The sequence below is a fragment of the Bacillus sp. AFS053548 genome (assembly GCF_002575105.1).
Taxonomy (GTDB): domain Bacteria; phylum Bacillota; class Bacilli; order Bacillales; family Bacillaceae_G; genus Gottfriedia.
Genome location: NZ_NUHI01000025.1, coordinates 1 through 115343, shown reverse-complemented (window position 1 = coordinate 115343; position 115343 = coordinate 1). Strand labels below are relative to the sequence as shown.

Sequence of the window (115343 nt, the reverse complement as noted above, 5' to 3'; positions counted from 1 at the left end):
CTTGCTGCAGAAATAGCTACTTATTATAAAACAAAAGGTATGACTTTATATGAAGGCCTAAATAGCCTATATGAGCAATATGGCTATTACTTAGAAGGATTAAAATCACTAACACTAAAAGGGATTGAAGGTACAGAAAAAATCCAATCGATTTTAACAAATTACCGTCAAAACCCTCCTGTTGATATAAATGGTCTAAAAGTTGTTACGGTTGAAGATTATAAACTTCAAGAGAAAACGACTTTAGAATCAGGAGAAAAAGAACAAATACTTCTTCCTAAATCAAATGTATTAAAGTATCAACTTGAAGACGGTTCATGGGTATGCTTACGCCCATCTGGAACTGAACCAAAAATCAAGTTCTATTTCGGAATTGTTGGACAATCCCGTCAGGATAGCATCCAAAAATTGGATAGTTTACAACAAGCATTTATGGAAAAAATTGAAGTATTAGTCTAAAAAAAAGAGCGACTATTTAGTCGCTCTTTTCATTTATTTTAGTTAAAGCTCTAATGATGAAATGAAAGATTGTTCTTCAATGCTTTCTTCCCTAGTAGCATGCTCAATATGTTGGAACATACCTTTTAGTTTTTCATCAATGATCGCTAAGTCCCTCTCGTATTTAAAAGCATGTAGAAAATGTTCGATACGCTTTGAAAAAAGTTCGTCTTTCGTATTTACCATTAACACGAGAAGCTTATCCCATTGACAACAATAAGTGTAATACAATGCTAAATCATAATCGGATTGTACTTGCATTGTGAACCTCCTTTTTAGAGGGTACACATAGTTTATGGCGAAAAAAATTAATTAGCCATGAGAGAATTTAACAAAAGGTTACGGTAGAGGTTAGGTAAAAATAGGATGGTTAAGTGCTGGACCGATAGGGAAAACCGGAAGTAAAGTGATGTGATTTTTCGTATTTTAGAAATACTTTATTGGTTTTGATCAAATTATTAAAGAATAGCTTCAATTTAGTTAAATGGAACTTAAAATAGGATGAAAAAGGGCCAAAATATATTGATTACTGTTATTTTTGCATTTACCTTGGAGTTTACAGATAAAATCTTTCCAACACCTAAGTATACTTTTATTTGAAACAGGTATAATAAGATTAAAATAATAAGCAATCTAGAGAAACTATGTACTCCAAACTACTTTAGATTTTCTTAATCAAATAAATAATTCAAAAAATGAAGTTATATCAATCGCATTGTACAAATAAAATGAACTAGCGTATGAATTTTTTTCATACGTTTTTTTGTGTTTATGTTTTTTTGAAAAATTTCGAATTAGACAAATGAATATAGTTTGGATATGACTATTTTTACATTAATTCAATTTTCAGTTCATAGAATAATATAAGAAGAGACAGGAGGAGAGTGTGATGAAGGCGAGTGATTATAGAGCGTTGGAATATGCTATTGACGAAATTACAGAGATTGCGAGAGGATTTGGGCTAGACTTTTACCCAATGCGCTATGAAATCTGTCCTGCAGATATCATTTATACATTTGGCGCTTACGGTATGCCTACAAGATTCTCCCACTGGAGCTTTGGAAAACAGTTTTATAAAATGAAGCTTCATTACGATTTAGGGCTAAGCAAAATTTATGAATTGGTAATCAACTCTGATCCATGTTATGCATTTTTATTAGATACAAACTCTCTCGTTCAGAATAAATTAATCGTTGCACACGTTTTAGCTCATTGTGACTTCTTTAAAAATAATATTCGTTTCTCAAATACAAAGAGAGATATGGTTGAAAGTATGGCAGCTACTGCTGAACGAATTAAACACTATGAACATATATACGGTAAGCAAGAAGTAGAAAATTTCCTAGATGCAGTACTCTCAATTCAAGAGCATATTGATCCATCATTAATGCGACCAAAACTGGCTTATGATTTAGAAACTGATTTCCCATTAAAAGAGAAAAAACGAGTTACACCATATGATGATTTATGGAATATGGATCAAAGTAAAGAAAAGAAAAATGATTCAAACCTTATCCCAATTAAACGTAAACAATTCCCACCACAACCCGAAAAAGATATCCTATTATTTATCGAAGAATACTCCAGAGAACTAGAAGAATGGCAACGTGACATCCTGACTATGTTACGAGAAGAAATGCTTTATTTCTGGCCACAGCTTGAGACGAAAATTATGAATGAAGGCTGGGCAAGTTACTGGCACATAAGAATCATGCGTGAACTAAATCTTGATTCAAACGAAGCAATCGAATACGCAAAACTAAATGCAGGAGTAGTTCAGCCATCGAAAACAAGCATTAACCCATATTATTTAGGACTAAGAATGTTTGAAGATATTGAAGAGCGATATAATAACCCAAGTAAAGAAATGAGAGAGTTAGGTGTTAAACCTGGCAGCGGTAGGGAAAAAATGTTTGAAGTTCGAGAATTAGAGTCTGACAGCTCATTTATTCGAAACTATTTAACTAAAGACCTCGTAATGAGAGAAGATATGTACTTATTCCAGCGACAAGGTAAGGAATATAAAGTTACCGATAAAGCATGGGAGAATGTACGAGATCAACTTGTAGTTAGTCGGGTAAATGGAGGATTCCCTTATATTGTAGTTCAGGAAGGAGATTATTTAAAAAATGGTGAGCTTTATTTGAAGCATTCTTATGAACATATGGAACTTGATGTGAAGTATGTTGAGAAGGTAATGCCTTATATTCATCAGTTATGGGGTAGAGGGGTACATTTGGAGACGAATATTGAGAATAAGTCTGTGTTGTTTAGTTATGATGGAAAGAATATTCATCGGAAGTATATTTGAGCCACCTATTATAGGTGGTTTTCTTTATGTTTAGAAAGTATAGAATTCTTTTTCGGTAAGTGGACCTTATGTAACTAAATGGCAGGATAGTTCAATATGGAATGTTACAATTAGACGTAGTCAGTAAAGATGATAATAGGTTTAATTGGTAATGTGATGTGTTAAGTGTAGCAATCATTTATCGAATGCTTGACGAAAACTAAAGGAGATTGAGTTAGTTCAACAAGGATTTCTAAAAGTAAAAAAGAGAAACTCTTGAAAAGGAGTTTCCCTTTAAATAAATAGGTGGTATTGGGCAAGCAGTAATTGCTCAATACAATATATTCAATAAAAAGTTAATTACTAAAAATAATAATACTCATTTTCCTTTTTTTTTTATAGCATGAGTTGGTAATAATACGATAATTCAACTATCAGGTGAGAATTCTGGCTAGACCGAATGCAACTGCTGCAGCAATTCCTCCAGTAATCATTGTTTGAAAAGCACTCTTCACAGGAGAAGTTCCTGTAAACCTTCCTTTTACATATCCAAAAATCAGTAATGAAATAAGTGTGACAATAACAGAAACCATTAATGCTGTTGCAGGTTTATGAAAGATAAAATATGGAAACAAAGGAATTACTCCTCCAACAATATAAGAAATAGCAATGGTAATCGCACTGTTTCTTGCTCTTGTCGGCTCCGGCTTTTCTAGCCCCAATTCAAATTTCATCATAAAATCTACCCATTTTTCAGGGTTCTTTTTCATGGTATCAGTAATGGATTTGATTTGGTCGTCTTCAAGCCCATATTCCCTAAAAATTTCAAATACTTCCTCTTCTTCACGCTCTGGTAATTCTATTACTTCGCGCCGTTCACGGGCAAGTTCAGATTCATAATGTTCCGCATCTGTTTTTCCTGCCAAATATCCGCCAAGTCCCATTGCAATTGACCCTGCTGCTATTTCAGCTCCACCGGCTGTGAGAATTAATGCTGTTGTATCAACAGCACCGGACAAACCAGCAGCTAATGCAAACGGTACTGTTAATCCGTCTGACATACCAATTACAACATCTCGAATGAAGTCAGATCCAGTAAAATGTTCTTCCACGTGATGTAAGTGTTGATCCATTTTTTCACCTCCAATTTAACTTATGTAACACTAATAGAATAAAAATTGATTAATCACCACAAGTTTTAATTAAATGGGAGATTAAGTTAAACAAATGATGTTGTCTCGGCATAAACCCAATTCTTATTATGCTAATAAAAACATATAAATATTTCAGATATGAGGTTTAGTTTATTAAGATAAAGGAGTTTTTATGGGAATTCACGATAATGAAGTTATTGGATACGAGGTGGAATTAGCGAACTATAAAATAATTCTACATACTGTATCGGAAATTAATAAATACATAGATGTTCTATTTACAGATGTACTTGCTCATTATTTTGAAACTCAAATACCAGGAAGTATATTATTTGGTATAGATGAATCGGATATTTCTAAATTTTGTGCCGAAAATTAAGATTTATTAGAAAAGAAAAAAAGTCTACGGCTGGCCAATTTTTTTACGAAGATGTGATTGAGTTACAGAGTTACTTAATAAAAAATAGATATAAATACTATGAGATTACAGCGTCTAATGGTCTCAGTAGTTGGATATTAGCGAGAAATTACGAAATGAATGAATCAGAAAAATAATCAATTAAACTGTCGAGCAATACTTTGTTTTGATCATGAGTTGCTTAATTGCAGCTTTTTTTATTGAAGTAACTGGCAGGTTTGTTGAATAGTATAAAACTAATTTGTTCATTTAATTGGTTAGCAAGAATTTATTATTGGTTATTTGAATTAAATAATTTTACAATACAAAACATAAACTTAATATCTGTTATAAGTAAAAATATATACATTATGATATTCTGCGAATTTAATAAAAAGAGAGGTGTTTGCTATTGCAGGAATCTCAATTTTCAGAAAACCACCATTTTAAAGTTCCACGGGGAGCATTCTTATTGACGGTTCTAGTCATTGGTACGCTTCTTAGTATTATTTCGGAAAATTTAACACTAGGTCCTAGTTGGACAATAGTTACTACCGTAGTTATTCTGCTTGTACCGATGGTAATAAGTATAGTTCGAGGACATCATGGATGGACCCGTGTTTTGTCCCTTAGTATCATAGGAATACTTACGTTAGGTTTAGGCAGCAGCGTGTCATTTTTGATTTATGCATTGTTTCAACATACTGCTAGTGCTGCAAGTTTATTTCGGAGTGCAGGCTTGCTTTGGATTATCAATATTGGGGTTTTTGCAGTATGGTATTGGGAAATCGATAGAGGCGGTCCGTTAAAGAGGCATAGTGGAAAAAGTGAACCAATCGATTTTTTATTTCCTCAAATGACCTTAGATATCCCTGGATGGGAAAAATGGACCCCGTCATTTTTTGATTATTTATATCTTGCTTTCAATACAAATACAGCATTCAGTCCAACCGATACGATGGTTATTTCCAAAAGGGCAAAGATTTTTATGATGATTCAATCATCTATCTCGCTCCTTATAGTAGCTGTTTTAGCTGCACGAGCAATTAATATAGCCTGAGTGAACAGCTTTACCGTCTTTAGTAATCCGTGAATTTTGTAATAAACACATTCGTTAGTTTAATATGGTTTTTAAAGTCGATTTCCAAAGAGGAAGTGGGCTTTTTTGTTTTCACATATCAAAAAGCTATCAAAAGTTGTATTTAGGTTAGAAAATAAAATAGTTGATATTAAAATACATATTTGAGACATAAACAATAAGTTTGGTCCAATTTTTTAGTTTATTAAACAAATGCATGCTTTAGTTGTATAGACTATTTGGTCGATTTTTTTGTTCAACAAAATGGCAGTTTAGTTGCATAAGACATTTGTGAAAATGACCTATACAATGAAAATAAAGATAATTTTTAAGCGGAGGACTTATGGAACTTAATGATGAAATTTATGATAGAATAGTTGAACTTTCTGAGGAAGGCGATGCTTTATTTGAAACACAAGATTTTGTTGGTGCCATTATTAAATACAAAGAGGCTTTTGAATTAATTCCTGACCCTAAATATATGTAGGAAGCTAGTACTTGGGTTTTTACCGCAATTGGGGATGTGTATTTTCATCTTGAGGATTATCACGAAGCAAAGAATTATTTTTATGATGCTTTTAATTGTTCTGAGGGAATGGGAAATCCATATATACTATTGAGGTTGGGTCAGAACTTATATGAAACCTGTGAAGAAGATAAGGCGAAGGAATATTTATTGAAAGCCTATATGTTGGAGGGACAGGACATATTTGAAGAGGAAGACCCAAAATATTTAAAGTTAATTCAAGAGTTTATATAGGTAGGGGGTATTAAAATTGAAAATATCAAATCCTGAACTTGAGCAGATGATAATTTCACTATTCGACAAGAGTAACCAGGAATACGATTTAGGAAACTACGAAGACTCAATTAGATACCTTGAAGAAGCTTGGGATGCTTTACCCGAGCCTAAGGGTATCTATAGTGATAGTTATCATTTTGCATTTTATCTAAGTGAAACTTATCTCCAGATAAATAATTTTAATAAAGCCAATAAGTGGGCAGAAGAAATTTTCACCTGTGGTCTTGATAGAATTGATTCAGGTGAAAGAGAATTTCTATCTGGAAAAGTAGCGTATGAAATGGGAGATATAAATGCTGCAAGCCAGTACTTTAAGATAGCAAACGAAAAATCTGAGGGAAGATGTTTTATAGATGAAGACAAAAAATATATAGAATTCTTCAAACAAAAGTAATACTGCTATATGCTTCTATATAGAAACTTTCCTTGTTCAACTAACGCATGCTTTAGTTCCATAAGAAATATCCATAAATATCAACGCTTAATCGAATTAATAATAAATGATCAATAAATATAGACTATGTAAATTTATTATTCTTATCAAAAGAAGCAAATCGAAATATAAAATTCAGAACAACTGAACCTACTATACTTATAAATATTAGATAGCCAATATAAGTAAGATTAGCTACATTTTCAGAGGCTGCTTCTGTTGCGAATCCAATAATAATGAATAATGGGTAGCTCACTGGAAAAACGATGAGAAAAGATAAAATATAAAGTATCGTACTGGTTTTTAATTTCATATTAGTTTTCCTATCATTTATAAAATTAATTTTTAATTCATTAAATCATTTTAACTAAAGTTGTTAATTTCTTGTTCAACTAAACTGCCATTTTGTTGAATAAAAAAACGAGCTGCGAACAACTCGTGATCTTCAACTAACGCACAATTTAGTTGCATAAGAATTTCAAATTCTTATTATTTATCATTATTCTTTTTTATTAATAAAGCTCGATAGAAATCTATCTTTTATTTGATTGGCAACAATTTCATCAAATTGTTTTATTCGATGATATAGTGGTCCATTTTCTTAATGGTTCATTTTCAAACCGGGAAAGACGATGTAGTCACCAGAGAAATGATATCGGCACATTCGGCCAAAAATGGTCATATATTTTACAAATCGTGGCCACTCTCAAAATTGTGGCCACACTCGCTTCAACTATCCGTCAACCCTACCGCTGAACCGTTTGATCGCTTCCTCGGTCACCGGCTCGAAGAGGTTTACAAGGTTGCCGTCGGGATCACGGAACAACATAGCACGGTTCCCCCACGGCATCGTGGTCGGTTCCTTCACCCACTCGTCAATAAATGGCTTTAAACGTTCGTATTCGGCATCGATGTTGTGGATTTGAAATTCGATGATAACAGTGTGATTGCTGGCCGCTATTGCGGAACCAGTGCCGAACAGTGGTACCGTCTGCGAGTGGCCGATTGCCAGGGTGCACGATTTCAAAACAAGTTCGGCAAAGACAGGCGCGGGGCGTTCCGCCGAAACACTCAAGACTTTTTCATAAAACTTGACAAGACGATCCAAGTCGTCGGTAATAATGCGAACAGAAGCAAAATTCACTAGATAACACCCTTCCTAATAAAATATCGTATCATATCATTTTTGGCCAGAACCAGCGATGCTATCGTAAATTGCAAAAGGTTACGAAGTCCTGTTTTTTCCATTTTAAGTAACCTAATTTGCGAGTTAACGGACGTTCGTTGGTTCTACCCAGGTTTAAAACTGTAAAAGATTTAATCAATAATTATTCCATTTTTGGTTTTAGGACCCATCCTTCCATGTCTGCCTACTGTGCAATTGGTCCATAGTTATATGAATTATCCTTTGCAAGACATACTTCGCATTTATCTCCCACTCCTTTGCGTTTGCTTACTCCAATTATAAAAAAACACTACTGACAACAGTATGTCAGTAGTGTTTTAACATTTTTTTGACTTCCTCACGAATCCGATTTCGGAATGATTCAGGCTCCAATACAATCACTCCCGCTCCCCAGCCAAGCACCCATTGTAGCAATTCGTCTAGTTGACGAACGCGTAAGATCACATGCAATCCATCTCGATGCTCTTCCATATCCTCCATATATTGATGGTTCGACTCCCTCACTTTATCTACGATGTCATGGTTAAATCGAAGGCGTACTCGCAAGTTCCTATCATCCGGAGGGGTATACTCCCTTAAGTTAAAATGCGACGCCAGTTCGAATCGTTCTTCCAGATCGATAAGTTCCGTCATTCGGGACAAGCGGAAGTGGCGAATCTCTTGGCGCAGATCACATCGAGCTACGAGCATCCACGATCCTTGAATGAGCACCAATCCATAGGGAGCAACGGTACGAACACTATGGTGCTTCCCCTCGGAATCTGCAAGTCTTTTTGCATAATGAAAGTTTATCTTTCGCTTGTCTAATATCGCTCGACGGATCTTTTCTAGATATTTCTTTTCTTTTGACGGCGTAACCTGTTTATCGGAAATGAGCAAACGCATAGTTTTGAGTACATGAGAAGTTTCATTGCGAACGCTAGACGGAAGAATGGCCTCGATTTTGGCACGAGCCGCTTGAGCCCTGGCACGATAATCATCATCAAATTGTTGTTCGATAAAGTCTGTTCCAATCAGTAGGCTCACGGCTTCTGGTACCGTAAAACTGATAGGGGGAAGGAAATAGCCTTCCATTAAGGAATATCCTGTCCCAGGGGCTCCTATGATTGGCACACCAGCTTCACTCAGCGCCTGAATGTCGCGGTAGATGGTTCGCACGCTAGTTTCAAATAGGGTTGCCAAATCTTCGGCACGTACAACTTCTTTACGTTGCAACTCCAGCACAACGGCTAACAATCGGTCTGTTTTGTTCATTGGTTCCCCCCTTGAATGTTTATTACAAAATAATATACCACATGTTCTTCAACTAAACTGTCATTTACTTTAATGAAAAAGAACAGCCCTTGGCTGCTCTTGATCTCAACTAATGCATGAGTTAGTTATATAAATTATAATAACAACTTATTTTTAATTAATTATACTATACATATCCACTACTATAATTTTGGGGGGAATTGCCTTTTTTACATAGAATTTTAGATAATCCTTATACAACTAAAACTGCATTATGTTGAATAAGGAATTGAAGTTCTTGGTCAAAAAGAAGATTTTTGAGAGAAACAAGGCTGGGTAAGTTATTGGCATATAAGAATTATGCGCGAACTAAATCTAGATTCTTATGAAGCAATTGAGTACGCAAAGCTTAATGAAGGAGTGGTTCAGCCATCAAAAACAAGCATTAACCCGTATTATTTAGGACTTAGAATGTTTGAAGATATAGAAGAGCAATATAATAATCCAACAAAAGAAATGCATAAGTTAGGTGTTAAACCTGGAAGCGGAAGAGAAAAAATGTTTGAAGTTCGTGAGTTAGAGTCTGATAGTTCATTTATCCGAAACTACTTAACTAAAGAACTCGTAATGAGAGAAGATATGTATTTATTCCAGCGACAAGGTAAGGAATATAAGGTTACCGATAAGGCATGGGAAAATGTAAGAGATCAACTTGTAGTTAGCCGGGGAAATGGAGGATTCCCATATATCGTTGTTCAAGAAGGAGATTATTTAAAAAATGGCGAGCTTTATTTGAAGCATTCCTATGAAAATATGGAACTTGATGTGAAGTATGTCGAGAAGGTAATGCCATATATTCATCAGTTGTGGGGTAGAGGGGTTCATTTGGAGACGAATATTGAGAATAAGTCAGTGTTGTTTAGTTATGATGGGAAGAATATTCATCGGAAGTATATTTAAAGCCACCTTTTTTAGGTGGTTTTCTTAATGGATTAATAAGAAAGAGGATAAAACAACTATTTTATAGAATGTTTATGTAACATATATTGTTAAATTTTGTAAAATGGAGTGGGGTATATGAAGGGGAATTCAACTATTATTGGTGCAGCAATTATAATTGGATGCGCTATTTTAGGATTGTTTTTAATGTTAACTTTTTCAAATAATAAAAACAATTTATCAAAAAATTCGAATGAATACAAATACGAAATGATTCCAGTGAACGAGAATAATGTAATTATATTTAATAAAGAAACTGGAGAATATTGGAGAAAATTTTTACCGAATAATGAGGGACCTACAAAGTGGGAAAAAGAAGAGTCACCAATTTCAAAATAATAAAAACTTATTAATTATCAACTATAGCATGTGCTTGTTGGTAAACGATTGTCTACTTGGCAGTCTTTTTTATTTTACCAACGTTAATTTATCACAAAAGAACGTAATTTTTGTACTGATTTGATGGTTCTCAAAGAGGTGATTTTTGTTAAATCAACCTTATAAGGAGGAAGGTAGTGTGTCAAATGAAATAAAGAGTTACATCGACTATCAAATGATAAAAATTCCAGGAGGAGATATAGAATTAAGAGACGATCGAATAAAAAGCAAATGGAATACTGAAATAAAACCGTTTCTTCTTGCCAAGTATCCTGTAACTCTGGGTCTATTCAATGCTATTACAAATAAATCAACTAATACTTTTGAGGGAAATCTAAAACCAGTTGTGAATATTTCTTGGAACGATGCAATTTCTTTTTGTAATCTACTATCACTGAAAGCTGGACTAAAAGAGTGCTATTCTATAAGTTATGATGGTGAAGGCATAGTTTGTGATTGGGAATCAAATGGCTATAGACTTCCTAAAGAAGCTGAGTGGCAATATGCATGTAAAGCAGGGACAACTGGTTATAGATACGGAGAGCTTGATAAAATTGCCTGGTATAATGAGAATTCAGAAGATAAAATCCATGAAGTAGGAAGAAAAGAACCTAATGCATGGGGTCTGTATGATATGTTGGGGAATGTTTGGGAGTGGTGTTGGGATTTATATGATGAAGAAGTATACGGATCCTACCGAATTTTTCGAGGAGGTAGCTGGGCTGAAGTGGCTAGAGGTTGTGGGGCTTCATGTCGTCGTCGAAGCCATCCATCATTTTGCATAGATGACCTTGGATTCCGTCTTGCCCAATCTTTTTAAGAAAAGAAAACATATTTAAGTTAGCATGTATTTTTAAAAATCAATTTTTTTCTTATTGAACTACTATGGAAGTGCAATAAAACTTCCATCCACTGTTGTGAATCCGAGGATTCATGTTTGGCTAACGCATGCTTTAGTTGAACAAGAAATAGAGGATGATCATTTACGGGGCTGTTTTACAAATATCAATAGTCCCTTTACCGATTATCCTCTATGTCAATCTATGGTAGGTATGTCGTAGAAGGCATTTATTATAAATATTGAATATTATTATTTCATTATAAATGCGATGACTCCAATTACAATACATAGAATTCCGCTTAAAAATTGCCCTAACCCTGATGCTTCGCCATTAAGTAAAAAATTGAATATGTTTTTACTTTTTTTATTTTTACCGAATAAGCCATCATCGGTTCTCATACGATAAATTCCCCAAACTATTAAAACTACCCCAATAATAAATAGTATAAAATGCATATATATTCCTCCATTGTTGTTTAATTTGTGGAACGTTTCAAAAAGTTATTTGTCATCTTCATCAAAAATAAAAGTTTCCTCAATTGATAAATTAAAAACTGAAGCTATTTTATAAGCAAGTAGCACAGATGGATTATACTTTTGTTTTTCTAAAGAGATGATTGTTCTAGAAGATACACTCACCTTTTCTGCTAATTCTTGTTGTGTTATTCCATATTCTATTCGCAATTCTTTTACTCGATTTTTCATAAATCCTCCGAATCAAAGGACAAGATTATAATATTTTCTAGACCCAATTTCACTAATAATTAATGATAATAAAATAACAAAGAGTGCAGTATTTGTTGGGATTAGCACAAAATTAGTTAAAAACATAAGGATGATAATTTCGCATATAAGAATAAGCATGGAAAAGCGAGCAACTTTCCCATCAATTAAAGCATCTCTTTCGTCATATTCTTTTGATAATTCCTTTTCTAACGATTTATTCTTTCGGGATTTAATATAAGAAATTGTTGAGTACAACAAAATTATTCCACCAAAGAATGTCATGGTATATCCGAAATTATGTCCTACTCGCGTATCGAAAATTATTTGAATGATTCCTAATATAATTATCAAGAACGAGACCAAAAAGCGATGTATGAATAAATTTTTCAAACATACCTCTCCTTTCTAACTTTCCATTAAGTGAAGTTAACTTCACATGAAGTTAACTTCATATTAACCTGTCACAAACCAAGGGTCAAGAGATAAATAAATGTACCTTAATTAACGAACTATTTCGTCATTTGGATTTTTGTAGTTTCAAATTGTTCAACTAAACTTAAACTGTCATATAGTTGAGCAAGAACTATTAATTTTCTTAACATAAAGGATTACGTAGATCTTTAGGAGAAACAAGGCTAGGCAAGTTACTGGTATATCCGCATCATGCGTGAACTAAACCTTGATTCAAACGAAGCAATCGAATACGCAAAACTAAACGCAGGAGTAGTACAACCATCGAAAACACATTAACCCATATTATTTAGGACTAAGAATGTCTGAAGATATTGAAGAGCGATATAATAATCCAAGCAAAGAAATCAGAGAGTTAGGTGTTAAACCTGGCAGCGGTCGAGAAAAAATGTTTGAAGTACGAGAGTTAGAGTCTGATAGTTCATTTATACGAAACTACTTAACGAAAGATCTTGTCATGCGTGAAGATATGTATCTATTCCAGCGACAAGGTAAGGAATATAAAGTCACTGATAAGGCATGGGAAAATGTACGAGATCAACTTGTGGTTAGTCGCGTAAATGGAGGATTCCCTTATATTGTAGTCCAAGAAGGAGATTATTTAAAAAATGGTGAGCTTTATTTGAAGCATTCCTATGAACATATGGAACTTGATGTGAAGTATGTTGAGAAGGTAATGCCTTATATTCATCAGTTATGGGGTAGAGGGGTTCATTTAGAGACGAATATTGAAAATAAGCCTGTGTTGTTTAGTTATGATGGGAAGAATATTCATCGGAAGTGTATTTAGGACCACCTTTTTTAGGTGGTTTTTATTTTGCCAATTTTAGGAATTTAAGTGAAACTACGCCTATGTATTCGCCAATCGACGAGTTTTCTGTCTGAATAAATAAGTTTTTCATCTGAAATATAAGAAAATCTTATAATTCACCTTTATTATCAAAATTTCTAATTATATTCGAAAATTCTGATAATGTATACTGATAATAGTAAATGGGGAAGGAGCTCGAATGAGGTCGAAATTTGATAGATTATCAGTTAAGTAAATATCAGCTAGAACACATCGGAACCTGATCAAAATCTATCAAAATATTATATTTTGTTTTCTGGAGTACTGGATAAATGGGAATCGAAAAAGCAATTTTTAAGATGGAGCAGATGTCATAAACCTATCCAGGTATTTATGAAGGATATATCGTTTATACAAACCAAGATAATCCATCGGAAAGTGTTGGTTCGTAACGAAAGAGTTATAGCAATTAGTCTTCTTACAATAAAATTAAATGGATGGGGAGAACTGGGGAATGAAGAAAAAGCAAACTAAATTACTAGTTGGCGCGCTAACTACTAGTATCGTATTTTCACAAGCACAAATGGTTAACGTATCTGCACAAAGCCCAACAAAATTAGATGAAGCTGTAGCAAATCTTAACACAACCACTAATAGTGACACTAATACTAACGAAGAAAGCAAAATGAATCTAACTGCAGAACAACGTCAAGCTCTTGAGAACATTGATAAGTTCAATGCACAAGGACTTCAGTTATCTGACGACGTGAACTTAGATAGTTCAAAACCTGTGTCAGTTATCGTAGAGTTCAAAAGCAAACCGAAGAAAGTTGCTTTACTTGAAGCAGCTGCAAACGGACAATCTCTATCTTCTACAACAGCACAAAGTGATGTAGATTCAGATCATGCAACATTTGAAACTGATTTAGACAATGCATTCCAAACAAAGTCAGATGGAACGTACAAAGTAAATCGTACATTCAAAACTGGATTCAATGGTGTATCACTACAAGTTCCTGCAAACAAACTACAAGAGTTAGTAAAATCAGGAGCAGTAAAAGCAATCTATAGTAACCAAACTATTCAACTAAATGACCCTAAAATACCAGATTCACAAATCGCTTCTACTGGAGTAGATACACATGGAATGGCAGCAGAACGTTCTTATCTTAAAATTGACCAATTACACAAAGAAGGTTTCACAGGTGCAGGCATTAAAGTAGGTATCCTTGATACTGGGATTGACTACAACCACCCAGACTTAAAAGACGCTTACAAAGGCGGTTATGATTTCGTTAACAATGATAATGACCCAATGGAAACAACATATGCTGATTGGGTAAAAGCTGGCAAACCAAGTATCAATGGTGGTGGTGCTGAATCTTACTACACTGAACATGGTACTCACGTAGCAGGTACAATTGGAGGTCGTGGAAAAGCGGATAGTAACTATTCAACGACAGGTGTTGCTCCCGACGCTAGCATTTATTCATATCGCGTACTTGGTCCAGGTGGTTCAGGGACAACGGATGCAATCATTGCTGGTATCGATAGAGCTATAACTGATGGAATGGATGTAATCAATCTATCGTTAGGTGCACCTTACAATGATCCGTTAAGCCCTGAAAGTATCGCACTTAACTATGCAGTACTAAGCGGTGTAACATCTATCGTTGCTGCAGGTAACTCTGGAGATGCAATGTACACTGTAGGAAATTTTGGGAATGCTGCTTTAGCATTATCAGTTGGTGCAAGTGATGTGCCAACAACGATCCCAACAATGAAAGGTAACGACGATACTGCGAGCTATGGAATGCAGTTATTAGCAAAAGGATTTGACGATGATTTAAATAGCTTAAAATCTAAATCATTCCCAATCGTAAACGTGAATTTAGGCCAATCTTGGGATTACTGGGGTGCAAATACCAGAGTAGACGGAAAGGTTGTATTAATTCAACGTGGTACAAATACAATTAACGATAAAATTTTACAAGCAAAAACTCGCGGCGCTGCTGCAGTAATCATTTACAACAATGCTGATGGTATAATGCCTTTCTATTTAGCAGAGGGCGAAGATTTTGTTCCTTCATTTAATCTATCAATGGCAGATGGTCTTGCATTAAAACAACAAGTCTTAAGCGGCAAAACAACATTCACTTTTAGCGATTTAAGTTCAATCACAACAAAAGGTGATGAGTTAGCATCATTCAGTTCACGTGGACCATCTCGAGTAACTTATGATATTAAACCAGAAGTCACTGCACCAGGTGTAAGTGTGTTATCAACTGTTCCTGGATACGTTCATAGTCCAACTAATCCGACTGATTATTCTCATGCATATGATCATATGTCAGGAACATCAATGGCAACTCCGTTTGTAGCAGGTGTTGCAGCATTATTAAAACAAGAGAACCACAATCTACAACCAGAAGATATCAAAGCTCTACTAATGAATACAGCTGACCCATTAAGCAAAACTTACTCTGTATACGAAGTTGGTGCTGGACGAGTTGACCCTTACCAAGCTTTACATTCTTCTGTTGAAATTAAAGTAAAAGATAAAACACCAATCGTAATCAATGGTGAACAACAAGACATCAAAGAAACAACAAGCGCATTAAGTTTCGGTAACGTAGCTTACAATGGCAAAGATTTAGTGAACACTCGTGCAATGACAATTGAGAACAATAGCCTTACACCAAAAACGTTTGATGTGAAAGTTACGTATCAAACAGATGTAAGAGGTTCAAAAGACGCAGTGAAAAACGGTGTATCAGTTTCCTTAGACCCTTCATTCAAAGTACCAGCGTATGGAAAAGTGACTAAGAATGCAATTTTAACAATCCCGAAAGCTGCTGAAAAGGGTATCTATGAAGGTTATGTAACATACACAAACCATAACGACTCAACTGAAACATATCGTGTTCCATTCGGAGTTCATTTCGTTGAAGAAGGAATTAAAGACTTTACTCTTTCTCGTAATTCACTCACGAATGACCGAAATCAATTAACGAGTCCGATTATGAGTCCATCTTTATCTGCAACAATGACACTGAATTCTCACATGAGATACGTAAATGTAGTCCTTTCTGATGCAAAAACAGGTGAAGACTTAGGTATTGCGAATACATTCGATGGAATGTATTACGAAGAAGGTAAAACAAACTATTTCGTTCCGTTCTCAGGGTTTATCTATCCGTTTGCTGATAAAGAACACAAAACGATCAACAAAGTTGCAACATTACCAAGAGAAGGTCATTACAAACTGAAACTTGTTGGTGTAAATGATGCGGGTCAAGAATTTGTGAATGCCCAAGATCTGTTCATTGATAATACTGCTCCTGATAAGTTTGAAATGAAAGTACAAGGGGAAAAAGAAGGAAGTCCTTTCGTTGAATACAAGAAAGGTACAACATCAATTCCTGTTACAGCTTCTATCCATGATCAAATGGTTGATCAAATGAGAGCAGCTGGCATCAATATTAATCAAGGTACAGCTGGAATCCCTTATGCTTGGAACAGTAATTCAATCAATGGAAAACTAAAATTAGATGAAAACGGAAACGGATCGGACAGCGTTGCAGTTCAGACAAACTCACCGATTACACAGGTGCTATTTGTTGGAGGCGACCAAGGAACGAATGCAAACGCTCAAGAAATGTACTACCTTGTTGAAGATACTTATTCATATGTATATGGTATGCCACAAGGTCCGACTAGACATAAACAAATGATTACACATGTTGGAGATACAAGAGCAACTACACTAACTGCTTATAATGTAACAAAAGTAAAATCAGCGGATTATACTTTCTCTGCTAATTCAATTGATACAAAATTTGAGAGTATTAAGTTAAATCCTGCAGCTGAGGCATTATGTGGAGTTTTATCAACAACAACAACAACTGCTAATACTGTTAATGGCCCAGTAGTTACAGTAAAAGCAACAGTTACGTTTGATGGTTCTAAAGAAGTAACAGGCGACATCCCGATGGTTGATGTGGCAGTTAAAATTCAAGATATTCAAAAACCTACTCTAGGTTCAAGCTTACTTCTTAATTCTACAAAAATCACAGACGTTAACGGTGGCGTAACACAACCTTGGGGAACATTCCCTGGAATCGTGATTTTACCGAAGTTTGCTGCTCTTGGTGGTTATGTATATGCTCAAGGTTTATTTAAGAATGGTAAGTTTGATTCAACCGTAACTAGATTACACAACAGCAGGATTAAAAGCGTACGTTCAAGATAAAGATGGAAAAATATATAATGGTACAATTGCTAAGAATGGTCAGTTCTATGTAAATGGTTTACCAATTACTCATGATGATATGTCAATTGTGTTTGATGTCCCTGGACACTTTACAACATACACAGATTTCCATGGTATGTACGAAAATTTAGATGGGGAAGAATATGGTGTATCTGGTTATATTGGTTCTGATGTTTATACAGCTACTGGTGGTGACGTAAACAAAGACAACGTAATCGACATAATGGACGCACTGGCTATCCAAACATATTGGGGAACAAATAAACGTAGTGCAGATATTAACAACGACGGAACAGTTGACGTTAATGACTTTGCTTATGTGTACTACAATTACGGACTTGGTAACCCAACAAATCCAAATGCAAATCCAAAAGCTAAGAAAACGTACAAAGGTCAAACGTTAGAAAGTATTATTAAACAATTAGGTCTAGATAATTAATTTAATTGTAACCTGGATAGCTTCTGCTGTTCAGGTTACTCCATTTTTTAATATTTAGGTTGAGCACTATCTATAACAGTTAATAAGTATAAAGGTGCTACTTTAGAATCAGTTAAGAGTCAATTGGGATTACAATATTAGAAAGCTCTGGAAAAAAATTCAGAATTTGTCTTCACACTGTAAGTCTGTTCTCAATACTTGAGAACAGGCTTTTCATTATATTTAAAATAATTGTAAAAAAAATAATAAAGAAAATATAGTTTGTAGTATACTAATAACGTTGTTAGAAGGAGAAGATTATGAACATCGAAAAATTGGAATATCTAGTCGAAGTCGCCAAAACGGGATCCTTCTCGATTGCTTCACAAAATCTCTTTGTGAGTCAATCCGCTATTAGTCAATCGATTGATAGTATCGAAAAGAAATTAAATGTAAAATTGTTCGAGCGTTCCAGAGGTAGAGGCCATAGTGCCATACTTACGCATGATGGAGAAGAGCTTGTTTCGATTGCGATAGAGGTATTTATAAAATATCAAGAACTAATTGAAAAAGCACAATTAATTAATAATAAAGTAAACGATAAATTGAAAATATCTACTACTCCAGGTTTTTTTGCCGTACTTTTAAACCCAATATCAACTATTAGAGATGATTATCCTAAAATCAATATCGAGATTTTTCAAAAGCCAGGTCAAGATATTATTGAAGATATTTTAGAAGATCGAAGTGATATCGGTGTTTTGCCATTTATTAAGCATTTACTAGTAGATGATGATCGCCTAGTTTACCATAATTTATTTGAAGCAAAAATGAAATTAATGGTAAATAAAAACTCTCCATTAGCGGAAAAATCATTTGTTACACCACAACAAATTATAAACGAAACACTAATTACTTATGATGGAGAATTCATTCATTGGTTTAAAAAACTTTTCTATAGGGAATTTGGCAATATGACTGAGTTATTTACCACTACTAATACTGATACATTAAAAAAAGCGGTCGAAGAAAACTTAGGCGTATCATTTGTTCCAGCCTTCAACGGGGTTAATTACAATTTGAGTGATGACATTATAATGTTGGATATTGTAGAATATGATGCTGTAAATCTTCAATATGTATGGATTATGTCTAGTAATAAGGAATGTTCAAGAATGATAAAAGACTATATATCGAGATTGAAGGTAGAACTAAATTCATAATGTATTTTATAAAGTGGGTGATATGATTCATCCGCTTTTTTGGTTTGAGACAAGTGTGACTATGTTGGTAAGGGATAATGTATTTATTATTTATACGAAACTACTTTACTAAAGAACTCGTAATGCGTGAAGAAGTGTATCTATTCCAGCGACAAAGTAAGGAATATAAAGTCACTGATAGGGTATGGGAAAATGTACGAGACCAACTTGTGGTTTCTTATATTTTAGTTCAAGAAGGAGATTATTTAGAAATCAACAGTTTAGAAGGAGAAAAATAAGAATGAATGAATTAATTGTTTTTAGTGAACTTCATAAATATTTAAACGGTTTAGGCCCAATGAAATGTACAATGGCGGCAAAAAGTCTGTCGTTAGGGTATAAACCTATTTCCTTTAGTGGCGCGTCTAATAAATTTGCGACTCTGAATGGAGAAAAAAAATACCATTGCTTAATTCTGCATGTAGATCCAGGAAATCCAGAATCTAGTAGAGGGAAGTCTATTCAAAAAGAAGTACAACAAATTTTAAATTTTGAAATTAAAGAAATGAGAAATTTCCTCCTTAAAAAGCATGAAATATATGTTCCATTTGAAGTCATAGATTCAAAAGAGAAGATGGAGCTATTAAAAGCTATTATAAAGAATGTATTTAAAATTTTTTTTAGATAGAAATTAAAATAACATGCTAATTGTTAAGGGATGATAATATGTGAAAAAGGCGTTGCTTAAGAGCAATGCCTTTTTTTGTAAATTCCCATTTTAAAAATTAATCTTTTAATTAAGTAATTAAATTAGAATTATCATTTATTATATTAATATACTTTCTAAACCTTGGTCTAAATTATAAAAGAGAGAACTAAAGGCAGAATGTGTTCCCTTTCAAAAACATAGAAGGGGGTTGTTTATTAATGCGTAAATTAAGAGTTATAAATGCTTTGAATACGACTTATATCCTCTCCCCATTAAAAAGCATTGATTTTTTTTAAGGGAAATTTAAGGTACACAATCCAAAATGAGCCTATCAAATGAAATTAGGAGGAGTAAAAAAATAAATAAAACAAGCTCTAATACAAACGATCAATAGTAGAGTAAGTTTGCTGTTTAAACGAAAGACATGCCCTGATTTTCTTAAAATGGTTACAAGATAGTAGAGGTTCTGAGGATATGTGAAATTCCGAAATCGCATGTATCTCAATAAAGAATAATCGGGTATATATTCATATCAATCTCAATGATGGAGAGGAGAAAAGAAAATTGAAAAAGTGGGTTATTATTTCAGTTATTGTTGTTGTTGTTGGAGGAGGAAGTGGTTGGTTCATATATAGTAAGAGTCAAGCAAATCAAGCCCAAAATGTGATGGCTACTGCACAAACAATTACGGCACAAAAAGGAAAGTTAGAAGTAGCTGTTACTGGATCAGGTTCCGTAACTGCAAATACTGACGAAGATGTTACTGCGGCAAATACAATTTTTGTCGTGGATAGTGTAAGTGTTTCATCTGGGGAAACAGTAGATAAAGGTGATACACTTGTAACATTTAAAAACGGTGATGTTGTTACAGCTCCAAAAGATGGGGAAATTACAAAGGTTTACGTAAGTAGCGGTAGCGGAGCTTCACAAGGAAAAGTACTAATGCGTATGGAAGATGAAGAGGGAGTTATATTACCGATTACAAAAGAAGATAGTGGCAGTTCTTCAGATAATTCAGGTACTGGAAATACTGGAGGTAGTAGTTTAGTAGCGGATACTGTAAATGTAAAAGAAGGCTCTGTTGTAAAAGCAGGTGCAACACTTGTGAAATTTACAGATGGTAGTATTTTACAGGCACCAGTTGCAGGAACAATTACTAGTCTTGATGTGAATAGTGGAGATTCTGTTCAAAGTTCTGCGACATTAGCGCATATAACAAATTACAGTTCTTTGGAAACAACAATCAGTGTTGATGAATTAGATGTCACAAAGGTAAAAGCTGGACAGTCAGTAAAAATAACAGCAAGTGCTTTTGAGGGGGAAACTTTCGATGGGATTGTAACGAAAGTAGCAAATGAAGGCACATCGACAAACGGCGTTTCAACATTTGATGTAACTGTAAAAATTAAAAATCCAAAAGGTTTGAAAATTGGAATGTCAACAGAAGCAAGTATTTTAATACAAAGTAAAGCAGACGCGCTATATGTTCCAGTAGAAGCAGTGTATAAAAATGGAAATGAAAAATATGTACTAGTTCCTACATCTACAGATGATTCTGGAGAATCTACAAAGAAAGTTACCGTAAAAACTGGTATTTCAAATGATACAAATGTAGAAATTACAAGTGGATTAAGTGAAGGAGGGTCTATTGAAATTCCGAGCGTTCAATCTAGAGGTAATTCTGGTGGATTTATGATGCAAGATGGAGGATTCCAAGGTGGTGGCTTCTCTGGCGGCGGCTTCTCTGGCGGTGGTTTCGGGGGAAGAAATTTTGAAAGAAATCAAACAGGTGGCGGACAAGGAGGTAAATAATGACTAACTTTGAGCCGATTATTCAAATTAAAAATATGACGAAAATGTATGAACTTGGCGGAGAAACGGTAATGGCTCTTCAGAGTGTATCTCTTGATATCCAAAAGGGTGATTTTATATCAGTGATCGGTCCATCAGGTTCAGGGAAGTCAACTTTTATGAACATGATTGGATGCTTAGACCGACCAGATTCTGGGAGATATTTGATTGATAATGAAGATGTAGGTCAAATGAAGAGCTCGCAACTAGCGACTATACGAAATGAAAAAATTGGATTTATTTTTCAAAATTTTAATCTAATACCAAAGTTAACTGCGGTAGAAAATGTAGAACTCCCTCTTATTTATAGAGGGATGAAAACGGCTGAACGAAGAGAAATTGCTCTTTCCGCGTTAAAAAAAGTAGGATTAGTAGATCGAGCGAATCATTTACCTACACAATTATCTGGGGGGCAGCAGCAGCGTGTCGCAATTGCGCGTGCCCTTGCTGGAAGTCCTCCTATTTTACTAGCAGATGAACCGACTGGTGCTCTTGATAGTAAAACAAGTAAGGAAATTTTGGAGATTATGAATTTGTTAAATGAGCAAGGACATACGATTATTCTAATTACACATGATTTAGATGTTGCAAAACAGGCAAATCGTGTTGTACGAATACATGATGGCCAGCTATACGAGAATGGTGGTGAATGGTTTGCAGACACTGAGAATGGCGCTTAAGAGCATTAAAGGAAATAAAGTAAGAGCGTTCTTAACGATGCTGGGTATTATTATCGGTGTATCCTCCGTTATTGTGATGGTTGCGATTGGACAAGGATCAACGAAAGAAGTGCAAGATCAAATAGGAAGCTTAGGTACAAATGTATTAACAGTTAGTGTTACTGGTTCAGATGTAACTTTTAAAGAAGATGATGCCAATCAACTTAAGGACGTTAGTGGTGTAGAAGCAATTGCTCCGACTGTTTCTGGAAGAGTAACTGTAAAAAACGGACAAACGAACGCACAAGTATCAGTGACAGGAACAACTTCACCTTATTTAAAAGTTCGTGATTTGGAGCTGCAATCAGGGCGGTTTATCGCAGACTTAGATAATGATAATCACTCAAAAATAGCAGTACTTGGCTCAAGCACAGCACGAACATTATTTGGTTTTGGGAATCCAGTTGGTCAATACGTTAAAGTAAATGGAACATCATTTAGAGTCGTTGGGGTACTTCAATCAGTTGGTAGTTCATTAGGTTCAAGTGGGGACAGTACGATTTTTGTTCCGCTTAGCACAGCTCAGCGCTTGGCATCTACTACTTCAATTGGATCTGTCTATGTAAAAGTAGAAAATGAAAATATGATTAATTTTACATTACGTAGAATCGAACAAAAGATGTTTACGATTATTGGTGATGAAGATAGCTATAGCGTTTCAAGTCCAGAGGATTTAATGGAAACTGCCTCATCTGTTAATAAAACGATGACATTAATGCTAGGCGGAAGTGCTGCGATCTCACTTATTGTTGGCGGTATCGGTATTATGAATATTATGCTTGTATCGGTTTCAGAACGCACAAAAGAAATCGGTATACGAAAAGCAATTGGAGCAAAGCGTGGAAGTATTCTTCTTCAATTCCTCATTGAATCAATGGTATTAAGTTCACTTGGTGGAATTATAGGAGTTGTTATAGGTGTAATAAGTGCCAAAATATTTACTATAACGACAGGAACAGCAATTGCATATTCTGTTCCGGTTATGCTGTTATCATTTGTATTCTCTTTATTAGTGGGAATTGTATTTGGTGTTTTTCCAGCAAATAAAGCGTCTAAACTTGATCCTATTCAAGCGCTTCGATATGAATAAAAAGAATAAAGAGGTTGTCCCAAAAGTAAAACTTTTAAGGGGCACCTTTTTTTGTGTTTAAAAAAGAAAATCGTTCATTGTGATTAAATAAAGAGACTTTAGTAAGTTGGTTATCTAATAAAATAGTATTTTAGGTTTCTATTCAAAAATATCAGAATAGTCTATAATTATGGTCGTAACCTGAATTCAACCGTAAATAATAAAAAAGTGAAAGGTGAGTTTTATGATCCACTGTGAATATAGTGGATCGGACCCAATTGTAAAAAAGTTTAAGTACAACTCAATTGATAAGGAGGTAAACGACGTGGAAGAATTAATCTCAGAATTGGTTGAAAATATGAAAGGAAGTTTAATCAATATTAGACGTGATATCCACTGTTTTCCAGAGATAGGATGGACGGAATTCCGAACCTCATCTCTTATTGCTGATTTCTTATCAGAAATGGGATTTGAAGTGAAAGTAGGAAGAGAAATAATTGTACCTAAATCGAGAATGGGTGTCCCGGATGAAAAAACGATACAAAAAGCTAAAGAGCGGGCATTGGCATTTGGGGCAAATTCATATTGGATTGAGAAAATGGAAGACGGGTTAACTGGTGTAGTAGGCATTTGGGATACAGGGCGGATTGGTCCAACACTTGCCTTCCGATTTGATATCGATGCATTGGAAATTTTTGAGGATAGAGGATCAAATCATTTTCCATGGAATCAAAATTTCCGTTCGAAAGTAGAAGGCTATATGCATGCTTGTGGACACGATGGCCATATCGCAATTGGGTTAGGAATGGCACAATTGATTTCAAAAATGAAAGAGAAGTTATCAGGAAAAATTAAGCTCATATTTCAACCTGCTGAAGAAGGTGCGCGTGGTGCGAGAGCGATGGTTGATTCGGGGGTCTTAGAAGATGTTAATTATTTCTTTAGTGGTCATATTGGTGTAACGGCAACAAAACAGAACCAACTTGTCTGTAGCGTAACCGACTTTTTCGCGTCAACCAAGTTTGATTTAGAACTGGAAGGTGTGCAGGCTCATGCTGCATTAGCACCACATGAAGGTAGAAATGCATTACTTGCGGCATCTACTATTACATTGCAGTTGTATGCAATCTCACGTCATGGATTAGGGGATTCAAGAATAAATGTTGGAGTTATTCAAGGTGGAGAAGGTCGAAACATTATTCCAGCACATGCAAAGTTAAAATTTGAAACAAGAGGAACGACCAATGAGGTTGATCAATATATGAAAAATGAGTCACTGCGTATCATACAATCTGTTGCTCAGATGTATGGGATTAAGGAACATACCGAAGTGGTAGGACGTTCGATAATAGCAGATTGTGACTCTGATCTTGCGAATCTCGTATACGATATAGGTTCAAATGTTAAACAAACTAGTGAGATTATTATTTCTCAGCCTTTTCTTGCTTCAGAAGATGTAACATATATGATGAAAGAGGTTCAAAAGAATGGTGGAATGGCTACTTACCTATTATTTGGCACTGAATTGGCAGCAGGTCATCATAATTGTGCATTCGACTTTAACGAAAAAACAATTGCGTATGCAGTTGAAGTTTATGGAAACTTACTTGTACATTTAGCCGGCTAATGAACTAGAGAGAGGAGAAAGGAATATGTTTTTTCTTGCAATAATCAGTTCTTTTTTGAATGCAGTAAATGCGTTGTATGCAAAAAAAATAACAATGCAAATGAAGGATAATAATAGCTTTATTGTAACATCTTTTCTAGTGGTCACCATTTTGTTAGGCTGCGTAATGCCGTGGTATTATTCCTTTTCTGTTACTCCAGCTACAATAGGTTTATTAATCATTGTGATTATTTTAGATGCATTGTCTAATGTATCATTTTTCTTAGCACTAGGACGAATAGAAGTATCTCAACTTGCAGTGTATACTGCGTTGACTCCTTTATTCACGTTTATTCCAAATAGCATATTGCACGGATTCGATATACATATTTTAATTCCAGTCTTGCTTATTGTGCTTGGTGTATATTTTCTGAATGTAAGAGGTAAAAACATGTTATCTCCATTAGTAGAAATAAAAAAACCAGGGAATTTATTAGGGGTTGCAGCTGCAGTTTCTGCTGGACTTAGCATGGTTCCTACACAACAATTGCTCGTTCATCAATGGATAAACGCCCCTACACTTTATTTTTTCAGAGCGAGTGGGATTGCCCTAATTATCTATTTAATCCATCGTCCGAAAATTTGGTATCCTAAACTGAATATGCACCTTTCGATTCGTGGAGTGCTTGCGATTACACAATGGATTGCATTGTTTGCAGCCTTAAAGATTGCCAATGGGACGCTAGTTGTAGCTTTAGCCTATACTTCACCAATATTTGCATTGTTTTTAGCAAGAATTTATTATAAAGAAAAAATTACAGCAGCTAAGTTGATTGCCTGCTGCATTACCATTTTAGGAATTTTATTTATTTTAGAGTAGTGGAGGAAACGATGAAAAAAATCCGTTTAGGTTTACTAGGATCTGATGATTCGATTGACGTTATTCAATCTGTAATAAAGGAATACCCTGAATTTGAATGTACCCCTATCATCTATTGGAGAGAAGAGGAAATTGTTAACCTTTTAAGTCCTATTGCAAATGATTTTGATATTTGGCTCTTTTCAGGCAAGGTCCCTTATGCAATAGCAAAAAGCTGGGGTGGAATTACAAGACCCATGTTTTTTACACCCCACACTGGACCGAGTCTCTATAAAACTTTGTTACAAATATTTTATCATAATCAGATTGCAATGGAGCAAATTAGCTTTGATAACTTCCATTATGATGAACTCAAAAGTATTTTAGATGAAGCAGAGATTAAAGCCAATCATTTATTTTTGAAATATTATGAAGGAGAAGAAGTTGATGCAAAGGTACTTGCGGGATACCATTATGAGTTATGGAAAAGTGGGAAAACGAAAGCAGCAGTTACATGTCTTCGATCGGCACATATCGAACTTGAGAAAATGGGTGTCCCTGTTTATCGTGTACTTCCTGCTAAGTCAGCTATTGAATCAGTACTAAATTTAGCACTTCGAACCTATGAAATGTTACATTTTAAAGAAAGTCAAATTGCAGTTCAAATGATCGAGATCGACTCTTATTTTGGATTGGCGAAGGATACTTTTTCGACTGATGAAATCTACAAAATAGAAATTAAAATGGCAGAGAAGCTTCTTGTTTACGCGAATAAAGTGCAAGGTTCACTTAAATCTGCTGGTCCCGGTAGATATGTCATTTTTACAACCCGAGGGCTTTTACAGGATATAACGAATGAATTTTCTATTATACCGAATTTGGAAGATCTTGAAGAATTAAAGAAAGAAGTCATTACTTGTGGAATTGGAATCGGTAAAACGGCTTACGAAGCAGAAATTCATGCCGGAAGAGCTTTATTTCATGCTAGAGAGTATGGAAAAGGAAGTTGGATGGTTGCTCTGGATAATCAAACGATCGCAGGTCCATTGGGACGAGAAGAACAAATTACCTATTCCTATGTTTCAAAAGAACTGCAGAAAATAAGTGAACAAACTTCGCTAAGTATTTCAACACTTAGTAAGCTGGAATCTATTCTTAAAAAAATAGGAAAGAGTGAAATTGGAGCTCACGAGCTAGCACAGTATATGCAAATCATGCCGAGAAGCGCGCGTAGAATTTTAAAGGAATTAGAGGAACAAGGAATTGCTCAGGTTATTGGAGAGGAAACACCTTATTCACGTGGAAGACCTAGAAACATTTATAAAATAACCCTATGACGATAAGTAGATAAACTTATCGTTTTATTATTTTAAATTTAATTTTCTGAATATTATTACTTAACAAAATAAATATTTAATGATATAGTTATGGTCATAGCCATAAATAGACCTAAAATATAAATTTTAATAGGAGGACAAATGATTAATCAGGATCGATTGTGGAATCGCCTTATGGAATTAGGGTCCATTGGAAAACAAGAGTCTGGGGGAATTACTCGTTTATCTTTTACTGAAAATGAGAGAAAAGCTAAAGAACTGCTTTCATCCTATATGAATGAAGCCGGATTAAAAGTTTACGAAGATACCGTTGGAAATCTTATTGGACGTAAAGAGGGAATTAATCAAAACGCACCGGTTGTACTGGTAGGCTCACACATTGATTCTGTCTACAACGGCGGAAATTTTGACGGTCCACTTGGCGTTCTCTCTGGGATTGAAATACTCCAGACGATGAATGAGCAGGGGATCAAAACAATTCATCCAATTGAAGTTATTGTCTTTACAGATGAAGAAGGGGCAAGATTTAGCTTCGGAATGATTGGGAGCCGAGGAATTGCTGGAACTCTCACCTTGGAAGAACTTCAAAATAAGGATCAACAAGGGATAACTGTAGCGGAGGCAATGAGACAAGCAGGTTATGATCCATTATTAATTGATCAGTCAGTCAGAAGTATTGGATCAGTAAAAGCCTATGTAGAATTACATATTGAACAAGGTAAGGTGCTTGAGAACGATAATTTATCTGTAGGTATTGTTACAGGCATCTCTGGCCCGTTATGGCTTAAATTCATAATTGAAGGTAAAGCAGGACATGCCGGAGCAACTCCAATGAACGACCGTAACGATGCCTTAGTTGCTGCCTCCCAGATTATTCAGCTAATTGAAAAGGAATCTTCAAAGACAGGTTCAACAGTTGGAACAGTTGGTCAATTGCAGCTGTTCCCTGGAGGAATCAATATAATTCCTGGTAAGGTTGAGTTTACCTTGGATCTACGCGATGTAAATGAAGTAATTCGTGATGAGGTTGAGAATCGAATAGTAGAAGGGGCAAAGATATTATGTGAACAGCGTGGTGTAGGATTACAAATTGATGATTTGCAACGTATTGCACCTACATTATGCTCTAATGAAATTCAAGATTTAGCAAAATTAGCTTGTGAAACGATTGGTGTGGAACCATTTTTTCTCCCAAGTGGAGCTGGGCACGATTGTATGCAACTTACAAATCTCTGTCCAATAGGGATGCTATTTATCCGTTCAAAAGATGGAATAAGCCATAATCCAGCTGAATGGAGTTCTAAGGAAGATTGTGCAGATGGTGCAAATGTACTTTATCATACTGTACTTCAGTTATCTAATAATGAATAGAGGGGGATACATTAATGCAAACAATATCATTAAATAGTTTAGTAGCGCAAACAAAAGAAGAAGTAATAAAGTGGAGAAGGCATTTCCATCAGTATCCGGAGTTATCTTTTCACGAAGAAAAAACAGCTCAATATGTGTATGATACACTTCAAACTTTTGGGAATTTAGAGATATCTCGTCCAACAAAGACGAGTGTTATGGCTCGTCTGATTGGTTCTCAGCCCGGGAAAGTGCTAGCAATTCGTGCAGATATGGATGCTTTACCAATCGAAGAAGAAAACACTTTTGAATTTGCCTCTACAAATCCAGGTGTGATGCATGCTTGTGGGCACGATGGTCATACAGCAATGCTTCTAGGGACAGCAAAAATACTTACTAGTTTAAAAGACAAAATCAAAGGTGAAGTTCGCTTTTTGTTTCAACATGCTGAAGAGTTGTATCCTGGTGGTGCAGAGGAAATGGTACAAGCAGGAGTAATGGATGGAGTTGATATGGTAATTGGTGCTCATCTTTGGGCTCCTATGAAGCTAGGTACAGTAGGTGTAGCTTATGGACCGATGATGGCTGCTCCAGATACTTTCTATGTTACTGTTGAAGGTAAGGGTGGACATGCAGCACTTCCTCATGACACGATCGACTCGATTGCTATAGCTTCCCAAGTTGTAACGAATCTTCAACATATCGTTTCTAGAAATACTGATCCGCTTGATAATCTAGTAGTTTCTGTTACCAAGTTTATTGGAGGTACAACTCATAACGTAATCCCAGGTTCAGTTGAAATCTGTGGAACCGTTCGTAGTTTCAACGCCGACCTTAGGAAATCGGTTCCTGACCTTATGGAACGAATTATAAAAGGAATTACTGATGCTCATGGGGCACAATACAAATTTGATTATGAGTTTGGATATCGCCCGGTTATCAACGATGAGCAGATTACGAAGGCTATTGAAGAAACAATTCTAGAAGTGTTTGATGAAAAGACTCTCGACCTTATGAAACCAAACATGGGTGGTGAAGATTTCTCTGCTTACCAACAAAAGGCACCAGGCACTTTCTTCTATGTGGGAGCAGGAAACAAAGAAAAAGATATTACTTATCCGCACCATCATGCACGTTTTACAATAGACGAGGACGCTTTGGAAATTGGTGTAAACTTATTTGTTCATGCTACATTTAAGCTTTTAGATTAATAGACTTATAGTTAAGTAGACCCTTATTTTACAAGGTTCTACTTAATCTAAACTTTTATTTTTCTGAATATTAAAACTAATATAAATTTAAAATTGAAAGTGGGGAACAATTTTTGAAAATCTATCATTTATTAGCACTTATTCCATTTATTGCTATTCTGGGCTTTTCATCTTGGGCAAACCACGTTGAGCCATTTGTATTAGGAATGCCTTTTCTCCTTTTTTGGGTTGTATTATGGACTGTTTTTTCAACACCAGTTATGTGGATTATCTTTAAATTAGATTCAGCTAATAAGGGGGACAGATAGGATGAATAGTGCATTAATTATCATTTTTCTTTTTCTTGCAGTATCGATTTTTCTAGGGGTACAAGCTAGGAAAGGAAAAGACATGAATCTTGAGCAATGGAGTGTTGGAGGAAGAGGATTTGGTACTATTTTTGTCTTTCTCTTAATGGCTGGAGAAATCTATACAACTTTTACTTTCCTAGGTGGAAGTGGTTGGGCTTATGGAAAAGGAGGTCCTACCTACTACATCACTGCTTATGGTGCACTTGCTTATATTATGTCTTATTGGTTGCTTCCAAAAATATGGAAGTATGCTAAAGAAAATAATTTAATGTCTCAACCGGACTTTTTCGCAAGTAAATACAAAAGTAAAGCACTTGGCGTTTTAGTTTCAATAGTTGGTGTATCTGCTGTAATTCCCTACTTAGTTCTACAATTAAAAGGATTAGGAAGCATCGTTTCAGAGGCTTCTTATGGAATGATTTCACCAACTTTTGCCATTTGGATCGGTGCTATTTCAGTGACTATTTATGTAATGATATCTGGTATCCATGGATCTGCATGGACTGCAGCGTTAAAGGACATTATGATTCTTGGTGTTGTTCTATTTCTAGGAATCTATCTACCTATTCATTATTATGGTGGATTCCAAGCGATGTTTGAAGCAGTTGATAAGGCTAAACCAGGTTTTTTAAGTCTCCCAAAAGAGGGATTAAGTGTATCTTGGTTTAATTCTACGGTTCTTCTAACAGCCTTAGGATTTTATATGTGGCCGCATACTTTTGGCTCCATTTATTCAGCTAAAAGTGAAAACGTATTTCGTAAAAATGCGATTATCATGCCTTTATACCAACTTGTGTTGCTTTTTGTGTTTTTCGTTGGATTTGCGGCAATTCTGCAAGTTCCTGGACTACAAGGTCCGGATGCAGATCTGTCTTTATTAAAATTAAGTAAACAAACTTTTAACCCGTGGTTTGTTGGAATCGTTGGTGGAGCAGGTGTATTGACGGCTATCGTGCCAGGTTCGATGATTCTAATGGCATCTGCTACTTTAATATCAAAAAATATTTATAAAGTATTTGTACCATCTGCTACAGAAAAGCAGGTTGCAGTTTTAGCTAAATACCTTGTTCCTGTGGTTGCTTTATTCGCAGTATTTTTCACATTTAATGGTGGATCTACATTAGTAACTCTACTTTTAATGGGATACAGTCTAGTTACTCAATTGTTCCCGACACTTGTCTTTAGTTTAATGAAAAAGAACTTTGTAACGAAGCAAGGTGCATTCGCTGGTATTCTTACTGGAGTTGCAACAGTTACTTATGTGACTATAAGTAATACAACAATCGGATCATTATTCCCAGCACTGCCTCAATATATTAAAGATTTGAATATCGGTGTAATTGGCTTAGTTGTAAATCTTGTATTTTTAGTCGTTGTGAGCTTACTTACTAAAAATATAGCGGTTCAAAGTAAAAAAGAGATTGTAGCTTAAATAAGATTTACTTTTTAAACAAAGGGGTTGATTGCTTTAATCAACCCCTATTTTTTTGTGTAGGCATTCTATAAAATCTAAGGTTTACGAAGTTAGGTTTTTATCTATGAACTCTTCAAAATTTTTAAAGTATCTGGAACTTACTTTAAATAGCTAGTCCTATAATTGTTCCAAGTGTATTTAGTATTAAGTCATCAATATCACATGATCTGTAGTTATAGCCAAGGAACAGTCCAGAAGTAGCTTGAATTAATTCGATTGCTAGACTTAGTGTAAAACCTATTAAAATCGTTTTTCTGTTTGTTAGTTTAAAAAATAGAATAGGGAATGCAAATCCTAGTGGTATGAATAATAAAACATTACCAGCAATTTGTTTTAGAAAAATTGAAATTGAGCCATAATTGATGGTATCTACAATTGATTTAAAGGGAATAAAATTATGATTATATCCCAAGTGATCTTCTATCATTACTTGAATTAAATATTTTTGATAGGGGAAAGGAAATAAAGTCAAATTAATAAGACATGTAAAGTAAATACCAAAGATTAACCAATAAAGGAGTTTTAGGAGAGTAATTGAACCTTTTAGAAATTGATATCCAAAATATAGGATAAAAAAAGTAGAAATGATTATGCTAGGATATAAGAAATTTAACAATCAATTGTACCAGCCTTTCATAATACTAGACTTAATAAATTAGAGATCCTGAAACTTGAATATTAAAACTCACAATATTTACCTACGTTTCCAACTGTTTTTATTACATCTAGAGAATATCATACTTGTATAGTGTTCTTTCATCATTTTTATGTCAAATTATTGAAAATAAAAACCCTTCCTAAAAATTTAGAAAGAGCTTTAATTTACGGAGAGGATTGTTTTTTTATTTTTCTATTTTTAAAAAGTTTTGGGAGAAATAAAATACCTTTAAAATAATTTTCTATTAACAATTCAAATTCTAATGATCTATTATGTCTGTTAAAATATTTTCAAATTCATATAAATTTATGATCACTTTGAAGAAAGCTTCTAGATTGTTCTTTGTTTATTTTGCTTGAACTAGAGGTGTCCCACCTTGAACAGTAACCCAACCCCATTTTTGTCGTGCATCCATTTCCATTTTCTTTAATAAACTTGGAGTAAGTGAGTCTGATAAAATTTTATTTGCTTTAGCATCTGCTTCCGCATTTAGGATTTTTGTTTGATTTTCAATCTTGGCTTTTTCTTGGTCAGCTAATGCCTTTTTTACGTTCAATTCAGAAGTTGCTAATTGTGCTTGCGATTGTGCCATACCTGCTGGGGAACCTACGTGTGTAAATCCAAAAGTTCCGACTTCAATACCTTGTTTTGCAAGTTCTTTATCTAGTGCAAGATTGATTTCTTCAGTGATATCAGCTTGTTTTGAGCCTTTAATGTCGTTCCAGCTATATTTGTGCGTAATTTTGTTAACAACATTTTTCATTGTAGGTTTGACGATGTTATTTTTGATGTAACTAATATCTTTTCCACCTACTGATTGATAAAGATTAGCTACGTTTTTAGTTGAAATTTTCCATGTTAAGTTTGTATTAACAGGTAGCTCTTGCTGATCTCCGGTACCTACTGACCATTCTTGATCAGAACTACCACCTTCGTGTTTGTCACTTGATAAAACTAATGATTGTGTATATGTAGGATATTCTTGTACTGAAACTCCCCAACCAGTCCAATGAAAACCTTGGGGGACTTCAGTAATTTCTCCACTCATATGTTTTTCAATACCAATACTACCAACACTAATATGCGACATACCACCAATTGTGTAAATAATACCTCCAATTATAATAACTCCGCCTGCAATCAGACTTCTTAATCCGTTCACTCTTCATCTCTCCCAATTTCTTTTTTAATGTTTTTAATATGAGTATTAAATAATCTACCTATTTTGATAAAGACTTTATAAAACAATAAGAAGAGAACGATTCCAATAATAACAACTAAAATTCCGAATTGATAAAAGAAAACCATTGTTATTCCCCCGAATGTGCAAATTAGATTGACTATCTTTCTACCATTTCTTATATGCAATTATAGTGTGATTTAAGCTGTATTAATCATTAAATTTTGCTTAGAATTTAGTGTGTTATCAGGTTTCATTGGAAAAATTAATATCTTTTAACTAAATTACCCCAAATGAATAGTTATAGTTAAAAAAATTTTAAGAATAGAGAATCCCTAAGAAACCACCAATTATAGGGTTTTTTCTATTTGAGTAATATAAAATTGCCCTATTTAACATAGATTTCTTCTGAAATTAGAAGTATCGAACTGGAAAATTCAATAAAATCAAGGCAAAAATAACCCAAGTTTAAATCAAAGGGAAATTAATTTTAATTGTAGAATTTTTCTTTTATTGGAGTTGGACTTATTTGAATTTGGTCAGTTGTTTTTTAGAAAGGAGATAACATACGCAGCTATAAACGATTAATTAATTGAAAAACCATCATTTAATCAGAAAAACCAATATTGATACTTTTTTTCAAAATTAAAATCACATCAACACTTAATATAATTAAACTAGATCAGGAAAAGGAACATCGTAGAGTATGGAGGAAACTATATGAAAATTGAACAATTAAGTCATCTTTGTGGGGTTTTAGAAAGTGGTTCCTTTACGATTGCAGCAGAGAAATTTTTTATTAATGAAGCTGATATGAAAGAATCAATCATTAGTTTAGAAGTTGAATTCGGCATAAAGCTAATTGAGTGTGACGACGAATCTAAAGTGGTGCCTTCATTTGAATGTTTACAAATTATTTCACATATAAAGGAGATCGTAAGGAATTGTCGCGAAATTGAAGAGGAAATTAAATCCTTACATAAAAAATCTTCTGTTAATACAATGTATGATGTAAGTATGTTTTAACTCTTTATCGTAAAGTATTTTAAATATAGGACCAGATCATAATCGACTTGGTCTTTTTAGAATAACTCTTACTTTTCAAATAAACGGCAAAAAAGAAGGCTACAAATTCAGTAGCCTTCTTTTAATTTGTCTCATATATAATTTTCCCTGTTCTAGAAGTATCATAATCTCCTAAAGAATCAACCTCTGATCGAAACTGATCCGAAGTTAAAATTTCTTTAACTATACTAATCAGGTGGTCATTTTTAGGGGTTTTTAATATAACTAAATCATACTGTTCTGTGATTAGTGGAATAAAATCAATTCCAACAATTTTAGCAGCTTTTTCAATTCCTATTCCAACGTCTGCTACCCCAGTGGAGACAGCGGAGGCCACACTTAAATGATTGCTTTCTTCATGTTCATATCCGTTAATCTTTTTTGAAAAAATCTCGTTGATACGCAGCTGTTCGTCGAGAAGAATTCGAGCACCTGACCCTTTCTCTCTATTGACAATTTTTATATCTTCACGTTCTAAATCTTTCCAAGATGTAATCTTTAAAGGGTTACCTTTTTTAACGTATAAACCTGCTTTCCTAGATAGCAGATTGAATAAAATAAATGGATGCCCCACTAAAATTTTTTTAAGATATGGTAGATTATACTCTCCTGTATCCCCGTCAAAAAGGTGAAGGCTAACGATGTCACATTCTCCATTATACATAGAAATAAGACTGTTTAAGCTTCCAGTAAAAGATCTTAAAGATTTATAGGTTGAGTTTTTCTCGATCTGGTTACCGAGCATATCTAAAACTAAATCTTGACCACTAATAACAACATGATTTGTTTCTTTTGGATCGCTTCTGCGAGGTTCAAAAACAGAGGCGGGCAATGTGGTTTTTGGATTTGTTTTATTGTTTTTTATGTAATTGTCCAAGTCATTTGCTGCTATTCTCATCTGTCTTCCTACACGGAATACAGGTAATTCACCTTTTTTGACAAGGTCATAAATGGTTAATTTCGATACTTTTAAAAACTGTGACACTTCTTCGATTGTATAGGAAAGTTCCATCGTCATTTATATCCCTCCATTCTCTATTTTAACTCAATGCCTTTTAAAAAGCATATTCCTAGTAAATTTAATGGGAATTTTAAAATTCTATTTCTTATTTAGTTATAACTAAATATAATTAGATATAACTAATTATGTTTTAAATGGGAAGGTAGATGAATGATGAAAAAAATTTATTCTTTAATAGTTTCGATGATGTTATTAGGACTAGTTGTATCTGGTTGTTCATCAAATGAACAAGCTAAAAAGTCAACAGCTCAGAAACAAGAAGTTTCTCAAAAAAATGTGGAATTGACTATTTCAGCAGCTGCTAGTTTGCAGGATGCACTAAATGATATTAAATCAAACTTTGAAAAGGCAAATCCTAATGTGAAAATAAACTTTAACTTTGGAGCATCCGGAGCATTACAACAACAAATTTCTCAAGGAGCACCAGTGGATCTTTTCTTCTCGGCTGCAGAGGACAAATTTAATAATTTAGTACAAGATGGTCTAATTGATAAGAGCCAAGGCAAAGATGTAGTTGGGAATGAACTGGTTTTAGTTGTACCAAAAGATACAAAAAAAGAAATTAACTCTTTTGAAGATCTTACAAAAGCAGATAAAGTTTCTATCGGTACGCCAGAAGCAGTACCAGCAGGACAATATGGTAAAGAAACATTGGAAAATTTAAATGTTTGGAAAGCAATTGAAGGAAAAATAGTATATGGTAAGGATGTTAGACAAGTACTTTCTTATGTAGAAACAAATAATGTGGACGCAGGGATAGTTTATAAAACAGATGCTTTGACATCTACAAAAGTTAAGATTGTAGCAACAGCAACTGAAAATACACATGATCAAATTATTTATCCGTTAGGCGTAATAAAGAATAGCAAGCAACCTAAAGAAGCTAAAAAATTCTATGAATATCTTCAAAATGATGAGTCTATGAAGATATTAGAGAAGTATGGGTTCAAAGGACTAAATTAAATTACAATAGCTGACTGAAGTTTTAGAAATGAGCCGATTAGTTGATTGGCTCATTTTTCTTTTAGTAGGGATATTTGAAGAAGATTATGAAATATTAGGTAAAGTAAATTAGAATATCCTTATAAATACAAGGATTCGACCGTTCTGTATAAAGAACGATTGAGTAGAGTTGTTAAAGCTTATTTAGAAGGGGAATTTTAGAGGGGAGGACATTACATAAAATAAAAATGGAAAGGAATTGGCTAGAAAAATTATATCAAATCAAATCCTTTTATAGGATAAAAGAAAAATATAATGCCGTATAATTAGTAGACTAGTGCATGTATTCCTTTATTGATATATTGAAGAGTTTTCGGTCTCTTTTCCCTTTTTGACCAATTAACCAGTACCAGCTCTGTCCAATATAAAAAGAGTTTGATACAAGTTGTTCAATATACTTTGAAATAATTCCATTGATTTTTTCTTTTTCAATTTTATTTTTTATAGACAAGGCAATGACAAAATATGATTTATCACTTTCAAATTCAAGTAATTGAAGATGATACTTACCACCTTTTTTTTCATTAAAATCATTTAATACGTGATCTATACAGTTTCGGACGTCAATTTTATATTTAGCCGCATCGTTCCAATTTGATATAAGAGAGTCATATAATGAGACTGTTAAGATGTAATATGATGCATAGTCTTTAGGATTAAATTTTCGTTTCTCTCCTGTAAATTGATATAAAGGTGGAACAACAAATTTTTCATAATCAGCAAAAAAATCTTCAGTCATGTTTAATACCTACTTTCTAGTTTGAACAAAAGTTTACTATATCGAATCTTAATTTAGTTTTTCCTATTCTTTCCAAAAATAGACGTAAAGAAAGGATTGGATTAAGGAAAAGATGGTATAAGTTATTTTAGTAAAAAGCAGAATTGAAAAAATTCAACTCTGCTTTTTTGCTTGTTTTAATCGGATAGTATTTGAAGTGAGAATACTAGAGAGGTAAAATTACTATTCGCATAAGCATCATTACAACTGTAGAACATGACATCATTTTCCTTTTTGATTCTCATACCAGACTGAAAATCATGGAATCCCACCATTCGTTCTTCTTCCCACACATTAAAAACATTTAAAAAGCCACTAGAGCATTTTAAGATCAGTTCAGATTGAACTTCACTTCTCCAAATAATGACTGTTTTTTGTTTTGGGGCATTGTTGATTGATATTCCATTTTCTGATATAAATCCGACACCTTGATTTCTAGGAGAACTTGAACTTAGAAATTTCAACTTAATCACTTTTTCTTCATTCACTTGAATTACTTCTGTATGAATTGTTTCATCACATTTTATAGACTTGTTAGTACTATACACTTTTTCTTTTACTAGTAACATTTTCACTTATCTCTCCTGTTAAGTTATTTTGATCCCCTAATGTTAATTTCAAAAAGTAACACAATCCTAAACAGGGGATACAGACCAATGCCATACCTAAAAAAGCAAAAGATGGAGATATAGAGTAGAGGTAACCACTTACTAATGTTAAAATACCGCTACCTAAACTTAAACCTAGAGCTGCATAAATTCCATGAGCAAAGGGGAAGTACTTATTTTCAATGTTTTCATCTAAGTATTTCACAAAGGCATATTGAGTAAGCCCAAAAGTAATAGAATGTAAAAATTGAGACAATACAAAAACTGAAATGCTGTTAAAAGAAAAAATCAATACCCATCTTAATATGGAAGCACTTACACTAAACATTAATAAAACTGGAACAGATCGTCTTTTAAATAGAGAGTCTGATATATAGAAGAAAGCAATTTCTGATATTACTGCAATGATTAAGATGAAACCTGTAAAACTAGTTTTTACCCCAATATTTTTCAAAAAAAGCACAGCATAACTATAATATGCAGCATGTGCAGCTTGAAGTGTGATGCAGATTGTTAATACTATTAAAAATGCTTTTGATTTAAACAATTTAAACAGTGGTACTTTCTTTGATGTTATTTTTGTTTTTAAAGGTAAAGGAGCGTTAATGGATGTTATGAAAGTAAGTAGAACACATCCAACAATCAAAAGGTAAACAACTACATTTTCGCTTTTTAAAGATATAAGTATCCCGGTTAATGATAGAGAAATAATATAGCCAATCGAACCATAAGATCTACTTTTTCCATACTCTATTTTGCTTTCTCTAATAAGGATAGATGCCATAGACTCATACATTGCTAATGGCATTGGATAAACTAGGCTTAATAAAACTGTAATGAAAGCTACTGCAATTAAACTATTAAACGGGATTAAAATGATTAATAGTGTAACAGTAGTTAGGGAAACTAATTGATTTAATCTTGCTAAATTTAGGAATCTACTTATAAATGGAAAAATAAAAAATGTTGTTATTGACCTTGTAATTAATCCTAAAGCAATGATTAGTCCAGCCTCATCGGCTGTAAAACCTTTACTTGTTGTTAGCCAAGCAGACCAATAAGGCACGAAGATTCCGAAAGTGAAGAAAAACCCAAAAAACTGTAAAGACATCCATCTTTGATCGGTCATTTGATTCCTCCCGTTTCGGAAAAATTATTTTTTTGATGATTTTGTTTCATAATAAAATCACGCATTTTTTGAAAACAATATTCAGTAGCATACCGATCATAATTAGAAGTTGATTGATCGGTAAAACCATGACTTCCTTCTACTTTAATGATTTGAATCCTATCTTTTGTTTTCAATTTCATTACGACACTTTCAGGATCAAATGATTTTTCTTTCGTTGGGAAAATTAATAAGGTCTCACACTTTGGACTAACCTCTAAGTAGTCCCTAATCCTCGAACCATAAAATCCAATTACTCCATCAAATAACCCGTCATATTTACTGCCTAACCATGCAATCGTTGCACCTACACTAAAACCCAAAATATACAGATTAGTACACTTAGTTCGAAGCTCTTTTGCAAGAGTTATAATTTTATTAGTAGCTAACTCAAACCCGATCTCATGAACAAAATGCTTATAAGCTTTGTTTTCATCTTTATAGCAATAGTTCTCTGAATTACCTAATAAATTTGGACATACAACTGTAAATCCTAACCTATTTAAACTGTCGTAAATATCTTTTATATGTTTGTTAATTCCATAAATTTCATGAACGACTAAAATGGTGGTATTATGAAACTCATTATTCAATTTTTAATCACCTCTAACTTAGAAAAAATAGGAATAGAATTTTTTTCTATTCCTATCAAATACTCCAGTAATACTAGATTTTCACTTGCATCTTGATCATTCCAGTGAAAGTAGGGTTTGCAGTCCACTCTGGATTTTCTAAATCATATAATGAATCGATTGTTGGAAAACGAGTTATTACTTCCTTAAGAATCTCCATGATCTCTACACGAGCAAAAGCAGCAGCTATACAAGTATGATACCCCCCACCGAAAGCTACATGACGGAAACCTGTTCTACTTATATCCATTTTGTCAGGATTTGCAAATACTCGCTCGTCTCGGCCAGCAGAAGCTAAGAAGAAATAAACAGAATCATTTTTCTTGATTTGCTGTCCGTGTAATTCGATATCATTTGAAGCATGTCTAACAATATATTGGATTGGCCCTTCTAGTCTCATTGTTTCATCTAATAATTTTGGAAGAAGGGACATATCTTTTTTAAGCATTTCTAGAACATCTTGATTCTTAAATAGAAGATGTAATGTATTACTTAACACAAATTGAGGAATTTTATGTCCACCGAAAATTAAATGCATTGTTTGAGCAATTAATTGATCATCAGTAAGTTCACCATCTTCACCAGGAGTCTCAGAGATTAATCTACTTAATAAATCATTTTTCTTTTCTTTACGCCTTTCCGCAATCGCATCTGAAAGGTATGTCCAAATTTCTCTTACACTTCCTCTAACTTGTTCACTAATTTCTTTACTTGGTACATGAGACACAACGAAATCTTGCATAAATAATGCGATATCATCAGACCATTTAATGAATCTGTCAACTTCTTCACCAGGAATTCCTAACATTTTGCAAAGTACCATTGCAGGAATAGGGTGTGCGATCTCTTTTACAAAGTCAAATGAACTTATGTTTTTTTCAAGTACTTTATCAACGATTGTAGAAACAATTTTCTGAATTTCAGGAGCAATAAGTTCGATTTCGTTAACTAAAAAGGCTCTGTTCATATAACCTTTTAATTGTGAATGAACTGGTCGATCATTATAGACCATCCAAGTCTTAATGATATCGATTATATCTTTAAAATGTTGATCTTCTCCTTCAGCGAGATTACTCATTTTATTCGGAATTACATTACTTGAAATAAATTTATCTCCTAGTAAATTCTTGGACACATCCTCATACCTAGTTATAAACCAGGATTGCATTTCCTCATGCCAAAAAACAGGTGCATCATTACGTAATCTTTCATATAATTCGTATCTGTTTTCATAATACTCTTTACTATTTAAACTAAACTGCTCGACAGATTGTTTTACATTTATACTCATGTTATTTCCTCCTGTTATACTACAATTATTTTTTTATTGGATTTTCTTACAAAATTTCCAATCTCCATATCACTTAAATGACATATTACGTCACAAACAAAACGTGAACGCTCAATAACATTAGAGATATTGATCAATTGGTGTAAGACTTCCTTATCTAATTTCAACAAAGAAACCTCACTATTTAAGTTAAAAAGATAATCGTAGGTGAGCTGTATATTATGAGTAATCTTTTTATCTATTTCTCTATTAACTTTTCTTTCTAAGAAACATTTCTTTGTAATTTGATTTAATAGAAAAAGTTTTAATTCATTTTCTATTGGAAGATTCAATTTACTGTACATTGGTTGGGCATAGTTTATCTTGATCACTAATGTATCTATAAAATCATGGATAATAGATTGTAGTGGTTCCGATATGAACTTACCGTAATTTTGAAAGATTTCTCCAAGTATATTATTTTTAATGTCTTCCATAATTTTTGGAATGAAATAAAGTAATTCAGATCTACTAATTTCAGGGAAAAAAAGCATTGTCTCCTCTAGCATCGCGCTTTCAGTAAAATGTCTATTAAGTAATTGAGCAAATCTATTTTCTCCATAAAATAGAATTAAATCTTTTAGATCTGATAGCGCATAAGATAACGTATCTGCTATGTCCACGATTGATTGCTCAATGACATTTTCTTGATATGTCAAAAATAATGGTTCTAAATAGTCTGTCATATACCCGTAATAGCCTTTGATTAAACCGTTATATTCTTCTCTAATTAAAGGGATTTTAGTTTTGTATTTCATTAAGGCTGTAAGGGTTCTGTATTTAAAATTATCCGAACTATTAACTAAAATTTTAACGCTCTGTGCATTCGATTCAAATCCACCCATTTTTTTCATCATTTCATCTAGCGCTCGTTCACCGGTATGTCCAAATGGTGGATGACCTATATCATGAGCTAGACTAATAGCATTTACTAAATCTTTATTTATGGGTGTAATGTTATTTTCTTGAAAATAATTGTTAAGATGTTCCATGATTAAGCCTGAAACATGGCATACGTCAATAGTATGAGACAAACGATTATGGCAATGCTCTGAGTTGGGAATTAACTGTGTTTTTTTTGCTAATTTTTTTAAATGGGGGGATTCTAAAACTGCATTAAAGTCATGTAAGAACGCAATATTAGCCTCTTGCGTTTGCTTGTCAGATAGTCTTAGGTGGTCAAAAGTATGATACATGGCCTTATACATATCAATAAACCCCTTCTATAAACATTAATTTAAGAAAACATTTAAGTGACGTAAAAAAACCAAGATAAAGTAGGACGTATACTCCACAAAAGAGATAAGTCCTACTTTATCTTGGTTCGCAAAAAAGTTGGAATTTTAAAGGTATATAAAGTCCTTCAAATAGGTGAAGAATACATACTTTTAAACAGTCTATGATTAATAGCGTATTTAAAAGATCGATTCAAAGGGACATAGTTAACCTTTATTAAATTCAGCTTTTTTACTAATAAAGTAAAAATTACCTCGTAGTCTAATTCTTAACGGGAATTAGGTAGAGACTCCCAGACCATATTTCTGGGTATATACGAGCTAAAATATATTTATGGTAAATATTGGTTAAATTGGTAATAATAACCTGCAGGATTATCAATTAATATATTACATTCAATCAAATTAAATATCAACACTATCTCTATGAGGATATAGTATGAAGTTTTTTGGGTTAATTTCAGAGATTAATAGTTAAATGTACAGTATTAAAGTGTGCTTTTATTGAACGATGATTCATTTTCGATATTGACAGTAAATTTAGTGTGTAATAGTATAATAGTTAATTTTTAAATATTAAGTATTTTTAGAAAAAAACAATCAACTAATACATAACGGAAAGCTTATAAGGAGTTTCCATCAAAAGGTTTGTGCTATGTGCAGTTACTGTGTCCTTAAAATAAATAGATTGCTAATGTAGGAGGAGTAATAATGAAAGCGATTACTGAAGGTGCTTTATTATGGGAACCAACTAGGCAGCAAATTGAAAATGCTGGAGTTAGCCATTTTATGAACTGGCTCGAAAATGAAAAAAATCTATTTTTCAATTCACAAAGTGAGTTATGGAAATGGTCAGTCGATGAATTAGAGTCCTTTTGGGAAAGCGTTTGGAAATATTGTAATGTAATTTCCCATGCACCATACGATCATGTTCTTGAAGAGCGAAAAATGCCAGGCGCAAAATGGTTTACCGGCTCTAAAATTAATTATGTAGAACATGTATTTCGAAATGATAAAGGAGACCAAACTGCATTAATTTTTCAATCAGAAATTACTCGAAAAACAGAAATAAGTTGGAAAGAGCTTAAGGAAAAGACAGGATTGGTCGCAAATTCTTTAAGAGAATTAGGTGTTAAATCTGGGGATCGAGTTGTAGCATATATGCCCAATATCCCTGAAACGATCATTGCCTTTTTAGCTTGTGCAAGCATTGGAGCAATTTGGTCTAGCTGTTCACCAGATTTTGGAACGAGTAGTGTAATTGACCGATTTAAACAAATCGAACCGACTATTTTATTTGCGGTGGATGGTTATTCTTATAATGGAAAAGTTCAAAATAGGTTATCAAGCGTTGAGGAGCTACAGTCTGAACTACCTACATTAAAGAAGACAATTTTAGTGCCATATGTAAATTTTGATGAATATAAAATGGAAAACGAAACAGTTTTTTGGAATGAATTATTGGTGGGAAGCAGTGAACTTACTTTTGAAGTTGTTCCTTTTGATCATCCACTGTGGATTCTATTTTCTTCGGGGACAACAGGTTTGCCTAAACCAATTGTACAAAGTCAAGGTGGAATATTAGTTGAGCAACTTAAGACATTAGTAGTTGAACAAGGAATAAATCAAGATGATGTCATTTTTTGGTTTACTACTACTGGCTGGATGATGTGGAATCAATTAGTTGGAGGATTGTTATCTGGCAGTAGGATATTATTGTTTGATGGAAGCCCTTCTTATCCTAGTCTACATGTTTTATGGGACCTTGCAGAAGAAGTAGGTGTAACATTCTTTGGTACAAGTGCAGGATTCCTAAGCGTGTGTGAGAAGCATGCAATAAAGCTAAAAGATAGACATAGTTTTTCTAAATTAAAGTCTATATGTTCAACTGGATCGCCACTATCAGTCGAAGGATTTTCTTGGGTATATGAAAATATAAGAGATGACATTTGGCTTGTTTCAACTAGTGGAGGTACTGATGTTTGCACAGCATTTGTTGGAGGTTCACCGATTCTTCCTGTTTATGCTGGAGAGATTCAAGCTCGTTCATTAGGAGTTCATGTACAATCATTTGATGATGAGGGAAAACCAGTAATTAATGAGGTAGGGGAACTAGTGATTACTTCTCCTATGCCGTCAATGCCGCTTTATTTCTGGGGTGATTCGAATAATGAGCGCTATCTTGAAAGTTATTTTGAAGTTTATCCAGGTATTTGGAGACATGGAGATTGGATTAAAATTGATGAAAAAGGTAGTTGTGTCATTTATGGGAGATCAGATTCAACAATTAATAGACATGGAGTGCGTCTAGGTACAAGCGAAATCTATCGAGTTGTTGAGTCACTTGATGAGATAATGGAAGGTTTAGTGATTGATTTAGAGCTACTTGGCCGTCAGTCATTTATGCCATTATTTATTGTACTTAAAAATGGGGTTGCTTTGACAAATGAATTAAAGGAAAAAATAAAAGTAGAAATTAAACATAAGGTATCACCGCGTTTTGTCCCTAATGAAATTTATGAAGTTGAGCAAATTCCAAAAACATTGAGTGGTAAAAAGTTAGAAGTTCCAATACGTAAAATATTATTAGGTTTTTCTCCTGAAAAAGTAGTCAACCAAGGTTCGATGGCTAATCCAGAGTCATTAAAGTTTTTTATCGGACTGGCACAAGTTTTAAATGAACAAATTTGAAATCAGTCTAAAACGTTATCTTCATTATGAGAAAGCGTTTTTTAGGCTCTGTTAAAGTAGATTGTTGATTTTCTTATTCAATTAACTGGCAGGTTAGTGCAATAATGAATAAATAAAAAACAGTAGACAAATAAAACAGAAAAGTTATAATAGTATAAAAATAAATAAAAAACTATGAAGAGAAGAGTAAATAGAATTCATTCATCTTAGAGAGCTCCAGTTGCTGAAAAGGAGTATGAATGGTCCATTGAAGCAAGACTCTGAGTTTCATATCGGAACCAATAATGGCGATGGTATGACAGGTGCTCCTGTTATAGAGTATGAGTATGTTTAAAATGTACTTAATGAGGTTAATGTGATGACATATTAACAAACTGGGGTGGCACCACGATACGATAGGTAAACTCGTCCCCAAGACTACGGTCTTGGAGGGCGAGTTTTTTTATTTGTACAAATTAAAAATGCTTATTCAGAGGTGTAAAATGAAAAAAAATAAGATGTATATTACTTGGAAAAACCCTTTGCTTTTACTATTTGGAATAGGCGTTTCAAATATTGGAGGTTGGATTTATTTAATCGCACTAAATCTAATTATTTTTGATATGACGAAATCTGTTTTGGCTATATCCACTCTTTATGTCTTGAAACCACTAGCAACAATACTTACTAACCTATGGGCTGGTAGTTTAATTGACCGATTTAACAAAAGGAATTTAATGGTATTTTTGGATTTTTTGAGGGGATTATTAATTTTTTTAATACCAAGTATATCATCCGTCTTTCTGATCTTTGTAATCGTATTTATCGTTAATATGGGAAGTTCAATGTTTTATCCAACATCAACAACTTATATAACTAAATTAATTCCACAGAATCAGAGGATTCGCTTCAATGCTTTGCGTAGTTTAGTTCAATCTGGAGGATTCCTAACTGGACCAGCGATTGCAGGTCTACTTTTTATGATTGGCACACCTATGTTTGCTATTAATATTAATGCGATCTCATTTATCATTTCGGGAATTGTAACAGCTAGTTTGCCTAATTTGGATAAGGTAACAATGCGAAAGGTTAAATATGAGAAGCTCTCCTTCAAACTAATTAGGAAAGATTTTACTGAGGTTTTAAAATTCAGCCGTAAATCAAGTTACGTTATGAAAATTTATTTTTTATTTAATAGTATATTAGTTTTAACGGCTGCTGTTGATTCATTAGAAGTAGTGTTTTCAAAGAGCATACTTCATTTGAGTAATACAGAATATGGTGTTCTAGTAAGTATTGCTGGAGCAGGAATTGGTATAGGTGCAATTATTAATACAATTTTTGCAAAACGACTACATCCTTCTTGGCTTATGGGGATTGGGACAATTTTTTTATCATTAGGATATATCGTATATTCATTTTCTATTTCTTTTTCAATGGCTGGATTAGGATTTTTCATATTATCATTTGCGTTGTCTTTTGCAAATACGGGATTTGATACATTTTACCAATCCGACGTAGATGTTAAGATAATGGGAAGAGTTGGAAGTATCTATGGTTTTGTTGAGGCAATATTAGTGATAGTTTCAACTATGCTAATCGGATTTTCTACTCACTATGTATCGATTAAAATGTCAGTAATTGCTGGTAGTCTTATTATGCTATTTTTAGCGCTATTTTTAAGTGTATTTATTATCCGACCTTCAAGCGAAAACTATTTCAGAAGCATTGGATATAAATAAAGTTTTTAGAATATAGTAAAAAAATTTTCGTCCTAACTAACGCACTGCATTAGTTACTTAATCTTTGTACCATTTGAGGTGTGGAAATATGAATATGAAAATTGATCTTGTAAATAGAACGTTAGACGATTTTTCTTTCATGGATGTTAGATTAATTACTGACTTTCATTTTAAAATATTTGAGGAAAATTTTGAAAAGAAAGCTGTACTTGATATTGAATTTGTAATTGAAAGCACTGATTTAAGATATAAAATTATGGTTAGATTTCATGATCCACAAAAAATCAATTTTGAATCTTCTGGAACCTATCACCAAATATCATTAGATATAAGAGATATTAGCGAATGGAGATGGGAGAACGTTAAACTTGAAGTGTTTGACTATGAAGACAATGGATTTCATTTTTATTGTTCGAAAGCTGAAATTTTGGATATAAGAAAAACTTCATATAGTATTTAACCTGTTCAACTAACGCATTGCATTGGTTACATTGTGCTCTTAAAGGCTGTCTAATTAGACAACCTCTTTTTTAGTACAAAAATCATTTGTTTAAATTAACAGAGCCTTTTTAATAGAAACTTTCAATATTAAGCTTTATAAATCCTATTATGTCAATTGCATAAATAAAGATTCACCAAAGCATATATCAAAAAACATAGTTGCCTTATTAAAAAATACCCCTTTAATTGTATGCTTAATTATGCAGATTTTAATTAAAGGGATTTAAAAATGGGGGTTTTTAACCGATTAAGACTTTTCATGGTTGTATTAATTCATTTATTCTAATCAATGAAAGTTAACATTCGTGTTTAATAATTTTGCCTTGTTCAGTCAGTTTGACAAGAGCCGCATAACCGATCCCCTTTTTTTCGACAGTCGCCATACCTTCACCAACAAGTATATTTAATATTTTTAGTTCATCTTTGTTTAATTTTGTATATCGGTAATAGCCTTCACCAATTTTGTGAATTAATCTGCCTTCTCTTGTCATTCCTAAAACAGTAGTCATATTTTTCCCTTCTTTCGAAAGTGTTTGGATTAATGATTACATAACTATCGTATAGTGTTTGTGCAAAATTGTCTGTGTATAATTTGTGAAATATCTAACAAGGTTATATTGGATTTATTCTTGTAATAATTTGGAAGGATAAACATATTTTCATTTCGCCATACTATTTTTGTGTCTAATAAATGGAGGTGTGTTGGTATGTCGTTTCAAAATCGTGGTATCGGACATCCTGAACATCAAGATGATCCAAATAAATTACATATCGTCGCAGTACGAAAAAATGGCGATGGTGATATTACAGATGTAAAATTTCAAAATGGTGAAATAGTTGGGATTGAGCAAGCCATTGCGATGGCAGAACTTGAACAAATTGAAGATGTGAACACAGGTCTAACTCGTGGAGATAATCCACATAAAACACTTCGTTCTTATCCTGATGGTGATCCTACAAATAATTTAAGTAATTTACCTACTTTTTAATGTCTAAACGCTAAAAAGGTGCACAAGTTCTGTGCTCCTTTTTTTTCGATTAATTCATGAGAAAATGGAAAATTTAATATTAGAAGACAAAAAATACCAGAAAAGTAGGGAGCCAATTTGAAAAAAACTTTTTTATTTCTGTTACTAGTGACTTGTTTGTTAATTGGAAATTATTTAGTTGCTTCAAAAAATACTGTAAAAAGTGAAAGTAATTCTTCCCTCATCTATCAAAATGAGAAACCCGACAAAGTCTCGGAAGCTCTTAGAGCATTAAATATAAAAAAAGCAAAAGAAGGAAGAACGGCATCATTAGAGCAAAAACGAATCGAAATTGAAAAACAAATAGTCCCAACTCCTTCGAATATTAAAATTAAGGGAGATAATATTGAAGGAACAAAAGTGGAATGGTTAATTCCAGATGGATCTTCAGAAGATAAGATTGTTTTTTATGTACACGGCGGAGGTTGGTTAGGTTTTTCAAGGAATTTAGGAACAATCTTAGCTAGAGAGACAGGTTATAGGGTACTTACGATACAGTATAGACTTGCACCTGAAAATCCATATCCAGCAGCTTTAACTGATGTTGAAAAAGTTTATAATTATTTAGGAAAAAATTATGGTCCCAATTCTAAAGTTGTTATCGTTGGGGATAGTGCTGGTGGTAATTTAGCATTTGCTTTGTTAAATAAAATAAAATCTTCAAATGGAAACTTTCCAACAGCTGTTGTAGGGATCTCTCCAGCGACTGACTTAACGAAAGAAAGTCAATTATACACTTCAGATTTTGATAGTATTCATGCAAGTTATCATGGAAATGATATCAATATTGTTGATACATACGTAGGGAATAATAATCGGAAAAATCCTTTAATCTCACCACTTTATGGTGATTTAAAAGGTTTACCTCCAATGCTGATCCATGCAGGCGCAAGGGAAGAGTTAATCGATGATATTTTAGCTTATGCGGCAAAAGCAAGTGCTAATGGCGTAGAGGTTACATGTAAAGTTTGGAGAGGAATGTTTCATGATTTTCAGTTAATGGACAAGGCTTCGAGTATTAGTAAGCAAGCGAACGCTGAGATTGCACAGTTTATTAAACAACACTTGGAAAATAGATAGTCAAAATACAAAGAAGTAAGGCTTATTTCGCCTTACTTTTTTATGTTGAATTTAAGAAATTTGAAATTTGATCAAGATCTCTTTGCGTAAGAACAGGGTCAATTGTAATGACTGGGTGAATGATTTCGCCTTCAAGCAAGAAATCAGAAATAATAAATTCAATGTTTAGTTCATTTATAATTGTTGAATCAAACTCACCCAATTTAGGAAGAATAAAATCAATTTTATGACCAAAAGCAGTAACCAGTTTCGTTTCAATATAACGATGAACTCCTGGACCATTACTTGTTAATAATAAAACCTTCTTCCTTGATGATGAGAAATTAATTTTAGAAGCTTGAACATTTAATGAAACTTTCGCAATTTTATCTCTAGTAATTTCGGGGTATGAAAATTTTTTCGTCCAGATTTGTAAGGCTTTTGATACCTTTTTATATAGGTCTGAATACTGATTTTTAACATAACGATCCATTGAATAAGATGGTTCTTTTTTATCGATTGAGTATAAAATGAACGAGTATCTTTGGAATTGGTCATGTAATGTGTAAAGAAACTCCTCGTCTTCATCTAACGATATACCTGTTTTTTCCTTCAATAGTTCAACTAAGTGAAAGAGTTCCTTAAAATACCTTGTTTTTTGATTTTGATATAAATAAAGAAATTCGTTTTTTTCCATGTTGTCAAAACTATAATATGGAAGAGTTGATATTAATAATGAAAACGCAATTCGTTCATTCATAGAAATATGATGTTTATATTGATGTTCTAAATGATTACAAATTTCATTAGCAATTTTAAAATAATTTGATTCTAAAATCTTGTTTATCGATTGCTCAGTTAATTCAAGTTGCATTTTTTTATCGATTCTATATAACATCGTTCCAAGTAAATAGACGTACTTATTGGTAGTCGAAGGATATAGGAATAATTTAAATTTTTCAGTAGTGTCTAATACAATTTTTTTAATAGCTTGAAATGAGAATGCTTCAAGTGGCCATTCTTGATCATCCGAATAAGCGCATAAAGCATCTAGGATATCACCACACAATAGCCGAATTTCAAATTCTCTTCCTACAATTTCGAGCGGGCCACGTTTTAAAGTTAAATGGTAGGCCTCCAATAATTCCTCAACTCGATCAAGTATTGAATAGACAGCAGGTTGTTGTGTGAAAAGCGCGTTTGCTAATTCTGCAATACTTTTAATTTGAGTAAATTGTATTAGCATAATAGCTTGAAATTTCAATGAATTTTTTACGAAAAGTGAACGAATTTGATTAATTGATGAAGAAATCGGTTTATTAATATAAATTCCTTTACCTTTAATTGTTTCAATTTGCCATCCTTTAGGTAGGTGTGTGTTAATTGCCTGTAAATCATTTCGGATTGTTTTTTCAGTACAAAGTAACTCACTTGCTAATTCTTCTGTTTTAAACCACTTATCTTCTTTACTTAAAATATCTATTATTTGTAATTTCCGCTTTGTTGATTTATCCATTCAAAATCTCCATAAATTTTGTCCGATTTATTACTATTATTGCTATTAATGTTCTGTCTTAATTCAGTGAAAGTTTATTTCATCTATTGAAAAACACCTTTTAATGCGTTTTATAGAGTTAAATGTGAACTTTTATTGAAGACAGGATTTTATTTTTACCTAAATCAAAGGTAAAAAACATCATGGGAATCACTTTACTACAGCGATATAATGACATCGTTGAAACAAAAAATAATTTTTAAAGGAGTAAAGTGAAATGAAATTTACTAAAGTCGCGCTTGTTAGTGTAATCGGGATGTCATCATTAGTTGGAGCTGCTCACTCAACTTTTGCGGAGGTATCATCTGTAGGAAATTCAAAATCATCCATAACATTTGTTGCTGGAACAGGTCCAGTTACACCTGTTGATCCTACAAATCCAATTGAACCATTAGAACCATCAGGTCCAACTGATCCAACAGATCCGCCAACAGGGAATGCTGGTTCATTAACATTAGATTATGTTTCATCAGTTGATTTCGGAGTTAATGAGATTTCAAATAAAACAGAAGTCTATTCTGCTAAATCTAAAAAGCCATTTATTCAAGTGTCAGATCGCCGTGGTACAGGGGCAGGTTGGTCAGTAACTGCTAAAGCAAGTAAATTTACAAATGGAACAGCGGATTCTCTACCTGGTGCAATCATTACATTTAAAAATGGTTCCGTTATTTCATTAAGTACAAGTGGGTCCCCAGTAGCAACTGAAACAATTGGTTTAAATACTGACGGAAGTACAGCATCACCTGTTGTTTCCGCATCTCCAGGTAATGGTTATGGTACATGGGTAACTCGTTGGCTTGGACCAAATCCAGAAGTGAATGATGGGGCATTAAATGATAATGTCACTTTGACGATACCTGCAGGCTCAGCAACGATTGGTAATCATGAGGCAACTATTACGTGGACATTAACGGATGCTCCGGGTTTATAGTAGTTAATTTGAAAAATAACAATTAATGGAATGGACTTTATATTATTTGAACCTATTAGATGAAACTTTATTAAATTTCTTATAGTGAAAATGATATAAAGTCTCTATTCTAAAGGGGGAATATAAAAATGGATCTTTTACGTCAAAAATTATTGTTAATTTTTTCTGCTATTCTGTTAACTTTATCGTTTATCCCTCTATCTGTAAAAGCAGAGAATAATATCGATTTTTCTGTAAAAGCAATCATTCCAACAAATCAAATTGATCATCTGAAATCATATTTTGATTTAAAAATGTCTCCAGGACAAAAACAGGATCTAAAAATTGAGGTCTTTAATAATAGTAAAAAAGAAGAAACAATCCAAGGGAATATTACTTTTGCAACGACTAATGATAATGGACTGATTGATTACTCTGAATCCAATAGTAAGGATGCAGATAAATCTTTAAAGTATCCATTAACTAGCTTAATAAAAGAACCTCAAAAAGAAGTTGTTATTCCACCAGGTAAATCAAAGGTTGTGTCTTTTTCGATTACAATGCCGAAAGATGGATATGATGGAGTTATTTTAGGAGCAGCACACTTTAAGAAAAAAATTGAAGAAACTGAAAAAAGTTCTAAAAGTGAGAGCATTAATATAAAAAATGAATACGCATATGTAGTTGGAATAAAATTATCGGAAAACACTAAGGAAGTCGAGCCGGATCTACATTTACTTGACATTAAACCTAAATTAGTAAATTATCGTACAGCAATTGCCGCGACAATCCAAAACAGCGAATCCTCCATTGTGAAGGGTATGAGTATAGATGCGCAAATCTTTAAAAAAGGTTCCAAAAAAGTTTTATATAGTTCGAAAAAAACTGAGATGAGCATGGCCCCTAATTCAAATTTTGATTACGCAATCGATTTAAATAATAATCCAATTGAACCCGGAACTTATCGATTAAAGATGAAAGCGATCATCGGAACTCAAGTATGGGAATGGGATGAGTTATTTACAATTGGAAAAGAAGCAACAGATTTGAATAATAAAGCAGTTGAAATAAAAAATAATCATTATTGGTATTATATCGGAGGCGGATTATTACTTTTAGTAGGGATCATTGGCTTAATTTTTTTCCTAAAAAGAAAGAAGGAAAAAGAACAAACGAATAATCAAGAATGATTTTTGAAAGATTGGATAGTATTGATCAGTTGACTTAAAAGATTAAAATTAAAATAAATAATATATTGGTAAAACAAAAAAGGCTCATTTCTTCATTGAAATGTTGCCTTTTTTATTAATATGAAATGATTTCATTTCTCAAAAAATTGATAAATTGTTTTTCAACCTTTGATAATATTTTCTTTTTTGAAGTGATTACTCCAAGCTCGGAGTTTACAGATTCGTAATTTACGAGATCAATTTCAACGAGTTCACCATTCGATAAATATGGATGATTTTTTAATGAAAAATTTGGTCCCCATGTTATTGCGTTGCCATTTAAAATTGCTCTTAATAACTCTTCAAGATGGTTGGAAGAAAATAAAATATCTAATTTTCCAATTTTATGTTGGAAGTTATTTGTAAACCATCTTATATAATCACCGTTATATAGAACGAATTTTTGCTGAAGAATTTCTTCAGGAGTTATTTTTTTCGAAATGGCAAAAGGTGAGTCTTTTTTTGCATATACTTTCATCTTTCCATCTACTAATCCTTCGTAATGAAATTCTTCTAATTCTTTCATAATGCCTTCGTAAAGACAGATGATTCCTATATTTACTTGATTTTTTTTAACAATTTCAATTGTACGTTCAGTAGTGTTTTCTAATATGTCTATATGCAAATTTGAATGTTGGCTTTTAAAATCAACTAACGGCGTTAATAGGTAATTTATAAAAGCAGGTACCATTGAAACCCTAAGTTCACTGAGTTGGGTATCTTTACTTTTCTGTGCTATTTCTTTTAATTCTGCGTATTTTAAGAGTATTTCTTGTGATTTTTCCACGATTTGTACTCCATCCACTGTTAATCTAGCGCCTAATCTAGATCGATTGAAGATTTTTATTCCTAGTTCTTCTTCTATTTTAGTAATCGCTTGACTTATACCGGATTGACTTATATGAAGATTTTCTGCAGCGATTGAAATCGACCCCGTTTTAGCGACTTCTACTAAAATCTCTAGTTTTTCTAAATGCATTACATTGACCACCTTTATGCTTTCATACATGAACTAAAACTTTTCTAATATAGATTTTTTATTTCAGGTTTTATATTACAAATCGTGAAGTTATATTTATAAATTGTAAATTTACTTAATCATTTTGCAAATATAGAATTGGGTTTAACTATTAGTATTATTCCATTTTTTCAACCTTAGTCCAATGTAATTGAAAAATAATACGTTCTAATGTTGAATCAATTCATTAGATTTATCAAGTGCTTTCTTTTATTTAGAAAAATTTACAATAAATGATACTTTTTTGTTCAATTTGAACGTTGCCTAATATAGAGGAGGCTAAATATGTTAGTTGGGGAAATCATCAAATATTATCGAGAGAAAAAAGGAATTAGTCAGTCTAACTTAGGTGAAGGAATTTGTGGTAAAGCATATATTAGTCGGTTTGAAAGTGGAAAAGTTACATTATCTCCTGAAATTATATACAAATTAGCTAATAAGTTAGAAATTGATATAAATAAAGAAATTGAATCTTTATATCTTATTGAAAAGCACTTAAATGATTGGAATCAGGCAATCATTATGCAAAGAACAATACAAATTGAAGGAATTAAAATAGAGTTAGATCAAAATCCGTTTATTATGGCTTCTAAACATGCGGCAAACTATATGCTATTAACTGGAAGATATTATCTTCAAAAAAATATGTTTAAAGAAGCAAAGCATATAATTGAGTACGTAGAAAAAGAGTTTCAAACGTTATCTAATTATGAAAAAAATCTTCTTCTACACATTAAAGGAATATATTGTATCAGTACATTTAGAACTGCCCATTGTGAAGACTGTCAAACTGCTGTGAATCTATTAAAACAAATTAATATAGCAGAGTATAATAATGAAGAATATTACTACCACTTAGCTTTAGCTTACCATCATGCAAAGGCAAAAGTTTCTGCTTTTACATATGGTGAAAAAGCTCTTCAATTTTTTAATCGAACATATAATCATGTGAGTGCTATGAATGCTCAAATCTTAATGCTAATGCAATTCGATAGTAAAAGAGATATTGATTTTTTAGACCTAGTTGAAAACTATAAGAATTTAATACATAATTGTTCGATATTAGGTGCTCAAGAAAGTAAAATAAATATTTTATATAATTTAGGAGAAGAGTTTTATAAAAGAGGAAAATATGAACAAGCAGTTAGTTATTTTGAACAAGCTTTTTTACTAACTGATAAATCATCAATAAAATATTTAAGACGTTTATATCATTTTACTGAAGCATGTTTAGATGGAAAGTTATTGAATAAGGAAAGTATTTTAGAAAAAATAGAAACAGGTACGAAATTAGCAAAAAAACAATGCCCAATTTATTTCAATCTTTATAAACTATTAGCATTGAAATGTAAAAAAAACCAAATTCAATTTTATCAATTTTTAGCTGAAGTAGTCGTTCCACAGCTTATTGCAACTAATAATACTTCATTTTTTGAGCAATATGGAAAGATCTTATATAATCACTATGTCGAGCAAAAAGAATTTGAAAAAGCGATTGAAATAGACCAAAGTTTTAAATTGATGATTCAAGTGTTAAATTAAAAGACTTTAGATAACGAGATCCCGTTGTCAAAAGTCTTTTTTATTATCTAGGATATTGAAATTTATCATTTTATTAAATTTTCCTCTCAATGTTTATAAACATTAGACAAGAAGTTTGTCGAAACTCGCTAAGATTGTTCTATAAACCCAGTGATAAAGGCTCGCTATAACCCGATTGATAAAGAAATGAAAATTCTCAATAATGAAGTTAAATAAATAGACAAATTGTTTGTTTATTTTTGGGGAAATAGTTCAGAATTTTATCAAAGAAAGTCTAATTTTGTACTTCAATGTAGAAATCTACCTTGTTGTAAATTTACTAGGAGGAAGAGAAATGGGGAAAAAGACAGAGAAAAAGTTTTTAAAAAGCTTTACCGTTTTAGCTTTAACATCGAGCTTTATTCTAGGCTCGCTTGGACAAGTAACATCTAGTACGAAAGCAGCAAGTCCAAGTAAAGCAGAAGATATTTTAGCAAATTTATCTTCTGAGCAAAGAGCGGCTCTTGAACAGCTATCGACTAGTGAAGAAACTGGTCTTCAAATTTCTTCAGATATTAATTTAAATTCTTCAGAACAAACAAGTGTTATTGTTGAATTTGCAAATAAACCAGCTAAAGTCGCGCAAATCGAAGCGAGTGTAGAAGGTAAAACATTAACTACATCAGAAGCAGCAAAATTAGTAGATCAAGATCACGCAACATTTGCAGAAGATGTTGGTCAAGTATTAGAAACTGGTAAAACGAAAAAAGTAGATTATACGATTAATCGTTCATATAAAAATGCCTTTAATGGTGTTTCGATGAGTCTACCAGCAAACCAAATTAAAAATTTATTAAAATCAAAGGCTGTTAAGTCCGTTTGGAGTAACAAAACATTTACAATTGATCCTCCAAAAGAAAACGATCAACTTAAAGCAGACGAAGCAAATGTTGGTAACTATACACCTTATGACGCTTTAGATCGTCTTCATGCTGAAGGATTTACTGGTAAAGGAATAAAAGTAGGCATTTTAGATACAGGAATTGATTATAACCATCCAGATTTAAAGGATGCATATAAAGGCGGATATGATTTCGTTGATAATGACAATGATCCGATGGAAACAACGTATACAGATTGGAAAAAATCAGGCCAAGCAGAATTCATTAGTGGAACTGCCTACTACACAGAGCATGGTACACATGTAGCAGGAATCATTGGTGGTCGTGGTAAAGCGAATAGTGAATATAAAACTGTTGGTGCGGCGCCAGAGTCCGATATTTATTCTTACCGAGTGCTCGGTCCATACGGCAGCGGTACAACTGATACAATTATTGCCGGAATCGATCGTGCTGTAAAAGACGGTATGAATGTCATTAACATGTCTTTAGGTGCAACATTAAATGATCCACTATTTGCGACTTCAATTGCGGTAAACAACGCAGTTTTAAGTGGAGTTACTACAGTCATTGCGGCAGGAAATAGCGGAGATCAAATGTATACTGTAGGTGCGCCAGGTGCTGCAGCATTAGCTTTAACTGTAGGAGCGTCATCTATTGCTCTCGATATCTATCAATATTCAGGTGTACAAAATGGTAAAAATTATTCTTTAAGACAGTTAGCAAGAAACTATAAAGATGATTTAACAACATTAAAAGGAAAAACATACCAGCTTGTTGATGTTGGACTAGCTAACCCAGCGGACTTTACTGGAAAAGATCTGAACGGTAAGATTGCGTTCATTAAACGTGGATCAATTGCATTAATTGATAAAATCAAAAATGCAAAAGCAGCCGGTGCAGTGGGCGTAATAATGTATAACGATGAAACACATAAGGCAGAAGGTCCAATTCAAGCATTCCTTGGTGAATCAGTAGATGCGATCCCTGCATTCTCTGTCACAAATGATGAAGGAAATGCAATTTTAGCATCAATTCAAGCTGGTAAAACCGACTTCACATTCGGCGATTTCACGAAATTAAAAACGGCTTCAGATGAATTAGCGCAATTCAGTTCTAGAGGACCAACTAGAGTGAACTATGATATTAAACCAGAAGTAACAGCACCTGGTGTATCAATTCTTTCAACAGTACCATTTTATGTGAACGATAAAACTGTTGATGGATCAAAACCGGAAGATTACAAATATGCATATGAACGTTTATCTGGTACTTCAATGGCAACACCATATGTAGCCGGTGTATCTGCATTATTACTTCAATCAAATAAAGATTTAAAACCTGAAGATATTAAATCAATTTTAATGAATACTGCAGATCCACTTTCAAAGGCTTATAGTGTATTTGAAGAAGGTAGCGGACGAGTAGATGCTTATGAAGCAATCCACTCTAATGTTGAATTAGAAGTAGTTGATAAAACGCCAACAATCATTAATGGAAAACAAAAATCAATTCAAGAATTAACCGGTGGAATGAGCTTTGGTTCATTTGGATTTGATGATCAAGATATTGCTGATTCACGTACAGTTACATTAAAGAACCGTAGTGAAAAAGCAAAAACATTCAATGTCAATGTTAAATTCCAAACTGGATTAAGAGGTTCATTAGATGCAGCTAAAAATAATGTAACATTAACTGGTCCTACATCTGTCAAATTAAATGGAATTAGCCAAAAATCAATCAATTTCAATTTAAACATTCCAAAAACTGCAGAAAAAGGCACTTATGAAGGATATATTACTTTCACGAACACTCAAGATCCAACTGAAACATATCAAATTCCGTTTGGTGGACGAGTAATAAAAGAAGGCATTGATTCAGTTGACGCCTTACCAATGTATTCATCCGATACAGCTTGGCCGGAAAATGCGTGGCCATTCGAATCATTTTCATTCTCATTAAAATCACATATGAAAACATTAGATATTATTTTACAAGATTCTACAACTGGTGAAGACCTAGGATTAGTAGGTTCGTTGAGTCCGATTATATTGAATGAAAATCAAACTTATTATGTATCAAGAGGATTTACTGGAACATATTATCCATTTACTGGTGATTCAGCGAATCCGATTGCATATCAACCAGAAATTGCACAACCAGGTCACTATAAAATTAAGCTGGTTGGATCTAATGAACAAGGTAAAACATTCACAAAATCATCTGATTTCATCTATGACTTAGGTGCACCAACTATGACTTCTAGCTTTGATTCATTAGACCAAAAAGTAATTGAATACAATGATAGTCAATTTGATTCAAATGGACAATTCTTATATGACTTTAACTTTAACTTAAATGATCCTGAAACAGAAGAAGCTAGTAAACTAGGTCTTCCAGTTGATCAATCAAACAATGCAGTTGTAACTTTTTATAATAGTCCATTTCCGAAAAATCCAATTTTCACAGATAAAAATGGAAATTACACAGATAAACTTGTAGTTAGAAAACAAGCTGCACCTTTACAAGTTCAGTTTTATGGAATGGATTATGCAAGAAACTTTACTGGAAATGCTTTTAATATGTTAAGAGTTGTTTTTGTGGATCACAATTTACCATATTACTATTTAAAAGCAAATAAACAAATCGTAACTACAGGAGATACAGTAAATTATAGCGTTCGTTCAAATAATGTTAAAAACTTAAAATCATCTAAAATTACAATACCAGTTGATCCTAACATTGCTTCAATTGATAATGTAGTAGTAAATGATGCAGTAAAGCAATATGGCGATGCAAAGGTGTCAGTATCTACGACTCCATCAGGTAGTATATTGAACTATACAATTACATTCACTTATTTAGGCGATAAAGTATTACCAGAAGACTTAAAGTTATTTAATTTCGACCTTAAAACGTCTAAAAAATTTACAGATGGTGTTTATGGAGGATCTGCTTTCAATTGGTATACAATGACAGCCTCTACGACTGATCAATCAGATGTAGTGACTAATAATGTTTACTCTTACATGGAAAGTATTAAATATAAACCAACCTATTCAAGATTAGATGGAGCATTGCGTTTTGAAGGAGCAATCAATCCTGCAACAGGTCAGCAAAATTATGCGCTTGATCAAAGTGCAATCGGTGCAAAAGTAACAGTTACTTCTTATGATGGAAAAACAAGTGTTAATGCGCCGAGTTTCAATAAGAGTGGGCAGTATATCATTGAAGGTCTTAAAGCTGAAGTAAATCCGTATACGGTAACAGTTGATGTACCAGGTCATTTCACGATGAACAAACAACTTGTTTTATCTAATAATGTACGTGGGGAAATCGTAGGAAAAAGATTAGCTTGGAACTTACCAGTTGCAGCAGCAGGAGATGTAAATAAAGATAATGTAATCGATATTTTAGATGCATTAGCAGTACAAACTTATTGGGGGACAAATAAAGCATCAGCAGATTTTAACTTTGATAAAGTAGTAGATAAAAAGGATATGGATTTTATTGTTAAAAATTACGGATTAAAAAATCCAACAGTATCAAATGCGCCAAAAGCGAAAACTGCTTATAAAGGCGTTACGTTGGATGATGTATTAACTCAATTAGGTTTACAATAAACAAAGGTTGAAGAGAAGCTGAATATAGGCTTCTCTTTTTCTATTATGGATGGTTTCATGTATGGTATTAGTGATCGAATCGGTACAGAAAGTGTTGCTGTTGCTACTGCTGGAGATATCAATATAGACAATATAATAGACATTAATGACGCTCTAGCAATTGAAACATATTGGGGAACAAACAAACGCTCAGCTGATATCAACTCTGACGGTACAGTTGATGCAAAAGATTTTGCTTATGTAGAAAAGAAGTTCTTAATGCAAAACCCAGCAGTGGAGATTGCTCCAAAACCAGTGAAGAAATATAAAGGTAAGACAATTGATATCATTAAGAGTGAGCTAGGCATTCAATAAAAAAAACAACTTTTAATTTTAATCGAGAGCCTAATTGATAAAGGGATGTCCACAAGTTAGGATTCTGACTTATGAGACATCCCTTTTATTTTTAATTGAATTCAAAAAATAATTAAAAGGCGAAGCAAAAAAACAAAACCATAACTAATCGATTGTTGTCCAATCTTGCGACCATTTCATTAATTCCTTAATAACTGGTTCTAAAGCCAGTCCTTTTTCTGTCAAAGAATATTCGATTCGAACTGGAGTTTCTGGGTAAACATCGCGTTTTACAATACCTGCTTGTTCTAAATCCTTTAGTCTTTCTGAAAGGACGCGCCCGCTAATTGGCAAAGTTGATTCGATTGTACAAAATCGCTGTGATCCAGAAAGAAGTTGAAAAATTATTAGAATTGCCCAACGTTTACTAATTAACTCTACGCTTTTTTCAAATCGAGGGCATAATAAAGAAAAATCCATTTAAAACCACCTCACCTATATCCATATTATAACTAAATTTGTATTAATAACAAGATTACCATACATAAATTTATTACTTGACGTAAGTTTATTACTAAATTAAACTTACTTACATAAAGTAACTAAATGATTTTTTTAGAAAAATAATAAATGTCTATAAATAGGTGGCAAAACAACATGAATATGAATACAGATGTATGTATTGTAGGTGCAGGACCAGGTGGTGCACTATTAGCATATTTGCTTGCAAAAAATAATATTTCGACTGTTCTTGTGGAAAGACATAGTGGAATTGATAAAGAATTTAGGGGGGAGCATCTAAATTCTGAAGGTGAACAAATATTAAAAAAGCATCATCTTTATGAAAAAGTTAAAGAATACGGACTACTGCTAATGGATCGTGTTGAATATTGGAATCAGAATAAAATAATAAAAAGTATTTTTCCATCACAAGGTTCCAAACACGTTGGTATTCATGTTCCACAAAATCATTTATTAAATGTTATTTTAAAAGAAGCAAATAAATATGAAAACTTCAAGCTTTTGATGGGCACACGTGTGTCTAAATTAATAGAAGATCAAGATGGTCGCTATATAGGTGTTAAAGCAATAAGGAATGGTACTGAGATAACAATTAATAGCTCGGTTATAATCGGTGCCGACGGTCGATTTTCGACGATCCGCAAATTAGCAAATATACACACGGATATTATAAAACATGGATACGATCTACTTTGGGCTAAAATACCTAGACCAGCAAGTTGGGATCCAACAGTTAGATTAACATTGATAAATAAACAACAATTGGCTTTGTTTACTCAAGCAGGAGGGTTTATTCAAATTGGATGGAATATAGATGAAGGTTCTTTTCTGAACTTAAGAAGTAAATCTTTCAATCCTTTTGTTAATCAGCTAATCGAAGCATTTCCAGAACTGACTGAAACTGTTCAAGAAAATATAAAATCTTGGAACGATTTTGTTTTATTAAATGTTCAAAGTAGCCGTAGTAAAACATGGGTAAAAGACGGCTTAATTATAATGGGTGATGCGGCACACACGATGAGTCCTACTGCAGCGCTTGGTGTAAATATTGCGATGAAAGATGCAGATATTTTAGCAGAAATCATACAAGATGCTATTCGAAACAAAGATACTAGTACAATAGTGTTAAAGAAATTTGAATATGCTAGACGAGGAGAAGTTGAAAGCTTACAAAAGCAACAACTAACCCAGGAAAGTACTTTTAAACATCATTTTGATGTGACTATATAAGAATGCCTTTAAAATTTTAAAAATGGACAAGTAAAAATTAAGAAATATATTATATCAATATGAAATCGTGTTAGAAAACAGGAGGAAGCCTCATGATCAACGAAAAAGTAGTTTCTTTATTAAAAGAGAAAATTAATGTAATAAAAAATAACGATAAATCAATTTATTTAGTTGGACCAATTAAACTACCAGTAAATTTAGATGGAGAAACAGTACTTTTTCATTGGTATTGTTGGCTACGCTGTGAAGATATCGAAGGAGATTTTTGTAGCGATGGATCATATAACACTGAAAAAATTATTAGTAAATTAGCATCTTCAAATTTAGCAGAAATGCAACAATCAAGCGTATTAGTTTATGGTGACTTTGAAAATTCAGAGGATGCACTAATTCGAATGCATAGTATTTGTCATACAGGTGATATTTTTGGAAGTAAACGCTGTGATTGTGGATTCCAATTAAAAGAAGCAATGAAAATGATTTCTTCAAATGAATCAGGTGCATTATTTTATTTAGCAAATCATGAAGGAAGAGGAATCGGTTTATTTAGTAAAGCGATGGCATATGTTCTCCAAGAGCAAGGATTTGATACTGTTGAGGCAAATGAAGAGCTTGGTTTTGTAGATGATGCACGAAACTACGAAGATGCTATTCGTGTATTAAAAACGCTTCGCTCAAAACCGGTTACTTTAATTACAAACAACCCAAGAAAATTGGATGCTCTTCAAAAATCAGGAGCTAATGTATCTGGAAGAATTCAATTATGGGGAGACAAATCAAAGTATAACGAAAAGTATTTAGAGACTAAAATTGTTCGTTCTGGTCATTTTAAAGGAGGACGTACAAGTGAGTAATCATGAATTTTATATGAATTTAGCTATTCAAAATGCCATGGCTACAAAAGGTCAAACAGACCCCAACCCATTAGTAGGATCTGTAATTGTAAATGATAGTCGGATTGTTGGAATTGGTGCTCACCTTAAAGCCGGTGAACCTCATGCTGAAATTAATGCACTCAGAATGGCAGGCGATAAAGCTGAAGGTGGAACAATTTATGTAACGCTTGAGCCATGCTCTCATCATGGACGAACTGGTCCTTGTGCAGAGGCAATTGTACGAGCAGGTTTGAAAAAAGTTGTTGTTGCTACACTTGACCCAAATCCTTTAGTGGCAGGAAGAGGAGTGAAAATTCTTCAAGATGCTGGAATTGAAGTAATCATCGGAGTTTGCGAAGAGCAGTCGATCAAAATGAATGAAGTATTTAACAAATATATTGTTAAAAATATTCCTTTTGTCGTAATGAAATCAGCTTCTACATTAGATGGGAAGATTGCTACCCATTCTTCTGATAGTAAATGGATCACTTCAGCAGAAGCTCGAAATGATGTTCATCAATTAAGAAATGAAATTGGTGCGATATTAGTTGGTGTTAACACAGTATTAAAAGATAATCCAGAATTAACAACTAGAATTCCAAACGGACGTAATCCAGTACGAGTGATCCTAGATTCAACTTTAAAAATTCCTTTAGAATCAAAAGTAGTAACCGATCAGCAAGCTGAAACATGGATATTCACAAGCCAAAAACACTCTGAACAAAAAAGAAGTGAATTAGAAAGCTTAGGTGTAAAAGTATTTGTTACGAGCGATTTAAATAGAGTTGATTTAAACGAAATGCTAAAAATTCTAGGTGAACATTCAATCTCTTCTTTATTAGTAGAAGGTGGTGGGGAAGTGAATGCTTCCTTTATGAATCAAAATTTAGTTGATAAAGTGATTGTCTATTTAGCTCCTAAATTAATAGGTGGAAAGAATGCACCTACATTTTTAGAAGGTACTGGGCTTGATAAAATGGGACAAGCGATTGAACTTGAAGAGATTGAATTAACGAAAATTGGTCCTGATTATAAATTCATAGGCTATCCAAAATATACTACTTCATGAGGAAGGACTTTTAGAATGAAATTCGGATTCGATATAGACGATACTTTAATTGATTTAAGACAGCATGCTTTTCACATTTATAATAAAAAATTAAATAAAAACATTCCTATAGAAGCTTACAATGAATTAAAAACAGTTGAAATTCATGAACCTTTTGGCTTAACGGCAGAAGAAGGGAGCAAAATGTGGAAGAGTAATCTAGAAGAGACATACTTTACTACATGTCCTCCATTTCCATATGCTGTTGAAACATTACAAGAATTAGAAAAGCAAGGACACGAAATTTATTATGTGACAGCAAGAAATAAAGAATATGGTGAACGCACAAAAGAATGGTTATTAAAAAATGGATTTCCAGTTAATCAAGATCGCTTTTATTGTGGAATGAAAGATTCTGAAAAAATTCATATAATAAAAGAATTAGCTTTAGATTACTATTTTGATGATAAACCAGAAATATTGAACACACTCTCAGAATTAACTTTAAAAGCATATGTGAAAGATACATCATATAATCGAGGGTTGGACATCCCACGTATTACTTCCTGGTCTGAATTAAAAGAAATCATTGAGAGTAATTAGTAAAAAAACACCTGTGATAGGTGTTTTTTTGTGTGGTGATAAATGAGTAGGTCAATTATTAACCAAGCTTTCGTAAAGGAACCCGCGTAGGTTGATTACCACTACTGGATGCTCGCTTTCTGGGGCGAGATTCTTGAGCCTCCTCGGCTAGCAATAATAGTAACTCATGAACCCGATATGAGTAAGAATCAACATTTAGCAATAATAGTAACTCATGAAGCCGCTATGAGTAAGTAAGAATCAATATTTTATAAGGATAGTAACTCATGAACCCGCCATGAGTAAGTAAGAATCGACATTTAGCAATAATAGTAACTCATGAAGCCGCTATGAATAAGTAAAAATCAACATTTAGCAATAATAGTAACTCATGAACCCGCTATGAATAAGTAATAATCAACATATTGTAAAGATAGTAACTCATGAACTCGTTATGAGTAAGTAAGAATCAACATATAGCAAATATAGATACTCATGAACAGTTACGAGAAAGTAAGACCATGTTTTATGTCGGAAGAAGCTGATAAAAACACGCATGATAGGTGTTTTTTTAGTAAGATATTTAAAAAATTTAATTAAATCTTTTAAATCCTAAAAAATGTTGGTTCCAATATGAATTGTTTATTTTAGAAATAGTTACTCCTGAACTGCTACTTGCATGGATAAACTCATTATTATTAATCACTATCCCCATGTGGGACGGTCCATAAGTATAAGTGTTTTGGAAAAAGATTAAATCTCCAGGTTGAAAGTCATCTACGGTTTTTAAATTTGAATTATTATACCAATAACCTGCAACATTTGTTCTAGGAAGTGACATTCCAGATTCTTTGAATACATAAGAAATAAACCCACTACAGTCAAAACCTGATGGAGTTTCTCCACCCCAAATATAAGGTACACCTGAATACTTTTTAGATAAGGTGATTAAAGTTTGTACATCAAATGATTGAGAGTTATTTGAATCAACTTTATTTGTATCTGTTTGACTTGAATCTGCCGTATTTGAACTTGTCTCTTTTCCAACATAAGATGCACCAATATACCCTATTACCCCATTAAATTTCACCTTATACCAACCATTAGATAATGAGATGACATCTAGTTTTTGATTTTTATTAACACTACCTAAAATCTGATAAGAAGTTCCAGCCCCAGATCTTACGCGTAAACCATTAATAGTAGAAAAATAGTTTCCAGAACTGACCACTTGATTATTATTACTATTATTCGATTCGGTAACTTTTCCAACATAGGATGCGCTAATATACCCTATTACCCCATTAAATTTTACCTTATACCAACCATTAGAAACTGAGATTACATCTAATCTTTGATTTTTATTAACACTACCTAAAATCTGATAAGAAGTTCCAGCGCCTGATCTTATGCGGACACTATTACCAGTAGAAATGTAGTTACCCGAACTGACCACTTGATTATTATTACTATTATTCGATTCGGTAACTTTTCCAACATAAGATGCACTTATATATCCTGTTGACCCATTAAATTTTATCTTATACCAGCCATTAGACAATGAAATTACATCTAGTTTTTGATTTTTATTAACACTACCTAAAATCTGATAAGAGATACCAGCTCCTGATCTTATGCGGACACCATTACCGGTTGATTTATATGTACTAATAGTATTATTTGAATAAAGTTTACTAGATTGCAGAGTTTTCTTGGAATCAATCGAGGCTGCAGCTGCAGTAGTATTATATGGAATTTGAATTGTTAATGTTGAAGCAAGTCCAACTAATGCCAATGAGTTTAAAGTTCGCTTTTTGTTTCTTTCTCCTTTCAAATTTAACTTTATTAAGGTACTTGCTGATTTCGATTTCATTACTAACCTTCCCTCTAACCAATAACTGAAATAACAAAGAAAAAATCCCTTACCTCATATAATAGTAAGGGCAAATCTAAGATTACATGAACTTGGTAATTAAATTATTTAAAATGTGGGATCACATTTAGTTTAAATTCTAACATAAGATGATAGGTATCTTCACTTAATTAGTGTCAAATTTTTCCGGAAAAGTAAATTTTGTTCAAAATTTACTAAAAAAAACAAGGAAGAATATGAAACTCTCATTATTCAACAAAGTGGAAAAACTGTATAGTTTTTAGTAAATATAGATAAGATTATTGCTTTATGAAAGTTTTGTTAAGTAAACTAATATTATAGATTCTACAAGTTGTCAGGAAATACAAGCGTAAAAAAGTCTATTAAAATCTTAATCCTACTCTTTATTGGAGGTGCAAGTCAAAGTGACAAAGCTTGAACTTGAAATTGAAAACGTACAAATTGCAAAACATACGGATTATAAAGGCTATAAAATTAGATTTTCAATTAATCAACAGCTGTATGTACTTTTAGTCGGTAAAACAAATTTATTATTTCCTTTGTCTCTAATTCACACTTTTCATGAAAAAGGAACATGTCAGCTATGCAATAAACTAGTTTTTCCATCAAATTTTAGTCAACAAGTTTGTCCAGCATTATTTAATAGAAGAGAAGAATTATTTACTTATTTCCAAGAACATTATTCTGAACAATTTTAATCAGCTATAAAATGGCTTTTGACAAACGTCGACCAAAGTAAAATAATAAATTAATAAAGAAATCGTGATAAAAAACTACTTTTTGGGTAGTTTTTATTTTTTTATGAAAATATTTAACGATAATGAGACATAAAAATAGCATTTCGTCATATATTTTGTTGAAAACGGAGGTGCTATTACACATGGTGATTCAAGACTTAGATATTCAAAACGTGGTAATTAGTAGGCTTGGGGGATACGACGGTTATAAAATAAGCTTTTCCGTTAATCATCAAGGTTACATATTATTAGCTGGAAAACAAAAGACGATTTTTCCTTTGTCTATTAAACATGCATTTATTGAAAAGGAAAAGTGTCAGTTTTGCAATAAACTTGTATTTAAATCTGCTATCAGCCAGCAAATTTGTTTGAATCTTCTTCTTAAAAAAAGTGATTTATTATCGTATTTTCAGCAAAATTATCCTGAACCATTTGAAGGAATATAGGTATATTATTTAAAGAAAACTGTCTTGGAAAAACCACTAAAGAGGTGGTTTTTTGTTTATAAAATGAGTACATATAAGTGTTTATTCCTCCATGAATTCAAAATAGTTGTTTAAGAATTGTATTATTCTAGTAAAAAAACACTGTAGAAATACGATTATAATTGTTGTACTATTCTTGTAATTCTATTTTTATTGGGGGATATTTGCATGTCTAATTCTTTATTGCCGACGAATACTATTTCTTTACAATTTTATAATGATAAATATGATGACCAATTAAAAAACTATTTTCTGGCTGATGAGCATCTAAAATTTACTGGTCTACCTATTGATAATATAGAAAAATGTGTATTAGAGGCTGATCGTCATGCGATTTTAATTTTAAGTAACAATGGTGTTGCAGGATTTTTTGTTTTGCATGGTTGGGATGGAGTTAGACATTATAGTGATAATAAAAATGCAATACTATTAAGGGCTTATTCTGTTGATACAAATTTTCAAGGAAAAGGGATTGCGAAACAATCTTTAAATTTATTGCCTTCTTTTGTAAAAGCGAATTTCCCTGAACGAGATGAAATTATTTTGGGTGTGAATCATAAAAATACTGCTGCACAGCATGTTTATTTAAAAAGCGGATTTATTGATAAAGGAAAGAGAGTAATGGGGAGAAAAGGTGAGCTCTTTATTATGCATATGGATCTAATATAAGTTTAGAAAGAAGGAAGATTGATGTACGGAGTTGTAGCGTTATTTGATGCAAAAACCGAACAAATCATTAAAGATATTTGGACAGAGTTAAGAGAAAAATCGATTTCTTTCTATGCTGATGAAGTAGTAGATCGTAAACCTCATATTACTTTAGCAAGTTATCATAGCTTAGATAAGCAAAGGTTTATTGAACAATTAGATGATTTTTATGAAAATAAGCCGGAAATAGATATTAGTTTTAATTCAATTGGATCATTTTTAAATACTGGCATATTGTATTTTTCACCACATATTACTAAAAATTTAATTGAGTTTCATGAGAATTTTCATATTCAGTTTAAACATTTTAATGATAAACCAAATTCTATCTATCTACCTGAAAAGTGGGTGCCACATAGTACTTTAGCTAATAGATTGTTACCGGATAAACTAGTAGAAGCGTATAATTATTGTTTATATCGAAATGATACGATTGTAGGAAAAATACAGGAGATTGGTATTATTGAGATGGTTAGTAAAAATAATGCACCAATTATCTATTCAAAGTCTTTAAAATCTCTTTGGTGAAAAAACATGTTAAGAATGACTTCTAATTAGAAAAAGTTCAAGAATTGTTCTCGAACTTTTTGTGTTTAATTATGTTGTTAAAAAAACAATCCTAGCATCTTTTTAATTAACTGTATCAATTGCTTTTAGTTCATAAAGCATATAAGTTTTATTATTTCTCCATTCGATTTTCTGTATAACAGCTAGTCCAAAAGGTTTTTCCTCGTTCTTTCTCGAGACATTGATTGGTGTGTCAATAGGATATAAATGGTATCCGTTTTGCTCTAGCGTGAATAGATTGTTTTCGTGTCTAACGGCGTGATCGTTCGTTACAATTAACCAATTAAATTCAAATGGCATACTCATATTTTGAAAACTCCTTAAATTGAATAGATAGAATATTTAATTTAGATATGATTTAACCCTTGAAGATATCTTAATATATTTTTGTTCTGAACACAAAAAGTGGATTGTATAAAATTTTATAAGATAAGTAGGGACTCTCAATGAATAGGAAGCATAGTAATCAAGTTCGTTTAACCGGTGGGCTTCAAAATGAGGTATTTTATGATGAAGATTATAATATGGTGGTTAGGCAGTCTAAATTAGGAAAAACAAAAGAAATGATGTTACAGGAAATTGATTTTATAAATTTTTTACATATGCAAGGGGTAAATGTCCCAAGAGCGGATCGTAATTTAGGAGAAAAAGAAGGAAGAGTCATAACTTATTTTGAGTATATTGATGGCGAACAAATTGATGTTACTAATTCAAAGCATTGGAATAGTAACATGTTTGAACAATGGGGTAAACAATTGGGAAAGATGCATTCTTTAGCTAAAAATTATAAATTAAGTGAGGTTTATCGACCAATCTGGTCACGTAAAACCAATGATGTTTTTGGGATTAGAGAACAGCTAATTCCTAATATGAAAGAGAGTTATGATAAGCAAATGGAAAAGCTCTCAGAATTTCGAAATACATCGGATACATTTGGATTAATTCATAATGATTTTCATCAAGGGAATTTAATTTTAGTTGGGAATAAAATCTTTACAATTGATTTTGATGATTGTGCATTTAATTGGTTCGCACAGGATATTGCTACAGCATTTTATCATGCATATTGGCAACAGAGCTCCTTTAATAAAATGAGTGATCAGTTTATTGAGACATTTATGGTGAACTTCTTTAAGGGATATAAACTAGAAAACTTACTTCATAATGACATAGTAAAACAAATCCCTATCTTTCTTAAATTGAGAGAAGTATTTTTGTACCATTTATTTGTTCAAAAATGGGATTTGAATCGATTAGAGGCGTGGCAAAAATATACACTTATAGATTTAGAAAATAAGATTAATAATGATGTTCCATATGCAAATATTACAGATTTTTCGATATATCAATAATGGAAGCACAACTAGGATTTTATACTTTTTATAAAAGCTAAAAACATAGGATAGCTCTAGTTATTTTAGACTGGCTATCCTTTAAATTTTTTTAAACATTTACATATACTTAAAAACGTATGGTCATTGATTCGCAAATTCGACTATATAATAAAACAAACAGTATTTTTTGTAGTTGCTTTATTGAAAGGGGCTGATGTTTATGCGAAGAAATAAGAATGCGGCTCTTATTGTAATTTTATGGTTATGCATGGTGCTTTTTATAGTTGTAAATGCAATACGTCATATTCGAGTATATATGGTTTACAGTTCAGGCTTAATGCCTTTTATTGTTTGTGGAATGATTATTTTTGCGATTATTATCCTTTATGTAAGAGGGTCGAAGCAGCGGAGATAGAAATAAAGGTTCTAAGAGAGTCTGTTGATAAGGATAGGAAAAAAATATAATACGGGGGTTCCTTTGATCACAGAGGGTGATCTATGGTAGCCCTTTTTTTATTTGAACAGTTTTAAGATCTGAACGTTGTTAATATACGTTGCGGTGTGCTATCTTAGCAAATTATCGCTCACTTCTATAGGAAATAAGCGGGTTCTATCAATTTTTTATTCGATATAGAGAGATTTAGAGCAAATTGGCAGTTTTCTATTTATGAAAGTACCTGATTTTTATAAGTTTTAGGTATAACACCCTTACTAGTATAGGTAATTTTTTATTTTAATTGCGGTTCCTTGGAATTTAATTGCACTTAACTGTTTATTTGCACTTTTCTACACCTTATTTGTAGCTCTGATATTATTCAACACTATTCTTATCTTAAATGAAAATAGGAGGGTCCCATTAAATGGACCCTCCTGCTTTTATTTATTCTGCAATTACCAGATTTGTATTTGTCTTATTAAATTTAGAAATAAAACTTTTATTAATATGAGAATCCGTAATGATGTAATCAATTTTTTCAAGCGGTGCTATATGGACAGTGACATTCTTACCGAATTTTGTACTGTCAGCTGCTACATAATTAAGGTTGGATAACTCAATTATTTTCTTCCTTGTAATTGCCTCTTCTAAATTATAATCGGAAATTCCTTTTTCAATTGTAATTCCACTCGCGCATATAAACGACTTTAGAATATTTAATTCATTAAAATTAAATAAGTAATCGTACGTAACGACCGATTGTTCATTTCGTCTAATTTTACCGCCGATTATGATCAATTCAATCGAACTATTCATTAACTCATTGATGATTGGGATTGAATTCGTAACGACTGTTAAATTCTTTTTATCTTTAATATATTTCGCAATTTGTAGTGTAGTAGAGCCACTATCTAAATAAATACAATCTCCATCTTCAATGTGTTCTGCGCATTTGGCGGCAATCTTTTCTTTTTCCTCTAAGTGGCTCACCATTCTTTCTTCCATTGATGACTCAAAGAACTTCGATTCAGCTATTTTCGCACCGCCATATATTTTCTCTATTTTGCCTTGTTTTTCAAGTAGATTTAAATCTCTTCGTAAAGTATCAGTAGATATATTTAGAGCTTCAGTTAGCTCAGTTATTTTTAAAACATTATTTGTTTTTAATAAATCGATTATTTTTTGTTGTCTTTCAAGTGGAAACATAACCTCACCCATTCAGTATTTAATGATATTTGCTTACAGTTTAATTGAAATGAATGCACATTTTCAATAGTAGAAATGCAAATGTTTGATTAAATAAATGTAAATATGTGCACAAGTTATGCAAAACTTACGTACAATTTACATATTATTTACTTAAATGGCTAATTGGATTTACATATGAATTTTATACTAAGGTTGTACTTAAGGGGGTGAACGGTTTGCTGAAACTACAAAACGTTAGCAAACAGTTTGATAAAAAAGTCGTATTAACAGATATAAATCTTGAAATTAAAACTGGAGAAATTGTCTCATTACTAGGTCCAAGTGGAAGTGGAAAAACAACTTTATTAAATCTAATTCTAGGTTTAACTCAAATGGATCAAGGTCAAATAATATTCAATGATGTAGATATTACTAATACGCCAATGAAAAATAGAGGATTCAATATCGTTTTCCAAGATTATGCACTTTTTCCTAACTTGAATTCTTATGAAAACATTGTTTATGGATTAAGGAATAAGAAAGGGCTTGTTTCGGATCAAGAATTGCAGGACTATATTAACTTCTTAGAATTAAAGCCTCATTTAAATAAGAGAATAGGAGAGCTTTCTGGAGGTCAGAAACAAAGGGTTGCCCTTGCTAGAACATTAGTAACGAAGCCAAAAATTTTATTATTAGATGAACCTTTAAGTGCACTAGATGGTGTCATAAAGGAATCAATTAAAGAGCGAATTAAATCAATCGCACGAGAATTTAAACTTACGACGATTATCGTTACACATGATCCAGAAGAAGCTTTAACTTTATCAGATAAAATTTTAATTATAAATGAAGGTAAAATTTCGCAATTTGGTACGCCAAGTGAAATCATAAACCAACCAACTAATCGATTTGTTGAAGAGTTTATATTAAAACAGCTTCAAATTAAGAGACATAATATTTACAACTTGTTTGGTGAGAAATATGCATAAAGTTAAACCGGAAATGCGAGTTATTTACTTAGCAATACTTCTATTATTTGTCTCATTTCTATTACTTCCATTAATCATATTATTTTATCGATCATTTGAAACGGATCATGGTTTTGGAATTACTAATTATATAACAATACTGTCAGATAAAATCCTAATACAAGCAGTCTGGAATAGTATAAAGATCTCTACTATTACTGCTTGTGTCAGCACAATATTAGCTTTTATTCTGGCATATTCAATTAACTGCACGAAATTGATTCAACCTTTAAAAGGATTTATGAAAATCGTTATTCTCATACCAATGTTACTCCCGACGATTACTTATGGATTTGCGATAATTTATTCCTTTGGTCAACAAGGTTTAATAACAAAACTATTAGGAAAAAGCTTATTTGAAATTTATGGGTTTAATGGATTGTTAATCGGATACGTAATTTATACATTACCAGCTGCATTCCTATTGATTAATAATTCTTTTAAGTATATTGATAAAAAATTTATGATTGTTTCTGAATTGATGGGTGACGGTCCATTTAGAAGCTTCAAAAATACAATTATTCGCCCATTACTTGGTACGCTTGGTGGAGCTTTCGTTCTTTCCTTTATTTTAAGCTTTACAGATTACGGTATTCCGGCTTCTGTGGGTGGTACATATTACGTTGTAGCTACCCAGTTATATCAAGTTATGCTTGGATCAATTCCTAATTTTAATAATGGTGCAGTTATTGCAGTATTAATGCTAGTTCCAGCTGTATTTGGCGTTTTATTACTAAACTATCTTGAAAAATTCAATTTTCATTATGACAAGTTTACAAACGTTGAAATGATTTCTAACAAGGTTCGAGATATTTGTTTCGGGATCATTTCTACAATCATTTTAGTTGGAATCCTGTCAGTATTTGCAGTAATGTTCATCATACCATTTTTTATTAGTTATCCATTTAAATTAACTTTTACGCTACAACATTTCGTAGATGCTTTTCAATCTACAGATTTAATAGGAGTTTATAAAAACTCGTTATATGTTTCAGTTGTAACAGCAATAATAGGAACTCTTGTTGCATATAGCTCGGCACTATTAAATGTGCGAACAGCCATAAAAAGTAAATCTAAGCTAGTCATTGATTTAATTTCGATGCTAACAAACACTGTTCCAGGGATGGTTTTAGGTCTATCGTATTTACTATTTTTCAATAATAGTAGTTTAAAAGGAACATTTGCCATTATCATTCTTTGCAACATCGTTCACTTTTTTACTACACCGTATTTATTAGCAAAAAACTCGTTATCCAAAATGAATCCTGGTTGGGAGACAACTGGAGAATTAATGGGTGATTCATGGTTTAAAACAATTTACAGAGTTGTCTTGCCGAACTCTAAGTCAACAGTTTTTGAAATGATTAGTTACTATTTCATTAATTCAATGGTAACCGTGAGTGGGATCATTTTCTTAATAACAGCTGAAACCTCATTAGTTGCAAGCAAAATTAAAGAACTTCAGCACTTCCAAAAATATGATGAAATATTTGTATTATCGCTATTAATCTTTTTTACGAACTTAATCGTTAAATTCATTTTTGACTATTTTCAACGGAAAAGTGTTATTCAGGGATAATCAATAATTTATAAAAAATTAAAATAAGAGAGGTTATTTCAAATGTTTAAGAAATTCAAAGGGATTGTGTTGTCATTATTCGCACTATGTTTAGTTTTTTCATTAACTGCATGTAATAGTTCTAAAACAAATGCCTCAGGAAAAGTTGTTATTTATACGAATGGTGATGAAGAAGCCATTACATCCATGGAAAGTGCATTAAAAAAAGCAGGTTATGAAGGAAAATACGTATTCCAAACATTTGGTACTTCTGAATTAGGTGGAAAACTTATGGCTGAAGGCGATAAAATCGAAGCAAATTTAGTAACAATGAGTTCATATTTCTTAGATAGTGCTCAAGAAAAACACAATATGTTCGAAGACTTAACATTTAAAACAGATTCATTAGGGAAATATCCTTCATTCTATACACCAATTTTAGCTAACACAGGATCAATCTTTGTAAATACAAAAGTAATGAAAGAAAAAGGCTTACCAATGCCAACTTCAATTAAAGATTTAGCAAAACCAGAATTTAAAGGTTTAGTATCAATTCCAAATATCATGGATTCTTCAACTGGCTGGTTATTAATTCAAGCAATTATTACTCAGTATGGAGAAGTAGAAGGTAAAACCATTTTACATGATTTAATCGCAAACTGTGGTCCACATTTAGAGAGCTCTGGTTCAGGTCCAATTAAAAAAGTAGAAGCTGGCGAGGTTGCAGCGGGGATTGGATTACGTCACCAAGCAGTATTAGATAAAAAATCAGGTTTACCAATTGACTATGTAGATCCAACAGAAGGAAACTTCTCATTAACTGAATCAGTTGCAGTTGTTAAAAAAGATAAGAAATCAAATGAATTAGCAATGAAAATGGCGGAAGTAATTATTAAAGATGCTCGTAAAGCTTTAATTAAAAATTACCCAGTTGCTTTATACAAAGGCGAAACTGTTAGCAACGAGCATAAACCAGCTCATTCGATGAAATTTAGTCAACCATTAACAGTTAAATTATTAGAAGAGCACCAACAGTTCTTTAATGCTGCAAAATAATTACTAAGGGGATGAAAAGCCATGAAAAACTATAAATTACTAACACCAGGTCCATTAACAACTACAAGTACGGTCAAAGAAGAAATGCTCTTTGACCGATGTACTTGGGATAATGATTATAAAGAAATAACGCAAAAAATTAGAACACAAATTCTAGATCTAGCAAATGCGTCAGAAGAAGATTATACAGTTGTTTTAATGCAAGGTAGTGGTACATTTGCAGTTGAATCAGTTATTAGTTCAACAATCTCAAAAAATGACAAAGTATTGATTGTAACCAATGGAGCATATGGCGAACGTATTGTAAAAATGGCTAAATATATTGGACTCGATTTCATCCAATATAGCATTGCATATGATGAACTTCCTAAAGAAGAAGAGCTAAGAGATATTATTGAAAAAGATCAAGCGATTACTCACATTGTGATGGTTCATTGCGAAACAACAACTGGAATTTTAAACCCAATTGAAATGGTAGCCGATCTTTCAAAAGAATATAATAAAACGTTAATCATCGATGCAATGAGTAGCTTTGGTGGAATTGAAATTGATGTTCAAAAACTGGAAATAGATTACTTAATTAGTAGTGCGAATAAATGTATTCAAGGAGTACCAGGATTTGGATTTGTTATTGCAAAGCTAAATCAGCTTGTTCAATGTGAGGGAATTGCTCGAAGTTTATCTTTAGATTTATTCGATCAATGGAAGGAAATGGACAAGGATGGAAAATGGAGATTCACTTCTCCAACTCATGTAGTTGCAGCGTTTTCAAAAGCGATTGATGAATTAATTGAAGAAGGTGGCATTTCTGCTAGGTTTGCTCGCTACCAGAATAATAACCGTGTTTTAAGAATGAGACTGAAAGAAGTGGGAATACACGCATATATTGCTGAGGAAAACCAATCGCCAATTATTACAACCTTTTTATTCCCAAGTGAACAGTTTAGCTTTGAAAACTTTTATTACTTCATAAAGGAAAAAGGATATGTAATCTATCCTGGTAAGCTAACAGATGCTGATACTTTCCGTGTAGGAAATATTGGAGAAATTTATGAAGAAGACATCCAAGGTTTATGCAATATTATTGAAGAATATATGGGAGTGGTGACAAAATGAACAAAGTTGAAGGAATTATTTTAGATTGGGCTGGTACAACAGTTGACTTCGGATGTTTTGCGCCAGTAAATGTGTTTATCGATATTTTTAAAAATGCTGGAATTGAAGTAACAATGGAAGAAGCTCGAGCACCAATGGGTATGTTAAAAATCGATCATATTCGTGAAATGCTTTCAATGCCTAGAATTTCTAAGCTTTGGATCGGAAAATATGAGAGACCATTCAATGAACAAGATGTGAATATACTTTATGCAAACTTTGAGCCAGCTCTAATGGCTTCACTATCTGACTATGCAGATCCGATTCCTGGAGTCATTGAAGTAGTACAGGAATTGAGGAATAAAGGTCTTAAAATAGGTTCAACAACAGGCTACACTAATAAAATGATGGATGTAGTCGTTCCAAATGCTGAGACGAAAGGCTATTATCCAGACTTCTATATTACACCTGACGAAACAAATTCATTTGGTAGACCTTATCCGTATATGATTTACCGTAACATGGAAGCATTAAAGTTAACAGCCCCATGGAAAGTCGTGAAAGTGGGCGATACGATTTCGGATATTAAAGAAGGAATTAATGCAGGTGTTTGGTCTGTCGGCGTCATTATCGGAAGTTCAGAAATGGGACTTAGTTTAGAAGAGTTTAGTAGTTTAACAGATAGTGAGAAAGAAGCAATCATTTCAAAAACTGAACAATCATTTAGACAAAATGGTGCAGATTTCACAATTAAATCAATGAGTGAATTACCTATGTTAATTGAAAGAATTAATGATTTAATTGTAGATGGTAAGAAAGTTACATGTTAAATACTCATTTGAAAAGAGAAGGCGATATTAACTCAAGCCCTCTTCGCACAGAATGGATGGATCAATTAAATCAAACTAGTAGAGATGTCATTCAAGAGGATGATAGAGTTTTTGTAAGACAATCAATGTCTACGCCTTGTCTTAATGGAATAGTCGATGCTAGTGGAAGTTATCTAATTGATGTGAACGGGAACAAATATTTAGATTTTCATGGAAATAGTTCACATCAAGTTGGATATAAAAATCCATATGTAGTTGATGCAATCAAAAGACAAGTTGATGAACTTCCATTTATCCCAAGAAGGTTTACATCTGAGATTGTCATTAATGCAGCTAATGCATTAGTAAATAAAACAACTTCAAAAGATTACAAGGTTCTATTTACTCCATCTGGAAGTGCAGCTGTCGGGTTAGCCCTTAAAATTGCGCGAAAGGCAACTGGGCGTCATAAAGTCATCTCAATGTGGGAATCATTCAATGGAGCTGGTTTAGATGCAATTTCAGTTGGAGGGGAATATGTCTTTAAAAAGGATATGGGCCCACTTATGCCTGGTACTTTAAAAGCAATCCCTTTTAATGGATATCGTAATCTATTAAAAAGTGATTCGCATGAAGAAGTAGCAAATTTTTGTCTAGACCATATCGAATATATGATAGAGAATGAAGGAGAAATTGGCGCAATCTTATTAGAACCAATTCGAGCAACTGATACACATATTCCACCAAAGTCTTATTTTAAAAGACTAAGAGAAATATGTGATCGAAATGGAATTCTATTAATATTTGATGAGATACCGACAGCCTTAATGAGAAGTGGAGTATTTTATGTTCATCAAAAATTTGAAATCGAGCCTGACATTTTAGTTCTTGGAAAAGGGCTAGGTGGAGCGGTCATTCCTCAAGCTGCAGTACTGACTCGTACAAAATACGATGTTGCTGAAGAAATATCACTTGGTCATTATACACATGAAAAACCGGCATTAGGATGTGCGGCGATTTGTTCAACCATTGAGTATATAGACGACTACAACTTAGAAGAGAATTGCCGAGTACATTCCGAAATCGTAAAAACAAAGCTAGTTCAACTTTATGAACAGTATGAGAAGATTGGCGATATACGAGTTGCCGGATTATTGATTTCTATTGAATTAGTCAAGTCACGTGATACAAAAGAAAAGAATGATGAATTAGCAGAAAAAATTCTTTATTTTTGATTCAATAATGGGCTTTCATTTAAGCTATCCGGTGCCAATTGCATCACATGGCATCCACCTTTAATTGTTACAAAAAATGAGTTAGAGTTTGCTGTTGGACTTCTTGAAGAAGGCTTGAAAAGGTATAGTTAATTCTTATAAGTGTAGCTAATATTCAGCATATGAGAATAGCTATACTTTTTCTTTGTAACAATTACAAATTAAAAAAGGGCAGCGACAAATAATTTCCTGTGCTGCAAATAAGTATAATAGAACTGCAAATAACGAGTTAACCAGTGTAAATAAATGGTGAAATGATGCAAATAAACAGCTAACTGTAAATAAAATCTGAGAATCGCAAATAATTTCTGGTGTTGCAAATAAGTTTAATAGAACGGAAAATAGCGAGTCCAATTGTGCAAATAGATGGTGAAATGATGCAAATAAACAGCTAACTGTAAATAAAGTCTGAGAATCGCAAATAATTTCTGGTGCTGCAAATAAGTTTAATAGAACGGAAAATAACGAGTTCAATTGTGCAAATAAATGGTGAAATGATGCAAATAAACAGCTAACTGCAATTAAAAATAGAGAATCGCAAATAAAATTAGCATAACTACAATTAAATCCCAAGGACCGCAAATAAAATTAAAAGTTACCCATACTGGTAAGGGTATTGCAAGTTGGGAAATGTACAATCGTAGTACCAAAACAGCTCTTTTTCTAACTAAACCGAATAAAAATCTGCAAATGATCTATGAAAAAAATCAATTAGTTCAACTACAAATGGTAAGTAACCCAGAGATACCCCCTCTAAGATATGGCTACAGAATTCCCAACCATGATACATTCTATTTATAATTAAAAAGGGGGCACCCAAGAGCCAGTTAACCTAACTTATGGGCCAACCCCCATGGACTATCGTATTATTTTAAAATTATTTCACTAATCCGCCTCTTAACTTAGTTACACCAAATTCTAAATAACATTTTAAACAGCTAAGCATAAATACCCAGCCTTCTTTATTATCGATTAAATGATGAACATATTCTGGGTTGCTTTCACTAAAGCCTTCTTCCACCACTTCAATAATTGTGTTATTTTGATCTTGTTCATTTAATGTAATCGTTACGATATTTCCTTCTTCTGTAGGTCCCCAAGCAAATACAATCTTCTTATTTGCCTCAACTTCGATGATTTTAATTTTACCTTCTGCATTGTAAAGATCGTATTTTAAGGTAATGACTTTTCCTTCTTCCCATCGTTCAGAGCTAGAAGAAAACCAAAAGTTACCTATTTTAGTTGGATCAACAAATGCCTCAAATATGTCTTTTGCTGGTTTGAAAATATTAAACTTAGTCACATTATTCATTTAAGTATCAGCCCACTCTCAATTAGTTTCATATGTATCATCATTGTCCTTACAAACTTATTTTAAACTTTTATCTTTTAAATGTGAATATTGAGTCGTAATATTCAGATAATATTCTTTTAATTTTAACTAATCAATAATAAACTATTACGCTAAAAAGGATAGGCATCTGCCTATCCCAATTGATACTTTTAATATCGATCCGATTCATGACCCATGTTTTTGGCATTGTCAGACGCGACATCAGCTGCTTCGGTGCTAGTGTGTTCAGTTCGATTACTATTCGCTTTTTCTAAACCTTTGCGCACTCTGCGTCCGTATTCTTCATCAGCTTTTGTAAAATAACCAACCATCGTTTCTTGGATATGAGGCTTACAAACTTTTAGTGCATCCACTAAATTTGAAATTAGTTCACTTTTTTCAGTTTCGTCGAAAGCACGGTAAGTATTGCCAGCTTGGATAAAGTCGTTAGGTCGGTCAATTTTTTGTCGTACTAACTTATTATTGTACGAAGGTTCATGATCTTTTCCATTCTTTGGCGCTTCTTTTAAACCACCTAGTGATGAAGGTTCATAGTTCACATGTGGGTTTTGACCTGGCGCAGCGTCAACTTTATATTCCATTTGTCCATCACGTTGATTTGTTGCTACATGATTTTTTGGTGAATTAACTGGTAGTTGTAAGTAATTTGTTCCAACTCGATATCGTTGTGTATCTGAGTACGAAAAAGTACGACCTTGAAGTAATTTATCATCTGAAAAATCCAATCCGTCAACTAGAACGCCTGTCCCAAATGCAATTTGTTCAACTTCTGCAAAATAGTTTTCTGGATTTTTGTTTAATACCATTTTTCCAACTGGTAAAAAAGGAAACTTTTCTGGATCCCATAGTTTCGTAGGATCAAGTGGATCAAAATCAAGCTCCGGATGCTCATCATCACTCATGATTTGTACACATAATTCCCATTCTGGATAATCGCCTTTCTCAATAGCTTCGTAAAGGTCTTGAGTTGCATGATTATAATTTGTAGATTGGATTTCATCTGCTTCACGTTGGGATAAATTTTTTATTCCCTGTTTTAGCGGTTCCCAGTGGTATTTAATAAGTACTGCCTCGCCATCTTTGTTTACCCACTTATATGTATTAACACCGGACCCTTGCATTTGTCGATAGTTAGCTGGAATTCCCCATGGTGAAAAGATAAATGTAACCATATGAGTGGATTCTGGTGTTAGATGAAGAAAATCAAACATTCTTTCAGGATCAGGAAGGTTTGTTACTGGATCTGCTTTAAATGAGTGAACCATATCTGGAAATTTTAAAGGATCACGAATAAAAAAGATTTTTAAATTATTACCGACTAAATCCCAATTTCCATCTTCAGTATAAAACTTTGTAGCGAAGCCACGTGGATCACGTAAAGTTTCAGGAGAATGTCCACCACCTACAACTGTGGAAAATCGAACATACACAGGTGTTTTTTTCCCCTTCTCTTGAAATAATTTTGCTCTAGTATATTTAGAAATTGAGTGATCGCCTACTTTTCCATAGGCTTCGAAATATCCTTGTGCACCGGCTCCACGAGCATGCACTACGCGTTCTGGAATTCGTTCACGATCAAAATGTGAGATTTTTTCAAGAAAGTCATAGTTTTCTAAAGTTGTTGGTCCCCGATTACCAACGGTTCTTACGTTTTGATTATCTGTTACTGGATGGCCTTGCCGATTCGTCAATATTTCTTCATTGTTCGCTTGATTATCCATAATTTGCCTCCATTCATACAAATACAAAAATTAGAATGTCCATAAATTTGGAAGGATATGCAAATTTTTCCTGTTAGATGTATCGGATTAGTACAATTGAAAAGTTTACAATTTGGATACATCTCATGACCAATTTTGAAACATTGATTCAATATTATTGAGAAGTAAAGTGAGAGGAGGAATTTAAAGTGAAGAAAAAATTATTAAAAGCTTTTGTATCAACTATGGCTTTATCTGGCGCATTATTAGTTTCAAATGGTGTAACAGCCGTGCCGACACATGCTAGTGCAGCAGTTTTAAATGCTCCGATTAGTGTATATGAAGTAACTGCAAGTGTATTAAACGTAAGAAGTGCTCCAAATACAAGTTCAAAAGTAGTAGACACTTTAAGAAAGAAAGATCAAATTGAGATTGTAAAATACTATAATGCTAGCTGGGCGCAAATTAAAACAACAACTACTAAAAATGGTATAGCTTATGTAAGTACTAAATACTTACAAAAAGTACCGACTACTGTTACAACAAAAGCTAATTTAAATTTACGTAGCGGTCCTAGTACAAAAAATAAAATTCTTACAGTAATTCCTAAAGGTGCAAAAGTCAGCTTCCTTGGCTATCAAACTGAAGGAAAAACTCAAATCGATTATAATTGGGCAATTGTTTCTTACAATGGTAAAAAAGGATTTGTGAGTACTAGTTATTTAAATATGAAGTAATCAAAAATGGCTAGAGCTAATTTTAAAAATTCAAAATGACGAAATCGTAACGAGAAATCCAGTGAAATATGATTTAAAAAGATTACCTTAACTTCGAGTTAGTTATTTCATTTCCCTATTCCCAAAAAAAGAAAGTGAGCTAAAAGCTTACTTTCTTTATTTTGATCTAATAAGGAAGTACCTTATAAGCTAACTTATTAATTATCTCTTTATGTTCAGGGTATTTATTATGTAATTGCTCTTGAGTAAATAATTCAAAGTCTTTAAAATCAAATCCAGGTGAAACCATACAGCCTACTAATGAAAAAGTATTTTCTTCCATAACTGATGAACCAAAAATAGAATTTTTCGGTACTAAATATTGAAGAACTTCACCATTTTCTAAATGAAGTCCTAATTTTATTTCTTCGTATTGACCATTCTCATGTATAACATGAACCGTTAATGAACTTCCTGCATGGAAATACCATAATTCATCAGACTTTAATCTGTGAAAATGAGAAATATCATGTGATTGTAGCAAAAAATAGATACTAGTATAAAGCAATCTATGATCATCAAAAATTACCGTTAATTCACGATCAGATATTTGCTCCTTTGATTGATAGGTAGATTTGTAATATCCCCCTTCTGGATGTGCTTCTAGTCCAAGTTTAGAAATCCAATATTCTGGATTATTATTAAACATTTTATCAATCCTTTCTATTACTTCTTCCACATCTTACCTTAATTTTTGTTATTTCTATGAAAAATATGTTGAAATTATCTTATTTTAATAAGATGAATAGTATAAATTAGTTGATGGAACATTTTAAAAAAGTACAGAATTTTCCCAATATACAAATTAATAGAAATAGATTACATTAAACTTATTAAATGAAAAAATATGGAGCGGAAGTTCGATGTTTAAAAAAGGGATTTTATATATAGTGGCAATTTTTACGATTTCGATCATTATTAACCAAACAATTTTGTCTAAAGATGAAAAACCGGAAGTTAAATTTGAGCTAGCAGATAAAACAATTCCTTATAAAATAGCAAATTATTCTTGGGGAAAATTATTAAATAAAGATAAATCAGCAATTAGTACATATAAAAATATTAAAGAAGAAGTAGCTATTCCAGCATTAGAAGGAGAGCTTCTAAGGATTTATTTTTCGGAAAGACCCGAAAATGTGGAAATATTAGAACACACAGGGTCTAAGAAAACATATATTTATGAACATAATTTAGATAATTATGGAAGTTACTCATTCCAACTTGGATCTAAAAAAGGGGAAAGAATATATGAAGTAAAAGGTATTTGGAAGGGGAATAATTATTTTACTTATTTGATAAAAGTAAAGGTTATTTAAAAATAAAGGCATTACTTCAAAACTAGAAGTAATGTTTTTTATTTCCACTAATTTTTAGTAACGATTAATTTCGAAAAAAAGTATAAATGAGGTATAATATTAAATGTAAATGTTTGGCGAAAGTCAAATACATAGTAAATTAATCGTAGATTTAAAGTTGAAAGAGAGTGGAACAAGATGGGGCGTAAATGGAATAATATTAAAGAGAAGAAAGCTTCAAAAGATGCAAATACTAGTCGTATTTATGCAAAGTTTGGACGTGAAATATATGTAGCAGCGAAGCAAGGTGAGCCGGATCCAGAATCAAACCAAGCTTTAAAAGTTGTACTAGAGCGTGCGAAAACCTATAGTGTACCGAAACATATTGTTGATCGTGCGATTGAAAAAGCAAAAGGTGGTTCTGAAGAAAGCTTTGATGAACTTCGTTACGAAGGTTTCGGACCAAATGGATCAATGGTAATTGTTGATGCACTTACTAATAATGTAAACCGTACAGCTGCAGAGGTTCGTGCTGCATTTAGTAAAAACGGTGGTAACCTTGGTGTAACAGGTTCAGTATCATATATGTTCGATGCAACGGCTGTAATTGGACTTGAAGGTAAAACTTCTGATGAAGTTCTTGAAATCTTAATGGAAGCAGATGTTGATGTTCGCGATATTTTAGAAGAAGAAGACGCTGTTATTGTTTATGCTGATCAAGACCAATTCTATGCAATACAGGAAGCGTTTAAAAATGTAGGTATTACGGAGTTTACAGTAGCTGAATTAACAATGTTAGCGCAGAATGATATAACTCTTCCAGAAGATGGCTTTGCAAAGTTTGAAAAAATGTTAGACGTTCTTGAAGATATTGAAGATGTTCAACGAGTTTACCACAATGTGGACTTAGGTGAATAGAAGCTTTTCTACAGGAGCAACAATGAAAGTTAAATTTATTGCTTAAATTATTAGCCAGATATCTTAATTGATGTCTGGTTTGTTTTTTTGTTTACTTATCCTGACAGGAAATTTGCTTCCATTTAAATAATATTAATAATTATAATAATTTTAAAGGAGCTATTAAAATGAATAAATATTTGAAAATTGCCTTGTTGATTGCAGGTTTGATAGCTGTTTCATTTTTATCTTGGAAAATTGTTAAAATTATTGTTTTTGATAAGGAATACCATGTTACAAACATAAAATACGATAACGAAAAAATTCCTCCAGTTACAAAAGAAGGAGCAGATATTGCAAGGACACACGATATTTTAAATAATTTAACTGGCTGGTTAAATTATCAACAATTCAAAAATCCAAATTCTCCAGCTTGGGAAGATAAAAAAACTGAATTGGCATATGTACCTACATATCTTGAAAAATTGCTTATCAAAGCAGATAAAAATAGAGATTTGTATGATGATTTAGATTTGGCAAACAAGCTAATAAGATTGGCGATTGATAAAAAAGATGTAAAAGCTTTATTGTACACTCATCGAATAATGCACGATTTAGACAATAAGCTTAATTATTCTGAAGGAAAAATTGTTGTTTTCAATAGCGCAAAAGCTGGAAATGGCAATGCTGAAAGAGTTGACAATTATATTGCTTATTTGAATAAACATCAATGAAGAAGTTAGCTAAATGGCTGTCTTTTTTTATGGTAATTGATTTATGTTGACGCTGAGCTTATGATAAATGTAGCGATTCAGACAGGAAAACAACGATTGAAAATGCTGGTGTTTCAACGTTTGTCATAAAATTTTAGAAGTTGTTCAACGAGTTTACCACAATGTAGATTTAGGTGAATAGCAGATTAGCAACAATAAAGATAATGAATTAAGATAAACGCGTTCAAATAGATGAATTAATTTTCATCTGTATGGACGCGTTTTTTGTTCTTTTGAAATAAGCATTTGGTCAGGATTACCCATAGAATTTTATGATCCATAAGTGGAAAACAGGAAAATATGAATAGAACAGAGAATAGTATTGTTAGTCAAGATTTGCTAAAGAATTTCGGATATTATATTCAATTTGAGGAGATCTATACATATGGATAAATTATTAAAAAACGGGTACAAAACATTTAAGTACGCGGCTCTTAGAATTGGTGTATTTTTGTTAGTTTTAGCAACTCCAGTAGGTATTTTAATGAGCTTTAATGCTAATGCTGATGAGCGACAAGAACAAGAAATAAATTATTATGAACAATCCGTTGGGGAAAAAGGATTGAAGTTAGAAGAACAACGAAGAAATGCAGTTATTCAAATTAAAAATAGCTCAACAGGCTTTGAAACTAAAGTTAGCTGTGATGCTGACTCAAACTCGGTATGTGAATAAAATTATACCTAGATTTGAGGTAATACATATTCTTGATTTTATTTATGGAGGAGTAAATTATGGAAGAGACGATTAAACAAAATAGCTTCACTCATAGGGAGCTTGCTGCTTCATGTTTTAATAAAGTGTGGGATCTACTTGAATTAGGAAATAGATCTCAAAGTGAAACAGAAGAAATGGTTCATTTATGTCATAGCTCTTTTTGGCATTGGACAAAAGTAGAGAGCCATACACCAAGAAACATATCGATTGGATATTGGCAATTATCACGTGTGTATGCTGTTATAGGGCAAGGAGAAGCGGCTTTAGATTATGCAGAAAAATGTGTCAAAATTAGTTTAGAAGCAGAGGTAGAGCCATTTTACATTGCATATGCATATGAGGCTTTATCAAGAGCGTATGCAAAACTAAATCAGCCTCCTGAGAGCTTAGCTGCTAAAACCAAAGCGTATGAATATGTAAAAGATGTAAAGTTTGAAGAAAGTAAAGATATGTTGCTGAAAGATTTAGATACAATTTAATCAGTTTTGTTTTAGCAACTAGGCTAATTGATTTGGGAAGAAACTACAGATGACTTAAAAAGGAGATCTCAAAGTCAGCGTACTTTTGAGACCTCCTTTTTTGTATAAATTTTTTGGAGAAAATGCATAGATAAAGACAGGGAAAAAGATTAAATACATAAAAAAACCACAAGGGAAATTATCACCTAGTGGACTTTCTTCATTTATCACGGTCTTTATTGAGAACATATTTTTATTTAAATAACTTTTAAATCATAAATACTTGAAATGACCCATTTATTTTTTATTTTAACAAGATCAAGTGTTACATTACATATATTTCTACCGTTTTTATAATTTCCTTCAGGCTTTATCCCGTCAACAAATGTTATTTCGTATTTTATATGTACCGTAGTTTTATGATCTTTCTTATTTAAATGAATGACAGATAGATTATCACCGATGAATTTTGCATCAATTACGTTAGACATTATCTTAGTAAAGTAGTAAGAGTGATTGCTGATTTTTAATGAATCTACTACAACAGAGTTATAAATCTCAACATCTTTCCACTTTAAAGCTGTAATGTAGTTTCTTACAGAATTTTGAACATTTTGTTCAATTATTAATTCAGTAGACGCTTCATCGTCTAATCTCTTCTGTTTTTCTTTTTCAATAGATAGTTTTAATGTTAATATAATAATGAAGGTTATTCCAATAATTACCAAATATAAAGTGAGTGGTTTTTTTGTCATATGGGACCTCTACGAGTATAAATTAATTTGGAAGATTACTAGCTTAAATTTATTAAATTACTTGGTGGCTTGAAAACTAAAAACTATATTTAAATTATTTATAGAAATAAAAATAGCTTTAATCAAAAAAATCGCAAGATGTAATGATTACATCTTGCTTTAAAACTGGTTATTAAATGGGGGTGCATTTAAAAAATACTAATGAAGTTATTAGCCGTTAGTATCGTTTAATTGCTTGTACTAAAATCATACCATTCTGTTTGACTTTTTTGTATTGGGAAAATTTTTTGAATATAATTTGTCTGAAAAAAATCGAAAATGTATATTAATGTGTCGGAAAATCTAATAAAATTTAATTATTAAGAGAAAATTAAAAATATTAATATAAGAAATTAATAGTTTCTAGTCATATAAATATCTATTTTAAATAAAGGCGAACAGGAGATTTTATTATGGATTATGGCATGATGATCTTTCATCATCGAAAAAAATTAGGATGGACCCAGGAGAAATTATGTGAAGGAATATGCTCTGTTTCGCATTTAAGTAAAATTGAAAACGGTACAAAAGAGGCTGGTATAGAAACGATTGAATTGCTTTTAAAAAAGATGCGAGTTGAAATAGATGAAAATGATAGTATAGATGAAGTGACTGGTCAACTTAAACGATTATGGAATTCAATCGAACGAGCTGACTATGATTCTAGTAAAACGCTGTTTGAAGAATTGATTGGTAAAGAGGAAAGTATAAATTATACTAATATATCAAATGATTTTTGTATTACAATTTGGAGATATTATATTTTTATTGAAGATCTTAAAATGGCAAAGAAAAAATGGAAACAACTTGAGGCAAAAAAGAAGAAATTTTCCCAATATGAAACGATAAAATATTTGTTTACACTATCAATATATTACATAAAAGAAAAAAGATATAATGACTCTCTTCTAGTAATGGATGAAGTACAAGAAATTACGCCAAACCTCGAGATCGATTTCCAGGAATATTGCTTCTATAGAGCTTTAGTATATAGCTTTATTAATCAGACTTCTTTATCTATGTATTTTTGTAATAAAGCAATTCCTATTTTTCTACAAAATAATAATATTAAACGAATTCTTGATGCAAAAATGTTACTTTCACTTCAATTAATTAAGAGCAAGTTTTTAGATCGAGCCGAGCAATTTCTAATTGAAATACTAGATTCTTCTGTCATATTAAGTGATAAAACAATACATATGAGTGCTTTACATAATTTAGGCTATTTATACTATCATTCTAATCAACATAAAAAAGCAATAAAGTATTATCAAGACTATTTATCTAACATACAGGAGGGTACTGAAGAATACTTTTTAGTCATTTCAAATATAGCGAATAATATGATGATCATAAATGATTACGAGACGGCTACAAAGTTGTTATGTAAGAATCTCTCCAAAATAAAGGATAGAAATAGTGCATCCTATATTCGAATGAAGGTTTTATTACTAGAGGCAAAAAAGGACGAAGCAAATTTAGTTCCATATTTACGTGAAGTGGGCTTGCCATTATGGGTACAAACCAATGATCATGAAAAATTAATCAAATACTATGATGTTGTTACAGATTACTATGAAAAACACGAATCGTTAGAAAAACAAAACATGTTATATAAAGAATACAATAGCACTCTATTAAAAATTATCGAAAGTAGGAAATAACATGACGAAAAGACTATTCAACATTATAACAATATTGTGTTTGTTCACTGTATTATCTATTAATTACGGTCCTACTATAGTTTCTGATGGTTCGGAGACCTCAATTGTTTCAGATGATTCAGGAACACAACTTTATTCGGATGATATTGATCAAAGTGAGCCTACAGATGAAGGGTTTCAACCATATGATCGATCAAATCGTTCTTATGCAGATGAGCCAATTCATCCTAAGGTAGAAAAATTATTATTTATTAGAACTAAATAAATCCATTAATAAGTATCATACATTTTGTGTGGTACTTTTTTAATTAGGAGGTAGGAAAGCTATGTCTTTTGAACAATGTAATAAAGTTTATAAACAAATGAAGGATTTTAATAAAGGATGGTATATAGCTGGTGGATGGGCAATTGACCTTTTCTTAGAAAAACAAACGAGAAATCACCATGATATTGAAATCGCCATTGCGCGTAAGGATCAACTATATCTTAAAGAATATTTACATAGCTGGACGTTTAATAAAGTCAATAAAGGGAAAGTATCAACTTGGGAGAATGAATATTTAGAACTACCTATTCATGAAATACATAGCAAAAATGATAAGACAAAAGATGAATTAGAAGTTTTATTAAATGAAATCGAGTTAAATGATTGGAAGTTTAGAAGAGATGAATCGATTACTTGTAAGCTTGACTCATTTTATCGTGTTACAAATGAAGGGATTCCTTACTTGAATCCAGAAATAGTGCTTTTATATAAGGTTAGAAATACAAGAGAAAAGGATCATCAAGACTTTAAAAACGTGAAAGATTATTTGAACCTTTCACAGAAAGTATGGTTACGTGAAGCAATCTTGATACATCAATCTAATCATGAATGGCTTGAAGAATTAAAATAAAAATGTTGTAGGAGTGAACATAGATGGAAGTATTGATTAGACCAGTAGAAATAAATGATGCTAAGGCACTTCATCGTATATGCACCCAAGAAAATGTTTTTCCATATATGATATTTCTACCTAGTATGCGAGTAGACATGATGGAAAATAGAATTAGAAACTTACAAGCAAACGAATTTGAATTTGTAGCAGAATGTAATGGAGATGTAGTAGGGATAGTTGGTTTAGTGCAAAGAACAGGTCGCAGGTCTAATGTAGGAGATTTATTTATCGCAACTGATGGAAATCATCATAATAAAGGAATTGGAAAAGCTTTGCTGACGAAAGTATTAGATTTGGCAGATCATTGGTTAATGTTAGAGAGAGTAGAGCTAGGAGTATTGGAGACAAATCCTAAGGCACAAGCGTTATATGAAAAGTTTGGGTTTAAAGTTGAAGGTGTTAAAAGAGGGAATATAAAAGCTAATGGCCGATTTGTTGATGAAATTATGATGTGTCGATTTAGGCCAGGTGGTCCGATTCAATAATAATAGTTAGTAATTAAAAAAATCAGGTTTCGTTTGGGCAAATTGAACAGACCTTAAACAAAACGTTTGATATAAACTACCATTAGATGAGTGAAAGTAAAAATGAAAAATATTTGTTAGATTAAAATCGGACCGGGCAGTGATTACCCGGTCTTTCTTACTTTTAAGTAGTTTAGTATATGCTATTAACTTCATTAGCAGCCCGTATACCAGACTCAATAGCACCTTGAATCCAAGCATGGGATCGGGAAGTATGTTCACCTGCAAAGTGCAATCTACCTTCAGGAGAAGAAATATAAGAATTCAGTTCTTCTTCTTGCCCCGGTTCAAAAAATGTAAAGGCACCAACAGAAAATGGATTTTGACTCCAGTTAAAGGACGTTCCTGTTACAAATTCAGTATAAACTTGGTTCCCCCAAATCTTAGACAAGTCCCGTAAAGCATAGTGAATGCGTTCTTCTTCGGTTAAGGCACTCAATGTTAGAGCCTCATCTGCCCACGTATAGCTTGCCTTCACTACTGCTCGACCAGTGGTGCCAATCCCAGTACTGGGATAGAGTGAAAGTCTAGTAGGCAAATCGGTTGTAGACATACCACCGAATTGACCATATTTCTCCCAAAATCTACTTTTAAACTCAATTCCAATTTTTGTTGCAGACATGTAGTTTATTTCGCGAATTGCTTTTCGCTTGTAATAAGAAATCGAATGAAATGGCTCAATTTCCACAAATCTTAAAAGTGAAAATGGTATAGCTATGATGGCAAGATCTGCGTTCATAATGTATTGATTTGCGGTTTTATTGTCAGTTGTTTGGATCGTTAGGGAATTACCATTTTGAATAATTTTAGTCAGCTTTTGATTTAATAGTATATTATCCTTTAATTGAGGAAGAAACGCTTTTGGTAATAGATCCATTCCTCCTGTTATTTCATAAAATTTCGTTGCTGATTTAAAAGCGACCTGTTCCCTTAATACTTCTAAAAAGGACATTCCCATAAATGCTTCAAAATCAAGGAGCACCCCAATCATATCAACAGCACCAACTGAAAAGTACGAATTTAAAAAAGAACCAAATGAAATATTACCATACCTTTTTTCGACTATCTCCCAATTAGTTAATGGATTTTGATTAATAAAATTGATAAATGGCTGCAATGCATGATCCAATAATACATCTGAAGTTTTTCCTTTTTCGTTTGGTGCTACTGGATAATTTAAAATGTCGGGATTGCTTTTATAGTTAATTTGATTCGTTTTTATTCCATTTGCATAAATGATATCGTTTGGGGTTTCATTAATAAATTCATTTACTGGCAAATTGAACTTTCTAATATACTCTAAAGTTAAATGATGGACATTTGGGATTCGTAATGGACCAGCATTTAAATATAGCCCATCACTAAACGGGGCACGCAAAGTATATGCACGACCTCCAATTCGATCATTTGCCTCGATAATGGTGACATGGTGTCCTGCATTTTTTAATAATGAAGCTGCGGTCAAACCAGCCATTCCAGCGCCTACAATAACTACTTTTTTTGAGGATTCAGTTTTTTTAAGGCCGTTTTGTATAATTGAAATCATTTGATCAGTTGTTAGTGGAGAACTTGTCATATATTCTCCTCCTTTACAATTCCTTCATTACATTTTATTCGCATTCAAGAAAACGTATGTAATTGTTTTGAATTTGAAGGAATGACTAGTTTCGGTTGGAATTATTAATCTTTTTATAAACAATTAAAGGAGAATGCTGTCAAAAAATCTAATAATTATTAATGGATATCTCGTACTTTAATTACTTTCATACTTTGGTCGTAGACGGATTGATACTGCAGGATGTTATCTAGATTTTTTAATTTCCATAAAATGTGATTATAAGAAGTTTTTAATTGGAGGTTAAAAAATGAAAAAAGTTATTATGTCTGCTTTATTAATGATTACCTCGGTATTCGTTCTTGCTAGTTGTTCAATTTTTAACAATGAAAAGGTAAAAGAAGAAACTATTTCTATTCATAAAGACCAAGCTAAAAAATTGGATGTTAGTTTAGATTTAGGTGCCGGAGTAATGAACGTTTCAAAAGGTATAAAAAATTGGGTAGAAGGAACGATCGAATATAACAATAAATTTTTTAATCCAGATGTATCATATAAGCTTAAAGATTCCACAGGAGAAGTAAGAATTGACCAATCTAAAAAGCATTTTCCAAAAGTGAAAATTGGTAAATTAAAGAATGAATGGAATTTGAAGCTTTCGAATAAACTTCCGATAGATTTAGATGTTAATACTGGCGCATCAAAAACAAATCTTGATTTACGTGGACTGAATTTAAATGAATTAGAAATCGAGGCTGGAGTCGGGGAGCTTAATGTTAATTTAGGTGGAAGCTGGAATAAAAGCTTCGAAGCAAATATTGAAACAGGGGTTGGAAAAACGACCATCGTGTTACCTTCTGATGTGGGGGTAAAGATAAATTTAAGTAAGGGGATTGGCAAGGCAAATGTAGTCGATTTAATTTCAAAAGGAAATGGTGTTTATGTTAATGAAGCGTACGAAAACGCTGATGTTAAATTAACAATAAATGTGGATTTGGGTGTAGGAGAGGTAAACTTTAAATTAGATTAATATAAATTCAATTTAAAAGTAATAGAAAAATAGATTCATTAAAACTTTTATCTCTAAGGAGGAATTCAATGCTAAAAAATGCAGTTGAATCAGTTATTGATTGTATGGCATCAGGTAAGGGGATGTCTGATATACAAAAAATTCAAACAGAACATCGTTTTAAATTAGTTGAGTTTTGGAATATAGAAAAGGGTAGTAAAGTATTAGAAATAGGCTGTGGTCAAGGAGATACGACTGCCGTTTTAGCATATATTGTCGGGGAAAATGGATTGGTTCATGGAATTGATATTGGCCCACGAACATATGGAAGTCCAATTTCATTAGGAGATTCAGCAGACTTCCTATTACAATCGCAATTAGGTAAACAATTAAAGATGGATTTTGAAATTGACATATTATCACCAACTGTTGATTTCCATGAAAATGAGTTTGATTATATTGTTATGTCTCACTGTTCGTGGTACTTAAAATCACATGAAGAATTTATTGATGTCTTAAAAAAGATTAAAAAATGGGGCAAAAAACTATGCTTTGCTGAATGGGATACAAGAATTAGCTCAATTGAGCAGTACCCGCATTTACTATCTATTTTAATTCAAGCTCAGTATGAGTCATTAAAACAAAATAGTGAATCAAACATTCGCACCCTTTTTACTCCAAATGATATTAAAAATATTTGTGAAGCTTCAGGATGGAACATAATGAATGAAACATCTATATTCTCTCCACAGTTACAGGATGCTAGATGGGAAGTTAATAAGACTTTAGGGGATATCGATATTGAACTCAATAATATTGAGAATATGCCTAGTAAATTAAATGGACTGATTCGATCAGAAGCAAAAATGCTAGAAGAGTCTATTACTTCTAATGAAATCAAACCTTTATCGATATTTGCATTTGTAGCGGAATAAAAATTCAAAATCTAAAATGAAAAAGCATCTATATTCTAGATGCTTTTTTTACTATTGCGGATGATAATTTCTTTGATAAATATATGGATAACTTGGGTAGTAATACGGATACAAATAGATTGCTGCAACTGAAGAAAGTGGTACAGTGACCTTTTTATACACTCGGTACCTAGGGCTAAAAGTTTCGCCGTCATTTTGTCTTACTTCAAAATAACGTGATTCAGGTGAGGCGAGGTCCTCTGAGACGAGTAAGTCCGCGCTACTCGAATTGTTATCTAATAAAATCCCTTCTAATAAAGCTCTTTCAGAAGTTTGAAACACTACATGGCAGAGTTTATATTTTTTACATTTATCTTGCATATTTCGAATATGGTAACTTTCCATGGAATCCCGTTGCCATTAATCTATAAAATCTATAAATTCATGTTTGCTTCACTGTTCTACATATCCAATTTTGACGAAGCTACTATCATGAATTTATGGTTTGGTAGCAAACAATTAGGCAACGTTACCTCCTTTCTAGTTATAAAATTTTAGTAGTTTTTTACGGAATTTAGTTATTTGCTTTAGTTCCTACCTCCCTCCCAAATGTACTCATTACTAAATGTATGCTGTCAGATAAAGCACTAGAATATTGTCCAAACTAATTAATGATAAGAACAAATAATTAAAAAAAGAACAAGATGTTTCCAAGTTGTAAATTTTTTGCATTTATAGTAAAAACGTTTAGTAATTCAGTACCGAGCCATCTATAATTTTTCCTAAGGAAAATATTAATAAGCCAAAAAATAAAGTTTAAGTAAATAAAAATAAAAACATAAATTATGAATTTAGGTGAGACAATTGCAAGGAAAAGTATTAATTGTAGATGATGAAAAAAGTATTGTAGATCCATTAACTTACGCATTTCGTAGAGAAGGATTTATCGTAGAAAACGCATTTAATGGAAAAGAAGCATTAGATAAGATTCCAGATTTTAATCCAGATATTTTAATATCGGATATTATGATGCCTGTAATGAACGGTTTGGACCTATGTAAACAAATAGGAAATAAAGAAGGACTTGGCATTATTTTACTTACAGCTAAGGATGATATTATTGATCGAGTTTTAGGGTTAGAGTTTGGAGCCGACGATTATATAACGAAACCGTTTGATATTAGGGAATTACTTGCTAGAACTAGATCTTTACTTCGAAGATTAAAAAAACAATCAACACCTGATGAAAAAAAGAGCATTTCAATTAACAAGCTACAAGTAATCCCTGCTCAGAGAAAAGTGACAGTTGATGGAACAAATATAGAATTAACCCCTAAAGAATTCGACCTTCTTGTTTTATTAATTTCCAATATGGATCGAATTTTTAGCAGAGATGAATTATTAGATTTAGTGTGGGGAATGGAGTATATCGGTGGAACGAGAACTGTCGATATTCATATACAACGTTTACGTAAAAAGCTAGGTAATTCCTATCAACATTTGATTCAAACTGTTTTTGGAGTCGGATATAAGATATCTAGTGAAAATAAATGAAACTGAGTATTAAAGTTAAGTCGAGCTTATTTTTAGCCATGCTATTAATCGGAACTGTCATTGTATTAAGTATATTAGTCTTACAAGGTATCAAACAAAACCAGCAAAAACAAACTGAAGAAACACTTGCTAGGCAAAGTAAATTAGCAAATGTATATGTAAAGCAAGTTTATTTAAGTCAAACATCAGAAAATCCTCAAGATTTTTTCAAACGATATGGTCGGGAAATTGCTAGGCAGATTGGGATTATTAGTAGTCTTCATGTCACAATTTTTAATATGTCTGGAAAAGTTGTAGGAGATTCTCTTCCTTTAGAATCTACAAGAGATGTAGGAGATACCTTAAGTTATGCGTTAAAAGGTAAAATTGCATATCAGGAGAGCGGTGAAACATTATCTTATTTTGCACCAATTTATAATGCTAATAATCAAATTGGGGTTGTTCAGTTCGATTATTCATTAATTAATAATCAGAAGTTTTATGATAATACAATTAAACTGTTTATTAAAATAGGTTTAGTAACTACTATTCTTAGTTTTATTATAGGATATTTCTTTTTTAATTCACTTGTTATGAGTATTTTAAAACTTAGAAAAGTAACGGAGGAAATTCAATTAGGAAACTATCCAGACCGTTCTATTTTAAGTCGAAAAGATGAATTGGGTTATTTAAGCCAAGCAATTTTCTACATGAGTAATGAAATTCAAAAAAATATAAAAGGCATTCAACAAGAAAAGGAAAATCTGCAATTAGCTGTTGAAAAGCTTAAAGTTTTAGAAAAACAACAAAAGCAGTTTATTGGCTCGATTACACATGAGTTTAAAACCCCACTGACTGTAATTAGGGCTTATATTGATTTATTAGACATGTATTCGGATGATCCAAAATTATTAGAAGAAGCAATTAGTAATATAGGGAAAGAATCACTTCGTCTTTACGATATGGTCGAAAAAATATTAAAGCTTGCAGAACTTGAGAAATATGATTTTGAAATTGTAAAAGAAAAAGTCGATGTATATTCCCTTTTAGAAGATATCTGCTTAAGAATGAAAGGGAAAATGACTAAGTTTGGTTTATTTATTCGTACAAATTTTGAACATGCAACGATTCTTATTGATAAAGAAAGCTTTACATTAATCATTATGAACTTATTAGATAACGCCATTAAATATAATAAAACAAATGGTGAGATAAATGTTTCGAATAGGATTGAAAATAATTGTTTAGTTATTAATATATCAGATACGGGTATTGGTATTTCATCGGAATTAGTGGATAAAATATTTGAACCATTTTTTACAGTAAATAAAGATCGTTCTCGTCAATCTGGAGGATCGGGTTTAGGGCTTGCTTTAACAAAGGATTTAATTGAAAAGCAAAATGGTACGATTCATGTTGAATCGAGTGAAGGTAGCGGATCAAATTTCATCATTACATTTCCGTTAGCGAAGTAAAAGTTTACAAATTGGAAACATGAAATGTTAAAAATAGAAACATTCTAAACGTATCATAAAATTTGTACGAATGTAGGAAGGTGATGTGATGTTTAAAAAGTACATAATTAAAGTATTTTTTCTAGTTAGTACAATACTATTAATATCTGGATGTCAAAGTCAAAATGACGATATAGTAATTGAAAAAAAGCATAAAAAAATTACCGTGTTAACAGGAAATGAAGAGGTTGTAACAAACGAGTTAGCCCTTGAGAAAATAGATCGATTTGAGGGTATTCGTGGGACGGATTGGTTGGATGATCATACAATTTTAACTGAGCAAAAAAATACGAAATTACCAAAATCAGTAATGACAGATAATGGTGATTATACTTATCACATTAATTTATTCTCTTATGATCTAAACACAAACAAATCAAAAGTATTAGCAAGTGAGGAGCATGATCAAGTAGGTGCCGTAATTTCACCTGATAAAAAGCATATTTTCTATAAACAAACAGAGGATGGAAATTCTGGTACAGGTTTTATTATAAATTCTGAAGGAACTGGGAAGGTTAAAGTGTCAGAGCCAGATACCATTTATGCATTTGCGACAGAAGGACGTTGGATCGACAATCATACAATCATTTATTCAACAATATTTCAGCAAATGTATTCGGCTGATCTAAATGGACAAGTAAAAAAGATTGATGCTAACTCTGATAAAGTTAATTTAATAAGAAAAAAATACAACGAACAAAAAGTTGAATGGGTTATTCCATCTCCAAATCAAAAGCAATTCGCTATTGTTAGAAAAATTGCAGCAACGAAAAGAGAGTTGTTTATTACCGATGAAACTGGAAGAAAAACCGTATCTTTAGCTACTGGAACTCAAATTTTCGGTGCAGGCTGGTCGCCAAACTCCAAAACATTAGCTTTTTCCGTCATTTCGGAAGATAAGGGAGAAAGAGGATTATTCGTGATTGATGTCAAATCTAGAAAGATAACACAATTATCGACTGATTTAGACGAGATTGCTGGGCCAATTACTTGGAGTCCATCCGGTAAAAAAATATTGGTTTCAAAAGTGATGTTAAAAGATAATCTAAATGAATTTGTGGCATATGTATTAACGTTGAAAAATTAAGAAACGAAATAGTTTCTTCTATTAGAAAGTGAGAGAAAGGCTCACTTTCTCTTTTTTCACTTTAAGAAAGTATAAAAGCTTAGGCTCGTCAGTCGACTAGTTTTCTTTATCAATATTTTGAGCGATTATATGTTAAATCTTTGTCTAAATGTAGTAGGGGAGGTTCAGGTATCCGTACTAAAAAGAAATAGAATTTTTTTATTTAACTAATAATGGAAAATATATTTCTAGCAAAGATATAAAAAGGAGATATAAATACATATGAGGAGTCGGAAGGATAAAAATACTGAAAAAAGAAATAGTAAAAAAATATTTATTTGGATTATGATATTAGTTCTATTTGGCTGTATATCAGGATTTAGTTATTTTGTTTATAAGAAAGTTTATGAAGAAAGCAATTTAGTAAAAAGTGACACTAAAAATAAAGCTAAAAATAAAGTAGTAGAAAAACCAAAATCGATTAAAAAGCCAGCTATAAAGCCACCAGTTCAAAAGCCAGAAAATAACAATACGACAAAAAAACCAGAAAACATAGAAACGACTATAAAAATTAGTGCAGCTGGCGATTTTACACTTGGATCAGATGAGGATTTTCAATATATTAATTCTTTTCCAGCAGAAGCAAATAAAAATGGATTAGCTTATTTTACGAAAGGGCTAAATAATATTTTTAAACAAGATGATTTATCTACTGTTAATTTAGAAACGACGTTAACAAATGCAAAAATAAGAGCAACTAAAACATTTCGCTTTAAAGGGAATCCTTCTTATGCCAAAATATTAACTTTAAGTGGTATTGAAGCGGTCAATTTAGCTAATAACCATAGTCATGATTATATGCAAAAAGGTTTTGAAGATACGATTAATAATTTGAAAAAAGAAAAAATAGGCTATTTTGGCTATAACGACCAATATGTAACAACGATTAAAGGTGTTAAAGTTGCTGCACTAGGTTATGAAGGCTGGAATGATTCACCTGAATTAAGGATTAAAATTAATAATGATATACAAAATTTAAGAAAAAGTGGTGTGAAAATTATTCTAATCCATTTCCATTGGGGAATCGAGCGAGATTATGTACCGAATAGTACTCAAAAGAATTTAGCTCATTATGCAATTGACCATGGAGCGGATTTAATAGTTGGCCATCACCCACATGTTGTTCAAGGAATCGAAGAGTATAAAGGGAAATTTATCGTATATAGTTTAGGGAATTTTATGTTCGGAGGAAATAAAAATCCAAAAGATAAAGATACATTTGTTTTCCAACAAACTTTTCATCTAAATAATGGAATACTCACAAATCAAAAAGAAATAAAAGTTGTACCATTTTCAATTTCTTCAGTATCTAGCCGAAACAATTACCAACCCTTATTTTTAAAAGGCTCTGAAGAACAAAGAGTTAAGAAAAAAATAATTGATGTTTCAAATAAGATTCATGGATCTAGTTGGACTCAATATGAAAAATAAAAAGAAGGCAATCTTTGTGAAAAGATTGCTTTTTTATTGAGTGTTGAAATATATCAAAACATAATTTATTTAATTTAGTGAAGAAAATTTTGACAATTTTTGAACAAGTTCCTTTTTATTTAAGTTCGATGGATTTTATACCAAAAGTTATAGGTAAAAGTCCTTATTTAAACTGATAATGCTATTTTTTGGAAGGAATTTCTTCTTTTATAACGAATCAAAAGAATAACCTAATAGTAAGTTGATTGCCAAATAAAATTTAGGAGGAATAAGAAATGAATCTACAGTTTATTGAATTCCTTAGTATTATTTTCGTATCCTTGATTTTATCTGTGTGGGTAGAAGTTAAAATGCAAAATAAAACACACAATGTATTAGCTACAATGTCGATTGCATTTAATATTAACCTATTCATCTTAGGCATTGCGAGTATTTGGTGGATCCTTAACGCTAGTGATAACGCAAGTGTAATTTTAGGTGTTCAGTTATTATTAGCAGCATTTTTTGGAATTTTATTAATTAATATCGGAGTATTCTTTTTTGTTAGAAATAGAGTAGTTTCGTAAATTTATTATGCTCGATCAGGTTGTTTAATTTAGATAGACCTTAATTTAAATCAAGCATTACTCTATTTTAAATGAGTAATGCTTTTTATTTTTGCAGCCTTAACAAGTAGTAAATAAGGAGAAATCATGAAATTATACATTAGTAAAATGACAGAGTCCTACGCTACTGAAATTCTTAATTGGAGTTATGCCCCACCTTACGATTTTTATAATAATGAATTAAGCAAAGAAGGACTAGATGAACTAGTAAATAATCAATATTCAGCAGTTATTGACCAAGATGAGAACTTAATTGGCTTTTATTGTATTGGTCAGTCAGCTCAAATACCAAAAGGGAACGAGTTTGGTGTTTATGAAAAAAGGATGGTTGATATCGGATTGGGAGTTAGACCAGATTTAACGGGGAAAGGATTTGGGAGTGAATTTTTCAAATTTATTCTTGGGGAAATTCATGAAACGACTAATCTTTTTACATTCAGATTAACAGTTGCTAAGTTTAATAAAAGAGCGATTCGGCTTTATGAAAATTTTGGATTTAAAGAGGAAAAGGAGTTTTGTACTGAGCGTGCTGAATTTATAACAATGATTAGTGGAAACTAAATATCCCCCAGACTTTATTATATTGTCTAGGGGATAAAACTTAGCTCATAAACTCACTTACTATTAAATCATAACGGTATGGTGTAACTTCTTCATTGAATGAAAACACTGTATCTGCTTCATTTTTATTTGATACAAGTTCACCACGGGCAATAGCATGTAACTCTAATAGTTCATAAAGAGAAATACTATTCTTTTCAGTCATAGCTTCAGTTAGTATTGCTAAACTATTCGAATTGCTTTTTGCGTTGTTATAGTACTCAATATTGTCTTGTAAACCTAAATCACACCAAATAACTTTCTGTTCGAAAGTGTCAAAAATTAGTGGAATACTTATTTTTTGATCATTTGCTAGATCGAAGCGATCCATTACAGTACTAGGCTCAAAGACCTTACCAGACTTAAAATCGTCTCGTAGCATCCATCCAGCAAAACAACTAGGTAAATTACAAAATGAATGATCTGAATAACTATTTACACTTAATACAACATAACGAATCCCATTATTTTTAAGAGTAGGAATATGGCAATCTATGAACTCACTAGCCCCTTTAGGAGCACTTGTGAAATCACCACTGTGATAACATTTAAGCCGTTTACTTTTTAGCTCATAGTAAGAGATATCACTTATATAATTAAAATTATCATCGTAAAAAACTGCACTTAAATCAATATCTACAGTTCCGGTATGTACTCCATTTACATCTCCTTCTTTCCAATAAAGAAAGAATCTAATAATATCACCTTCACCAATCGGAATATGGGAACCCCGTGGAATTGTTCTAAGTGACTTACTTGCCGAACGCAATCCATTAGGTAAGGTAAAGTTACGATAGGATTCATCTAACCATACTTTGCCAAGAGATTCTTTAACAGAAAAACGTACGGACAAAGTTTTTTTAACAACATTTAAAACAGCATCGATTATAACTTCACTAAGTTTTGTTATTTTATTTTCAATTGCATAGAGTTTCGCAATATTTCCTTTAGGAAAAAAGGTGCGAATTCTTCTCTCATCATTACGTTTATTAAAATGATTCCATAGACTCAATAGAACCGGAGTTGACACATCCTTACAAACGATTGAAAACTGTGAAACAATATATTGTTGGTCATTTTTTTCAGTAAATGAACGCAAAACAAAATCTAGTTTTCTAGCAAACTCTCCAGGACGTTTTATTAATTCACTTGTTAATTGAGTGAGATTTTTTTCACTTAAGTATTTAGTAATTTTACTTTGGTATGTACTTACTTGTTTTTCGTTTCTAAGTATACTGAATAAATTTTCAGCATGAGGAAAACGCTTCGAATATTCACCAGGATGTAGTTTTTCTCCAATTCTTATCCATACGTTTCGTCTTTTAACCATTTCTTCAATTGCATGAGGGATTTCATTTAATAATGAAAGTACTAATTTACGATCTTTTCTACTAAATGAGATAAATTTAGTATTCATGCTTAAAGAAGGATCGCCATCACTTAATGCAACACAAAAGCGTAAAACATCTGTTGCCGTTTTTAAATAATTTGCGATTTCATTAGCGTTTATTTTTTTAGATTGATACAATAGCTTCAGTACGATAACCATTTTTTCTTTTGATAAAAATAGTTCTGGTAATAAGTTTAGTGGTTTATTTTGAGTTAAAAGTATAAATTGAATATCCTCAATGTCTTGGGATTTAAAAGAACCAGTACTATCAATTAATCTTTTAATAATTTGATTTAAATCATCTTGTTTTGCAAGATTAATTATTTTTAGGTCTTTTTTATTTCTAAGTGATGGTCGATTTTGAATAAGGGTAAGTGGCTGAATATTAAATATATAGTACAATAAGCTGTTCATATAAATTTTAGCTTCATCAATTTTCATTACGTCATTAGGGAAATTTTTGTAAAAAGGAATGTGGTCAACGTCATAGCCTAATTCGTGAGTAATAATTTCCTTGAAATCAATAAACCAAGCAATAAATTCTTGATCATTCCATGTTTGCAAAATTTCTATAAGCTCAAGTGAAAAAGTGTAACCGAAAGCTTCAAGTTGCTTCAAGGCTGTTGCCAGTAATGGATTTGAGAGGTTGTTTTCTTGTTTTTCGATATAGAGGGAATTTTTTCTTCGGAAAAGGATGTTTGTTTGGTTCATGTATGGCCTCCAAATTTTATAATAAAAAAAAACGAGGAAATGATTGAATCTAGAAAAAGTACTTAGAGTACAAACCTAATAGAAGGAAGATTCAATATAGCCTCGTAACCTTATCAATTCTGATAAGGAATACAGGAAAGAGACTCGCTAGACGCTCTAATCAGTGAATGTAGAAGGAAGCTGAGTCATAGCCTGTTATACTAGTTTAGTATGTATGAAAGCGTTTTGCAACAGATAACATTTTCTTGTTGTTAAAGGAAATTCATAATGTATGGCGGTTTTTCAATTTATAATAATTTAATAACTTAAGGAAAATATAAGTACGTAAAATTAGATTGACATAAAACCAAATGGTTGTATATAATTTCAAATATAACCAAAAGGTTTTATATTCACTAGAAAGAAGGATTGAAATGGGCGTACAAAACCAAGTTGAAGATATTAAACAAACTCTTATATATAATGCACCTATTCAAAAAGTCTGGGAGGTCGTATCAACATCGGAAGGTATATCTGCATGGTTCATGCCAAATGACTTTAAACCAGTCGTAGGTCACGAGTTTCATTTGCAAGGTCCATTCGGTCCATCACCTTGTAAAGTATTAGAAATTGATGAACCAAATCGAGTATCGTTTACTTGGGATATTGATGGATGGGTAGTATCATTTAATTTAAAAGATTTAGGGGATCAAACTGAATTTACGTTAATTCATAGTGGATGGAAAACTGCTGATGAAATTCTTCCAAAACCAAACCAAAAAAGTGGTATAGTACGCGACAATATGAATGGCGGTTGGTCTGGTATTGTTCAGAAGCTTAAAAAGGTTGTTGAAAACTAGTGTCTAGTTCTGCACAAAAATATGACGTATTTCAAGCGATAGCCGATCCTACTAGAAGAGAAGTACTTAAATTATTAGCTAATAATGAATTGCCGATTTCAGAGATATCAAATAATTTTCCAATGAGTCGAACAGCAATTGCAAAACATCTCCATATCCTTTCAGAAGCTGAATTAATTAGTGGAAGAAAAGTTGGCAGAGAAAGAAGATACAGACTACAGCCAGAAGCATTTTTAGAGATTAAACAATGGTTATCATATTACGAGCAATTTTGGGCAAATAAATTATCCATCTTACAACATCTAGTTGAAAATAAAGAAGATCAAAGTATAAAAGTAGTTAAATTAAATATGGACAATAATGAAGAGTAATTTCAAAACGAATCTAAAGTGGGTTCGTTTTTTTTGCATAGACATTTTTAGTTATATCTATATAATAAACTAATGTGGCAAAAAATTATTATGAATAAATAGTTTCATACTTGGGGAGTTAAGCAATGCATAAAAGTATATATATTTTAGCTATTGCAACATTTGTCGCAGGAACCGTTGAGTTTATTATCACAGGTTTACTGTCAATGATTGCAGGGGATTTACATGTTTCAGTTGGTGCGGTTGGGCAATTAGTTTCAATTTTTTCAGTAGTATTTGCTTTTGGGGCTCCTATTTTTATAGCGATCACTTCAAAAATAGAACGTAAAAAATTACTATTAATCGCATTAGCTGTATTTTTCTTTGGAAATATTCTTTCCATCATTAGTCCTAATTTCGCTGTATTATTAATCGCACGTATTATACTTGCAGCAAGTTGCTCGGTTGTAATTGTTGTTTCAATAACGACTGCAACAAACATCGTTTCGCCTGAAATTAGAGGTAGAGCAATTGGCATTATTTTTATGGGGATTAGTTCATCTCTAGTTTTTGGTGTCCCATTGGGTACAGTGATCGGTGAAAACTTCGGTTGGAGAATGACATTTGTTTTAGTCGGTTTATTAAGCTTACTGGCTATGTTAGGGATTTATAAATTCTTACCGAAAGTTAAAGGCCAGCCTACAATCCCATTGATTAAGCAAGTAGCAACACTTAAAAATAAACGTATTTTATCGATTCAACTAATTTCTTTTTTACAATTAACAGGGCATTTTACAATTTATACTTACTTTACACCATACTTAATGAAAACGATGGGATTATCTACTAACATGATCAGTATTGTTTTACTAGTTTTTGGCATGGCAGGAATTTTAGGTGGATGGTTAGGTGGTTGGTCTACTGATAAATTTGGTGGAAGTAAAACATTAGTGTTTAATTTAGGGTTATTAGCTCTTTCTATTTTAACTTTAACATTCGCTCCTAGTTCAATTATTAGTTTATTTATTATAGTTGTTCTTTGGGGAACTGTATCTTGGTCAATTAGTCCAGCAGTTCAAGATAGTCTAGCGAGGGTGGCAAAAGATTCGGCTGATATTCAAGTCGGATTAAATAACTCTTTTTCTCATACAGGAATTGCTTTAGGTTCAAGTTTAGGTGGGATCCTAATTACTCAATATGCAGTAACAATGAACGCTTTAGTAGGAGGAATTATTGTTATTTTTGCTTTACTTTCTTCGATTTATTCTTTTGTTTTAACAAATAAAGTGAATGAGACTAAATTAATATAAAAAAATGAAACGATGCGTTTTTTATTGCATCGTTTTTATAATTTATTTTTCAGAATTGGTTATTCTAATAATGAAGTTTTACGACATAAAACTAATATAAATTAGAAGGTGATTTTAATGGAAAATAAACCGGCGCATTATGATGGTAGTGGAATTAATAATGAAGTATTTGAACAAAACTCTCAACAAGAGGATATTCAAGTAATAACAGAAGAAATGAGAAGTAACTTAAGCGGTAATCCTTATATTTTTGAGTAATATTTGAAAGCGATACCTTGAGTATCGCTTTTTTATTTACACTTTTTGAATTTGACTATGTTATTTAACTCTTTCATCAAATATGATTAATAGAAGAAGGAGGTATAAAAATGAGTTCATTTGCAAAAACGCCTAATCCTCCATATTATGCTGTAATTTTTTGTTCTAAAAGAACGGATGGAGATAATGGGTATAGTAAGATGTCTGAAAAAATGGTTGAATTAGCATCGAGTCAACAGGGATTTCTAGGAGTAGAAAGCGCTCGTGATCATGAAATGGGGATAACAGTTTCATATTGGGAGTCATTAGATGCCATTAAGATATGGAAAGAGCACGCAGCTCACAAAGTTGCTCAAGAACGTGGAAAAAAAGACTGGTATGAATCCTTCGCATTAAGAGTGTGTAAAGTTGAAAGGGATAATTTTTTTGAAATGTAGTCATTTAATAAAATGATTAGTGGTTTAGTTGTAAAAAATATTAAATAATTGGAATAAATTTGAATGAAAATGATAGTTATTATCAATACTATATATAAGAAAGGGCAACCTTCTAATTAGGTTACCCTTAAGACAATTACATTCCAGCTTCAAATGTTTTACAATCTGTTTCAGCATTGTTTTTAGCTTGTTTCCCTTTATGGCTCACAACATAAATGGAATCCGCACTACATTTGTTTCCAGAAGCCCAAAATTTACAGTTATCAACTTCGCAAAGTACATCTTTTGCCATTATAAGACACCTCCCTTAATTTTATCATTTACATTAATAAAGGGATTGATACATCCATTCTCTCTTTTTTTAATGTAAATTAATTCAAGTGAGAAACTCTAAAAAGGCAATTTAAAAACCTTATCTAAATGCGATAAGGTTTTTAAAATTATGCACTCCTTTAACTTGGTTAAACAAAATGGAATTTGAATATAATAACATTAAAACCAGATAATGATTATTTAAGTAATTATTTAATTTTATAAAGTTAAAGTAATTTAATAAGAAACAACTTATTAAAGTAAAAGCTCAACATATATTTACCTATAACTTATACCTATCTCTTCAATGGAAAATAGAAAAGGATAAAATTGTATACCAAAACTAGTTATTTATGGTATAATTTCTTGTAAAATATACTAATTAATATCTTTTGGTATACCAAAGTTGAAGAGAGGATGGTGATACAATGTTGAAGTATGTGTTTGGATTAGTAATTTTTTTATATTTATTTTCCTCTTTGTTCCATTGGGATTTACAATTTTTTATTTCTTCTTTATGTGCCTTTATTGTTCTTTATACGATGTTTACAGTTAAATCGCTCGTTAGAACAATAGGGAGTATTTTTTTACTTATAGGATTGATTCTTCTTTGGAGAAGCAATATGAGTATAAAAGAATATATCCTTTCTTTCGGTCCAATGCTGGATTTGCTTACTATGTTTGCAGTAATTCCAATATTAGGTTTTCCGGTTAAATTGGGAGGATATGCAAAAGGCATACAAACGATCATACAAAAGAAAGTAAACACATCTGGTCAGTTGTACATAATGACATCAGGAATATCTTACTTTTTAAGTATGTTTATGAACTTGGCAACTCTACCAATGACTTACTATTCTATTCAACCATCCTTAAGTCTTTTTTCTATAAAAAAAGAAGATCGTTTTATGAGTCGAGCAATTACACATGGATTTGCGATGCCTCTACTATGGGCTCCTATTACACCAATCGTAGGTATTGTAATTGGCGTAACTGGGGTAAGATGGGTATCTATTTTGCCATATGTATTACCGTTAAGTATATTGGGGATTGTGTTAGATTGGGTATTGGCATCAAGGAATTCACGGAAAAGTGTTACGAAAGGACTTAGAAATGATTTAGTAAAAGATGAAACTGCTGCTTCACTTGAAGATGTAGTTCCTCAAAGAAGAGTTTTTCATATTTTCATAGCTATTATTCTATTCAATCTCATTATTTCATTTGCAGAACATCTTTTTTCGTATTCTTTTGTTATTATCGTATCAATTCTAGTAATTCCATTTGCTCTTGGTTGGTCTGTTCTTATTAAGCAACAAAAAGTATTTTTACATAGTTTAAAGGAATATTTTTATTCCTATTCCTTTAAAATGAAAGACCAATTTTTTATCTTTTTGTCAGCTGGTTTTTTTATTTCCGTTGTAAAAGGTACGAATATAAATGAAACTGTCAATATAGCAGTCACTCATTTTAAAGATATTGTAGGACCAGAGGTATTTTTAATTCTATTACCATTAATTCCGTTAGCATTTGCGTTTTCAGGATTACATCCAGCAGTAACCTTGACGTTAATGGCTGAAGCGCTTGATCCACAAAGCTTAGGTATTTCACCGTATATTTTAACGGTGTCATTACTTGCCGGAGCCATTTCTGCGTTTTTAGTAGGTCCATATAATGCAACAATCGGACTAATGTCGAGCATCGTAAAAGAGAGCTCTTTTAAAGTATCGAATTGGAATATTCCATATACAATTGGTTATTTACTAATTGTTATGTTTTATTTGTTTGGTTTAGAGTGGCTTATATAGAGGAATCGAAGGGACAACATTATGATAGTTGTCTTTTTTTATTTGTAAAATTAAGAAATAGCACTGAAACAGTGCTATTTCTATGTAATCTATACAGTTAGTACGTCCGACTTCACTAATTTTGAATGCTGGGAGTCCTCGCTGTTTCCTTGAGCTTTTACTATTTCGTATAGCTCTTCTTGTGCTGCTTCAATCGTTTCAAATGTCTCAAAGAACTTTACGCGAATATCATTCACGTATTCTTTTCCTTCATACTTTTCGTAAAGTTTAATTTTAATATTGTTGTCTAACACTTCGGCAATTGTATATTTAGCTTTTAGTTCGTTAAAAAAGTAGAAGTGGTATGTTTCGATTGCCTTTAATCCCTCGTTATCTACAATAGTTTGAAACGTGTCTTTATTCGTCAAAACAATATACTTACCCATCTTTGCACACTCCTCATCTAATTATGTAGTATTGAGCATAAGGTATTTTGTATACCAAATTTCTATTCATAGTGTAATACAGAAAAAAATATTAATCAATATAATTTTCTGAATTTTTAATAAAAACGATGAACGGTTATAATAAAAAGTTTTTTTGAATAGACAAAACAATTAATGTTAAAGATTTCCAAATAAATAATAGTATTTACTTTCTAAAAAATTCGAATTATAATCAGATTAAATTTTTTAAATTTTAAGAAAATTACATTGGAGGGATACATATGCCAAAAGTACGCTTGCATGTAGAAGGAGAAATTATTGAGCAAGAAGTGCGTAATCACGCGAATTTAGTAGTGTTGGCAGGCATCCGACAATTCCCGAAACTGAAATACGGGTGCGGGATGGGTAAATGTACAAAATGTGCATGTAGAGTGCTAGAAGGAGCAGAAAAGCTTGATCCGCCAAACTGGAAAGAGCAGAAAATGCTAGGTGAAAAGGTTGAGGAAGGCATTCGATTATGCTGTCAGTTAACGATCAAAGATGATATTGTCATTTCACAAGAAAATATAAACGCCCCAATACCGAAAGTTGCAAAGTCAGTAAATGCACAGTAATTTTTTTGCATCATCTAGGTATACAAAATACCTCTTTAATTTAAAGGTTGAATTCATAGGACGAAAGTTGAAGGTTTTGTAAGCGGATACAACTATGAAAGGGGGTGAAAATATGAAATCATATTTATTAACTGAGATGACGTGGGAAGAAGTAAAGGATGCACTACATACTGTAAAACTAGCAATAATACCAATTGGTGCACACGAACAGCATGGCCCTCACATGGTTGAAAGCTGTGATGCTGTACTAGCTGAGAAAATGGCTGAAAAATTAGCTGAAAAAATGTATCCTCATGTAATTGTAACGCCTACTGTCAATATGGGAGTCTCGCACCATCATTTAAACTTTCCAGGAACCATTTCATTGCAACCGACTACGCTTATAGCCATTTTAAAAGATATGATTGGATCTCTTAAACATCATGGTATTCAAAAATTTTTATTATTAAACTCTCACGGTGGCAATCAGTCAACTTTAAATGTTGCTTGCACCATGTTGTCAGAAGAGCTAGGCTCAGAAATCTATTATGCTAAAACGACTGCATCTGCCAAACTTTCAATCTCAGAATCTATTCACTCGCCATTGTTCGGTCACAGCTGTGAACGAGAAGTGTCAGAAGCACTTTACTTGGCTCCTCACTTAATTAGACCTAATAAAATTACTAAAGGAAGCATCCAAAACGAAGGTAGATGGAAGAAGCTACGACCTGGTAATGCTATTCAAGGTTTTTATCGATACGAAGAGATGACGACTAATGGTTGCATTGGGGATGCAACGAAAGCAAGTTATGAAATAGGGGAAAAGATTGTAAGTGAAGCACTCGAAAACCTTTCAAACGAACTCCAAAAGTTATTACATCTAGAAGAAGAATGTAAGTTGTAAGTACCTATAAATGAGAGGGTGGGGTTTATGGATTTAACTGTTGCTCACTGGCTTTATGGTATCATGACACTTGTTGTAATTGTGACTATGCTGTTTCGAAAAGGGGTTGTATTGCCTACCATCATTGGAACCTTTCTAGTTTCTATTGCTTATAAAGGATCAGTGGTTGGTGGATTTCAAGCGTTGTTCAATGCAAATCTTGTAGCAGCAAAGGAGCTATTTACCATCTTTTTAATCATCACTTTTATGGTGGCATTATTACATTCCTTAAAAGATACTGGTGCAGATGAAAGAATGATTGCTCCGATGCAAAAGGTAATGAAAAACGGACATATTGCTTTTGCTGTCCTATTAGTCGTCACATACGTCATTTCTTTATTCTTCTGGCCTACTCCTGCTGTTCCGCTTATTTGTACGTTATTAGTACCTGCGGCTATTCGTGCTGGTTTATCGCCAATTGCTTGTGCCATGGTTGTTTCAATTGCAGGACAAGGTATGGCATTATCTTCAGATTATATTATGCAGATCGCTCCAATGCTTACTGCAAAATCAGCAGGTATTCAAACATCAGCTGTGTCAGGTAAGGTCATGATTCTCTCTTTAATTACAGGGGGAGTTGCAATCACGATTACGTACTTTACTCAACGCAAATCAATCGGTAAATCAGAAAGTGAAGCTTCATTGCAAAATTTACAGTCACTTGTAAACAAAAACTCTTCCGCAAATGAAATAGCTGCTGCAACAGAAGCTACTTTGGATGATAGAGAGCGTGAAAAGTGGGGGAAAATCTTTGCTGTATTAGTCCCACTATCACTACTAGCAGTTATCATATTTATGTTTTCAACGAAAATTGGTAATGGTAAAATGAGTGGTTTTGAAGGAGGAGACGGTGCAGCATTTATCGGTGGTGTTGCGACTATGTTGTTAGTAGTAACATGTGTAGCGTTCCGTCGTTTACAAGCTCTTGATAAAATTAGTGAGCATATTACAGAAGGATTCGTATTTGCATTTCGTGCAATGGGACCAGTTATTCCGATTGCAGCATTCTTCTTCTTAGGCAGTTCGGACTTTAGTGGTACCATTTTTTCTTTAGGAGAAAATGTAGCAAAGCCAGCATTCTTAGTTGATTTAGTTCAGGCTGGTCAATCTATCATTCCACATAATTCGGTTTTAACGGCGTTTGGTCTATTAATTACTGGAGCGATTACTGGGTTAGAAGGTTCAGGGTTTTCTGGATTACCGCTAGTGGGAGCTTTATCAGGAGCATTGGCTCCAGGTGTTGGAATGGATCCTGGAACGCTAGGGGCTATCGGGCAAATGGGATCTGTTTGGACAGGTGGTGGAACGCTAATTGCGTGGTCATCATTGGTAGCGGTTGCTAGTTTTTGTGGAGTGAATGTTTTAGAGTTAGCTAGGAAAAACTTACTTCCTGTTGCTACAGGATTAATAGTCTCTACCATTGTCGCTCTCGTTATATGGTAGAGCACCTCTTTAAAATTTAGAAAAGTTAGAAAATTTAATAAAAATGTATTTACAAACAAAAAACAATGGGTTACTATAAGGTTAGTTGGTATACCAAATACAAAATACAAATAAATACCTCGTAATTTAGTAGCTTTTATAGGTGTTTTAAGTGGTTTGGTATACTTCGATTGTTTAACTAAACTATTAAACTACATAAACATATTGGAGGAGGAGTTTGGATGACTAGATTATTATCTAAAGATGAGTTTCGTAAGGAGTTAGAAGAAGCGATTAAAGGGAACCACAGCCAAAAAGCACCTTTTACTGTAGCATGGGCTGAAGGAAAATTAGAGCGTAGTCACTTCGCTCGCTGGGCTGAAAATCATTACCATTATGTTGGACCTTTTGCAGATTATTTAGCTTATATCTACCATAACACTCCAAACTTACCAAAATATGAAGATGCAAAAGATTTCACATTACAAAATATGTACGAAGAAGAGATCGCTGGCGATCGCCATACAGATTTATTAATCCGATTTGCTGAAGCTTGTGGAACAACTCGTGAGCGTGTATTGGATCCTAATAACATGGCTCCAACAACGCTAGGTTTACAAAGTTGGTGTTTTGCGGTTGCAGCACGTGAAAACTTCGTAGTAGCAACTGCAGCTTTGGTTGTAGGACTTGAATCTCAAGTTCCAGACATTTATCGTAAGCAAACTCCAGCATTACGTGAGAAGTACAACTTTACAGATGAAGAAATTGAGTTCTTCGACTTACACATCGTATCAGATGAAATTCACGGAGAGCGTGGATACAAAATTGTACTTGATCACGCTGATACTCCTGAGTTACAACAACGTTGCTTAGAAGTAGTTCGTACTGGTGCAAAAATGCGCCGCATGTATATGGATGGCTTATGGAGAGAATATCTTGAAAAAGATTTAGGTGCTCTAGTACAAGCATAATAATTAGAAAATAAAATGGCAGTTTCCGTCTAGGGAACTGCCATCTTGTTCAGAAAGGATGATAAATTTGCTAACTACTAAACTAGAAACTTATAAAAATTACATATCTGGAAGTTGGGTCGAGTCTGTAAATAATAAAACGTTCCAAAGCGTTAATCCTTCTAATAAAGAAGACATTGTCGGCACATTTCAAGCATCGACAGAACAAGACGTGAAACAAGCAATTGATGCAGCAAGCCAGGCTTTCCCTGCATGGGCACAAACTCCACCTTCTAAACGAGCTGCCATTTTAAATAAGGCGGCAGCAATACTTGAACAGAGAGTGGAACAACTAGCAGAAGAATTAACACGAGAAGAAGGAAAAGTGATAAGCGCGGCCAAACAGGAAGTGCTTCGCTCAGCGGAAACGCTTCGTTATTACGCAATAGAGGGACAAAGCTTTACTGGGGAAACGTTCCCGAATGATGATCCAAATATGAGAGTCACAACAGAAAGGGAGCCTCTTGGTGTTATTTCAGTCATTACACCATGGAACTTCCCATTATCCATACCATCAAGAAAAATTGCTCCGGCATTAATAACTGGAAATACAGTTGTTTTCAAGCCTTCATCTGATACACCTTTAATTGCATTTCGACTCGTTGAGGCGCTACATGAAGCTGGCATACCAAAAGGTGTAATCAATTTTGTAACAGGAAGTTCATCCGATATCGGGGATATTTTAGTTAAACATCCTGCTATACGAGGCGTTACTTTCACTGGGTCTACTAGCGCCGGGGAACATATTCATAAAAACACATCCTTTACTACAAGAACGCAAATGGAGCTTGGTGGAAAAAATCCTCTAATTGTAATGGATGACGCAGATGTAGACTTAGCAGTTAACTTAACAGTGAATGGAGGCTTTCACCTTACTGGTCAAGCATGTACAGGCACTAGTCGTGTAATTGTTATGAAGGAAGTAAAGGAACAATTTGTGCAGAAATTAGTAGAAAAAACAAGTGCTTTAAAAATTGGCGACGGCTTTGACGAAAGTGTCATTATTGGACCTCTAGCAAATGAAAAGCAGTTAAAAAACGTGCTGAAGTATATAGGTATTGGTAAAGAAGAAGGGGCTACTCTTGAATATGGAGGCCAACAGCTTGCATATGGACATTACGAAAATGGCTACTATATTGAACCGGCGATCTTTACGAATGTAAAGCCCGATATGCGCATTGCTAAAGAAGAGATTTTCGGCCCGGTTGTTGGAGTAATTGAAGTAGAAAGCTATGAAGAAGCCGTTTTAATTGCTAACGATGTTGAATATGGTTTATCTGCATCGATTGTTACTAATAATTTGAAACTCGCTCATCAATTTACTAAAGATGTTCAAGCAGGGACAGTTAAAGTAAATCGCACGACGACAGGTAATTTGATGAATGCACCATTTGGTGGAGTAAAACGCTCTAGTACTTCTACATTCCGCGAGTCAGGCAGAGTTGGACTTGAATTCTTTACACAAATAAAAACAGTCTATATCGGTTACTAAAGGAGGGTTTTAAATGAAAAAAATTTTAAAATTAGAACTAGATGAAGCAAAGGTAATGATTGAAGCTGCTAAGAAGAAATCTGAGGATATCAACGTTCCAGAGACGATTGCAATTGTAGATGACGGAGGATATGTCATTGCACTTGAACGAATGAATGGTGCTCGTATTACAGGTCCTGAAATTGCTATTGCTAAAGCATATACAGCAGCAGGGCATAAACGCTCGACTCATTTATTTAATACAGAACCAAACGGACCAGCTCTACCAGGCAATGAAGCATTTGGAATACAACATATGCTAAATGGAAAATTTGCAATCTTTGTCGGCGGTTTTCCAATTGTAGTAAATGGAGAAGTCATTGGTGGCGTGGGGATCAGCGGTGGAAATGGAGAGCAGGATACAGCGGTCGGAACAGCTGCTTTACAAGCATTGCAAGAGTTTCTTTCAAATGACGGTTATGAAGTTGTTACTGATGCAGACATTAAAAAATAGTACTTTGGAGGCGGTTAGGTGTTGATCCTACATCGCCTTTTTTGGTGTACAAACATTTGAATAGTAAACTAACTGGGATTAAAGTTTTTATTTAAAGGCAAAAAAAGTAGTTAGCTATAAGAAGATTTACTTATAAAAGAAAGATAATAGAGATCAAAGGACTATGAATAATTTACATAGCAAAGATCCTTGTGTAAGGATGAAAGGTAGGTATTTCATTACTTCTACTCGATTAGTCTAATAAAAGATAATATAATAGAAATATTAATTTACTTTTGAAAAAATGGTGTTACACTATTTTAAAATAGGCAAGAATTAGGAGGTTAACAACAGTTAATTTAAATTTATAAAAATTTCACAATTTGTTCTAAATGCAAATTACTCATTGTGTTTATATATACATGAGGTGAGTAATTTGAAAACTGATTCGATAAGTGGAACTGAACAAACTCTTAATAATGTGAATAAAACATTGATACTTGC

The 115343-nt window shown here is 32.7% G+C and carries 113 protein-coding genes, 4 pseudogenes, 1 riboswitch and 1 other annotated feature (1 of these 119 running past the window's edge); of the genes and pseudogenes, 84 read left to right on the top strand and 33 right to left on the bottom strand.

Annotated features, from left to right (window positions below; genetic code table 11):
- Positions 1-459, top strand: partial view of a phospho-sugar mutase gene (locus tag CN946_RS13360; protein ID WP_098861559.1) — the final stretch only. The gene continues 1266 nt to the left of window position 1, outside the view; 459 of the gene's 1725 nt are visible here — the last part of the coding sequence; its start codon lies beyond the left edge, outside the window; its stop codon occupies positions 457-459.
- A 42-nt stretch (positions 460-501) separates the two neighbouring features.
- Here the strand turns inward: CN946_RS13360 and CN946_RS13355 are convergent, their stop codons facing one another.
- Positions 502-759: a YhdB family protein gene (locus CN946_RS13355; protein WP_098427281.1), complete on the bottom strand. Its 258-nt coding sequence runs from the start codon at positions 757-759 to the stop codon at positions 502-504.
- Positions 760-1387: 628 nt separating this feature from the next.
- Between CN946_RS13355 and CN946_RS13350 the strand changes: the two genes are divergently transcribed.
- A complete protein-coding gene (locus CN946_RS13350; RefSeq protein ID WP_098861558.1) occupies positions 1388-2809 on the top strand; it encodes a SpoVR family protein in 1422 nt (473 codons plus the stop codon).
- Positions 2810-3222: 413 nt separating this feature from the next.
- On the opposite strand, the gene CN946_RS13345 is transcribed toward CN946_RS13350, so the two are convergent.
- Entirely contained in the window at positions 3223-3921 is a 699-nt protein-coding gene (locus CN946_RS13345; RefSeq protein ID WP_098861557.1) for a VIT1/CCC1 transporter family protein, read from the bottom strand.
- Between the two features lie 193 nt (positions 3922-4114).
- On the opposite strand from CN946_RS13345, the gene CN946_RS13340 reads away from it, so the two are divergent.
- The 5 genes from CN946_RS13340 (at position 4115) to CN946_RS13325 (ending at position 6613) form a co-directional block, all read left to right on the top strand.
- Positions 4115-4321 (top strand): hypothetical protein, encoded by a 207-nt coding sequence (locus CN946_RS13340; protein ID WP_098861556.1) that lies wholly within the window; start codon positions 4115-4117, stop codon positions 4319-4321.
- A 490-nt stretch (positions 4322-4811) separates the two neighbouring features.
- Complete coding sequence (locus CN946_RS13335) at positions 4812-5399, top strand: DUF1345 domain-containing protein (RefSeq protein ID WP_141546913.1); 588 nt, start codon at positions 4812-4814, stop codon at positions 5397-5399.
- A 361-nt stretch (positions 5400-5760) separates the two neighbouring features.
- Positions 5761-5904, top strand: coding sequence for a hypothetical protein (locus CN946_RS24035; protein WP_353616197.1), 144 nt, complete (start codon positions 5761-5763; stop codon positions 5902-5904).
- 27 nt (positions 5905-5931) lie between these two features.
- Positions 5932-6177 carry a tetratricopeptide repeat protein gene (locus CN946_RS24030; protein WP_353616198.1) on the top strand — a complete coding sequence of 82 codons (246 nt, stop codon included), beginning with the start codon at positions 5932-5934 and terminating at the stop codon, positions 6175-6177.
- A gap of 16 nt (positions 6178-6193) precedes the next feature.
- Positions 6194-6613, top strand: a complete 420-nt coding sequence (locus CN946_RS13325) for a tetratricopeptide repeat protein (protein ID WP_286133926.1) — start codon at positions 6194-6196, stop codon at positions 6611-6613.
- A gap of 772 nt (positions 6614-7385) precedes the next feature.
- Here the strand turns inward: CN946_RS13325 and CN946_RS13315 are convergent.
- Both CN946_RS13315 and CN946_RS13310 read right to left on the bottom strand, forming a co-directional pair.
- Positions 7386-7796, bottom strand: coding sequence for a VOC family protein (locus CN946_RS13315; RefSeq protein WP_069035347.1), 411 nt, complete (start codon positions 7794-7796; stop codon positions 7386-7388).
- A 348-nt stretch (positions 7797-8144) separates the two neighbouring features.
- Positions 8145-9092 (bottom strand): helix-turn-helix transcriptional regulator, encoded by a 948-nt coding sequence (locus CN946_RS13310; RefSeq protein WP_098861553.1) that lies wholly within the window; start codon positions 9090-9092, stop codon positions 8145-8147.
- 306 nt (positions 9093-9398) lie between these two features.
- Here CN946_RS13310 and CN946_RS13305 point away from each other — a divergent pair.
- The 3 genes and pseudogenes from CN946_RS13305 to CN946_RS13295 form a co-directional block, all read left to right on the top strand.
- A pseudogene (locus CN946_RS13305) lies at positions 9399-10031 on the top strand (SpoVR family protein); the annotation flags it as partial.
- A gap of 117 nt (positions 10032-10148) precedes the next feature.
- Positions 10149-10409 carry a hypothetical protein gene (locus tag CN946_RS13300; RefSeq protein ID WP_098861551.1) on the top strand — a complete coding sequence of 87 codons (261 nt, stop codon included), beginning with the start codon at positions 10149-10151 and terminating at the stop codon, positions 10407-10409.
- A 214-nt stretch (positions 10410-10623) separates the two neighbouring features.
- On the top strand, positions 10624-11268 hold the full coding sequence (locus tag CN946_RS13295) for a formylglycine-generating enzyme family protein (RefSeq protein WP_176547324.1): 645 nt from the start codon (positions 10624-10626) through the stop codon (positions 11266-11268).
- Between the two features lie 270 nt (positions 11269-11538).
- Here CN946_RS13295 and CN946_RS13290 read toward each other — a convergent pair whose 3' ends face one another.
- The 3 genes from CN946_RS13290 to CN946_RS13280 are packed head-to-tail and all read right to left on the bottom strand — an operon-like array spanning position 11539 to position 12405.
- On the bottom strand, positions 11539-11751 hold the full coding sequence (locus CN946_RS13290; protein ID WP_483295393.1) for a hypothetical protein: 213 nt from the start codon (positions 11749-11751) through the stop codon (positions 11539-11541).
- Positions 11752-11790: 39 nt separating this feature from the next.
- Entirely contained in the window at positions 11791-11994 is a 204-nt protein-coding gene (locus CN946_RS13285) for a helix-turn-helix transcriptional regulator (RefSeq protein ID WP_098861548.1), read from the bottom strand.
- Between the two features lie 12 nt (positions 11995-12006).
- Positions 12007-12405 (bottom strand): hypothetical protein, encoded by a 399-nt coding sequence (locus CN946_RS13280; RefSeq protein ID WP_098861547.1) that lies wholly within the window; start codon positions 12403-12405, stop codon positions 12007-12009.
- Between the two features lie 249 nt (positions 12406-12654).
- On the opposite strand from CN946_RS13280, the pseudogene CN946_RS13275 reads away from it, so the two are divergent.
- The 16 genes and pseudogenes from CN946_RS13275 to CN946_RS13200 all read left to right on the top strand — a co-directional run.
- A pseudogene (locus tag CN946_RS13275) lies at positions 12655-13276 on the top strand (SpoVR family protein); the annotation flags it as partial.
- Between the two features lie 514 nt (positions 13277-13790).
- A complete protein-coding gene (locus tag CN946_RS13270) occupies positions 13791-17528 on the top strand; it encodes a S8 family serine peptidase (RefSeq protein WP_176547320.1) in 3738 nt (1245 codons plus the stop codon).
- A 79-nt stretch (positions 17529-17607) separates the two neighbouring features.
- Complete coding sequence (locus CN946_RS13265; protein WP_098861545.1) at positions 17608-17988, top strand: dockerin type I repeat-containing protein; 381 nt, start codon at positions 17608-17610, stop codon at positions 17986-17988.
- 299 nt (positions 17989-18287) lie between these two features.
- Positions 18288-19190 carry a LysR family transcriptional regulator gene (locus CN946_RS13260; protein ID WP_098861544.1) on the top strand — a complete coding sequence of 301 codons (903 nt, stop codon included), beginning with the start codon at positions 18288-18290 and terminating at the stop codon, positions 19188-19190.
- Between the two features lie 89 nt (positions 19191-19279).
- Positions 19280-19453, top strand: a pseudogene (locus tag CN946_RS13255) (stage V sporulation protein R); the annotation flags it as partial.
- Between the two features lie 17 nt (positions 19454-19470).
- Positions 19471-19857, top strand: coding sequence for a hypothetical protein (locus CN946_RS13250; protein ID WP_098861543.1), 387 nt, complete (start codon positions 19471-19473; stop codon positions 19855-19857).
- Between the two features lie 585 nt (positions 19858-20442).
- Complete coding sequence (locus tag CN946_RS13245) at positions 20443-21690, top strand: efflux RND transporter periplasmic adaptor subunit (RefSeq protein ID WP_098861542.1); 1248 nt, start codon at positions 20443-20445, stop codon at positions 21688-21690.
- Positions 21690-22409: an ABC transporter ATP-binding protein gene (locus CN946_RS13240; RefSeq protein WP_069032889.1), complete on the top strand. Its 720-nt coding sequence runs from the start codon at positions 21690-21692 to the stop codon at positions 22407-22409. The genes CN946_RS13245 and CN946_RS13240 overlap by 1 nt, the downstream gene beginning before the upstream one ends.
- On the top strand, positions 22384-23538 hold the full coding sequence (locus CN946_RS13235; protein WP_483295392.1) for an ABC transporter permease: 1155 nt from the start codon (positions 22384-22386) through the stop codon (positions 23536-23538). The genes CN946_RS13240 and CN946_RS13235 overlap by 26 nt, the downstream gene beginning before the upstream one ends.
- Before the next feature lie 304 nt (positions 23539-23842).
- Positions 23843-25144 (top strand): amidohydrolase, encoded by a 1302-nt coding sequence (locus CN946_RS13230; protein WP_218012660.1) that lies wholly within the window; start codon positions 23843-23845, stop codon positions 25142-25144.
- Between the two features lie 25 nt (positions 25145-25169).
- Complete coding sequence (locus tag CN946_RS13225; RefSeq protein ID WP_098861541.1) at positions 25170-26003, top strand: DMT family transporter; 834 nt, start codon at positions 25170-25172, stop codon at positions 26001-26003.
- Positions 26004-26014: 11 nt separating this feature from the next.
- Positions 26015-27319 carry a helix-turn-helix domain-containing protein gene (locus CN946_RS13220; RefSeq protein WP_098861540.1) on the top strand — a complete coding sequence of 435 codons (1305 nt, stop codon included), beginning with the start codon at positions 26015-26017 and terminating at the stop codon, positions 27317-27319.
- A 141-nt stretch (positions 27320-27460) separates the two neighbouring features.
- Complete coding sequence (locus CN946_RS13215) at positions 27461-28690, top strand: Zn-dependent hydrolase (RefSeq protein WP_098861539.1); 1230 nt, start codon at positions 27461-27463, stop codon at positions 28688-28690.
- Between the two features lie 14 nt (positions 28691-28704).
- On the top strand, positions 28705-29880 hold the full coding sequence (locus CN946_RS13210) for a M20 family metallopeptidase (protein WP_098861538.1): 1176 nt from the start codon (positions 28705-28707) through the stop codon (positions 29878-29880).
- A gap of 113 nt (positions 29881-29993) precedes the next feature.
- Positions 29994-30188 carry a DUF3311 domain-containing protein gene (locus CN946_RS13205; protein WP_056471596.1) on the top strand — a complete coding sequence of 65 codons (195 nt, stop codon included), beginning with the start codon at positions 29994-29996 and terminating at the stop codon, positions 30186-30188.
- Position 30189: 1 nt separating this feature from the next.
- Positions 30190-31662, top strand: coding sequence for a sodium:solute symporter family protein (locus tag CN946_RS13200; RefSeq protein ID WP_098861537.1), 1473 nt, complete (start codon positions 30190-30192; stop codon positions 31660-31662).
- A gap of 145 nt (positions 31663-31807) precedes the next feature.
- Here CN946_RS13200 and CN946_RS13195 read toward each other — a convergent pair whose 3' ends face one another.
- The 3 genes from CN946_RS13195 to CN946_RS23495 form a co-directional block, all read right to left on the bottom strand.
- Positions 31808-32320 (bottom strand): VanZ family protein, encoded by a 513-nt coding sequence (locus tag CN946_RS13195; RefSeq protein WP_098861536.1) that lies wholly within the window; start codon positions 32318-32320, stop codon positions 31808-31810.
- A gap of 388 nt (positions 32321-32708) precedes the next feature.
- Positions 32709-33524, bottom strand: coding sequence for an SPFH domain-containing protein (locus tag CN946_RS13190; RefSeq protein ID WP_098861535.1), 816 nt, complete (start codon positions 33522-33524; stop codon positions 32709-32711).
- Positions 33521-33670 carry a hypothetical protein gene (locus CN946_RS23495; protein ID WP_176547319.1) on the bottom strand — a complete coding sequence of 50 codons (150 nt, stop codon included), beginning with the start codon at positions 33668-33670 and terminating at the stop codon, positions 33521-33523. Before CN946_RS23495 ends, CN946_RS13190 begins: the two co-directional genes overlap by 4 nt.
- Before the next feature lie 592 nt (positions 33671-34262).
- On the opposite strand from CN946_RS23495, the gene CN946_RS13185 reads away from it, so the two are divergent.
- Complete coding sequence (locus CN946_RS13185; protein WP_098861534.1) at positions 34263-34568, top strand: LysR family transcriptional regulator; 306 nt, start codon at positions 34263-34265, stop codon at positions 34566-34568.
- A gap of 121 nt (positions 34569-34689) precedes the next feature.
- Here the strand turns inward: CN946_RS13185 and CN946_RS13180 are convergent, their stop codons facing one another.
- A complete protein-coding gene (locus tag CN946_RS13180) occupies positions 34690-35625 on the bottom strand; it encodes a substrate-binding domain-containing protein (protein WP_098861533.1) in 936 nt (311 codons plus the stop codon).
- A 156-nt stretch (positions 35626-35781) separates the two neighbouring features.
- Between CN946_RS13180 and modA the strand changes: the two genes are divergently transcribed.
- Positions 35782-36591, top strand: a complete 810-nt coding sequence (modA, locus tag CN946_RS13175) for a molybdate ABC transporter substrate-binding protein (RefSeq protein ID WP_098861584.1) — start codon at positions 35782-35784, stop codon at positions 36589-36591.
- A gap of 313 nt (positions 36592-36904) precedes the next feature.
- Here the strand turns inward: modA and CN946_RS13170 are convergent, their stop codons facing one another.
- From CN946_RS13170 to CN946_RS13145, 6 genes are all read right to left on the bottom strand, one after another.
- Positions 36905-37369, bottom strand: coding sequence for a hypothetical protein (locus CN946_RS13170; protein WP_098861532.1), 465 nt, complete (start codon positions 37367-37369; stop codon positions 36905-36907).
- A 176-nt stretch (positions 37370-37545) separates the two neighbouring features.
- Entirely contained in the window at positions 37546-37983 is a 438-nt protein-coding gene (locus tag CN946_RS13165) for a hypothetical protein (RefSeq protein ID WP_176547318.1), read from the bottom strand.
- Positions 37949-39145 (bottom strand): MFS transporter, encoded by a 1197-nt coding sequence (locus CN946_RS13160; protein WP_098861530.1) that lies wholly within the window; start codon positions 39143-39145, stop codon positions 37949-37951. Before CN946_RS13160 ends, CN946_RS13165 begins: the two co-directional genes overlap by 35 nt.
- Positions 39142-39777 (bottom strand): dienelactone hydrolase family protein, encoded by a 636-nt coding sequence (locus CN946_RS13155; RefSeq protein WP_098861529.1) that lies wholly within the window; start codon positions 39775-39777, stop codon positions 39142-39144. The genes CN946_RS13160 and CN946_RS13155 overlap by 4 nt, the downstream gene beginning before the upstream one ends.
- A gap of 73 nt (positions 39778-39850) precedes the next feature.
- Complete coding sequence (locus CN946_RS13150) at positions 39851-41107, bottom strand: cytochrome P450 (RefSeq protein ID WP_098861528.1); 1257 nt, start codon at positions 41105-41107, stop codon at positions 39851-39853.
- Between the two features lie 14 nt (positions 41108-41121).
- Positions 41122-42354, bottom strand: coding sequence for an HD domain-containing protein (locus CN946_RS13145; protein WP_098861527.1), 1233 nt, complete (start codon positions 42352-42354; stop codon positions 41122-41124).
- A gap of 265 nt (positions 42355-42619) precedes the next feature.
- Positions 42620-42721, bottom strand: a riboswitch (purine riboswitch).
- 371 nt (positions 42722-43092) lie between these two features.
- On the opposite strand from CN946_RS13145, the gene CN946_RS13140 reads away from it, so the two are divergent.
- The 3 genes from CN946_RS13140 to CN946_RS13130 all read left to right on the top strand — a co-directional run bounded on the left by CN946_RS13140 (position 43093) and on the right by CN946_RS13130 (position 47253).
- Positions 43093-45072 carry an acetoacetate--CoA ligase gene (locus CN946_RS13140; RefSeq protein ID WP_098861526.1) on the top strand — a complete coding sequence of 660 codons (1980 nt, stop codon included), beginning with the start codon at positions 43093-43095 and terminating at the stop codon, positions 45070-45072.
- A 165-nt stretch (positions 45073-45237) separates the two neighbouring features.
- Positions 45238-45488 (top strand) — a binding site (T-box leader).
- Positions 45489-45554: 66 nt separating this feature from the next.
- Positions 45555-46793: an MFS transporter gene (locus tag CN946_RS13135; protein ID WP_098861525.1), complete on the top strand. Its 1239-nt coding sequence runs from the start codon at positions 45555-45557 to the stop codon at positions 46791-46793.
- Positions 46794-46881: 88 nt separating this feature from the next.
- Complete coding sequence (locus tag CN946_RS13130) at positions 46882-47253, top strand: hypothetical protein (RefSeq protein ID WP_098861524.1); 372 nt, start codon at positions 46882-46884, stop codon at positions 47251-47253.
- Positions 47254-47590: 337 nt separating this feature from the next.
- On the opposite strand, the gene CN946_RS13125 is transcribed toward CN946_RS13130, so the two are convergent.
- Positions 47591-47803 (bottom strand): hypothetical protein, encoded by a 213-nt coding sequence (locus CN946_RS13125; protein ID WP_098861523.1) that lies wholly within the window; start codon positions 47801-47803, stop codon positions 47591-47593.
- Between the two features lie 198 nt (positions 47804-48001).
- On the opposite strand from CN946_RS13125, the gene CN946_RS13120 reads away from it, so the two are divergent.
- On the top strand, positions 48002-48283 hold the full coding sequence (locus CN946_RS13120) for a DUF3892 domain-containing protein (RefSeq protein ID WP_069032911.1): 282 nt from the start codon (positions 48002-48004) through the stop codon (positions 48281-48283).
- Between the two features lie 117 nt (positions 48284-48400).
- A complete protein-coding gene (locus CN946_RS13115; RefSeq protein WP_098861522.1) occupies positions 48401-49402 on the top strand; it encodes an alpha/beta hydrolase in 1002 nt (333 codons plus the stop codon).
- Positions 49403-49442: 40 nt separating this feature from the next.
- On the opposite strand, the gene CN946_RS13110 is transcribed toward CN946_RS13115, so the two are convergent.
- Entirely contained in the window at positions 49443-50897 is a 1455-nt protein-coding gene (locus CN946_RS13110) for a BglG family transcription antiterminator (RefSeq protein WP_098861521.1), read from the bottom strand.
- Between the two features lie 256 nt (positions 50898-51153).
- On the opposite strand from CN946_RS13110, the gene CN946_RS13105 reads away from it, so the two are divergent.
- Both CN946_RS13105 and CN946_RS13100 read left to right on the top strand, forming a co-directional pair.
- On the top strand, positions 51154-51867 hold the full coding sequence (locus CN946_RS13105; protein WP_098861520.1) for a WxL domain-containing protein: 714 nt from the start codon (positions 51154-51156) through the stop codon (positions 51865-51867).
- Between the two features lie 128 nt (positions 51868-51995).
- Positions 51996-53036, top strand: a complete 1041-nt coding sequence (locus CN946_RS13100; RefSeq protein WP_098861519.1) for a WxLIP family cell surface protein — start codon at positions 51996-51998, stop codon at positions 53034-53036.
- Between the two features lie 115 nt (positions 53037-53151).
- Here CN946_RS13100 and CN946_RS13095 read toward each other — a convergent pair whose 3' ends face one another.
- The gene (locus CN946_RS13095; protein ID WP_176547317.1) at positions 53152-54054 is read right to left on the bottom strand and encodes a LysR family transcriptional regulator; all 903 of its coding nucleotides are present in this window, start codon (positions 54052-54054) and stop codon (positions 53152-53154) included.
- Positions 54055-54378: 324 nt separating this feature from the next.
- Between CN946_RS13095 and CN946_RS13090 the strand changes: the two genes are divergently transcribed.
- From CN946_RS13090 to CN946_RS13080, 3 genes are all read left to right on the top strand, one after another.
- Positions 54379-55635: a helix-turn-helix domain-containing protein gene (locus CN946_RS13090; RefSeq protein WP_098861517.1), complete on the top strand. Its 1257-nt coding sequence runs from the start codon at positions 54379-54381 to the stop codon at positions 55633-55635.
- Positions 55636-55969: 334 nt separating this feature from the next.
- Positions 55970-60136 (top strand): S8 family serine peptidase, encoded by a 4167-nt coding sequence (locus tag CN946_RS13085; protein WP_098861516.1) that lies wholly within the window; start codon positions 55970-55972, stop codon positions 60134-60136.
- Positions 60137-60193: 57 nt separating this feature from the next.
- On the top strand, positions 60194-60490 hold the full coding sequence (locus tag CN946_RS13080) for a dockerin type I domain-containing protein (protein WP_098861515.1): 297 nt from the start codon (positions 60194-60196) through the stop codon (positions 60488-60490).
- Positions 60491-60634: 144 nt separating this feature from the next.
- Here CN946_RS13080 and CN946_RS13075 read toward each other — a convergent pair whose 3' ends face one another.
- Positions 60635-60949 carry a winged helix-turn-helix transcriptional regulator gene (locus tag CN946_RS13075; RefSeq protein WP_025671317.1) on the bottom strand — a complete coding sequence of 105 codons (315 nt, stop codon included), beginning with the start codon at positions 60947-60949 and terminating at the stop codon, positions 60635-60637.
- 177 nt (positions 60950-61126) lie between these two features.
- Here CN946_RS13075 and CN946_RS13070 point away from each other — a divergent pair, with 177 nt between their 5' ends.
- The 4 genes from CN946_RS13070 to CN946_RS13055 all read left to right on the top strand — a co-directional run bounded on the left by CN946_RS13070 (position 61127) and on the right by CN946_RS13055 (position 64747).
- Positions 61127-62221: an FAD-dependent monooxygenase gene (locus CN946_RS13070; RefSeq protein ID WP_098861514.1), complete on the top strand. Its 1095-nt coding sequence runs from the start codon at positions 61127-61129 to the stop codon at positions 62219-62221.
- A 92-nt stretch (positions 62222-62313) separates the two neighbouring features.
- Positions 62314-63075, top strand: a complete 762-nt coding sequence (locus CN946_RS13065; protein WP_098861513.1) for a GTP cyclohydrolase II — start codon at positions 62314-62316, stop codon at positions 63073-63075.
- On the top strand, positions 63068-64165 hold the full coding sequence (ribD, locus tag CN946_RS13060; protein ID WP_098861512.1) for a bifunctional diaminohydroxyphosphoribosylaminopyrimidine deaminase/5-amino-6-(5-phosphoribosylamino)uracil reductase RibD: 1098 nt from the start codon (positions 63068-63070) through the stop codon (positions 64163-64165). The genes CN946_RS13065 and ribD overlap by 8 nt, the downstream gene beginning before the upstream one ends.
- A gap of 15 nt (positions 64166-64180) precedes the next feature.
- The gene (locus CN946_RS13055) at positions 64181-64747 is read left to right on the top strand and encodes a 5' nucleotidase, NT5C type (RefSeq protein WP_098861511.1); all 567 of its coding nucleotides are present in this window, start codon (positions 64181-64183) and stop codon (positions 64745-64747) included.
- 571 nt (positions 64748-65318) lie between these two features.
- On the opposite strand, the gene CN946_RS13050 is transcribed toward CN946_RS13055, so the two are convergent.
- Positions 65319-66599 (bottom strand): C40 family peptidase, encoded by a 1281-nt coding sequence (locus CN946_RS13050; RefSeq protein ID WP_098861510.1) that lies wholly within the window; start codon positions 66597-66599, stop codon positions 65319-65321.
- Between the two features lie 425 nt (positions 66600-67024).
- Here CN946_RS13050 and CN946_RS13045 point away from each other — a divergent pair, with 425 nt between their 5' ends.
- From CN946_RS13045 to CN946_RS13030, 4 genes are all read left to right on the top strand, one after another.
- Entirely contained in the window at positions 67025-67318 is a 294-nt protein-coding gene (locus tag CN946_RS13045; protein ID WP_098861509.1) for a hypothetical protein, read from the top strand.
- Positions 67319-67500: 182 nt separating this feature from the next.
- On the top strand, positions 67501-67803 hold the full coding sequence (locus CN946_RS13040; RefSeq protein ID WP_098861508.1) for a hypothetical protein: 303 nt from the start codon (positions 67501-67503) through the stop codon (positions 67801-67803).
- A 207-nt stretch (positions 67804-68010) separates the two neighbouring features.
- On the top strand, positions 68011-68511 hold the full coding sequence (locus CN946_RS13035) for a GNAT family N-acetyltransferase (protein ID WP_098861507.1): 501 nt from the start codon (positions 68011-68013) through the stop codon (positions 68509-68511).
- A gap of 21 nt (positions 68512-68532) precedes the next feature.
- Positions 68533-69078, top strand: coding sequence for a 2'-5' RNA ligase family protein (locus CN946_RS13030; protein ID WP_098861506.1), 546 nt, complete (start codon positions 68533-68535; stop codon positions 69076-69078).
- A gap of 102 nt (positions 69079-69180) precedes the next feature.
- Here CN946_RS13030 and CN946_RS13025 read toward each other — a convergent pair whose 3' ends face one another.
- Positions 69181-69423, bottom strand: a complete 243-nt coding sequence (locus CN946_RS13025) for a DUF2584 family protein (protein WP_098861505.1) — start codon at positions 69421-69423, stop codon at positions 69181-69183.
- 140 nt (positions 69424-69563) lie between these two features.
- Here CN946_RS13025 and CN946_RS13020 point away from each other — a divergent pair, with 140 nt between their 5' ends.
- Positions 69564-70469 (top strand): phosphotransferase enzyme family protein, encoded by a 906-nt coding sequence (locus CN946_RS13020; RefSeq protein WP_098861504.1) that lies wholly within the window; start codon positions 69564-69566, stop codon positions 70467-70469.
- Between the two features lie 202 nt (positions 70470-70671).
- Entirely contained in the window at positions 70672-70866 is a 195-nt protein-coding gene (locus CN946_RS13015) for a hypothetical protein (protein ID WP_098861503.1), read from the top strand.
- Between the two features lie 465 nt (positions 70867-71331).
- On the opposite strand, the gene CN946_RS13010 is transcribed toward CN946_RS13015, so the two are convergent.
- Positions 71332-72093 (bottom strand): DeoR/GlpR family DNA-binding transcription regulator, encoded by a 762-nt coding sequence (locus tag CN946_RS13010; protein WP_098861502.1) that lies wholly within the window; start codon positions 72091-72093, stop codon positions 71332-71334.
- A gap of 218 nt (positions 72094-72311) precedes the next feature.
- On the opposite strand from CN946_RS13010, the gene CN946_RS13005 reads away from it, so the two are divergent.
- From CN946_RS13005 to pbfA, 6 genes are read left to right on the top strand one after another with little or no spacing between them, the layout of a single operon-like run.
- The gene (locus CN946_RS13005; protein WP_098861501.1) at positions 72312-73064 is read left to right on the top strand and encodes an ABC transporter ATP-binding protein; all 753 of its coding nucleotides are present in this window, start codon (positions 72312-72314) and stop codon (positions 73062-73064) included.
- Positions 73057-74682: an ABC transporter permease subunit gene (locus tag CN946_RS23680; protein WP_218012659.1), complete on the top strand. Its 1626-nt coding sequence runs from the start codon at positions 73057-73059 to the stop codon at positions 74680-74682. Before CN946_RS13005 ends, CN946_RS23680 begins: the two co-directional genes overlap by 8 nt.
- Before the next feature lie 42 nt (positions 74683-74724).
- Positions 74725-75717: an extracellular solute-binding protein gene (locus CN946_RS23675; RefSeq protein ID WP_218012658.1), complete on the top strand. Its 993-nt coding sequence runs from the start codon at positions 74725-74727 to the stop codon at positions 75715-75717.
- A 21-nt stretch (positions 75718-75738) separates the two neighbouring features.
- On the top strand, positions 75739-76833 hold the full coding sequence (gene phnW / locus CN946_RS12995) for a 2-aminoethylphosphonate--pyruvate transaminase (protein ID WP_098861500.1): 1095 nt from the start codon (positions 75739-75741) through the stop codon (positions 76831-76833).
- The gene (gene phnX, locus CN946_RS12990; RefSeq protein ID WP_098861499.1) at positions 76830-77642 is read left to right on the top strand and encodes a phosphonoacetaldehyde hydrolase; all 813 of its coding nucleotides are present in this window, start codon (positions 76830-76832) and stop codon (positions 77640-77642) included. Before phnW ends, phnX begins: the two co-directional genes overlap by 4 nt.
- On the top strand, positions 77636-78856 hold the full coding sequence (gene pbfA / locus CN946_RS12985) for a (R)-1-hydroxy-2-aminoethylphosphonate ammonia-lyase (protein WP_286133923.1): 1221 nt from the start codon (positions 77636-77638) through the stop codon (positions 78854-78856). Before phnX ends, pbfA begins: the two co-directional genes overlap by 7 nt.
- Before the next feature lie 916 nt (positions 78857-79772).
- Here the strand turns inward: pbfA and CN946_RS12980 are convergent.
- Together CN946_RS12980 and CN946_RS12975 are read right to left on the bottom strand one after the other, a co-directional pair.
- On the bottom strand, positions 79773-80207 hold the full coding sequence (locus CN946_RS12980; RefSeq protein WP_098427890.1) for an SRPBCC domain-containing protein: 435 nt from the start codon (positions 80205-80207) through the stop codon (positions 79773-79775).
- Between the two features lie 191 nt (positions 80208-80398).
- A pseudogene (locus tag CN946_RS12975) lies at positions 80399-81952 on the bottom strand (catalase); the annotation flags it as partial.
- Positions 81953-82158: 206 nt separating this feature from the next.
- Here CN946_RS12975 and CN946_RS12970 point away from each other — a divergent pair.
- Positions 82159-82686, top strand: a complete 528-nt coding sequence (locus CN946_RS12970; RefSeq protein WP_286133922.1) for an SH3 domain-containing protein — start codon at positions 82159-82161, stop codon at positions 82684-82686.
- A 166-nt stretch (positions 82687-82852) separates the two neighbouring features.
- On the opposite strand, the gene CN946_RS12965 is transcribed toward CN946_RS12970, so the two are convergent.
- Positions 82853-83374, bottom strand: a complete 522-nt coding sequence (locus CN946_RS12965; protein ID WP_098861497.1) for a cupin domain-containing protein — start codon at positions 83372-83374, stop codon at positions 82853-82855.
- Positions 83375-83588: 214 nt separating this feature from the next.
- Here CN946_RS12965 and CN946_RS12960 point away from each other — a divergent pair, with 214 nt between their 5' ends.
- From CN946_RS12960 to CN946_RS12940, 5 genes are all read left to right on the top strand, one after another.
- Positions 83589-84041, top strand: coding sequence for a hypothetical protein (locus CN946_RS12960; RefSeq protein ID WP_098861496.1), 453 nt, complete (start codon positions 83589-83591; stop codon positions 84039-84041).
- 177 nt (positions 84042-84218) lie between these two features.
- Positions 84219-84938 carry a YebC/PmpR family DNA-binding transcriptional regulator gene (locus tag CN946_RS12955; RefSeq protein WP_098861495.1) on the top strand — a complete coding sequence of 240 codons (720 nt, stop codon included), beginning with the start codon at positions 84219-84221 and terminating at the stop codon, positions 84936-84938.
- 167 nt (positions 84939-85105) lie between these two features.
- Positions 85106-85651 (top strand): hypothetical protein, encoded by a 546-nt coding sequence (locus CN946_RS12950; protein WP_098861494.1) that lies wholly within the window; start codon positions 85106-85108, stop codon positions 85649-85651.
- A 424-nt stretch (positions 85652-86075) separates the two neighbouring features.
- Complete coding sequence (locus tag CN946_RS12945) at positions 86076-86363, top strand: hypothetical protein (RefSeq protein WP_098861493.1); 288 nt, start codon at positions 86076-86078, stop codon at positions 86361-86363.
- 59 nt (positions 86364-86422) lie between these two features.
- A complete protein-coding gene (locus tag CN946_RS12940) occupies positions 86423-86884 on the top strand; it encodes a hypothetical protein (RefSeq protein WP_098861492.1) in 462 nt (153 codons plus the stop codon).
- Between the two features lie 236 nt (positions 86885-87120).
- Here CN946_RS12940 and CN946_RS12935 read toward each other — a convergent pair whose 3' ends face one another.
- Positions 87121-87618, bottom strand: a complete 498-nt coding sequence (locus CN946_RS12935) for a hypothetical protein (protein WP_098861491.1) — start codon at positions 87616-87618, stop codon at positions 87121-87123.
- 452 nt (positions 87619-88070) lie between these two features.
- Here CN946_RS12935 and CN946_RS12930 point away from each other — a divergent pair, with 452 nt between their 5' ends.
- From CN946_RS12930 to CN946_RS12915, 4 genes are all read left to right on the top strand, one after another.
- On the top strand, positions 88071-89321 hold the full coding sequence (locus CN946_RS12930) for a helix-turn-helix domain-containing protein (RefSeq protein WP_098861490.1): 1251 nt from the start codon (positions 88071-88073) through the stop codon (positions 89319-89321).
- 1 nt (position 89322) lies between these two features.
- The gene (locus CN946_RS12925) at positions 89323-89586 is read left to right on the top strand and encodes a hypothetical protein (protein ID WP_098861489.1); all 264 of its coding nucleotides are present in this window, start codon (positions 89323-89325) and stop codon (positions 89584-89586) included.
- A 61-nt stretch (positions 89587-89647) separates the two neighbouring features.
- Positions 89648-90217: a nucleotidyltransferase domain-containing protein gene (locus CN946_RS12920; RefSeq protein ID WP_098861488.1), complete on the top strand. Its 570-nt coding sequence runs from the start codon at positions 89648-89650 to the stop codon at positions 90215-90217.
- A 23-nt stretch (positions 90218-90240) separates the two neighbouring features.
- On the top strand, positions 90241-90744 hold the full coding sequence (locus tag CN946_RS12915; RefSeq protein ID WP_098861487.1) for a GNAT family N-acetyltransferase: 504 nt from the start codon (positions 90241-90243) through the stop codon (positions 90742-90744).
- Positions 90745-90916: 172 nt separating this feature from the next.
- Here CN946_RS12915 and CN946_RS12910 read toward each other — a convergent pair whose 3' ends face one another.
- Complete coding sequence (locus CN946_RS12910) at positions 90917-92359, bottom strand: flavin monoamine oxidase family protein (protein WP_098861486.1); 1443 nt, start codon at positions 92357-92359, stop codon at positions 90917-90919.
- 289 nt (positions 92360-92648) lie between these two features.
- On the opposite strand from CN946_RS12910, the gene CN946_RS12905 reads away from it, so the two are divergent.
- Together CN946_RS12905 and CN946_RS12900 are read left to right on the top strand one after the other, a co-directional pair.
- A complete protein-coding gene (locus CN946_RS12905; protein WP_098861485.1) occupies positions 92649-93368 on the top strand; it encodes a toast rack family protein in 720 nt (239 codons plus the stop codon).
- 68 nt (positions 93369-93436) lie between these two features.
- Complete coding sequence (locus CN946_RS12900; protein ID WP_098861484.1) at positions 93437-94282, top strand: class I SAM-dependent methyltransferase; 846 nt, start codon at positions 93437-93439, stop codon at positions 94280-94282.
- A 51-nt stretch (positions 94283-94333) separates the two neighbouring features.
- Here CN946_RS12900 and CN946_RS12895 read toward each other — a convergent pair whose 3' ends face one another.
- Positions 94334-94666, bottom strand: coding sequence for a hypothetical protein (locus CN946_RS12895; protein WP_098861483.1), 333 nt, complete (start codon positions 94664-94666; stop codon positions 94334-94336).
- A 459-nt stretch (positions 94667-95125) separates the two neighbouring features.
- On the opposite strand from CN946_RS12895, the gene CN946_RS12890 reads away from it, so the two are divergent.
- From CN946_RS12890 to CN946_RS12865, 6 genes are all read left to right on the top strand, one after another.
- Positions 95126-95815 carry a response regulator transcription factor gene (locus CN946_RS12890; protein ID WP_098861482.1) on the top strand — a complete coding sequence of 230 codons (690 nt, stop codon included), beginning with the start codon at positions 95126-95128 and terminating at the stop codon, positions 95813-95815.
- Positions 95812-97269, top strand: a complete 1458-nt coding sequence (locus CN946_RS12885) for a sensor histidine kinase (protein WP_098861481.1) — start codon at positions 95812-95814, stop codon at positions 97267-97269. The genes CN946_RS12890 and CN946_RS12885 overlap by 4 nt, the downstream gene beginning before the upstream one ends.
- An 88-nt stretch (positions 97270-97357) precedes the next feature.
- Positions 97358-98395, top strand: coding sequence for a hypothetical protein (locus tag CN946_RS12880; protein WP_098861480.1), 1038 nt, complete (start codon positions 97358-97360; stop codon positions 98393-98395).
- A gap of 261 nt (positions 98396-98656) precedes the next feature.
- Positions 98657-99865 carry a CapA family protein gene (locus CN946_RS12875; RefSeq protein WP_098861479.1) on the top strand — a complete coding sequence of 403 codons (1209 nt, stop codon included), beginning with the start codon at positions 98657-98659 and terminating at the stop codon, positions 99863-99865.
- A gap of 275 nt (positions 99866-100140) precedes the next feature.
- Positions 100141-100431 (top strand): hypothetical protein, encoded by a 291-nt coding sequence (locus CN946_RS12870; protein ID WP_098861478.1) that lies wholly within the window; start codon positions 100141-100143, stop codon positions 100429-100431.
- 126 nt (positions 100432-100557) lie between these two features.
- Positions 100558-101031, top strand: a complete 474-nt coding sequence (locus CN946_RS12865; RefSeq protein ID WP_098861477.1) for a GNAT family N-acetyltransferase — start codon at positions 100558-100560, stop codon at positions 101029-101031.
- 40 nt (positions 101032-101071) lie between these two features.
- On the opposite strand, the gene CN946_RS12860 is transcribed toward CN946_RS12865, so the two are convergent.
- Positions 101072-103171, bottom strand: a complete 2100-nt coding sequence (locus CN946_RS12860; RefSeq protein WP_098861476.1) for a TerD family protein — start codon at positions 103169-103171, stop codon at positions 101072-101074.
- Between the two features lie 413 nt (positions 103172-103584).
- Here CN946_RS12860 and CN946_RS12855 point away from each other — a divergent pair, with 413 nt between their 5' ends.
- The 5 genes from CN946_RS12855 (at position 103585) to CN946_RS12840 (ending at position 106365) form a co-directional block, all read left to right on the top strand.
- The gene (locus CN946_RS12855) at positions 103585-104010 is read left to right on the top strand and encodes an SRPBCC family protein (protein ID WP_098861475.1); all 426 of its coding nucleotides are present in this window, start codon (positions 103585-103587) and stop codon (positions 104008-104010) included.
- Positions 104010-104381, top strand: coding sequence for an ArsR/SmtB family transcription factor (locus CN946_RS12850; protein ID WP_098861474.1), 372 nt, complete (start codon positions 104010-104012; stop codon positions 104379-104381). Before CN946_RS12855 ends, CN946_RS12850 begins: the two co-directional genes overlap by 1 nt.
- A 125-nt stretch (positions 104382-104506) precedes the next feature.
- Positions 104507-105670, top strand: coding sequence for an MFS transporter (locus CN946_RS12845; protein WP_098861473.1), 1164 nt, complete (start codon positions 104507-104509; stop codon positions 105668-105670).
- Positions 105671-105787: 117 nt separating this feature from the next.
- Entirely contained in the window at positions 105788-105928 is a 141-nt protein-coding gene (locus CN946_RS23490; protein WP_176547316.1) for a hypothetical protein, read from the top strand.
- Between the two features lie 110 nt (positions 105929-106038).
- The gene (locus tag CN946_RS12840; RefSeq protein WP_098861472.1) at positions 106039-106365 is read left to right on the top strand and encodes an antibiotic biosynthesis monooxygenase family protein; all 327 of its coding nucleotides are present in this window, start codon (positions 106039-106041) and stop codon (positions 106363-106365) included.
- A gap of 136 nt (positions 106366-106501) precedes the next feature.
- Here the strand turns inward: CN946_RS12840 and CN946_RS12835 are convergent, their stop codons facing one another.
- Positions 106502-106657 carry a DUF1540 domain-containing protein gene (locus CN946_RS12835; protein ID WP_069033300.1) on the bottom strand — a complete coding sequence of 52 codons (156 nt, stop codon included), beginning with the start codon at positions 106655-106657 and terminating at the stop codon, positions 106502-106504.
- A gap of 643 nt (positions 106658-107300) precedes the next feature.
- On the opposite strand from CN946_RS12835, the gene CN946_RS12830 reads away from it, so the two are divergent.
- Positions 107301-108482, top strand: a complete 1182-nt coding sequence (locus tag CN946_RS12830) for a hypothetical protein (protein WP_286133921.1) — start codon at positions 107301-107303, stop codon at positions 108480-108482.
- An 89-nt stretch (positions 108483-108571) separates the two neighbouring features.
- Here CN946_RS12830 and CN946_RS12825 read toward each other — a convergent pair whose 3' ends face one another.
- Positions 108572-108907, bottom strand: coding sequence for a hypothetical protein (locus tag CN946_RS12825; RefSeq protein WP_098861470.1), 336 nt, complete (start codon positions 108905-108907; stop codon positions 108572-108574).
- Positions 108908-109188: 281 nt separating this feature from the next.
- On the opposite strand from CN946_RS12825, the gene CN946_RS12820 reads away from it, so the two are divergent.
- From CN946_RS12820 to CN946_RS12795, 6 genes are all read left to right on the top strand, one after another.
- On the top strand, positions 109189-109521 hold the full coding sequence (locus tag CN946_RS12820; RefSeq protein WP_098861469.1) for a 2Fe-2S iron-sulfur cluster-binding protein: 333 nt from the start codon (positions 109189-109191) through the stop codon (positions 109519-109521).
- A 112-nt stretch (positions 109522-109633) separates the two neighbouring features.
- Positions 109634-110404 (top strand): creatininase family protein, encoded by a 771-nt coding sequence (locus CN946_RS12815; protein WP_098861468.1) that lies wholly within the window; start codon positions 109634-109636, stop codon positions 110402-110404.
- A gap of 27 nt (positions 110405-110431) precedes the next feature.
- On the top strand, positions 110432-111886 hold the full coding sequence (locus CN946_RS12810; protein ID WP_098861467.1) for a hypothetical protein: 1455 nt from the start codon (positions 110432-110434) through the stop codon (positions 111884-111886).
- A gap of 221 nt (positions 111887-112107) precedes the next feature.
- Positions 112108-112836 (top strand): iron-containing redox enzyme family protein, encoded by a 729-nt coding sequence (locus CN946_RS12805; RefSeq protein ID WP_056471818.1) that lies wholly within the window; start codon positions 112108-112110, stop codon positions 112834-112836.
- 58 nt (positions 112837-112894) lie between these two features.
- Complete coding sequence (locus CN946_RS12800; protein ID WP_098861466.1) at positions 112895-114367, top strand: aldehyde dehydrogenase family protein; 1473 nt, start codon at positions 112895-112897, stop codon at positions 114365-114367.
- Between the two features lie 13 nt (positions 114368-114380).
- Entirely contained in the window at positions 114381-114860 is a 480-nt protein-coding gene (locus tag CN946_RS12795) for a GlcG/HbpS family heme-binding protein (protein WP_088012216.1), read from the top strand.
- Positions 114861-115343: the final 483 nt, after the last annotated feature.

Excerpts from the sequence above, each read along its gene's own strand:
- CN946_RS13240 (WP_069032889.1), top strand. The coding sequence starts at position 21,690 with ATGACTAACTTTGAGCCGATTATTCAAATTAAAAATATGACGAAAATG.
- CN946_RS13035 (WP_098861507.1), top strand. The coding sequence starts at position 68,011 with ATGTCTAATTCTTTATTGCCGACGAATACTATTTCTTTACAATTTTAT.
- CN946_RS12960 (WP_098861496.1), top strand. The coding sequence starts at position 83,589 with ATGTTTAAAAAAGGGATTTTATATATAGTGGCAATTTTTACGATTTCG.
- phnX (WP_098861499.1), top strand. The coding sequence starts at position 76,830 with ATGAACAAAGTTGAAGGAATTATTTTAGATTGGGCTGGTACAACAGTT.
- CN946_RS13125 (WP_098861523.1), bottom strand. The coding sequence starts at position 47,803 with ATGACTACTGTTTTAGGAATGACAAGAGAAGGCAGATTAATTCACAAA.
- CN946_RS12805 (WP_056471818.1), top strand. The coding sequence starts at position 112,108 with ATGACTAGATTATTATCTAAAGATGAGTTTCGTAAGGAGTTAGAAGAA.
- CN946_RS13050 (WP_098861510.1), bottom strand. The coding sequence starts at position 66,599 with ATGAAATCGAAATCAGCAAGTACCTTAATAAAGTTAAATTTGAAAGGA.
- CN946_RS12860 (WP_098861476.1), bottom strand. The coding sequence starts at position 103,171 with ATGAACCAAACAAACATCCTTTTCCGAAGAAAAAATTCCCTCTATATC.
- CN946_RS12930 (WP_098861490.1), top strand. The coding sequence starts at position 88,071 with ATGGATTATGGCATGATGATCTTTCATCATCGAAAAAAATTAGGATGG.
- CN946_RS12795 (WP_088012216.1), top strand. The coding sequence starts at position 114,381 with ATGAAAAAAATTTTAAAATTAGAACTAGATGAAGCAAAGGTAATGATT.
- CN946_RS13140 (WP_098861526.1), top strand. The coding sequence starts at position 43,093 with ATGAAAGCGATTACTGAAGGTGCTTTATTATGGGAACCAACTAGGCAG.
- CN946_RS12840 (WP_098861472.1), top strand. The coding sequence starts at position 106,039 with ATGAGTTCATTTGCAAAAACGCCTAATCCTCCATATTATGCTGTAATT.
- CN946_RS12865 (WP_098861477.1), top strand. The coding sequence starts at position 100,558 with ATGAAATTATACATTAGTAAAATGACAGAGTCCTACGCTACTGAAATT.
- CN946_RS13340 (WP_098861556.1), top strand. The coding sequence starts at position 4,115 with ATGGGAATTCACGATAATGAAGTTATTGGATACGAGGTGGAATTAGCG.
- CN946_RS13040 (WP_098861508.1), top strand. The coding sequence starts at position 67,501 with ATGGTGATTCAAGACTTAGATATTCAAAACGTGGTAATTAGTAGGCTT.
- CN946_RS13095 (WP_176547317.1), bottom strand. The coding sequence starts at position 54,054 with ATGCATTTAGAAAAACTAGAGATTTTAGTAGAAGTCGCTAAAACGGGG.
- pbfA (WP_286133923.1), top strand. The coding sequence starts at position 77,636 with ATGTTAAATACTCATTTGAAAAGAGAAGGCGATATTAACTCAAGCCCT.
- CN946_RS12965 (WP_098861497.1), bottom strand. The coding sequence starts at position 83,374 with ATGTTTAATAATAATCCAGAATATTGGATTTCTAAACTTGGACTAGAA.
- modA (WP_098861584.1), top strand. The coding sequence starts at position 35,782 with ATGAAAAAAATTTATTCTTTAATAGTTTCGATGATGTTATTAGGACTA.
- CN946_RS12820 (WP_098861469.1), top strand. The coding sequence starts at position 109,189 with ATGCCAAAAGTACGCTTGCATGTAGAAGGAGAAATTATTGAGCAAGAA.
- CN946_RS13110 (WP_098861521.1), bottom strand. The coding sequence starts at position 50,897 with ATGGATAAATCAACAAAGCGGAAATTACAAATAATAGATATTTTAAGT.
- CN946_RS13180 (WP_098861533.1), bottom strand. The coding sequence starts at position 35,625 with ATGACGATGGAACTTTCCTATACAATCGAAGAAGTGTCACAGTTTTTA.
- CN946_RS13085 (WP_098861516.1), top strand. The coding sequence starts at position 55,970 with ATGGGGAAAAAGACAGAGAAAAAGTTTTTAAAAAGCTTTACCGTTTTA.
- CN946_RS23675 (WP_218012658.1), top strand. The coding sequence starts at position 74,725 with ATGTTTAAGAAATTCAAAGGGATTGTGTTGTCATTATTCGCACTATGT.
- CN946_RS13055 (WP_098861511.1), top strand. The coding sequence starts at position 64,181 with ATGAAATTCGGATTCGATATAGACGATACTTTAATTGATTTAAGACAG.
- CN946_RS12980 (WP_098427890.1), bottom strand. The coding sequence starts at position 80,207 with ATGAATAATGTGACTAAGTTTAATATTTTCAAACCAGCAAAAGACATA.
- CN946_RS12920 (WP_098861488.1), top strand. The coding sequence starts at position 89,648 with ATGTCTTTTGAACAATGTAATAAAGTTTATAAACAAATGAAGGATTTT.
- CN946_RS13020 (WP_098861504.1), top strand. The coding sequence starts at position 69,564 with ATGAATAGGAAGCATAGTAATCAAGTTCGTTTAACCGGTGGGCTTCAA.
- CN946_RS12830 (WP_286133921.1), top strand. The coding sequence starts at position 107,301 with ATGAGTATAAAAGAATATATCCTTTCTTTCGGTCCAATGCTGGATTTG.
- CN946_RS13100 (WP_098861519.1), top strand. The coding sequence starts at position 51,996 with ATGGATCTTTTACGTCAAAAATTATTGTTAATTTTTTCTGCTATTCTG.
- CN946_RS13170 (WP_098861532.1), bottom strand. The coding sequence starts at position 37,369 with ATGACTGAAGATTTTTTTGCTGATTATGAAAAATTTGTTGTTCCACCT.
- CN946_RS13200 (WP_098861537.1), top strand. The coding sequence starts at position 30,190 with ATGAATAGTGCATTAATTATCATTTTTCTTTTTCTTGCAGTATCGATT.
- CN946_RS12895 (WP_098861483.1), bottom strand. The coding sequence starts at position 94,666 with ATGGAAAGTTACCATATTCGAAATATGCAAGATAAATGTAAAAAATAT.
- CN946_RS12955 (WP_098861495.1), top strand. The coding sequence starts at position 84,219 with ATGGGGCGTAAATGGAATAATATTAAAGAGAAGAAAGCTTCAAAAGAT.
- CN946_RS12815 (WP_098861468.1), top strand. The coding sequence starts at position 109,634 with ATGAAATCATATTTATTAACTGAGATGACGTGGGAAGAAGTAAAGGAT.
- phnW (WP_098861500.1), top strand. The coding sequence starts at position 75,739 with ATGAAAAACTATAAATTACTAACACCAGGTCCATTAACAACTACAAGT.
- CN946_RS13160 (WP_098861530.1), bottom strand. The coding sequence starts at position 39,145 with ATGACCGATCAAAGATGGATGTCTTTACAGTTTTTTGGGTTTTTCTTC.
- CN946_RS13105 (WP_098861520.1), top strand. The coding sequence starts at position 51,154 with ATGAAATTTACTAAAGTCGCGCTTGTTAGTGTAATCGGGATGTCATCA.
- CN946_RS13355 (WP_098427281.1), bottom strand. The coding sequence starts at position 759 with ATGCAAGTACAATCCGATTATGATTTAGCATTGTATTACACTTATTGT.
- CN946_RS13270 (WP_176547320.1), top strand. The coding sequence starts at position 13,791 with ATGAAGAAAAAGCAAACTAAATTACTAGTTGGCGCGCTAACTACTAGT.
- CN946_RS23490 (WP_176547316.1), top strand. The coding sequence starts at position 105,788 with ATGGAAAATAAACCGGCGCATTATGATGGTAGTGGAATTAATAATGAA.
- CN946_RS12810 (WP_098861467.1), top strand. The coding sequence starts at position 110,432 with ATGGATTTAACTGTTGCTCACTGGCTTTATGGTATCATGACACTTGTT.
- CN946_RS12910 (WP_098861486.1), bottom strand. The coding sequence starts at position 92,359 with ATGACAAGTTCTCCACTAACAACTGATCAAATGATTTCAATTATACAA.
- CN946_RS12870 (WP_098861478.1), top strand. The coding sequence starts at position 100,141 with ATGAATCTACAGTTTATTGAATTCCTTAGTATTATTTTCGTATCCTTG.
- CN946_RS23495 (WP_176547319.1), bottom strand. The coding sequence starts at position 33,670 with ATGGTTTTCTTTTATCAATTCGGAATTTTAGTTGTTATTATTGGAATC.
- CN946_RS13130 (WP_098861524.1), top strand. The coding sequence starts at position 46,882 with ATGAATATGAAAATTGATCTTGTAAATAGAACGTTAGACGATTTTTCT.
- CN946_RS13310 (WP_098861553.1), bottom strand. The coding sequence starts at position 9,092 with ATGAACAAAACAGACCGATTGTTAGCCGTTGTGCTGGAGTTGCAACGT.
- CN946_RS12950 (WP_098861494.1), top strand. The coding sequence starts at position 85,106 with ATGAATAAATATTTGAAAATTGCCTTGTTGATTGCAGGTTTGATAGCT.
- CN946_RS13285 (WP_098861548.1), bottom strand. The coding sequence starts at position 11,994 with ATGAAAAATCGAGTAAAAGAATTGCGAATAGAATATGGAATAACACAA.
- CN946_RS13010 (WP_098861502.1), bottom strand. The coding sequence starts at position 72,093 with ATGTTTCCACTTGAAAGACAACAAAAAATAATCGATTTATTAAAAACA.
- CN946_RS13065 (WP_098861513.1), top strand. The coding sequence starts at position 62,314 with ATGATCAACGAAAAAGTAGTTTCTTTATTAAAAGAGAAAATTAATGTA.
- CN946_RS12835 (WP_069033300.1), bottom strand. The coding sequence starts at position 106,657 with ATGGCAAAAGATGTACTTTGCGAAGTTGATAACTGTAAATTTTGGGCT.
- CN946_RS12800 (WP_098861466.1), top strand. The coding sequence starts at position 112,895 with ATGATAAATTTGCTAACTACTAAACTAGAAACTTATAAAAATTACATA.
- CN946_RS13075 (WP_025671317.1), bottom strand. The coding sequence starts at position 60,949 with ATGGATTTTTCTTTATTATGCCCTCGATTTGAAAAAAGCGTAGAGTTA.
- CN946_RS12900 (WP_098861484.1), top strand. The coding sequence starts at position 93,437 with ATGCTAAAAAATGCAGTTGAATCAGTTATTGATTGTATGGCATCAGGT.
- CN946_RS13070 (WP_098861514.1), top strand. The coding sequence starts at position 61,127 with ATGAATATGAATACAGATGTATGTATTGTAGGTGCAGGACCAGGTGGT.
- CN946_RS13150 (WP_098861528.1), bottom strand. The coding sequence starts at position 41,107 with ATGAGTATAAATGTAAAACAATCTGTCGAGCAGTTTAGTTTAAATAGT.
- CN946_RS12875 (WP_098861479.1), top strand. The coding sequence starts at position 98,657 with ATGAGGAGTCGGAAGGATAAAAATACTGAAAAAAGAAATAGTAAAAAA.
- CN946_RS12880 (WP_098861480.1), top strand. The coding sequence starts at position 97,358 with ATGTTTAAAAAGTACATAATTAAAGTATTTTTTCTAGTTAGTACAATA.
- CN946_RS12925 (WP_098861489.1), top strand. The coding sequence starts at position 89,323 with ATGACGAAAAGACTATTCAACATTATAACAATATTGTGTTTGTTCACT.
- CN946_RS12855 (WP_098861475.1), top strand. The coding sequence starts at position 103,585 with ATGGGCGTACAAAACCAAGTTGAAGATATTAAACAAACTCTTATATAT.
- CN946_RS13145 (WP_098861527.1), bottom strand. The coding sequence starts at position 42,354 with ATGTATAAGGCCATGTATCATACTTTTGACCACCTAAGACTATCTGAC.
- CN946_RS12915 (WP_098861487.1), top strand. The coding sequence starts at position 90,241 with ATGGAAGTATTGATTAGACCAGTAGAAATAAATGATGCTAAGGCACTT.
- CN946_RS13030 (WP_098861506.1), top strand. The coding sequence starts at position 68,533 with ATGTACGGAGTTGTAGCGTTATTTGATGCAAAAACCGAACAAATCATT.
- CN946_RS13250 (WP_098861543.1), top strand. The coding sequence starts at position 19,471 with ATGAATGAATTAATTGTTTTTAGTGAACTTCATAAATATTTAAACGGT.
- CN946_RS13135 (WP_098861525.1), top strand. The coding sequence starts at position 45,555 with ATGAAAAAAAATAAGATGTATATTACTTGGAAAAACCCTTTGCTTTTA.
- CN946_RS12940 (WP_098861492.1), top strand. The coding sequence starts at position 86,423 with ATGGAAGAGACGATTAAACAAAATAGCTTCACTCATAGGGAGCTTGCT.
- CN946_RS13210 (WP_098861538.1), top strand. The coding sequence starts at position 28,705 with ATGCAAACAATATCATTAAATAGTTTAGTAGCGCAAACAAAAGAAGAA.
- CN946_RS13295 (WP_176547324.1), top strand. The coding sequence starts at position 10,624 with ATGATAAAAATTCCAGGAGGAGATATAGAATTAAGAGACGATCGAATA.
- CN946_RS13260 (WP_098861544.1), top strand. The coding sequence starts at position 18,288 with ATGAACATCGAAAAATTGGAATATCTAGTCGAAGTCGCCAAAACGGGA.
- CN946_RS13300 (WP_098861551.1), top strand. The coding sequence starts at position 10,149 with ATGAAGGGGAATTCAACTATTATTGGTGCAGCAATTATAATTGGATGC.
- CN946_RS13025 (WP_098861505.1), bottom strand. The coding sequence starts at position 69,423 with ATGAGTATGCCATTTGAATTTAATTGGTTAATTGTAACGAACGATCAC.
- CN946_RS12905 (WP_098861485.1), top strand. The coding sequence starts at position 92,649 with ATGAAAAAAGTTATTATGTCTGCTTTATTAATGATTACCTCGGTATTC.
- CN946_RS13120 (WP_069032911.1), top strand. The coding sequence starts at position 48,002 with ATGTCGTTTCAAAATCGTGGTATCGGACATCCTGAACATCAAGATGAT.
- CN946_RS13090 (WP_098861517.1), top strand. The coding sequence starts at position 54,379 with ATGTTAGTTGGGGAAATCATCAAATATTATCGAGAGAAAAAAGGAATT.
- CN946_RS13345 (WP_098861557.1), bottom strand. The coding sequence starts at position 3,921 with ATGGATCAACACTTACATCACGTGGAAGAACATTTTACTGGATCTGAC.
- CN946_RS13080 (WP_098861515.1), top strand. The coding sequence starts at position 60,194 with ATGTATGGTATTAGTGATCGAATCGGTACAGAAAGTGTTGCTGTTGCT.
- CN946_RS12845 (WP_098861473.1), top strand. The coding sequence starts at position 104,507 with ATGCATAAAAGTATATATATTTTAGCTATTGCAACATTTGTCGCAGGA.
- CN946_RS13350 (WP_098861558.1), top strand. The coding sequence starts at position 1,388 with ATGAAGGCGAGTGATTATAGAGCGTTGGAATATGCTATTGACGAAATT.
- CN946_RS13215 (WP_098861539.1), top strand. The coding sequence starts at position 27,461 with ATGATTAATCAGGATCGATTGTGGAATCGCCTTATGGAATTAGGGTCC.
- CN946_RS13225 (WP_098861541.1), top strand. The coding sequence starts at position 25,170 with ATGTTTTTTCTTGCAATAATCAGTTCTTTTTTGAATGCAGTAAATGCG.
- CN946_RS13265 (WP_098861545.1), top strand. The coding sequence starts at position 17,608 with ATGTCAATTGTGTTTGATGTCCCTGGACACTTTACAACATACACAGAT.
- CN946_RS23680 (WP_218012659.1), top strand. The coding sequence starts at position 73,057 with ATGCATAAAGTTAAACCGGAAATGCGAGTTATTTACTTAGCAATACTT.
- CN946_RS12825 (WP_098861470.1), bottom strand. The coding sequence starts at position 108,907 with ATGGGTAAGTATATTGTTTTGACGAATAAAGACACGTTTCAAACTATT.
- CN946_RS13185 (WP_098861534.1), top strand. The coding sequence starts at position 34,263 with ATGAAAATTGAACAATTAAGTCATCTTTGTGGGGTTTTAGAAAGTGGT.
- CN946_RS12885 (WP_098861481.1), top strand. The coding sequence starts at position 95,812 with ATGAAACTGAGTATTAAAGTTAAGTCGAGCTTATTTTTAGCCATGCTA.
- CN946_RS24035 (WP_353616197.1), top strand. The coding sequence starts at position 5,761 with ATGGAACTTAATGATGAAATTTATGATAGAATAGTTGAACTTTCTGAG.
- CN946_RS12945 (WP_098861493.1), top strand. The coding sequence starts at position 86,076 with ATGGATAAATTATTAAAAAACGGGTACAAAACATTTAAGTACGCGGCT.
- CN946_RS13220 (WP_098861540.1), top strand. The coding sequence starts at position 26,015 with ATGAAAAAAATCCGTTTAGGTTTACTAGGATCTGATGATTCGATTGAC.
- CN946_RS12935 (WP_098861491.1), bottom strand. The coding sequence starts at position 87,618 with ATGACAAAAAAACCACTCACTTTATATTTGGTAATTATTGGAATAACC.
- CN946_RS13015 (WP_098861503.1), top strand. The coding sequence starts at position 70,672 with ATGCGAAGAAATAAGAATGCGGCTCTTATTGTAATTTTATGGTTATGC.